Consider the following 85,958-nt stretch of genomic DNA (forward strand, 5'->3'; position numbering starts at 1 on the left):
ATACCTTCGGTATCCGGCTTGTGACAATCGAGGCACGCCGCATCCGGGTTACGCTGTTGGGTGACCGTCCAGCGTTGATCTGACTCCTGCGGTGTTGGCGTGGCGGTTATCCCGCTCAGGCTCCAGAACAGACCTGACGCCAGCACCCCAGCAGTTAATAACGAACGTAATACGCTCATATTCACTCCGTTGAGTTATCCGCCCCTTGCGAGGCGGAATGGGGTTATTGGCTTAACAGACCGTTTTTACGCGCCTGATCTTCCCATTGCGGAATCACCGTTTTGATGAAGTCCTGCTTCTCAGCGTTGATTTGCTGCATGTTCAGACCAATTGCCTGCTGGGCTTTCTCTTTGGTCGAGATATCCGGCAGCGGGATTTCATGCGTGATGCCTTTGGTCGCCAGCAGACGGACCAGTTTGGTACGCGCATCAGCGGCTTTATCCATCGCGCTCCCCAGCATGCGCAGACCTTCTTCCGGTGCGTGCATATGGATACCATGAGAAGCAATCGACAGATCCCAGCGCCATTGTGCGTGGCGAATGTCTTCCAGAATCGGCTTCATTTCCGCTTCCGTCGCACCCGCATCCCACGCAGCCTTCGCTTCGAAGTGCGCATGTACCAGTTGATCTTCAACTTTGATTTTCAGGTCATGAATCGCTTGCTTACGCTCAGCAACCACTTTTTGCAAGGACGCTTTGTCCTGGGTGTGGCAGTTGGCGCAAGTCTGTGGGAAGTTGTCGAACGGGTTACCAATCTTATGATCGGTGTAGATTTTGCCTTCTGCGTTCTGCACTTTCGGCATGTGACAATCGATACAGGTCACGTTGTTCTTACCGTGAATACCTGCACTCCAGGTTTCATACTCCGGGTGCTGCGCTTTCAGCATTGGGGTTTTAGACAGAGAGTTCGTCCAGTCGGAGAACGCGATAGCATCGTAATATTTCTCCATGTTCTCGACTTTCATACCGTCATCCCATGGGAACTTAACGGCTTTATTCTTACCGTCGAAGTAGTACTCTACGTGGCACTGACCGCAAACCATGGATTGCTGATCAAAGCGGCTAGCTTTTTCAAACGGTTTGCCGATGGTTTCCATCGCACGCTCGGCATAAGGACGCGACAGCGTCAGTTCCGGCTTCCCTTTCGCGAAATCTGCTGATGCCGTGTTATGGCAGTCAGCACAGCCGAGGTTGTTAACAATTTCCGGGCCGCCACGCGCCCATTTACCGTGGAAGTACCCATCTTCACCGTCTTTCTGGATCAGACGCGCGACGTCCGGGCTTTTACAGCTCCAGCAGGCCATCGGCAACGGACCATCTTCAGCCGTTTTTGGCGCACCGGTACGTAACGTTTCACGCACATCGGTCACCGCATACGCGTGTCCACGCGGTTTGTTGTAATCGCGGGAGAAAGGATATCCCGCCCACAGGATCACCAGACGAGGGTCTTCTGCCAGCGCATCTTCACGGGCTGACTGTTCAGACGTGGCTTTCCAGGAGAGGTATTGATCAGGATGCTGAGGGGCGAAGGTTTCATTCTTCGCTTCAACGGTGACGGTCTTTGCGGGTACAGAGGTTTGCTCAGCGTGAACGGCAGTAATAAATAAAAATGGTAATATCAGGCTGAAGAAACGGCGTACGCGTGATTTTGTCCTTGCCATAGGGGTCTCATCCAGATGTCGCCATTATCTGCAATGGCGGTTCTTTTATTGTTTTCCATAACAGCAACCACACAATACTGTCATGACATTGCTCCACCCTATTTGTAACAAGAAACCCCACAAGAAATGTTGTTTTTAATCAATTGTAAGTGTATGTAAAATACCACTTTAGAGTTATTCATCCCCTCTAATCCCTCACTCTTTTGTCTATACCCGACACAGATCACCTTTTCAAAACTCTCTATATAACCGCATGTTATCGCGAGGTTTAATCAATTTTTGCTAGTTCTCTTCAAAATTCAGTTTGTCGCTAATTTGCACAATTCGGTTATTGCGTGATCTGTCGCCCAAATACTAAACAAAACTCGCAAAGCCCCTACATTTAACGTTTGTGCGACATATTATTAACATCCTACAAGGAGAACAAAAGCCATGAGCCAAATACACAAACACGCTATTCCCGCAAATATTGCGGACCGTTGCCTGATAAACCCGGAGCAGTACGAAGCGAAATACCAACAGTCCATTACCGATCCCGACACATTTTGGGGCGAGCAGGGAAAAATTCTTGATTGGATCAAGCCGTACAGCCAGGTAAAGAACACCTCTTTTGCCCCTGGTAACGTATCCATTAAATGGTACGAAGACGGCACGCTGAATCTGGCAGCAAACTGTCTTGATCGCCACCTACAGGAAAACGGCGATCGCACCGCCATTATCTGGGAAGGCGATGATGCTACCCAGAGTAAAAACATTACCTATCGCGAACTGCATCGCGATGTCTGCCGTTTTGCTAATACCCTTCTGGATTTGGGGATTAAAAAAGGCGATGTCGTGGCTATTTATATGCCAATGGTCCCGGAAGCCGCGGTGGCCATGCTGGCCTGCGCCCGTATTGGCGCGGTACATTCGGTCATCTTTGGCGGTTTCTCACCAGAAGCCGTTGCCGGACGTATTATCGATTCCAATTCACGCCTGGTGATCACCGCCGATGAAGGCGTACGTGCCGGACGCGGTATCCCGCTGAAAAAGAACGTGGATGATGCGCTGAAAAACCCGAATGTGAAGACGGTTGAGCATGTCATTGTCCTCAAACGCACCGGCGGAAAAACGGACTGGAAGGAAGGCCGCGATCTGTGGTGGTCCGATCTTATTGAAAAAGCGAGCCCTGAACATCAGCCGGCAGAGATGAACGCGGAAGATCCGCTGTTTATCCTGTATACCTCTGGTTCAACCGGTAAGCCAAAAGGCGTGCTGCACACCACGGGTGGATATCTGGTTTACGCGGCAACGACCTTTAAGTATGTGTTTGATTACCATCAGGACGATATCTACTGGTGTACCGCTGATGTGGGTTGGGTTACCGGCCACAGCTACCTGCTGTACGGCCCGCTGGCCTGCGGTGCCACCACGCTGATGTTTGAAGGCGTACCCAACTGGCCGACCCCGGCGCGAATGTCACAGGTCGTGGACAAGCACCAGGTCACAATCCTCTATACTGCGCCAACGGCTATTCGCGCCCTGATGGCAGAAGGTGATAAGGCGATTGAAGGCACTAACCGTTCATCACTGCGCATTTTGGGCTCCGTTGGCGAGCCGATTAACCCGGAAGCATGGGAGTGGTACTGGAAAAAGATCGGCAACGAAAAATGCCCGGTCGTCGACACCTGGTGGCAGACCGAAACCGGGGGGTTCATGATCACCCCACTGCCGGGTGCAACCGAGCTGAAAGCCGGTTCCGCGACGCGTCCATTCTTTGGCGTACAACCGGCCATCGTCGATAACGAAGGCAACCCGCTGGAAGGTGCGACCGAAGGCAACCTGGTGATCACCGACTCCTGGCCGGGTCAGGCAAGAACCCTGTTTGGCGATCACGATCGCTTTGAACAGACCTACTTCTCCACGTTCAAAAATATGTACTTCAGCGGCGACGGCGCACGCCGTGACGAAGATGGTTATTACTGGATCACCGGGCGCGTGGACGACGTGCTGAACGTGTCCGGTCACCGTCTGGGAACCGCTGAAATCGAGTCGGCGCTGGTGTCGCATCCGAAGATTGCCGAAGCCGCAGTGGTGGGTATTCCGCATAATATTAAAGGCCAGGCCATTTACGCCTACGTCACGCTGAATCACGGCGAAGAGCCGTCACCTGAGTTGTACGCCGAAGTTCGCAACTGGGTACGAAAAGAAATTGGCCCGCTGGCAACGCCAGACGTGCTGCACTGGACCGACTCACTGCCGAAAACCCGCTCCGGCAAAATCATGCGCCGCATTCTGCGTAAAATCGCGGCGGGCGATACCAGTAATCTGGGCGATACCTCGACCCTCGCCGATCCTGGCGTGGTAGAGAAACTGCTCGAAGAGAAGCAGGCCATCGCAATGCCTTCATAACCATAACCGTGAAATACCCGATGGCACACAGCTTATCGGGCCTACAAATCTGACCCTACCCTCTCTTCACCGGGAGGGAAATATAAAAACCTCCCCCAAAGGATTTCGTGTTACAGGAAGGCGGCAAGCGAGCACATCTCCAGGAGCATAGTTCACTATGTGACTGGGGTGGGCGAGTGCGGCCAACGGACCTGTGGCGCGGAAGACGCAGGGGGACCTCTGGAGACTCTGTGATGAATGACACTATTTATCAGCGGATAGAAGACAGTGCGCGTTTCAGGGAGTTAGTTGAAAAACGGCAACGGTTTGCCACCATTCTGTCCATCATCATGCTGGCGGTTTATATCAGCTTTATTTTATTGATTGCCTTTGCGCCGGGCTGGCTGGGTACACCGCTGCATGCGGGCACCAGCGTTACCCGGGGTATACCGATTGGGGTCGGCGTGATCCTTATCTCCTTCATCCTGACCGGGATCTATATCTGGCGGGCAAACGGTGAATTCGACCGTCTTAATAACGCGGTTCTGCACGAGGTTAAAGCATCATGAAGAGAGTCCTGACGGCGCTTGCCGCCACGCTGCCCTTCGCTGCAAACGCGGCGGATGCTATTAGCGGTGCAGTCCAACGCCAGCCAACGAACTGGCAGGCGATTATCATGTTCCTGATTTTCGTCATTTTCACACTTGGCATTACCTACTGGGCGTCTAAGCGCGTGCGTTCACGTAATGACTATTACACGGCGGGTGGTAATATCACCGGCTTCCAGAACGGGTTAGCGATCGCGGGCGACTATATGTCGGCGGCCTCGTTCCTCGGGATTTCCGCGCTGGTCTTTACTTCTGGCTATGACGGGCTGATTTACTCGCTCGGTTTCCTGGTGGGCTGGCCAATCATTCTGTTCCTGATTGCCGAACGTCTGCGTAACCTCGGTCGCTACACCTTTGCCGACGTGGCCTCTTATCGCCTGAAGCAAGGCCCCATCCGTATTCTGTCAGCATGTGGGTCGCTGGTGGTGGTCGCGCTGTATCTGATCGCGCAGATGGTTGGCGCAGGCAAGCTGATTGAACTGCTGTTTGGTCTGAACTATCACATTGCCGTGGTGCTGGTTGGCGTACTGATGATGATGTACGTGCTGTTCGGCGGCATGTTGGCGACCACCTGGGTGCAAATCATTAAAGCGGTACTGCTGCTGTTCGGCGCCAGCTTTATGGCTTTCATGGTCATGAAACACGTTGGCTTTAGCTTCAACAATCTGTTCACCGAGGCGATGGCGGTACACCCGAAAGGCTCCGCAATCATGAGTCCTGGCGGGCTGGTTAAAGATCCGATATCCGCGTTGTCGTTAGGCCTCGGTCTGATGTTCGGTACGGCAGGCTTGCCGCATATTCTGATGCGCTTCTTCACGGTCAGCGATGCCCGCGAAGCACGTAAGAGTGTGTTCTACGCCACCGGTTTTATGGGTTATTTCTACATCCTGACCTTTATCATCGGCTTTGGTGCCATCATGCTGGTCGGTGCGAACCCGGCGTATAAAGATGCTGCTGGCGCGTTGATCGGTGGTAACAACATGGCGGCAGTGCATCTGGCTAACGCGGTGGGCGGTAACCTGTTCCTCGGCTTTATCTCCGCCGTGGCATTTGCCACCATTCTGGCGGTGGTCGCTGGCCTGACGCTGGCGGGTGCTTCAGCAGTCTCTCACGACCTGTACGCCAACGTGTTCCGTAAAGGCGCAACCGAGCGTGAAGAGCTGCGTGTTTCAAAAATCACCGTGCTGGTGTTGGGCGTGATTGCCATCCTGCTCGGCGTGATGTTTGAAAACCAGAACATCGCCTTCATGGTGGGCCTGGCGTTCGCCATCGCGGCAAGCTGTAACTTCCCCATCATTCTGCTTTCCATGTACTGGTCAAGACTGACCACGCGTGGTGCAATGATGGGCGGCTGGTTAGGTCTGCTGACAGCCGTTGTGCTGATGGTGCTTGGCCCGACAATTTGGGTACAAATCCTCGGCCACGAAAAAGCCATTTTCCCGTATGAATATCCGGCGCTGTTCTCGATAAGCGTAGCATTCCTCGGGATCTGGTTCTTCTCTGCCACGGATAACTCAGAAGAAGGTAACCGTGAGCGTGAGCAGTTCCGTGCTCAGTTCATCCGTTCCCAGACCGGGTACGGTGTGGAGCAAGGTCGCGCGCATTAATCTCACTTTTCCTCCGGCCTTCGGGCCGGAGGATGTCGCCAAACCTCAGAACATAACTCTCGCAACCAGTGGTGCCACCAGCACCATCACCACGCCGGAAAGCATCATCACCAGGCTGGCAACCACGCCCTCCTGCTGGCCCAGCTCATAAGAGCGAGCCGTACCTGCACCGTGCGATGCTGCGCCAAACCCAGCCCCTTTAGCCATACCTTCGCGGATAGAGAGTCGTAAAAACAACACATCGCCGACCGCCATACCGAATACACCAGTCACAACCACAAACAATGCCACCAGATCCGGCTGACCGCCCAATGGCTCTGCCGCCGCCAGCGCAAATGGCGTAGTAACGGACCGCACCGCCAGGCTACGTTGGATCTCATCAGGCAGCATAAAAAGGCGCGCCAACCATACGGAACTGGTAACAGCCACCAGCGTCGCCGTGATGACCCCCGCCGTCAACGACATCCAGTGACGCTTAATCACCGCGAGGTTATCGTAAACCGGAACTGCGAAGGCAATGGTCGCGGGACCTAATAGCCACAGCAGCCAGTGTGATTCGCCAATATAGTTTTGCCAGGAGATATGCCCGAAGACCAGCATCAGCACCAGTAACGCGGGAGTGAGAACCAGCGGCATCAGCGGCAATTTGCGAAAACGGCGATACAGACGCTTGTTGGCAAAATAAATCCCCAGCGTAATCACCAGACACAGCACGCTTAGCTGGAAGTTACTCACGGTTTAACCTGCTCATTTCATAGCGATACACTTTATCCACGACCCATGCCGTTGCGCCGAGCACCATCATCGTACTTATCGCAATAACGGCAAAAATACGCCATCCATCAACCAGTAGCAGTTGCGTATAGTTAACGACGGCGACCACCGCCGGGACAAAAAACAACAGCATTTCAGCCAGTAACCAGCGGGCACCGGCGCGTATCCAGCTCAGCGGGATAATCCGACAGACAATCAGCGCCAACATCAGCACCATCCCAACCAGATTGGCGGGAAGCGGTAAATGCAGCCAGGAGACAAGATATTGAGCAAATACAAATAAACCTGCGTACAACAGTACCTGGACAGGTATCTGGAGTCGGTGAATGACAGCAGGCGTCACGCGGCTTATCGCCACAGCCATGAGGGTATGTCCTTAAAAAATAGAGAGCGCCAGTATAGAGAGCGCCCGTCCAGGACTGAAATGAATTAAACTCATTGCAGGCATAGTCTTAAGGAATAATCATGGATATCAGAACACTGCGATATTTTGTTGAAGTGGTGCGTCAGCAGAGCTTTACCCGCGCAGCGGAGAAGCTTTTTGTCACCCAACCCACCATCAGCAAAATGTTGAAGAACCTTGAAGACGAGCTGAACTGCACGCTGTTAATCCGCGACGGACGACGGCTGTTGCTGACCGATACCGGGCAGGTTGTTTTTGAGCGCGGTCTGGCGATTTTAGCCGAGTTTCGCCAGCTTGAAGCCGAACTTAGCGACATTAACCACCTGAACAAAGGGCTATTGCGCCTTGGTATCCCGCCAATGGTCGGTATGTTGATGGCAGGTCCTATCAGCCTGTTTCGCCAGCGTTATCCCGGCGTTGAACTTAAAGTATCAGAGTTTGGCGGCTTAACCGTCCAGCAGGCAGTAATGAACGGTGATTTGGATGTCGCAATGACGGCACTTCCGGTCGAAGAAGAGAGTGGACTGGCAACCTTGCCGCTTTTCAGTCATCCGCTCTGCGTGCTGGTCCCGCGCTCGGGCCAGTGGACAACCTGCGAATCCATTTCCCCCGAGGCGCTGGCGGAACACCCACTGCTTATCTACAACGAAGATTTCGCCCTTAGCCGTCAGTTACTGGAATTGTTTAACCAGCACGATGTAAAACCCCGCATCGCGGTACGTAGCGGACAGTGGGATTTTCTGGCGGCCATGGTGCAAGCCGGGGTCGGTATCGCCATTTTACCGGAGCCAATTTGCCAACGGCTGGATAAACAGACGCTACGCTGGATCCCTCTGGAGAGCGATTTACGCTGGCAACTCGGCATGATTTGGCGCGAAGGTGTGTATCTGTCGCACAGCGCTCAGGCGTGGCTGACATGCTGCGAAGGGTTTTGGTTAACGCAAGAATCGTAAGTGCCGGATGCGGCGTAAACGCCTTATCCGGCCTACCACTGTTTATTGATTTTCGATCAGTAACGCTTCCAGCAAATCCAGGTCGTGCAGCAGTTTTTGCAGCGTTTCATTACTGATTTCGCGCGTGGCGCGCAGGTGATAAAGTTCTGCTCGTTCCGAACGCAGTGCCGCCAGGCGGAAACGTCGCTCGAGGTTCTCTTCCTGTAATGAGCTTTCCACATCGTTACGTCCATCGACACGACGACGCAGGTTACCGATTACACGAGAGCTCACTTCGGTCAGCAGTTGATTATCAATATTCTCTTCGCTGTCCGCCGCCAGACGCTCTTCCATTTTCTGGATAGCGACAATCGCGACTTCCGCCGTCGCAGCGCGGGCTATCCTTTCTTCTTTCAGTTGCTGTGAGTGATCCGCCACTTCCAGGTGTTGCAGCAGAATCGGTAGCATCACCACACCGACAAACAGCGAGAACAGGATCACGCCAGCAGCAAGGAATACTAACTCGTAGCGCGCCGGGAAGCCGCTACCATCCGGCAACAGCAGCGGGATGGAGAGCACACCAGCAAGCGTAATCGCCCCGCGAACCCCCGCAAAGGAGGCGATCAGGATTTCACGCGTTGTCCAGGAGCCAAACTCCATCGGTTTTTTCTTCAGGAAGCGCAGACTAAATTTTTTCATCGTCCACAGCCAGCCAAAACGCACCAGCATCAGCGCCACGTAAATCAGCACGATATCGGTAAACAGCATCCAGGTTTCAACGTTCGGATCGGCTTCTGCCGCCACCAGCGAAGACTCCAGAATCCCCGGTAATTGCAGCCCTAACAACAGGAAGACCATGCCGTTAAAGACGAACTCCAGCATTGCCCAGGTGCTGTTAGCACGTAAACGCATCGCCAATGGCGCACGACGCATTACGCCTGAACGGGTTATCGTCATCCCGGCTGCGACCGCCGCGAGGATCCCGGAAACACCGATGTGTTCGGCAATCAGATAAGAAGCAAACGGCAGCAGGAACAACAGAACGATTTGCGTTGCTGGCTCATCCCCCCCCCAGCGGCTAAGAAAGCGCAGAGAGCGTCCATACAACCAACTGACGACAAAACCCGCCAGGATACCGCCAATCGCTACCTTGAAGAACTCAACCGTCGCACCGCCGACGGTAAACACCATCGTCCCCATTGCCACGGCCACAGCAAATTTCAGCGATACCAGGCCAGACGCATCGTTCATCAACGCTTCGCCCTGCAGGATACCCATGATTTTCTTCGGTATACGCCCCTCACCTACAATGCCAGAAAGGGCAACGGCATCGGTTGGCGACAGCACTGCGGCCAGCGCAAAAGCGGGGATCAGCGGAATCCCCGGGACCAGCCAATAAATCATAAAACCAATGCCGACCACCGTAACCAGTACGAGCGCCAGTGCCAGACCGAAGATCTCTCGTCCATGCTCCAGAAACTCCCGCGTTGGCGTCTTCCAGCCATCGGCAAACAGCAACGGCGGGATGAACAGAACCAAAAACAGTTCAGGGTCAAATTCCACATGCAAACCAAACGTCGGCCACGCCAGCAACGCGCCGATGGCTATCTGCATAAGGGGTAAAGGGACCTGGAAGGGCAATACGCGAGTAAATACCCCCGACAACGAGACCACAAGGGTCATGATGAGTATGGTAAAAAAGATTTCCATGCGTTCCCTGTTTGCGATGTTTCTTATGATTGGTGATGAGAGGCGTCGTGCCTCTATTCTATCTTCTTCAGAGTAACGCAAAAGACAACGGGATGTGTTCTGAAAATCAAAACGGGCGGCAAAAGCCACCCGTTTTCAGGATCAAGAGCGTATCGGGATTAAATAGCCCAACCGCCCGCATAGAATGCTACCAGCGCCACGGCAATCACCACCGTTCCGATATTCAGTTTGCGCCATTCACCCGAAACAATACGGCCAATGACCAGGGTGGCAAAACCGATCATAATACCGGTAACAATATTACAGGTCAGCACGATAAAGACGGCGGTAATCAGTCCCGCCATCGCATCGACGAAGTCGGTAAAGTCGATTTTCGCCACGTTGCTCAGCATCAGCAAACCCACATACATCAGCGCCGGTGCCGTTGCGTAAGCAGGAACAAGGTAAGAGAGCGGAGAAAGGAACAGGATCAGCAGGAACAACACACCTACAGTGATCGCCGTCAGACCGGTTTTACCACCTGCCGCGGTCCCCGCAGCAGATTCAATGTAAACCGCTGCCGGAGCTGCCCCTACCAGACCAGAGAACACGCTGCTCAGGGAGTCAGTCGTTAACGCTTTGCCGCCATCGATAATCTGACCGTCTTTATCCAGCAGATTCGCCTGACCCGCAACCGCGCGGATGGTTCCGGTCGCATCGAAGACCGCAGTCATAACCAGCGCCAGCACGCTCGGCAGAACGACAGGGTTCAGCGCCCCCATAATGTCCAGGCTGCCAATCAGAGAGTTACCTTCAGCATCACTCAGAGAAGGCATGGCGAAGATACCGGAAAAATGCACCGCGGGATCGAAAATCAAACCAACAACGGAAATACCAATAATGGTCAACAGGATGCCACCCGGTACTTTCAGTTTTTCGAGGCCAATAATCACCGCCAGACCAATCAGCGACATAATTACCGGGAAGGTGTCGAAGTCACCCAGCGCAACCGGCAGGCCGTCCAGCGGGTTCTTAATGACCAGACCCACACCGTTTGCCGCAATCAGCAGCAGGAACAGGCCGATACCAATACCTGTACCGTGCGCAACGCCCTGTGGCAGGTTGCGCAGGATCCAGCTACGGATACCTGTCGCGGAAATGATGGTAAACAAAACACCCATCAGGAACACCGCGCCCAGCGCAACAGGCACGCTAATATGCTGCCCCAGCACCAGGCTGAATGCGGTAAACGCCGTCAACGAAATGGCGCAACCAATCGCCAGCGGCAGGTTCGCCCACAGGCCCATCACAATAGAGCCGACACCGGCTACCAGGCAGGTTGCCACAAATACAGCGGCTGGCGGGAAACCGGCTTTACCCAGCATTCCTGGAACCACGATAACAGAGTAGACCATCGCCAGAAACGTCGTTAATCCGGCAACGACTTCCTGTCGAACGGTACTGCCACGGTGCGAAATTTTAAACCAGGCGTCGAGTGAACCGCCGGTACGCGCTGAAGGCGTAGACATAGAAAACATCCCCTGAGAGTTTATTTTTCGTCATTATGCGTGCTGGACAATCCACTGCCTGCTTAACGTTTTCTCCCTGTGCCAGGTTTGCGTCAGTAGGGGTGTCGCAAAAAAGCAAACGTTTAGCTCCGCGCATAAAAAACGGGTGGTAAAAAAAAGCAAACGATTATCTAGCGATCATGTGCCGGTTTTCAACTGAACTTTGCCGCTTTTTACTCATTTCTTCTTATAACGCACAAGAAATAGCCAGTCGATGCGCAAACGTTATCGTCAATGCGCAATCTGGCAACAAATTTCGCGCAGTTATCACAACCTCGACAGTGACCTTTCACGTTCACTCGCACAAAAAAATGGATGAAGATGCGGAAATTTTTTTGGCTAAAAAACCATCAATTGGCTGGTAAATAGACGAGGGTGGCATACACTTATCTTATCAACACAAGCCGGAACCTCCCCTAACGTGCTCGATTGAGGGGTGTTGATGTCGGGGGAAACCCTCCCGTGAACCAGCGGGATAGAGTGAAAGACAAAGACCGGAACCAAACTAAAGCGCCCTCTGTGGCGCTTTAGTTTTATATCCGTAATAGTCGGCACATATTTTAAACCCATCAATCATCTTCCAGCAGGCGCGCCCCGGTTCCCTGCTCGCCAAGCTGGTCGCCCGGGTTACGCAACGGACAATCACTACGCGACAAACAACCGCAGCCAATGCATCCATCCAGTTCATCACGCAACGCCACCAGGGTATGAATACGCCGGTCCAGCTCTTCACGCCATTGCGACGAGAGCTGTTTCCACTCTTTGGCGCTGAGCGAATGTCCTTCGGGTAATACCCCTAGCGCGTCGCCAATCGTCGCCAATGGTATACCGATACGCTGGGCAATCTTGATAATCGCGACATAACGCAACACATCACGTTTGTATCGACGCTGATTGCCGCTGTTGCGCATGCTGCTGATTAACCCTTTGCTTTCATAGAAGTGCAGAGTTGATACCGCTACACCGCTACGTTTTGCGACTTCACCTGGCGTGAGCAGCGCTTTTATCCGGGGTAATTTCTTTTCCATAAATCGCTTTACCTCAAGTTAACTTGAGGAATTATACTCGCCCACAGACAAAACGACGAATCGAATACTGAGAAAGAGGCAGCGCTATGTCCCATCAGCAGATAATTCAGACCCTTATTGAATGGATTGATGAACATATCGATCAACCGCTGAACATTGAGGCGGTGGCGAAAAAATCAGGTTACTCGAAGTGGTATTTACAGAGGATGTTCCGCACGGTGATGCGTCAGACGTTGGGTGACTATATCCGCCAGCGCCGACTTTTGTTAGCCGCCGTGGAACTACGGACGACCGAACGACCTATTTTCGATATCGCGATGGATCTCGGCTATGTGTCGCAACAAACGTTCTCACGCGTGTTCCGCCGCGAGTTTGATCGTACTCCCAGTGACTACCGTCATCGCCTGTAAGATTATTGCCCGCTCTGCGTCAGTATGGCGGGCGAGCGCTGTAGCCAGTGCATAAACTCCTGCGGCGGTAACGCTTTGGCAAAGTACCACCCCTGACAATACTGAACGCCACGTTCAAGCAGCCATTCAATTTGATCTGCCGTTTCCACCCCTTCAGCAATTGTCTTCAGCTGTAAGCTTTGCGCCATCTCGATGATATGTTCGGCAATCAGGTGGCTGGTACTGTTGGTCGCCAGCGTACTAATAAAAGATTTATCAATCTTCAGAATATCCACGTTCAGTGCCGCCAGATTGTGCAGATTGGAATATCCCGTCCCAAAATCATCAAATGCCACTTCATAACCTGCCTGACGGAATGCCTGGATTACCGGGGTCATTTTCTGCACATCAATGAATCCACGCTCCGTCACTTCGACTTTAATTTGCTGAGCAGCCACTGAGTAATCACGCGCTTTCTCGGCGATCAGGGCAATCAGCCGGGATGAATGGAAATCAGAAGCTGAGAGGTTAATTGAGATATAAATCTGGGGATGCGCAGAAAGAAAATACCCTAAATCATTGAACACTTCTTCGACCACATAATCCGTGATCCTTTCAATCATGCCTTCTTTTTCAGCCAGCGGAATAAATTCCGTCGGGCTCATGACCTCACCTTTACAACCTGGCCAACGCATCAGCGCCTCGGCCCCCACACATTGACCATTCTTGATATCGATGATCGGCTGGTAATGCAGGCGTAGCTGGCGTTTTTCCAGTGCACGTCTTAACAAACGACGAGGGGAATGGTACTGCTGGCGCGTGCGCCACCACATCAACAGCATCAGAATGCTGCAGATCACCCCAAAGGGGATCGTTAGTGCGGCTTCGTGATAGAAATTTTGATGGACGCGATCGCTGGTAGTCGAAACAATAATCGCGATCGGGCGTTTCTCAGAGCGAACGATGGTATAGAACCGATCGTCCAGTTGGAAGGTAGAGGCTTTACCGCGCACCAGTGGCAGAAATTGCTTAACATGCGACTGATTGCTGGCGGAGAAGAAAGTATCCGTTATCGTGTCATAGACGCCCCACAATAGGCCAGGGTCATCTGACATGACTTCGCTGTAAGATAATGGGTTAATGACAACGACGTAGTTTCCTCTTTGCATATACGTCATGTTGTAGCCAGAGAAAAAAGGCGTATCGCGATAGTAATAGATCGAAACGTCCGGCGTACGTTTATAGTCAGCGGTTGGCATAATATAGGGAACTGACGGCGCCATCGACGTAGAGCACAAAAAATGATCAGCCTGTGCATAAATTAGCTCGCTGATATATAAACGCCCGCGAATAATATTCAGCATACTTTTCTGATGTGCAGGGGTACACATCTTGCCCTGATACAGTTGAGCCATATCACGCGCTAAATCAGCTTGCTGGATCACCAGTTCCGTTTTATTTAACACCAGTTGAGCAAAAGAGTGGAGTTGAGTGCGGGTTTCGGACATCGCCCGGATATGAGCAAACCATAGCGCCAGCACCACGGGGAGCAATACCACCGTAAGCGTGCCGAGGAGCTTCAGCATCTTGCTTTGCGCACTGAGATTCATGTCAGCCCTATATCCCTGTTTCGTATATGCCAGTACCCTTCAAGGCAGGATGCTATAAACACCAGCTGGTTAAGTTGCATGAATCTATCAACATTATCAACAGACGTCTCTATGTAAAAGTCTGATAATAGTGGATGATGATATTATTTTCCCGTAAGGCAAACTTAAAGTTACGCTTATTTTGCAACATCATTATCAAGAAGGAGTAATGTTTTACACGCGCTATACTGACGGCACGTATAAAACACATTAACTTTTTTAACGATTAATTTCGGATAAAGAAAACAAGCAACATGAATGCATCTTACATAACGCATAATTTATTATTCGTTTATGAATCAGGATAACCGCACAGTTTCCATGGATAAAGACCAGCAAAAATAACGTCAGATACTGGTGAACAAACGAGCAGTTGTGATATAGTTCACACAAATAATGTAACAGAAACATTGTTTCATTCATGTTATTGCCCTCGGTAGCCAGAGTACCACACCCCCTGTGAACAACCCCGCGCTGTCCTGGGCATCAAGACTTTCTGAGGACGTTTTTCATGGCAACAATAACAACTGGCGTGGTTCTTCTGCGGTGGCAACTGCTCAGCGCAGTACTGATGTTTTTAGCCAGTACGCTCAATATTCGTTTTCGTAAATCAGATTATGTTGGACTGGCCGTTATCAGTAGCGGTTTAGGGCTTGTTTTTGCCTGCTGGTTTGCAACCGGATTACTCGGTATCACCCTGGTCGATGTATCCACTATCTGGAATAACATCGAATCCGTGATGCTCGACGTGATGAGCCATACTCCGCCAGACTGGCCGATGGTGTTGAACTGATAACAGAAAGGAATGGGGTTACCCCGACACTGGGGCAACCCTGATTTACGAAATAAAGCAGAGGGATTAGAACGGAATATCGTCGTCGAAGTCCATCGGCGGTTCGTTAGACGGTGCTGCCGGAGCGGATTGCTGCGGGCGAGACTGTGCGCCACCGCTGAACTGGTTGCCGCCCTGTGGCTGCTGAGGCTGACCCCAACCACCCTGCTGCTGACCACCACCTGCCGGTGCGCCGCCGCCCTGACGACCACCCAGCATTTGCATGGTGCCGCCAACGTTAACAACGACTTCAGTGGTGTATTTTTCTACGCCGGATTGATCGGTCCATTTGCGAGTACGCAGTTGGCCTTCAATATAGACCTGAGAACCTTTACGCAGATATTCGCCGGCGACTTCCGCCAGTTTGCCGAACAGCACAACACGGTGCCACTCAGTCTGCTCTTTCATTTCACCGGTCGCTTTATCACGCCAGGATTCGGAAGTAGCCAGCGTAATGTTGGCAACTGCGCCACCATTCGGCATATAGCGTACTTCCGGGTCCTGGCCCAGATTACCGACGAGAATCACCTTGTTTACGCCTCTGCTGGCCATGATCGTGTCTCCTGAAAAACGTTACTGAATAAGTGTAAGCACGGGATTGTAGCATTTCCAATAGCGCTTTTACTACGTTGCGAAGTTGATTCCAGTAAACAACCTCAGCCAGACATTGTTGCACAGACGCCTGTGTTTTGCATTCCAATACTGTATATCCATTCAGGTTAGGTTGTGTCATAATTAACCGTTTGTGATCGCCGGTAGCACCATGCAGCCAGGCAAAAAGCGTTTAATCCGGGAAAGATGAATGGATAAGATCGAAGTTCGGGGCGCCCGCACCCATAATCTCAAAAACATCAACCTCGTCATCCCGCGCGACAAGCTGATTGTCGTCACCGGGCTTTCGGGCTCAGGCAAATCTTCGCTCGCTTTCGACACCTTGTATGCCGAAGGGCAGCGTCGTTACGTTGAATCCCTTTCCGCGTACGCACGTCAGTTTCTGTCGCTGATGGAAAAACCGGACGTCGACCACATTGAGGGGCTCTCTCCTGCCATCTCAATCGAGCAGAAATCGACGTCGCATAACCCGCGATCCACGGTTGGGACAATTACCGAAATTCACGATTATCTGCGCCTGCTGTATGCCCGCGTTGGCGAGCCACGCTGCCCGGATCACGACGTGCCACTGGCGGCGCAAACTGTCAGCCAGATGGTGGACAACGTCCTGTCACAGCCAGAAGGCAAGCGCCTGATGTTGCTGGCACCAGTAATTAAAGAACGTAAAGGTGAGCACACCAAAACGCTGGAAAACCTGGCAGGCCAGGGCTATATCCGCGCGCGTATTGATGGTGAAGTGTGCGACCTTTCCGATCCACCTAAACTTGAGCTGCAAAAGAAACACACTATCGAAGTGGTGATTGACCGCTTCAAGGTACGTGACGATCTCACCCAGCGACTGGCCGAATCATTTGAGACCGCACTGGAGCTTTCCGGTGGTACGGCGGTGGTCGCTGATATGGATGATCCGAAAGCAGAAGAGCTGCTCTTCTCCGCCAACTTCGCCTGCCCTATTTGTGGCTATAGCATGCGCGAGCTGGAGCCACGGTTGTTCTCGTTCAACAACCCGGCTGGCGCGTGTCCAACCTGCGATGGTCTTGGCGTACAACAGTACTTCGACCCGGACCGCGTGATCCAAAATCCGGAGCTGTCGCTGGCTGGTGGGGCAATTCGTGGCTGGGATCGCCGTAACTTCTATTACTTCCAGATGCTTAAGTCTCTGGCTGAGCACTATCAATTCGATGTAGAAGCCCCGTGGGCCAGCCTGAATCCTGCGGTTCACAAAGTGGTGCTATACGGTTCCGGCAAAGAGAATATCGAATTCAAATACATGAACGATCGCGGCGATACGTCGGTACGTCGCCACCCGTTTGAAGGTGTATTGCACAATATGGAACGTCGCTATAAAGAGACGGAATCCAGTGCAGTCCGCGAAGAGTTAGCCAAGTTTATCAGCAACAGACCGTGCGCCAGCTGTGACGGAACCCGTCTACGTCGGGAAGCTCGTCACGTGTTTGTCGAGAATACGCCATTGCCTGCGATTTCCGACATGAGCATCGGCCATGCAATGGATTTCTTCAACAACCTGAAACTTGCAGGTCAACGGGCGAAGATTGCCGAGAAAATCCTCAAAGAGATCGGCGACCGCCTTAAGTTCCTGGTCAACGTAGGCCTGAACTATCTGACGCTGTCCCGTTCAGCAGAAACGCTCTCCGGTGGCGAAGCACAACGTATTCGTCTGGCAAGCCAGATTGGTGCCGGTCTGGTCGGTGTAATGTACGTGCTGGATGAACCGTCAATCGGTTTGCATCAGCGCGATAACGAACGTCTGCTCGGGACACTTATCCATCTGCGCAATCTGGGTAACACCGTGATTGTGGTTGAGCACGATGAGGATGCCATTCGCGCCGCCGATCATGTTATCGATATTGGCCCTGGAGCAGGCGTTCACGGTGGTCAGGTTGTGGCCGAAGGGACGCTGGAAGATATCATGGCGGTGCCTGAGTCGCTGACCGGCCAGTACATGAGCGGTCAGCGCAAAATTGAAGTGCCAAAACAACGTGTTGCGGCTGACCCGGAAAAAGTGCTGAAGCTGACCGGCGCACGCGGCAACAACCTGAAAGATGTCACCCTGACGCTGCCGGTGGGCCTGTTTACCTGTATTACCGGCGTGTCCGGTTCCGGGAAGTCGACGCTGATTAACGACACATTGTTCCCGATTGCCCAGACTCAGCTTAACGGCGCCACGCTGGCAGAGCCCGCGCCATACCGGGATATCCAGGGTCTGGAACATTTCGACAAAGTAATCGACATTGACCAAAGCCCGATTGGTCGTACGCCACGTTCCAACCCGGCAACCTACACCGGCGTGTTTACGCCTGTGCGCGAACTGTTTGCCGGCGTACCGGAATCCCGTGCGCGTGGTTACACGCCAGGTCGTTTCAGCTTTAACGTTCGTGGTGGACGCTGCGAGGCCTGCCAGGGCGATGGCGTGATCAAAGTCGAAATGCATTTCCTGCCAGATATTTACGTGCCGTGCGACCAGTGTAAAGGTAAGCGTTATAACCGTGAAACGCTGGAGATTAAGTACAAGGGCAAGACCATCCACGAAGTGCTGGATATGACGATTGAAGAAGCTCGCGAGTTCTTCGATGCTGTTCCTGCGCTGGCGCGTAAGCTGCAAACGCTGATGGATGTTGGCTTGACGTACATTCGACTGGGCCAGTCCGCGACCACGCTTTCTGGCGGTGAAGCCCAGCGTGTGAAGCTGGCGCGTGAGCTGTCAAAACGCGGCACCGGACAGACGCTGTATATTCTTGATGAACCCACAACCGGGCTACATTTTGCCGATATTCAGCAACTGCTTGACGTGTTGCATCAGCTCAGGGATCAGGGCAACACCATTGTGGTGATTGAGCACAATCTGGACGTGATTAAAACAGCCGACTGGATTGTCGATCTCGGTCCGGAAGGGGGTAGCGGCGGCGGCGAAATTCTGGTTTCCGGTACGCCAGAAACAGTTGCTGAGTGTGAAGCCTCACACACGGCCCGCTTCCTCAAACCGCTGCTGTAATCGCGCTGCGCTGATCAGGCCTGCAGTATAGGCATAAAAGCTGTGCCTGATGGCGCGGTGCTTATCAGGCCTACGAATCGGCTCGAAAATCGATAAATAGCTGTAGGCCGGATAAGGTGCTTGCGCCGCATCCGGCGAAACAGATCAGGGCTGCGCCAGTATCCGGCGTTTATCTTCCGGCAGCGTGTTCACCGCCTGTTGATAAGAGGCATCGACCAGATAATAAATTTGCGAATCCGGCAACGAGCCATCCAGATACACCGTACTCCAATGTGCTTTGTTCAGATGCCGACTTGGTCGGACATCACTATGCTGCTGGCGTAACAACTCCGCCAGTTCCGGGCTGGTTTTCAGAGAGACCGCCGGGCGTTCTTCCACCTCTTTTACCATGGCAAAGAGCACATCTTCGACTTTGATTTGTGTGGCTTTCCAGTCACTGTGCACGCTCTGCTCCGCACCTGTTTTCGCCATGCAGTATTGCAGCAACTCCGAATTCGTCATTTTTATTCCCCTTACCAGCAAGTCGCCTAATGAGAACATCATTTATTCAGTGTGCAGCAAGTCCGCAAAAGGTAAAAGCCGGCAACGTAATTTTGTTTAAAAAATCATCAACCCGCATTCGATGACCTCAGTACTCTGAGTTTACGATCACCTCTTCGCCAAACCCTCCTGCCTGTGGCAGCGGCTTATAGGTAGAGTTAGAGGCGCGCAGAATACGAATCCCGCGGATACCAACATCGCGAGCGGCGGTGATGTCATTATCGGAGTCGCCGTAGAACATGCGGATATTTTTTTCCTGCAACCACTGCGTTTTGGTGTTCTGACCTGGCTTGTCACCGGCAAAAATAACCGGGTTCATATTTGCAGACGGGATGTGGAAGTTATCAGATAGCGTTTTAGAGACCGTTTCGGTCTTCGTCGGGCTGCGTCCGGTCACGAAAAAGATGCTGTCCCCACGACGCACATGCATATCAATCAACTGCCGCGCGACTTCTTTCGGAATGCTGAACTCATCCCAACCGTTGTTCATTTTCTCCCAAAAGGCCGGGTTTTTCAGGTAATCCTCGCTGTCCGGGGAGTATGTTTTTTTACCGCGCCAGAAGCCCGGGCTGGAAAAGAGAACCGTATCATCGATATCAAAGCCAACGGCCATCGGCGGGCGGCCCGTCAGACTATTTTCAATTTGTGCAACAGAGACCCAGTGAATGGGGGCCTGCTCAGCAAGTTTAGCAACGTTAGTACCGGGATTAAGCTGAGAAGGAGAAGAAACTAAAGCCTGGGCTGACTGATTCAACGTGAACAATAAACAAACGGCACTCAGTGCCAACGTAATCTTGCGCATATTTTTCCCTAAGTAGTCAGTTAGTTATGATTTTTTATTTAACAACTGGTCAAAAAACTATCTGACCTTACCCCCTGGGGGAAGGGAAAGGAAGGATTTTCTCTGGTTTTGTTACAGAAAAAGAGGATGATCACACAGGAAAGCGTGCCTGATGGCGCTGCATTTATCAGGCCTACAAATGAAAAATCCATATGTCCTTGTAGGCCGGATAAGGCATTTACGCCGCCATCCGGCATCACAGTCCGATAAATGACAAACCCGTTACATGACCGCGGCGAATGCCTTCGCAACCCGCTTCACGTTGCCGTGATTTAAGCCCGCAACGCACATGCGTCCGCTGGCAATCAGGTAAACACCAAACTCATCACGCAGGCGGTCAACCTGAGCCGCACTCAGCCCGGTATAGCTGAACATACCACGCTGTTGCAGCAGGTAGTCGAAATTACGGCCCGGAATCTCAGCGTTCAGCACGTTTACCAGTTCCTGACGCATCGCCAGAATGCGGGTACGCATGACCTCAACTTCCGCCAGCCAGCTGGCTTTCAGCTCTTCATCACCCAGTACCGCGGCAACGACCTGTGCGCCAAAGTTTGGCGGGCTGGAGTAGTTACGACGAACCGTCGCTTTTAGCTGCCCCAGAACACGACTCGCGGCATCTGCGTCTTCACACACCACAGAAAGCCCGCCAACACGTTCGCCATACAATGAGAAAATTTTAGAGAATGAGTTGCTAACCAGAGTCGGTAAACCAGCACTCGCAATCGCGCGGATGGCGTACGCATCATCTTCCATTCCGCCACCAAAACCCTGGTAGGCAATGTCGAGGAACGGGATCAGGTCGCGCGCTTTCAGGATCTCAATAACCGCATCCCACTGTGCTGGTGTTAAATCCGCACCCGTCGGGTTATGGCAGCATGGATGCAGCAGCACAATGCTACGTGCCGGTAAGGTGCTCAATGTTGCCAGCAGGTCGTTGAAACGAACGCCATTAGTCGCGTCGTCATACCATGGGTAAGTACTTACTTCGAATCCCGCACCTTCAAAAATCGCGATATGGTTTTCCCACGTCGGATCGCTGACCCATACGCCAGAATCAGGGAAGTAACGCTTCAGGAAGTCCGCACCTACTTTTAACGCACCAGACCCCCCCAGCGTCTGAATCGTTGCCACGCGTTGTTGCTGGAGTACCGGATGCTGCGCCCCAAACAGTAGCGGCGCAATGGTATGGCGATACGTGTTCAGGCCTTCCATCGGCAGATACAGCGAAGCGCCATGCGGCTTCGCATTGAGACGAGCTTCCGCTTCTGCAACGGCTTTAAGCTGAGGAATAATCCCCTCTTCGTTGTAATACAGACCAATGCTGAGGTTCACTTTGTCTCTACGTGAATCCTCTTTAAAGCGCTCCATGAGCGATAAAATCGGGTCGCCCGCGTAGGCGTCAACTTTTTGAAACACGTGTGGTTCTCCAGGTTTACAGGCAGTGGGGTAAGAACACAATAAACCGGAAGCGGGAGAAGATCGAGAGGATGTTGCCGTTGGTGAGAATATTGCCGGATGGCGGCGGTAGCGCCTTATCCGGCATATCAGGTATTTAATCGATATATTTCATCGCAACCCTTGATGTCAGACGCGTGATAAGTTCGTAAGCACTTACTTTCGTCATTTCTGCGATGCGTTCCACAGGCAGGCCATCGCCCCACAGGATCACGGGATCGCCCGCTTTATCCTGCGCCTCTGGGCCTAAATCCACGCAGATCATATCCATCGCAACACGACCGACAATCGGCACTTCACGGCCGTTAACCAGCACCGGCGTACCCGACGGCGCAGCGCGTGGATAACCATCGCCATACCCCATCGCCACCACGCCGAGACGTGTGTCGCGTTCGCTCTGCCATGTGCCACCATAACCTACTGGCTCACCAGCTTTATGCTCTCGCACGGCAATCAGGCTCGATGTCAGTGACATCACAGGCTGACAGCCAAAATCTTCTCCGATGGAGTGATTTTCCAGCGGTGATACACCATACAGAATCAGACCCGGACGCGCCCAGTCGAAGTGAGACTGCGGCCACAGCAAAATACCGCCTGATGCAGCAATTGATCGCTGCCCCGGCTTACCTTCGCAAAAGCTATTGAAGATATCGAGCTGCTTTTCGGTCGCGCCACACTCAGGTTCGTCGGCACGGGCAAAGTGGCTAACGATATTGACCGGCTGGCGCACGTTTTCACATTGCGTTAAGCGCTGATAAAACGCCTCAGCCTGCTCCGGACGGACGCCCAGGCGGTGCATACCCGTATCGAGCTTCATCCAGACCGTGACAGGTTCAGCCAGCTCGGCCGCTTCCAGAGCATCGAGCTGCTCCTGGTTATGTACGGCAGTATGCAGACGCTGCGCGGATATCGTCGGCAGATCGGCTGCATCAAAAAATCCCTCCAGCAGCAGGATGGGCTGCGTGATCCCTCCCGCGCGTAGCCGCAGGGCTTCTTCAAGACGAGCGACACCAAAAGCGTCCGCATCAGGGAGCGTTCGCGCGGTCTCTAACAGACCATGGCCGTAAGCGTTCGCTTTCACGACCGCAACCAGTTTACTGGCAGGTGCCAGTTCACGCAGACGTTGCAGGTTGTGTCGCAGAGCGCGGCGGTTAATCACAACAGTTGCCGCTTGCATTTGAATTCCTTAGAAATTACTCATCATCATACTGAGGGCCCGCATAGTTATCAAAGCGCGACCATTGACCATTAAACGTCAGACGCACCGTACCGATTGGACCGTTACGTTGCTTACCAATAATAATTTCAGCGATCCCTTTCAGGTCGCTGTTCTCGTGATAAACCTCATCACGATAGATAAACATGATTAAGTCAGCATCCTGCTCGATAGAACCTGATTCACGCAAATCTGAGTTAACCGGGCGCTTGTCAGCACGTTGTTCCAGAGAACGGTTAAGCTGTGACAGCGCCACCACCGGCACATGCAGTTCTTTCGCTAATGCTTTCAGCGAGCGGGAAATTTCTGCAATTTCCAGCGTACGGTTATCGGAGAGCGACGGTACACGCATCAATTGCAGGTAGTCGATCATGATCAGTCCGATACCGCCGTGTTCACGGGCGATACGGCGTGCGCGCGATCGCACTTCCGTTGGCGTCAGACCGGAGGAATCATCAATATAGATATTTCGTTTCTCCAGCAAAATACCCATTGTTCCGGAAATCCGCGCCCAGTCTTCATCATCCAGTTGACCCGTACGGATTTTGGTCTGATCCACGCGCGAAAGCGAGGCCAGAGAACGCATCATGATCTGTTCTGATGGCATTTCGAGACTGAAGATAAGAACCGGCTTATCCTGCAACATCGCCGCATTTTCGACGAGGTTCATTGCAAATGTCGTTTTCCCCATCGACGGACGTGCCGCGACAATAATCAAGTCCGACGGCTGTAGACCCGCGGTCTTTTTGTTGAGGTCGTCATAGCCGGTATTCACCCCGGTGACGCCGTCGTGCGGCTGCTGGAACAACTGTTCAATACGCGCGACGGTGGCGTCGAGTACATCGGTAATATTTTTCGGGCCTTCGTCTTTATTGGCGCGGCTTTCGGCGATTTTAAAGACGCGGGATTCCGCGAGATCCAGCAGGTCTTCACTGGAGCGTCCTTGCGGATCGAAACCGGCTTCCGCAATTTCATGGGCCACCGAAATCATGTCACGAACAACGGCGCGTTCGCGGACGATATCAGCATAGGCGCTAATATTCGCCGCACTTGGCGTGTTTTTAGATAACTCAGCCAGGTATGCAAAACCGCCGACGCTATCCAGCTGTCCCTGAACCTCCAGCGACTCTGCCAGCGTAATCAGGTCGATAGGTTTTCCCATCTCCTGCAGGCGATGCATTTCGGTGAAAATATGCCGATGCGGGCGGGTGTAAAAATCCTCCGCAACCACGCGCTCGGCCACATCGTCCCAGCGTTCGTTATCCAGCATTAAACCGCCCAACACCGACTGTTCCGCTTCAATCGAGTGCGGCGGTACTTTCAGCCCGGCGACCTGGAGATCGCGCTCACGAGCATCAGTCTGTTGTTTGTTGAAGGGTTTATTTCCTGCCATAGTGAATGGAGTTACCGAGATAATGATTGGGTCGAAAGATTACCACATTTCTGGAGGAAGCATGGCAACACGTATTGAATTTCACAAGCACGGCGGCCCTGATGTACTGAAGGCTGTGGAGTTTACGCCCGTTGACCCGGCGGAACATGAAATCCAGGTCGAGAACAAAGCGATTGGCATCAACTACATCGACACCTACATCCGCAGTGGACTTTATCCGCCCCCCTCGTTACCCAGTGGTCTGGGCACAGAAGCAGCAGGCGTGGTCAGTAAAGTCGGGAGCAAGGTGACGCACATTAACGTTGGCGATCGTGTGGTTTATGCCCAGTCAACACTTGGCGCGTACAGTTCTGTGCACAACGTGCCAGCTGATAAAGCCGCCATTCTGCCTAATGCCATCTCTTTTGAGCAGGCAGCAGCCTCATTTCTGAAAGGGTTAACCGTTTTTTATCTGTTACGTAAAACCTACGAAATCCAGCCCAATGAGCCCTTCTTGTTCCATGCTGCAGCGGGCGGTGTCGGGCTGATTGCCTGCCAGTGGGCAAAAGCGCTGGGAGCGAAGCTGATTGGTACTGTCGGCAATGCGCAGAAGGCGCAAATAGCGCAGCAGGCCGGTGCATGGCAAGTGATTAACTACCGAGAAGAAAGTATCGTCGAACGGGTTAAGGAGATCACCGGTGGTAAAAAAGTGCGGGTGGTATACGACTCGGTGGGAAAAGATACCTGGGAAGCCTCACTGGATTGCCTGCAACGCCGGGGATTGATGGTCAGCTTTGGCAACGCCTCCGGGCCGGTAACCGGCGTTAACTTAGGTATTCTGAATCAGAAAGGTTCACTGTATGTAACGCGCCCTTCTCTACAGGGTTACATCACCAACCGCCATGAATTAACTGAAGCCAGCAATGAGCTTTTCTCATTGATTGCCAGCGGGGTGATTAAAGTGGATGTCGCGCCTGGTCAGACATTCGCGCTGCACGACGCGCAGCGTGCCCATGAAGTGCTGGAAAGTCGGGCCACGCAGGGGTCGAGTTTGCTGATACCGTAACGCCATCATGTCCCCTAAATAATTCAATCCCCAGGCGCTTACTGGGGTCAGTGACTGGGGTGAATGAAAGCAGCCAACACACCTGGAATTTGAATTATGATGGGGAAAGAATTAGGGCTTCCCGCAGGAAGCCCTTTCTTTTTTTAGTTCGGCTGTATGTAGGGTACAGCTCGATGAATTCGTTAACCGCGCAATAGTGACAGATTTGATTATCAATTCCTATTTGGTTCTAAAGGCAATGTTTCAGGTTGTGACGCACCGCTCAATACCTTAGTAAAACCGACGGTTATTGCGCTGATACTGTGGGACTTTTGGCGCTTTTATCGCCTTGATCGCCCACACGACGGCGACAGCCAGTAACAGCCAGGGTAACAGTTTAATCATCAACGCAAACATCCCGCCGAGGAACATCACTGCCGTCGCCACCATCAGCGCGGCGAGGATGCCCAACAGTGATATGCCAGTGACCATCAGCATGACAAAAAAGCCAATCACAAAAAGTAGTTCCAGCATGATGCTCTCCCGAAATGAAATTCTCTCCATTGCATTACAAGAAACATGCCAAAATTAATACTTTGATTTATAAAGAAAACGCCCCGCGACAAAACGCAGGGCGTGGCGAAATTGACTAACTTTTGGTGAGAACTTAACGCTTATCCGCTACCAGTTTCAGCGCATGTTCCAGAACGTTAATATCGGCCCCGGCTTTATGCGCATTTTCGCTCAGATAACGACGCCATTGGCGTGCGCCTGGAATGCCCTGGAACAAACCCAGCATATGGCGGGTAATATGCCCCAGATAGGTCCCCTGGCTCAGTTCACGCTCAATATACGGGTACATGGCACGCACCACGGCGACAGGGTCAGCATCCGGAGTGGACGCAGCAAAAATTTCACGGTCGACCGATGCCAGAATACCCGGGTTTTGATAGGCTTCCCGGCCCACCATTACGCCGTCCATATATTGCAGATGCGTCTTTGCTTCTTCCAGTGATTTAATTCCACCGTTTATCGACATCGTCAGGTGCGGAAAATCACGCTTCAACTGATAAACACGGTCATAATCCAGCGGCGGGATCTCACGGTTTTCTTTCGGGCTTAGCCCGGACAACCAGGCCTTGCGGGCGTGGATGATAAACATCTCACATTCACCTTTACCGGAAACCGTATTGATGAAGTCACACAGGAATTCGTAGCTGTCCTGATCATCGATACCGATACGCGTTTTGACCGTCACCGGAATCGACACCACATCACGCATCGCTTTCACGCAATCGGCGACCAGTTGCGCATTCCCCATCAGGCAAGCGCCAAACATCCCGTTTTGTACGCGATCGGAAGGGCAGCCGACGTTGAGGTTAATCTCGTCATAGCCTCGTGCCTCAGCCAGCTTTGCGCACTGGGCCAGTGCCGCCGGGTCGCTTCCGCCCAGCTGTAAGGCTATCGGATGCTCTTCGTCGCTATACGCCAGATAGTCGCCTTTGCCATGAATGATTGCCCCGGTGGTCACCATCTCCGTATAGAGCAACGTCTGGCGGGACAGCAGGCGCAAAAAGTAACGGCAGTGTCTGTCCGTCCAGTCAAGCATCGGCGCGATAGAAAAACGATGAGCGGGAAAAGCGGTAGACTGAGATTCAGGCAGCATGGCGAATATTCAAGCATCCGGTTAAAAAAGGGGCGCTACTATAGCATAGACCGTTGCGATAGTGAGCCACATCATCGTGGATAGCGCTCTTCGTCCGCGTAGATCGTCATTTCCGCCCGGGTTTTCCGTCGTGTGGACCAAAAAACTGTGGCGGATGGTCAACCCAGCGATCCTCACGCGTGACCGCATAGACCGGATTGAGCGGATAGTAGATGCGGTTATGCTTCTTGTTCGCCTCACCGACGACCAGCAGCCGCACCTCGTCACTGGTGTTGTTGATAAAAGTGTGGCACACGCCGGTTCCTGCCGGAAAACCGACGCTATCGCCGGGTTCCAGCTTCCATAAGTAACCATTTATCCAGGCTTCCGGGTAGCCTTCCAGCACGTAGATAAACTCTTCTTCATCGCTTTCAGCGTGTGGATAAGAAGTACGACGTCCCGGCGGCAGACGTTCGTGGTGAATGCCTAATCGCCCTAACCCCAACCTGCGGGCCAGCGGCGCGCCAATAGAAAAAAGCTCATCGCTGCCTGGATAGGTGGAGTCATCAGCCCCCTCAACTTCACGCCAGTGGCGAATACAATCGGGTTTTTTCATGGTAATTTTCCAGTGTTGCGATGCGTCAGGTATAGCACACAGCGGTGGATCTCGGCGTTTTAAGCAGAACATGATAAAGTAAGGGATTAACCTTCCACACAAATCGAGGCGCCAAATGGACAAAACCACCACGCAGGAGTTATTGGCTCAAGCTGAAAAACTCTGTGTGCAACGTAACGTGCGACTAACGCCACAACGCCTCGAAGTGCTGCGCCTGATGAGCCTGCAGGAAGGTGCGATCAGCGCCTATGATCTGCTTGATCTGCTGCGGGAAACCGAGCCTCAGGCCAAACCCCCGACAGTGTATCGTGCGCTTGATTTTCTGCTTGAACAAGGCTTTGTGCACAAAGTGGAGTCCACCAACAGCTATGTGCTCTGTCATCTGTTCGATCAGCCAACCCATAGCTCGGCAATGTTTATTTGTGACCGCTGTGGTGTGGTAAAAGAAGAGTGTGCGGAAGGCGTGGAAGATATTATGCATACGCTGGCAGCTAAAATGGGATTTGCTCTGCGCCATAACGTGATTGAAGCCCACGGCCTGTGTCCGGCATGTGTGGAAGTTGAATCATGCCGCCATCCTGGTGATTGCCAGCATGACCATACCATTCAGGTGAAGAAGAAAGTAGGGCGGTAAATAAAAGAGCGTACATCCTTGTACTCTCAGGAGGGAGGGGTTAATTACCAGCGGTAATCGTTGCGTTTTTCCCAATCTTTAACTTCTTTCTCCGCCTGATCTTTCGCGTACCCGTATCGTTCCTGGACTTTACCTACCAACTGGTCGCGTTTACCTTCAATGACCGTCATATCATCATCGGTCAGTTTGCCCCATTGCTCTTTCACTTTACCTTTGAACTGTTTCCAGTTACCGCTGACTTCGTCTTTATTCATCATCAAGTCCTCATCGTTAGGTTGTGAATAGCGAGAGTGCTGCGCCCGGATACATGCTGTTTTTGCCGGGCGTGATAATAAGTGTAGTCAGGGATTCTGGGTTTTATTTACTATTCAGAATTTTTAACCATAGGCATCAGGCAAACCAGGTGCCCTTACGCCAGTGACGTCGCCAGATGAAGGCCAGTGAAAGACCTCGCAACGCGAGAAAAACGGTTAACGCCAGCCACAAGCCGTGGTTTCCCAGTAGCGGTAAAGCCAGTAGCGTTAACGCGAAACCCGCGGCCGCAACGGCCATGCTGTTACGCATTTCCGCGGCACGCGTTGCGCCAATAAACATCCCGTCCAGCAGATAACACCAGACGCCCACCAGCGGTAAAATCACCTGCCAGATGAGATAGCGATCGGCCAGAAGTTGGATCTGCGGCAATGAGGTCAATAGCGCAATGATCTGCTCGCCGAACAGGGCATAGACCAGGGAAAACAGGATTGCCACGATACCCGACTGCCGGCAAGCCGCCCGCCAGACATCCAGCAACTGGCTGCCATCCCGCGCGCCATAAGCCTGACCAGAATGTGCTTCCACGGCATAGGCAAATCCATCCAGCGCGTAAGCGGTGAACGTCAGCAGGGTCATCAGAACGGCATTGACAGCAATGACATCGCTACCGAGGCGAGCCCCGAGTACCGTGATAGCACCAAAGCAGAGTTGTAACAGCAGCGAACGCAGCATGATGTCACGGTTAAGCGCCAGTAAACGGCGGAAGTTGCCGCGCCACGCAAGCTTCAACATCGCCAGCGAAACCCCACGCAAATGCAGAACGTTGCGTACCATCATCAGGCCGATCAGTAACGTGACATATTCAGCAATCACCGTCGCCAACGCCGCGCCCTGCACGTTCATATGCAGGCCCATCACCAGCCACAAATCGAGCGCGATGTTAAGCACATTGCCAACAATCAGCAGGATCACTGGCGCGCGTGCATACTGGACGCCAAGCAGCCAGCCAAGCAGCACCAGATTGGCCAGTGAGGCGGGCGCGCTGAGCCAACGGATTTCAAGGAAACGTCTGGCCTGCTCCAGCACCGCTTCACTACCTCCCACGATATGCAACGCCAGGCTGATAACCGGTGTACGAAACAGTGCGATAAGCAATCCGGCACCCAACGCCAGCATCAGCGGCTGAACCAGCGCTCGTGCCAGTGCCTGCGGATTTTTCGCGCCGAACGCCTGAGCTGTCAGACCGGTGGTACTCATGCGTAAAAACAGCAGTAACATAAAGAGAAAACTGGTCGCTGTTGCGCCAACGGCAACGCCACCAAGGTAGACCGGGCTATCCAGATGACCAATCACCGCCGTATCCACCAGCCCCAGCAGTGGGACAGTGATGTTGGAGAAAATCATCGGTAAGGCAAGGTGCCAAAGTGCTTTATCAGAGGAGGTAAAGAAAGGCATGGAAAGGAGCCTGAAAAGGAATTAACGCGTTTTTGTAGGCCCGACAAGCGTAACGTCATCGGGCAACTTGCCGGAGAGCGATATAAACGCCTTTTCCGGCCTACAGGAAATCAGCAGATCATTACAGCCATTCACCGTTACGAATCACGCCGACAGCCAACCCTTCAATAGTGAAGCTTTGTTCACGCAGGTCAACGATGATCGGTTTGAACTCGCTGTTTTCTGGCAGAAGCTCAACCTTATTGCCCTGCTTTTTCAGGCGCTTAACCGTGACTTCATCATCAATACGGGCAACAACAACCTGGCCATTGCGCACGTCCTGCGTTTTATGCACAGCCAGTAAATCGCCATCCATAATCCCGATATCTTTCATCGACATGCCGCTGACGCGCAGCAGAAAATCGGCGTTCGGTTTGAACAGTGATGGGTCAACCTGGTAATGACCTTCAATGTGCTGCTGTGCCAGAAGGGGCTCACCGGCCGCGACACGACCAACAAGCGGTAAACCTTCCTCTTCTTCCTGCAGCAGGCGAATACCACGCGATGCGCCAGAAACGATTTCCAGCACACCTTTACGTGCCAGCGCTTTCAGGTGTTCTTCAGCCGCGTTTGGGGAACGGAACCCCAAACGCTGCGCGATCTCCGCACGCGTCGGTGGCATACCTGTCTGGCTGATGTGATCTCTAATGAGATCAAACACCTCTTGCTGCCTGGCCGTTAACGCTTTCATTCCGCCCCCTGGGTGTATATACAGTTATGCTGTGAGTATATACAGCTAAAGGCGAATTTGGAACCGCAAACTGCACAAAAAACAGGAGATTTATGAAGTTGTGGAATCTTTATCGCAAATGCGACCACAACAGGATGCCCCAGGTGATCAGCGCGACAAAAATAGAAAGCAATACCGCAGCCGATCCCATATCTTTCGCCCGGCCAGAAAGCTCATGATACTCAGAACCAATCCGGTCGACGACCGCCTCAATGGCGCTGTTCAGAATTTCAACGATCATCACCAGCATCACCGAACCAATCAGCAGTACGCGGGTAATCGCGTCAACGTCCAGCCAGCAGGCAATTGCTACCCCCAACAGTACGGCAACGCTTTCCTGACGGAATGCCGCCTCATTGATCCATGCGGCACGGAAACCTTTCCAGGAATAGCCTGCTGCTTTGATAATCCGAGTGAATCCAGTGGTATTATTGGCCATCAAAAGAACCTTTTTACATTATTAGCGTTAGTATCATTGTATCGTTACCCTGTTTGTTTCAGGGCATAAGCAAAGCTGCGCGAAGTATGACGGGATACCACAGAAATTCACTAAACTTTCTGATATCCTTGCAGCGCATTTGCATTATTAACCAGAGGCTTTACATCGTTTATGTCCGGCTGGCCACGAATTTACTACAAATTACTGAATTTACCATTAAGCATCCTGGTAAAAAGCAAGTCTATCCCGGCGGAACCCGCCCCGGAATTGGGACTCGATACCTCTCGTCCCATTATGTACGTCTTACCGTACAACTCAAAAGCTGACTTGCTGACACTGCGTGCCCAATGTCTGGTGCACGACCTCCCCGATCCCCTGGAACCGCTGGAGATAGACGGGACTTTGCTGCCGCGCTACGTGTTTATACACGGCGGCCCGCGTGTATTCACCTATTACACGCCAAAAGAAGAGTCCATCAAGCTGTTCCATAACTATCTCGATCTGCATCGCAGCAACCCCGATTTGGATGTGCAGATGGTGCCGGTATCGGTGATGTTTGGCCGTGCGCCAGGGCGCGAGAAAGGCGAGGTCAATCCGCCACTTCGCATGCTGAATGGCGTACAGAAATTCTTTGCCGTCTCCTGGCTGGGACGCGACAGTTTTGTCCGCTTCTCACCTTCCGTCTCCCTGCGCCGCATGGCAGACGAACACGGCACAGATAAAACCATCGCACAGAAACTGGCACGCGTCGCGCGTATGCACTTTGCCCGCCAGCGCTTAGCCGCGGTTGGCCCTCGCCTCCCTGCCCGCCAGGATCTGTTTAATAAACTGCTGGCCTCAAAAGCCATCGCGCGCGCGGTGGAAGATGAAGCTCGCAGCAAAAAAATCTCCCATGAAAAAGCGCAGCAAAACGCTATCGCATTGATGGAAGAGATTGCCGCGAATTTCTCCTATGAGATGATCCGCCTGACAGACCGTATCCTGGGCTTTACCTGGAACCGACTGTACCAGGGAATTAACGTTCACAATGCCGAGCGCGTACGCCAACTGGCGCACGACGGGCATGAAATCGTCTATGTGCCGTGCCACCGCAGCCATATGGACTACATGCTGCTGTCGTATGTTCTGTACCATCAGGGGCTGGTTCCACCGCACATCGCTGCAGGGATCAACCTGAACTTCTGGCCGGCTGGTCCGATTTTCCGCCGTCTGGGCGCATTCTTTATTCGTCGTACGTTTAAAGGCAATAAGCTCTATTCCACCGTATTCCGCGAATACCTGGGCGAGCTGTTCAGCCGTGGTTACTCGGTTGAATACTTTGTCGAAGGTGGTCGCTCACGTACCGGCCGTCTGCTTGACCCGAAAACCGGCACGCTGTCGATGACCATCCAGGCGATGCTGCGCGGCGGTACGCGTCCCATTACACTGGTGCCTATCTACATCGGCTACGAGCACGTGATGGAAGTGGGGACTTACGCAAAAGAGCTGCGTGGCGCGACTAAAGAGAAAGAGAGTCTGCCGCAAATGCTACGCGGTTTGAGCAAGCTACGTAATCTGGGTCAGGGCTACGTTAACTTTGGCGAACCGATGCCATTGATGACCTACCTGAATCAGCATGTGCCGGAGTGGCGCGAATCTATCGATCCTATCGAGTCTATTCGCCCGGCCTGGCTGACGCCGACAGTGAATAACATTGCTGCCGATCTGATGGTACGCATTAACAACGCGGGCGCAGCAAACGCCATGAACCTGTGCTGTACCGCGTTACTGGCTTCCCGCCAGCGTTCTCTGACTCGCGAGCAGCTAACCGAACAGCTCGATTGCTACCTGAGCCTGCTACGCAATGTACCGTATGCTGCGGATTCGACAGTTCCCACACAAAGCGCCAGTGAACTGATCGACCACGCCTTGCAGATGAACAAGTTTGAGGTTGAGAAAGACACCATCGGTGACATCATCATTCTGCCGCGTGAGCAGGCGGTACTGATGACCTACTACCGCAACAACATTGCGCACATGCTGGTTCTGCCTTCGTTGATGGCAGCGATTGTGACTCAGCACCGTCGGATTTCACGCGCCGCGTTACAACAGCATATTGACGCGCTGTACCCGATGCTGAAAGCAGAGCTGTTCCTGCGTTGGGAGCGTGATGAGCTTGCCGGCGTGATTGACGCGCTGGCCAACGAAATGCAGCGTCAGGGTCTGATAACTTTGCAGAACGATGAGCTGCATATCAACCCGGTTCACTCTCGCACGCTTCAGCTGTTGGCTGCGGGCGCGCGTGAAACACTACAGCGCTATGCCATTACCTTCTGGCTGCTGAGTGCAAACCCGTCCATCAACCGCAGTACGCTGGAGAAAGAGAGCCGTACCGTGGCGCAACGTCTTTCCGTACTGCACGGTATCAACGCGCCTGAGTTCTTCGATAAAGCCGTGTTCAGCTCTCTGGTGCTGACGCTGCGTGACGAGGGCTACATCAGCGATACCGGTGATGCCGAACCGGAAGAAACGATGAAGATCTATCAGATGCTGGCCGAGCTGGTCACATCCGATGTGCGTCTGACCATCGAAAGCGCAACGCAGGGCGAGTAAGCATAAAAAAACCGGTCAAAATGAACTGACCGGTTTTTATTTTGCAGGTTAACCCAGAATCAAAGGTGCCAGTAGCTCATCGCCAGCCCTAAGAACAGCACCAACCCCACATAGTTATTGTTCATAAACGCTTTAAAGCAGGCATCCCGTTCACGATCGACAATCAGTTTCTGCTGATAGACAAACAGCGCACCCGCCACCAGCAGTGACCAGTAATAGCCCAGTCCTAAGCCATTCAACCAGCCCACCATCGCCATCAGCGCCAAAACACCAACCTGCAGAATGCCAATAATCAGCTTATCGTTCTGACCAAACAAAATGGCGGTCGATTTAATGCCAATCTTCAGATCGTCATCACGATCAACCATCGCGTACTGGGTATCATAAGCCACCGCCCAGAGAATATTGGCGAGGAACATCAACCAGCAGCTCAGCGGTACAGATTCACTGACGGCGGCGAACGCCATGGGAATAGACCAGCCAAACGCCGCCCCCAACACCACTTGCGGCAGGTGTGTATAGCGTTTCATAAAGGGATAAACCCACGCCAGTGCTAACGCCGCAACGGACAACAAAATCGTCATCGTGTTAAGCGTCAGAACCAGCAGGAAGGCGAGCAACACCAGCACAACAAACAGTATTCGGGCTTCTTTCTCTGTCACCGCACCACTCGGCAGCGGTCGGTTTGCCGTGCGTTTGACGTGTCCGTCAAATTTGCGGTCGGCATAATCATTCACGACGCATCCGGCGGCGCGCATCAGCCACACACCGGCGACAAACACCGCCAGTATCCACAATTGCGGTACGCCAGGGGTCGCTACCCACAGCGCCCACAGCGTCGGCCAGAGCAGCAGTAAGGCACCGATTGGCTTATCCGTACGCATCAAGCGGTGAAACGCCAGCAGCTTATTCTGCGTCAGACTCCACTCCATCTTTATCTTCCTCTCAATACAACGGCGATGCAGGCAAAAAAAGCTCGGTAAGCATCAGCGGCTTACCACTCAGCCGCAGGCGGGAACGACGCCCCCATAGCGCTGCATCGCGGCCAATCTCAATAAAATCGCGGGTCAATGTCGATGATGTAAACAGATAGCGCCCGAGCGGAGTTTTCCCCAGATTTTGTAAAGCCAGTTCGGGGCCGCACAAGGTGGATTCCGGCACTACGGTCCGACCGGCAAGCCACGGCTCACCATCTGCGCATAACAGGATTTCCCGCAACCAATAGCGGGGTTCTGTCGGCAGCAACGTCAACTCTTCAGCGACCTCATTTTGCCCAACGAATCCTTCTCGTATCAATGTTACGGTGACCTGTTTTCCCTGCTGCTCAAAACGTTTGGTCATGGAATCTTCCAGTAACAACCAGTCGAGCAATTGGGGGTCAAGCGACGGGATCGCATCAAAATAACGCAGAGCACGCAGTTGCGTTAACGCGGGGTGTGGCATGCCTTACTCTCCGATTCATAACCTGAGGGCATTGTATCGCAGAAAAGGCTTTGCGGGGTGAGCAAACACGATTAAGTGATCGGTAGAGCAACATAAGTGTAACAATCAGCATCGAAGGATAAAAAAAGGTGCGCCAGGAGACGCACCAGTTGTTGCAAAATCAACAATGTGGGGAGATGGTTACCCCTTGCCTTTTACACTGCTGATAAAGGTGGAACGGGCAGATTTTGATCCCAGACGTTCAGCTTCATCAAGCAGCTTCAGCGCTTTATCAACATCACCTTTCGCCACGGCATCTTTAATCGCCTGGTTAAAATAGTTCTCAGTGTCATTCAGCATCGGTTCGCTTTTCTTCACTGGTTGCGGTGCCGGCGCGGCGACCGCGGTAGCCGGAGCCGCATAAGTCACCGCAGGCGCTGCGGTATTACCGACAGTGACAGGGCCAGGGCCGGAAGAACCGAACAGCGGCCCCACCAACACACTGGAGGACGTGCTGGTTTTGACTTTCAATTTCAACAGACCATCGGTGGTATGACGCGCGATCGGGTCCGGAATATCGGGAACGGCGTTACCGACACCCTTGGCATAGGCTTTTGCCGGATCAAGCAGGGTCGTGGTCTGTTGGAGGTCTTTATCCGTCGTAAAGACCAGAACATAGAGCTTTTGCTGGCCCAGCGCCGGCGTCAGACGCATTACGCCTTCCAGGCGATCGGCACTCATTACGCCGGGCTCCTGGTAGGTGAAATAGCTGCTGGGGAAGAACGCAGATGGCGTCATATTCTGATCAAGAATTAAGACGTTTGGCGCAAATACGCTGGTTTGTTTGTTAACTTCACTGCTCAATGTCAGGGTCAGTTCACCAATGTTGGCCGGTACGCTCCAGGCCGCGACCGGACCGGTAATTCCAGCAACATCCAAACGCTGGCCAGCGCTCGCAAGCTGCGTGGACTGGGTTTTCGATTGATCGACTGGCGTCCAGGCCAGCTGTTGCAACGCAGCCGTCGGAATCGACGGTGCAGCGGCGGTGTCCTGCGGAACGATATTCACATCGGCCAGGCTGATTCCAGGGACGCTGGCAAATAACCCTGCCGATAAACAAAGGGCAACGAGACTTTTCTTCATTTTCATTGTTATCACCTCAGATAGCATGGGTTCAGCGGTGGCCAGGCAATAGCGCGCTAAACCGTAAGTAAGAGGGGCTTACGCCCCTCTTTAGGTCATTACGTCAGGTTAATGCCGGATTACCACCAGATTTCCATCTGGGCACCGAAGGACCACTCGTCGCTATCGCCACGGCTGGTGGTGCTGATACCGGAGTTGGTTGCAGCAGCATATTTAGAGACCGAATCTCCGTTTTTCACGTAGCCCCATTCTTCATCCCATTTGGCATAGGTTGCAAAGACGCGGATTGCCGGACGAGACCAGATGCTGTCGCCTGCCTGCCACTGTTGCGCCAGGGTGATTTTGTATTGGCTGTTGCGATCGCCAGTCTGTTGAGATTTGACGTTGTCGTAGCCGACTTCCATCAGGGTGCTCATGATTGGTGTCCATTTGTACATCGGACGAATACCCACGGTGTACCATTCAGTACCCAGGTCGTTATCCATGTCGATATTCTGATACATACCGACGTACATCAGGTCCCACTTGTCGCCCAGAGAGATAGCACCGTGGTCAAGTACGCGCACCAGGCTACCGTTGTTATTGATGTTGTTGTTTACATGATGGATAACGGGATCATTTGGTGTTGCCTGGGTATCGAAGGTTGAACCGTAAGTACCCTGCGAGCCACCTTTACCCTGCGTGGTCATCGCATCAGTTGCATACTGAACCACGAACTTGTTATAGCCCTTCAGCATGCTCTGGGTATGTTCTGCAGTGAACATCCAGCCATCTTTAGAAGCGCTATCCGCGTAGCTATAACCGTCAGTTTTATTCGCACGACCGTAGTCAACACCCAGTTCCAGCATGCCGTCCGGGTTAATGGCCATCTGCGCTAAACGCATGTCGAATACGTCGTTCGCGGTATCTTTGGATGTGTCGTAGATATTCTGGCTACTGAAGGTGTAAGAACCACCCGCTTCCTGAGAACGGGTTGCGGCCAGAGACAGTTTACCGAAGCCCAGATCGATGTTTTCAATACCGGCACCAGGACCTGAAATATCCCAGTAGTAGAAGTCGATCATATGGACGTCATGACGCTGGTAGAAACGTTTACCGGCCCAGATGGTGGAACCCGGCAGCCATTCAATCAGGTTTTTACCCTGCACGTTGGCTTCGCGGAAAGCAGGATCGGTCGCTTCCCAGTCATTCTGCTGTGCAACGGAGTAGGCAACGTTGGTGTCGAAGTAGAAGCTCTTATCGCCCTCTTTCCACACTTCCTGACCTAATTTGATTTCCGCATAGGTTTCACATTCGTTACCAAGACGGTATTTACTTTGGGCACCGGTTGCCTGGAAACATTGTTGTTCGCCGCCACTACCCGTCCAGCCGATACCGGAACGAGCATAACCATGGAAATCTACAGCCATTGCCTGAACAGACATAATGCCTGCTGCCACAGCAACCGCCAGAGGGAGTTTGCGCAGAGTAATCATCGTTCTATCTCCTGAGATCATTGCTTTTCTTTAAACGCTGCCACCTTCTGCAACTACGAATGGTTTTGCGCTTCGTTTTTTTATGGGGACCTTAAACGCCCGGCTCATGGTGCAACCGACGACATGCGGTGCCATCCTCACGGAACAGATGGCAACGCTCTGGCGGCAGGCCGATAGCGAATGTGGCACCCTCTTCTACCAACACCACGTCGTTCTGGCGGTAAACCAGGTTCTGACGGATGGCGGGGATCTGGATATGGATTTGTGTTTCGTGACCCAGCTGCTCGACTACCTGTACTTCACCTTCGAGGGTGACATCAGCAATATCGCTGGGCAGCAGATGTTCCGGGCGGATACCTAAAGACATATTGGCGCCGACCTGCACCGCACGGCTTTCAACTGGTAGCCATATTTGCTGGCGGTTAGGCAGTTCAACCTGAACCTGATCGATCGCCGTTGCCGTCACTTTCACCGGCAGGAAGTTCATCTTTGGCGAACCAATAAACCCGGCAACAAAGCGGTCAGCCGGGTAGTGGTACAGCTCCAGGGGTTTGCCGACCTGCGCAACGCGACCGGCATCCAGCACCACAATTTTATCGGCCAGGGTCATCGCTTCGACCTGATCGTGGGTGACGTAAATCATCGTGCGACCAAGACGCTTATGCAGGCGGGAGATTTCGATACGCATCTGCACGCGCAGTGCGGCATCGAGGTTTGACAGCGGTTCGTCCAACAGAAAGACACGCGGCTCCGCAACCAACGTCCGGCCAATCGCCACACGCTGACGTTGTCCACCGGAGAGCGCTTTGGGTTTACGCTCCAGCAGATGGGCCAGTTGCAGCACCTCCGCAACCTGATTAACACGCTGGTTCATCACCTCTTTTTTCGCACCAGCGAGTTTGAGGCCGAATGACATGTTTTCTGCGACGGACAAATGGGGATACAGCGCATAGGACTGGAAGACCATCCCCACACCACGTTCGGCGGGCGGAATATCGTTCATCCGGGTCTCCCCGATAAACAAATCACCACTGGTGATGGTTTCCAGCCCGGCAATCATACGCAGCAAGGTTGACTTACCGCAGCCTGACGGTCCGACAAACACCACGAATTCCCCTTCGTGAATGTCGAGATTGATATCTTTCGATACCACCACGTCACCCCAGGCTTTCGTTACATTTCGCAGCTGTACGCTCGCCATGCCCTTCTCCCTTCGTTACAACCTGTCATCGACAGCAACATTCATTGATGGATTGACTATGCGTTATCCCTTAACTGCGTGAATCCTCCACCCCCCAGCTTTTTTATGGGGGAGGAGGCGGGAGGATGAGAGAACAGCGTCTGAGACCCTGGCTGTACGCCGTGGAGGAATTTCGTGATGTCGGTTGCAAAAATCACTGGGTTTTTATGTGCGCCAGTACGCATTACTCACATTTATGTAACACAGATCACATAAAGAACCGGTGGGGCGTAGGGGTAAGGAGGATGGAAAGAGGTTGTCGTATAAAGAAACTAGTAACCGTTAAGCCACCTCTGCAAAATCACCAAACAGGATGGGAACTATGAAAATCAAAACTGGCGCACGCATCCTCGCATTGTCCGCATTGACGACGATGATGTTCTCCGCCTCGGCTCTCGCCAAGATTGAAGAAGGTAAGCTGGTTATCTGGATTAACGGCGATAAAGGCTACAACGGCCTCGCTGAAGTGGGCAAAAAATTCGAGAAAGACACGGGTATCAAAGTCACCATTGAGCACCCTGACAAGCTGGAAGAAAAATTCCCGCAGGTTGCCGCGACCGGCGATGGCCCGGACATTATCTTCTGGGCGCATGACCGTTTTGGCGGTTACGCACAGTCTGGTCTGCTGGCCGAAATCACCCCGGACAAAGCGTTCCAGGACAAACTCTATCCGTTCACCTGGGATGCCGTACGCTATAACGGCAAGCTGATTGCCTACCCAATCGCGGTTGAAGCACTGTCACTGATTTATAACAAAGACCTCGTTCCGAACCCGCCAAAAACCTGGGAAGAAATCCCTGCGCTGGATAAAGAGCTGAAGGCGAAAGGTAAATCTGCACTGATGTTCAACCTGCAAGAACCGTACTTCACCTGGCCGCTGATTGCTGCCGACGGTGGTTACGCATTCAAGTTTGAAAACGGCAAGTACGATGTGAAAGACGTCGGCGTGGATAACGCTGGCGCGAAAGCCGGTCTGACCTTCCTGGTTGATCTCATCAAGAACAAACACATGAACGCGGATACCGACTATTCCATCGCTGAAGCGGCCTTTAACAAAGGCGATACCGCGATGACCATTAACGGACCGTGGGCATGGTCGAACATCGACAAGAGCAAAATCAATTACGGCGTAACGCTGCTGCCAACCTTCAAAGGCAAAGCATCTAAACCGTTTGTTGGGGTACTGAGCGCCGGTATTAACGCCGCCAGCCCGAACAAAGAACTGGCGAAAGAGTTCCTCGAAAACTACCTGCTGACCGATCAGGGTCTGGATGAAGTGAACAAGGACAAACCGCTGGGTGCCGTTGCGCTGAAATCCTTCCAGGATCAATTAGCAAAAGATCCACGCATCGCTGCCACCATGGATAACGCCCAGAAAGGCGAAATCATGCCGAACATCCCGCAGATGTCAGCATTCTGGTACGCCGTTCGTACCGCAGTGATCAACGCCGCCAGCGGTCGTCAGACTGTTGATGCTGCACTGAAAGACGCGCAGGGTCGTATCACCAAGTAATACGGTTTCCCTTATTTCTTAGGGAATCAGGTTTATTGAATACGTTGTTACGCAAACCATTCGCGCTACATCGAGGCGGCAAGGAGGCAAATCCCCAGGAGCTTACATAAGTAAGTGACTGGGGTGCGCTTCCGCAGCCAACAAAGAGGTAGTGCGAAAGATAAAGCGTAAAGAGGATTGAACCCCATGGATGTCATTAAAAAGAAACACTGGTGGCAAAGCGACCGGCTTAAATGGTCAGTGATGGGTCTGCTTGGGCTACTGGTCGGTTACCTTGTTGTTTTGATGTATGCTCAGGGGGAGTACCTGTTTGCCATCATGACGCTGATTTTAAGCTCTGCTGGCCTGTATATTTTCGCTAACCGTAAAACTTATGCCTGGCGCTATGTTTATCCTGGCGTCGCCGGTATGGGACTGTTTGTCCTGTTCCCGCTGGTTTGCACCATCGCCATTGCCTTCACCAACTACAGCAGTACTAACCAGCTGACCTTTGAACGCGCTCAACAAGTTCTGATGGAGCGTTCATATCAGGCAGGCAAAACCTATAATTTCGGCTTGTATCCGGCGGGTGATGAGTGGCAACTGGCCCTTACCGACGGTGAAACAGGAAAAAATTACGTTTCCGACGCCTTTAAATTTGGCGGCGAGCAGAAACTGCAACTGAAGGACGCTGATGCACTGCCAACTGGCGAACGCGCGACGCTGCGTACCATCACCCAGAATCGTCAGGCGCTGACGCAGTTAACGGCCATTCTGCCGGATGAAAGCAAAGTTATCATGAGTTCACTGCGTCAGTTCTCCGGTACGCAGCCGCTCTACTCCCTGGCTGATGACGGCACGCTCACCAATAACCAGAGCGGCGTAAAATACCGTGCTAACAACGATGTTGGTTACTATCAGGCAATTAACGCTGACGGGAGCTGGGGTACAGAAAAACTCAGTCCAGGCTATACCGTCGCTATTGGGTGGGACAACTTCACCCGCGTCTTTACCGATGAAGGCATCCAGAAGCCGTTCTTCGCCATCTTCGTCTGGACAGTGGTGTTCTCAGTCCTGACGGTAATCCTCACCGTTGCGGTAGGGATGGTTCTGGCCTGTCTGGTGCAGTGGGAATCCCTGAAAGGCAAAGCGATTTACCGCGTCCTGCTGATCCTGCCCTACGCCGTCCCGTCGTTTATCTCGATCCTGATTTTCAAAGGCTTGTTCAACCAGAGCTTTGGTGAAATCAACATGATGCTGAGCGCGCTGTTTGGCATCAAGCCGGCCTGGTTCAGCGACCCAACCACCGCCCGTTCGATGATTATTATCGTCAACACCTGGCTGGGTTATCCGTACATGATGATCCTGTGCATGGGGCTGCTGAAGGCGATTCCTGATGACCTGTACGAAGCCTCAGCAATGGATGGCGCAGGCCCGTTCCAGAACTTCTTTAAGATTACGCTGCCGCTGCTGATTAAGCCGCTAACGCCGCTGATGATTGCCAGCTTTGCCTTTAACTTTAACAACTTCGTGCTGATTCAGCTGTTGACCAACGGTGGCCCGGATCGACTTGGCACCACCACGCCTGCCGGTTATACCGACCTGCTCGTGAGCTACACCTACCGTATTGCCTTTGAAGGTGGTGGCGGGCAGGACTTCGGTCTGGCGGCCGCGATTGCCACACTGATCTTCCTGCTGGTAGGCGCACTGGCCATCGTGAACCTGAAAGCCACACGTATGAAGTTTGATTAAGGGAGACAACGAACATGGCTATGGTACAACCCAAATCTCAGAAACTGCGTCTCTTAACAACGCACCTGCTGCTGCTGATTTTTATCGCGGCGATCATGTTTCCGCTGCTGATGGTTATTGCTATCTCGCTACGTGAAGGTAACTTTGCCACCGGCAGTCTGATTCCGGAAACGATCTCCTGGGAGCACTGGAAACTGGCGCTGGGCTTTAGCGTAGAGCACGCGGATGGCCGTGTGACGCCACCGCCTTTCCCGGTGCTGTTGTGGCTGTGGAACTCAGTGAAGGTGGCCACCATTACCGCGATCGGTATCGTGACACTCTCCACCACTTGTGCTTATGCCTTTGCCCGTATGCGTTTCCCGGGCAAAGCAACACTGCTGAAAGGGATGCTAATTTTCCAGATGTTCCCGGCAGTGCTGTCTCTGGTGGCGTTATACGCGTTGTTTGACCGTCTGGGCCAATATATTCCGTTTATTGGTCTCAACACCCATGGCGGCGTGATCTTCGCTTATCTTGGCGGTATCGCACTGCATGTGTGGACGATTAAAGGCTATTTCGAAACCATCGATGGTTCGCTGGAAGAAGCGGCCGCGTTGGATGGCGCCACGCCGTGGCAGGCTTTCCGCCTGGTGCTGTTGCCGCTCTCGGTACCGATTCTGGCGGTCGTGTTTATTCTGTCGTTCATTGCCGCAATTACTGAAGTCCCGGTCGCATCACTGCTGCTGCGTGATGTGAACAGCTACACCCTTGCGGTAGGCATGCAGCAGTACCTCAATCCACAGAACTATTTGTGGGGCGACTTTGCCGCCGCAGCTGTACTTTCCGCCATTCCGATCACGCTGGTATTCCTGTTGGCGCAGCGCTGGCTGGTCAACGGCCTGACCGCGGGTGGTGTGAAAGGTTAAGTTTCATCAAAGTAGTTGTGTTACCCCGCCCGGCAACGGGCAATGCCACTGCAACCCTCAACTTATGTTATCCCAACCTGTGACTGTTATTCGGCGCTCTACGGAGCGCCCTTTTTTTATGTTATTTTGCATTACCGTTATGATTATTTCCTTTCGTGCTCTCCATCACTGCAATTCAATTCCCCACCTGACTTGCAACATATTAAACAGAGCTAAGATCACAGAAAAGACAAAACGTAATTGCAATGTAAAAAATGATAATTGTCTTCCCTGCCTGTTAAATCCACCATCTCCAACACTGATAAAAAGAGCTGTATCGTCTAAGGCAGGTCTGAATGAATACCCAATATAATTCCAGCTATATATTTTCGATTACGCTAGTGGCTACATTAGGAGGTCTATTATTTGGTTATGACACGGCGGTCATATCCGGTACGGTAGAGTCCTTAAATACCGTTTTTGTTGCCCCACAAAACCTCAGTGAATCAGCTGCTAACTCGCTGTTGGGTTTCTGTGTTGCCAGTGCACTGATTGGCTGTATCATCGGCGGTGCGCTTGGCGGGTATTGCAGTAACCGGTTTGGTCGCCGGGATTCTCTGAAAATCGCCGCGCTGTTATTTTTTATTTCAGGCATCGGTTCCGCATGGCCAGAATTAGGTTTTACCACTATAAACCCCGATAATGCTGTGCCTGTTTATTTAGCAGGATACGTCCCCGAATTCGTTATTTATCGCATCATCGGTGGTATTGGCGTAGGTTTAGCTTCCATGCTTTCACCTATGTATATTGCTGAGCTGGCTCCGGCACACATTCGTGGGAAACTGGTTTCCTTTAACCAATTCGCGATTATTTTTGGCCAGTTGCTGGTGTACTGTGTTAACTATTTTATTGCCCGTTCTGGTGATGCCAACTGGCTGAATACCGATGGCTGGCGATATATGTTTGCCTCCGAAAGTATCCCCGCCCTGCTGTTTTTACTGCTGCTGTATACCGTACCAGAAAGCCCACGTTGGCTGATGGCGCGCGGCAGACATGAGCAGGCAGAAGGTATTCTGCGCAAGATTATGGGCAGCACACTCGCCACTCAGGCAATGCAGGAGATTAATCAGTCACTCGAACATGGCCGCAAAACCGGTGGTCGTCTGTTGATGTTTGGTGCAGGCGTGATCGTCATCGGCGTGATGCTATCCATCTTCCAGCAGTTTGTCGGCATCAATGTCGTACTGTACTACGCACCTGAAGTCTTCAAAACGCTTGGCGCTAGCACCGATGTGGCGCTATTGCAGACCATTATTGTCGGCGTAATCAACCTAAGCTTCACCGTGCTGGCTATCATGACGGTGGACAAATTTGGTCGCAAACCGCTGCAGATCATTGGTGCACTCGGCATGGCAATTGGGATGTTCAGCCTCGGCACTGCATTTTATACGCAGGCTTCCGGCCTGGTGGCGCTACTGTCGATGCTGTTTTATGTCGCAGCATTCGCTATGTCCTGGGGACCGGTGTGTTGGGTATTGCTGGCAGAAATCTTCCCGAACGCGATTCGCGGTAAAGCACTCGCCATTGCGGTCGCGGCCCAGTGGCTGGCGAACTACTTCGTCTCCTGGACCTTCCCGATGATGGACAAAAACTCCTGGTTAGTTTCCCATTTCCACAACGGTTTCTCCTACTGGATTTACGGTTGTATGGGCATTCTGGCGGCGCTGTTCATGTGGAAGTTCGTGCCGGAAACCAAAGGCAAAACACTGGAAGAACTTGAAGAGCTGTGGGAACCCGCAGCAGAGAAAACCAGACCTGTCTCTGCACAATAAGACTGACCTGCAACACGCCGCCTCAACGGCGTGTTGTTTTCTTACTCTCGCTTCAACCGCTTCGAGTTGCACAGCCACAGGGTGATCACCAGCAGCAGGATCGCCGCAGAATAGATCAGCACATCCATGGGTGCTTTATGATCGACAATGATCAACCGCACAATCGCGGTGATCCCAATATAGACAAAGTAGCGTAGCGGAAAGTGAAACCCTGACTGAAAGTACTTCACAATCAGCGCGATAAATTCAAAGTACAGAAAATAAACCACCAGCCCTTCCACCAGCTCATATTTGCTGGTTTGTTCCGGCGCGAACAGCACATCTGCCAGATGCAGCGTTTCTTTCCCGAGGAATACGACCAGGATCAGGCCCAAACTCAGCAGCCCCAGATTCAGCACGGTCTGCAAGATGGTGGAGATAAACTCCACGCGCGGACGAGATAGCGACGTCATAACAGCACCTCTTACTCAGTGGCGAGGTTCCTGTATAACGCAAAAATGTGACAGAGATCTACATTTTTTGTTTATATTTTGTTCGCACAAAGATTCTTGCCGGATAGCGGCTTGCCTTATCCGGCCTACCGTAGGCCCGGTAAGCATTGCGCCACCAGGCGATCAACATTCACATCAACGGAAGTTCTCACTCCTGTCACTGGTCATATCGTACAAACCAAACTTACGCCCAAGCTGCTGACCACCATCACGCGTTAACGGTGTCCAGCCTATCGCCGCACGGCTGCGGGTTGGGCCAGAGGAGAACAGATCCAGCGGCACGGAAACGTACACCCCTTTGGTGAAATCCCCCTCTCCGTACTCGTCCGGCGATGCATTGGTGATGGTCGCATAGCCACCAACTACCACGCCGCTATCGAAGCGTTTGGCGATCTCCAGCGTTCCGCCTTTATCTCCGGCCAGATACTGACCCACACTGGCTTTCACCAGAACATCCTGAGCAAATAAAGGATTCCAGTAAGCCGTCAAATGCCCGGTCTTCACGCTGTAGTCGGTGAACTTCATCATGTCCTGTGCGCTACGCCAGTCACGCTGCTTCACGTAGTTGGCGTCAATGCCAAACGCCCAGTTACCGTCCAATGGGCGGTACAACACTTCCGCACCCGCCCCGCCATACATGGTTTCCAGATAACCGCCGTAAACCTGTCCGTAGAATCCATTACCGAGAGACTGGAAGTAATTGGCCTGCAGGTTATTCACGTAGACGTCGTTCTGTACATACTCACGCACATGGGTACGCACCCGCGGTAAATGCGAGTCCTGCGGTGGGTTAGTGTAGTTAAACTTGTCGTAGTTATTGGCGAGGTTGGCAAACAAGCTACCGGTGGTCAGCAGGTGATCCGTGACCCACAGATCCGCCGTTCCCATCACGCCCAGTTGATACATATAGAAGTTTTCCGGGCCGCCCACCGACTGGTTAAGAACCGGATCGATATGAAAATCAAAACGTGATTTGTCGATATACCAGCCCTGCTCAGTGGTTTGTGGCACGACAGGCTCGATGCGTTTTTGCGCCAGTTGGGTTTCATGGCCCAACGGCTCGCCTTCCAGATGGCGCTTGAGGCTGGAAACCTCCGTTTCGGTCGTCACCTGCGGCAGGTTCAGGCGATTTTCCGTAATGCGGATCGTGCGGATCCCGTCGGGGAGATCGTTCATCACGATCCGGTTGGCACGTTCGATCCCTTCACGTGAGTCCCGATATTTCATCTGTTCACCGGTGACGTACAGCGTATCGCCCTGTACCTGGATTTTAGGGTCTGCCAGGCCGGCGTTGTATTTCAGCAGCGTTAGCTGATTCGCCACCACCGAATGTTGCAGGATGGCATCCTGGGGCTGGGGCTGATATTTCGGGCGGGCATTGTCATTATACGCGGGTCGCAGATCGTTAAAGTTGGTACGCAGCGTGAAGCCAAACATAAAAGTGTTGCCGCGTTCGTAGCTGAGGTTAACGTCGGCCCAATCGGTGACGCGATAAATAGCGCCGACGTTAAACTTGCTCTTCTGATCCAGCTTACCCGCAAAATCCTGCTGATAATTATTGCCTTCATACTCCAGCTTCAAACGCAGCGGCTGCCAGGGTGTTTGATATTCCACACCGCCAAACAACGATGCCGGACCATGGAACATCTGACTACCATCGACAGACCCCGCCTGTTTGTAGCTATTGTCGCGATAACAGAATTTATCGCTGTAGGAACACAGCGGGTTGCTGACATTACCGCTGGTCCCGAGATACCCCCAGCCAAGACCCAGTGAAAAATCAAACGGTCCCCAGGTTTTACTCGCCACAATGTACTCCGCATCAAACAAACCGGTTCCACCAATATCCCGTGCACCAACGGCGACCTGCGGCATCCAGTAGCTCTCTTCCCACAACCGCAGTTTGAGGTCAAACGCCTTATCCTTGTATGTCTGATCGCCAGAAAACGACGCCACACTGCTGTACTTTTTAGTGCGAACATCGGTATAGCGCAGCGTGGTTTCCAGCCAGGGGAAAAGCTGCACCGACCCTGAGTAGTAACGGTATTGATCGTTATCGCGGTAGTTGAAGCTCATTTCACCTTCACGGGCCATCCGCGCAGTCGGGGTTTGCAGCAGCCCCACGCCGCCAAAATCGGACTGTGATGGTCCAACAGGTGCAGGCCAGGTTTCACCGTGGCAGGCAATGCTCACGCCCAGCCCCAACAGGCTGAGCAGATAAGTTTTTCTCATTATTCAGGGATCCGCTGAGTCAGGGTGCGAAGAACATCGGCATTGATTTCATCCGGAACGTTGCTCCAGACAGAGTCCGACAGCCCGACAAAAATGATGCTGCCGGGCATCGGCTCAATGTGACGTTTGTTCCAGTAGGCGACCGGTACTTTTTGTGTGCGTCCGTCGGGATAGACGACCCAGGCGTAGCTACGATCTGCACCGCTGAGCCGATGTTGTTCAGCGAGATAACTGGCCACATCGCGGCCGGGCATAAACGGTTGTTTACCCGGACGACTTAGCAAGCCAAATAGCGTTATCTCCGTTGGCTGTGGACCAACCCACAGCGTGTAATTGCCCTGCAACGGCGGGTTGCCTCGTTCGCTGACGCGCACAACATCCGGGTCGAGGTTAATCTTCTGCCTGCCGGTTATCTTCACTGCCTGAATCTGCTGGCGTAGCGCGTTAATCGCTGCAGCATCCTCATCACTTTCCTCTGCACTCAGCGCCGCCAGGCGCGCCAGTAATGCCTGCTGCTGACGTTGCGCCGTGATAGTGGCTTGCGCTTCACCGAGAGCCGCTGCCGGCCACCAGCTGTTGCTTAATCGTGGCTGCCCCACCAGATCGATCAGATGTTCAGCACCGGTCAACGTCTGCGGTTCTGAGTGGCCTGCGATCATCACGTTTACGTCACCAGCGGCAAAAACAGATGACATGCTCAGACTGACGAGCAACGCGGTAATTGTCTGTTTCATCATGGTTTTGCCGCCTTAATCAGCGTGGTTTTCACCAGGAAGAAATGTGCGCCCAGATACTGCTCTGACTGACGGATTTGTCCTTCACTGTCGATCCAGTAGCGGTTATGCCAGTGCGCCTGATCGGTCGTCACTTCTTCGACCAGCACCCGAACCGCGGTCTCTTCGCTGCCCACGCTGATGCTATCAGGACCATCCCATTTGAAGACGGAACGAGCGATGGCGTAGCGCACCTGCTGATACTCGGTCCAGCCCATCGTGCGGGTCCACGTTGCGCCATCGACTATCTGATTGGGCTTGATCAGTGGATCAGCCGCCAGATTATTCACCTCGATCAGGTTGTCGCCACCGAGTTGCGTTTTCACCAGTCGCCCATGCTGCGTCACGAGAATAGCCCGATCCTGAGTCACCCATTTCTGCTGCCCGTTTTCGGTAAAAGCGAGCACGACAAACAGCTGGGGTCCGCCGTTGAGCTGCATATACTGGCTGGCGTAAGGCATATTTTGGATTTCATCATCCGTCATCAGAACGCCGGGTGACTCAAACACACTCTCCCACAGCGAATGACCCAGCCCTTCGGTGGTAGCTGAACACGCTTGTAATAACAGGCAAACCAATATCAGCGCTGGTCGCTTCACGACGCTTCTCCGCATTATTGCCGGGGTGACGCTATGTTTACCCGGCCTACAAATCCCACAGGCGTGTGACAATCCAAAATAACCACACCGAAGTGTGGTTATGGTTAAACGTACCGGTATTACTGGGTACTGGTGGTTGTGGTGGTTGTTGTTCCGGTATTAGAACCATCGCCACCACCGGTCGCCGCCAGGGCGACACCCACCGCAGAACTTACGGTGCTCACGCTGGTTGCGGAGGAACTTCCTGCCGAAACCGACGCCGCTGCCGACCCTGCGGCCTCCCCCACCTGAACGGGGGCGGCATAAACAGAGGTCGCCGCAAGCGCAGATATAGCCCACAGGCCATACAGAACTTTTTTCATCACAAATTCCCTTCATTGCATGAATGGAGATTTACCCAAAAGAATTTCGGGCGAGGTCGAGTATACACAAGCGAAGTGTGCAAATTAGGTCGGGAGGGAATTTAGGACAATTAGATAACGAGAGAGAAAATGATTAACAACAAATAATAAAAATAATTAAAATCAATTAATTAAAATATGATAATAAAAAACACAATATCCGGTAAATCTGAAAACATTAGAAATAGAGCAACGTTGAATAAATTATTTTAGGATTAAGCTCAATTAAAAGATGAAGAAAAAACGTAAATATCCCGGAGTAATCTTATAAAAAAAGCCGATATTAATATCGGCTTTTTTATTTCATTCTTGCTTGCCGGATGGCGGCGAAACGCCTTATCCGGCCTACAGGGTATGTACCTGCAGGCCGGATAAGCGCAGCGCTATCAGGCGCGCCAGGCTTTGTAACGGTTAATCAACCCATTAGTAGAAACATCATGGGAAGAAACAGTTTTATCATCGTTCAGCTCAGGCAGAATGCGGTTTGCCAGCTGTTTGCCCAGCTCAACGCCCCACTGGTCGAAAGTGAAGATGTTCAGGATTGCGCCCTGAGTAAAGATTTTGTGCTCATACAGCGCAATCAACGCACCCAGGCTAAACGGCGTGATTTCGCGCAGCAGAATAGAGTTCGTTGGACGGTTGCCTTCAAACACTTTGAACGGCACAACGTGTTCGAGCTGGGCCGGATCTTTACCCTGGTCACGGTATTCCTGTTCAACCACTTCACGCGATTTACCAAATGCCAGCGCTTCGGTCTGCGCGAAGAAGTTAGACAGCAGTTTCGGATGGTGATCCGACAGCGGGTTGTGCGTAATCGCCGGAGCGATAAAGTCACAAGGAACCATTTTGGTGCCCTGGTGAATCAGCTGGTAGAACGCATGCTGGCCGTTAGTCCCCGGCTCACCCCAGATGATTGGGCCAGTCTGGTAGTCCACGGCGTTACCGTTACGGTCAACGTATTTACCGTTGGATTCCATGTTGCCCTGCTGGAAGTAGGCCGCGAAGCGGTGCATATACTGGTCGTACGGCAGGATTGCTTCGGTTTCGGCACCGAAGAAGTTGTTGTACCAGATACCGATCAGCGCCAGCAGCACTGGCAGGTTTTTCTCCGCCGGGGTGGTGGAAAAATGTTTGTCCATCGCATGCGCACCGGACAGCAACTCAACAAAGTTGTCGAAGCCCACGGACAGAATGATGGACAGGCCAATGGCAGACCACAGAGAGTAACGACCGCCAACCCAATCCCAGAACTCGAACATGTTGGCAGTATCAATACCAAACTCGCCAACCGCTTTACCGTTGGTGGACAGCGCCGCGAAGTGTTTCGCAACGTGCTTGTTGTCGCCAGCGGTCGCCAGGAACCAGTCACGCGCGCTGTGGGCGTTGGTCATGGTTTCCTGAGTCGTGAAGGTTTTAGAAGCGACCAGGAACAGCGTGGTTTCCGGGTTCACTTTCTTCAGTACTTCGGCAATGTGCGTACCATCGACGTTAGACACAAAGTGCATGTTCAGGTGATTTTTATATGGACGCAGCGCTTCGGTCACCATGAACGGGCCGAGGTCGGAGCCGCCGATACCGATGTTCACCACATCCGTGATCGCTTTGCCGGTGTAGCCTTTCCAGCTTCCGGAGATAATCGCTTCAGAGAAGGATTTCATTTTCTCCAGCACCGCATTCACTTCCGGCATCACATCTTTGCCATCAACGATGATCGGCGTATTGCTACGGTTGCGCAGCGCCACATGCAGCACCGCACGGTCTTCGGTGCGGTTGATTTTCTCACCGGAGAACATGGACTTGATAGCACCAGCCAGATCGGTCTCTTTCGCCAGCTCCTGCAGCTTGGCCAGCGTTTCTTCTGTGATACGGTTTTTAGAGAAATCCACCAGCATCAGATCATCAAACGTCGCGGAAAACTTAGTGAAACGATCGCTATCTTTCGCGAACAGGTCCGCGATAGTAACGTCTTTCATCTCTTCAAAGTGTTTTTGTAGTGCCTGCCAGGCGGAGGTCTGCGTTGGATTGATGTTTTTCATTAGCAATACTCTTCTGATTTTGAGAATTGTGACTGAGATCGATTGTAACGCCAGTCACCGAAAAGTGTGATTGTTTTAATGCCATTGCCCTTGTGTCCATCGAACCCGGGTAAAAAGTATATACACAAAATCTTTCAACCTGCGTCAAGGCGACAAGCCAGTGCGTCCCCAGAAGTTTACTGAAGTATGTGGCTGAGGTGAGCAGGCGCAGTCAACACAGAGGCAGTTTGAAGGATGACGTGTAGGGCTGTTATAAGCACTGTTACTCAGCGCTAATGCAGCATGAAAAATCCGCATAATCCCAGCGTTGACAGTACAGGCTACACATTTTATTTATAAATACGGTATTTGCATTTGCGCCTGCACCGGTTTCTGTTCTGCCTTATGTGCCATGGTCGCTCTATTTATTCCCTGACACGAGGTAGTTATGACTGATGTAGTTGTCTCCAAGTTTGGTGGTACCAGCGTGGCGGATTTTGACGCCATGAATCGCAGCGCGGATGTCGTACTTTCCGATACTAACGTCCGCTTAGTGGTGCTTTCCGCTTCAGCAGGCATTACCAATCTCCTGGTTGCACTGGCAGAAGGGCTGGAGCCGACTGAGCGCTTCGAGAAACTCGACGCCATTCGTCAAATTCAGTTCAATATTCTGGAACGCCTGCGTTATCCAAACGTGATCCGCGAAGAAATTGAGCGTCTGCTGGAAAACATCACTACGCTGGCCGAGGCGGCCTCACTGGCTACCTCCACGGCGCTGACGGATGAACTGGTCAGCCACGGTGAACTGATGTCTACCCTGCTGTTTGTTGAGATCCTGCGCGAGCGTAACGTTCAGGCCCAATGGTTTGATGTACGCAAAGTGATGCGCACCAACGATCGCTTTGGTCGTGCTGAGCCAGATGTAGCGGCGCTGGCCGAACTGGCAGCCATCCAGCTTGCCCCGCGGTTAAGCGAAGGTCTGGTCATTACTCAGGGCTTTATCGGTAGCGAAAGCAAAGGCCGCACCACCACACTGGGACGCGGCGGCAGCGATTATACCGCCGCCCTGCTGGCCGAAGCGCTGCACGCCACGCGCGTCGATATCTGGACCGATGTTCCCGGCATCTACACCACCGATCCACGCGTTGTACCATCAGCACAACGTATTGATGAAATTGCCTTCGAAGAGGCCGCAGAAATGGCCACCTTCGGCGCAAAAGTTCTGCATCCGGCGACGCTGCTCCCTGCTGTCCGTAGCGATATTCCGGTATTTGTCGGCTCAAGCAAAGATCCCAAAGCAGGCGGCACGCTGGTGTGCAATAAAACCGCGAATCCACCGCTGTTCCGGGCGCTGGCGCTGCGTCGTAAGCAAACGCTGCTGACGCTGCATAGCCTGAATATGCTGCACTCTCGCGGTTTTTTAGCGGAAGTGTTCGGTATCCTGGCGCGCCACAATATCTCGGTGGATTTGATTACCACCTCCGAAGTCAGCGTGGCGCTGACGCTGGACACCACAGGCTCCACCTCCACCGGCGATACGCTGTTAACACAGTCTCTGCTGATGGAACTGTCTGCCCTGTGTCGGGTTGAAGTTGAAGAAGGTCTGGCGCTGGTCGCGCTGATTGGTAATGACCTGTCAAAAGCCTGTGGCGTAGGCAAAGAGGTGTTCGGTGTACTGGAGCCATTCAACATTCGCATGATTTGCTACGGCGCATCCAGCCATAACCTGTGCTTCCTGGTCCCGGGCGCCGAAGCCGAGTTGGTCGTCCAGAAACTGCACCATAATTTGTTTGAGTAAGTAGAAGTCAACGCCCGATGGCTCTTACGCCATCGGGTATTTTCACCGCATCACCGTGTCATATAACAGTCTGTCCAGTTCCCTGGCATCCCCTTCCCGGCTGTCCGGTAACGTCGGTGGGATTTCTCCTCTCTCCAGTTCGGCGCGGATAAACGCATGTAGCAATGGACGACGCGGACCATACTCAGCCTCACCTGATCGCTGTTTGCGTGCCAACAATTCGTCGATTTCCTGACACAATGGCGCATCCAGTTCACTTCCCGCCAGCAGATCGGCAAAACGCATCGGCGGCACACCCTTCCCTGCTTCCACCCAACGCACCGCCAACAGTGGTCGCAGAACGTAGAAGTACTTCTTCAATCGCACGTCGTCACCCTGCAGATAACCGCGAAAGTTTTTCCGCGCCATCGAGTAGTAGTGCCAGCGGGCACGTAGCGGGGAAAACCATTTAGGCACCAACGTTTTCAACGCCGACACCGCCACTTCGTCCTGCAGATAGATCACCGGCGAATCCAGCCACTCGATAAGCGTCGGGTTTGCGCCTTTGAGCAACCCCAGCGCCTTGCGCCATTCCCAGCCGCACACGTCCAGCTCATCATCTATCGGCAGCTCGATAACATCTCGTGGCGCTTCGACCCGCAGATACCATTCGGGGGGATGAACATAGAGAAATCGCACGTCGTAATCGCTGTCCGGCGAGGCAAATCCCCAGCCACGGCTGCCGGATTCGCAGGCGTATAGCACTTTGACGTTATAGCGCCGCTCCACTTCTTTTAGCTGGCGAAACACCCGTTCGCGCATCGCGGCATTCACTCCGTTGTCGCTCATTTCACTTATCCTTTTATATTCACCAGACCGTGCAGCACCTGGTCAAGGCCACCGAATACCGAGATTTTATCGATACGCTCCGCCACTCTTTCGAGGGTTTCCAGCTCTTTTAAACGCAGCGCAACCGGGTTGTTTTCCATCACTTTTGCGGTATTCAACAGCGATCGCGTCGCGGCGGTTTCTTCGCGTCGACGAATGACGTTGGCCTGGGCGGATTTTTCCGCTTCAACCAGTTGCGACAAAATGGCTTTCATATCGCCCGGCAGGACGATATCTTTCACGCCCAGCGAAGCCACCTCGATACCAAACGGCGTTATGCGGGTTTTCACCTGCGTGCTCACCACATCGTCAATCACCTGCTTATCTTCCAGCAGCTCGTCCAGCGTTCGAGTACCGACAGCCTCACGCAGCGCAAACTGCAACTCGCGGTAAAGGTGCTCCAGCGGTTTAGTCAGTTGGCCAAAAGCCAGCAACACATCGCTGTAACGCCAGTTCGCCGCCAGGTTTAAACGCAGGTTGACCTTATCTTTGGTCAGGATCTCCTGGCCGCCGACCTCCAGAACTTGTAAACGGGTATCAACGACTTCCGCTTCAATCAGATGGTTTACCTTCCAGTAAGCTGTTAATCCTGGCGGCAACAGCGCCTGGGTTTCGCCATCGATTTTCAACACGCCGACGTGCCACGCCGGAACCTGCACCGTTAAGATCGCGTCACGGCCTTTTACTGTACCGCTGCGGCGTGGCTGTAATACTGCATTCATAACGTCCGGTGGTACCTGAACCTGACGCGTATCCATGCGCACCAGGTTCAGTGCCTCATCGGCCTGCCAGTACAGACGGCGCGTTGCCGGTGGCAGGATCTCCTGCAAAACGCCATTGACATACAGCGCCCCGGCTTCGGTGTCCGTCGTATCCGCGACCAGGCAGTAACGTTCCACCCAGGAGGGCTGAAAGCGGCGCAAATACTCCGCTAACGCTTCCGGTACTTCGCTGCCATCCCTATTAACGATCAGCACTTCCGGGGTGTTAAACCACGGTAAACGGTGCTGACCCGCTTCCAGTGCCTGATAGTAATCACCCTCGCGGGATAAAAGACCTAACTGCGCTTTTTGTATAGTGATTTTCTTCATCATTTATTATTCCTTATTGTGAGCCAGGCGCGGGTGCAGGGGCGAAGCGGCAGGGGAATTCCCTTTTGCCTGTCGCACGGCATCTTTACCGGCAGCCTGTTCTGGAGCGTGCTAACTGCGCATTGCTCCGTTTTATTTCTATGATTAACAACCAGTTTCATTGGGAGAATGAATCGGGAATCGAACCCGTTGGGTGGTCATCGGCTGACGGAACACTCCCGGAAAACAGCCTGTGCCGTTCCTGACGTGCCGGCGGGGTTTAACCCCCTGCGCTTTCAGCGTGATTGACGAAAGTGTTATTGCCAGAAGCGTGCCAGGAATTAAAATTGGCACAATTAATTTTTAATTAATTGATTTTTATGATTTAAATCACCCTCACCAATAATGACGATTGTCTCGATGGGTTAAATTTTTTATCTTTTATTCTCTTATTTATCTTTTTGGATAAACCATGAAGAAGCGACGGGTAGTGATTGGCGTACTGGGAACGGTGCTGGATAAACGCGGCAAGCGAGCCAATCGGTTTAAGAAGTGGCGCCCCACAGTTGGGCTATGCCAACAGCCTGATTTCCCTGTCGACAGGCTGGAACTCCTCCACCAGCCACGCGATGAGAGCATGGCGCAAAGATTGATTGAAGACGTTGTGCTGCTTTCGCCTCACACCGAAGTCCGCCCGCATACCGTAACCATTAACGATCCGTGGGATTTTGAAGAGGTCTACGCCGCGTTTCTCGACTTTGCCACGAATTATGAATTTGATACGGAAAATGAAGAGTATCTGGTGCACATCACCACCGGCACTCACGTGGCGCAGATCTGCTGGTTTTTGCTGACGGAAGCGCGCTACCTGCCCGCCAGCCTGCTGCAAACCAGCCCGGCGCCAAAAGGTTCTACTGATGAAGCCGTCGCTGCTGGCGTCTGCTCGGTTATCGACCTCGATTTAAGTCGCTATGCCACGCTCACCAGTCGCTTTCAGCGCGAGCAGCTGCAGTCGGTCTCTTTTTTGAAAGCCGGGATTGATACGCGCAACGCCACGTTCAATAAACTGATCGATCGCATTGAGCGGGTGGCTCTGCGTTCGACCGACCCGATCCTGCTGACCGGCCCTACCGGCGCGGGCAAATCCTTCCTCGCGAAACGTATTTTTCAGCTGCGCCAGTCGCGGCATCTGATGGCGGGAAAACTGGTCGCAGTCAACTGCGCGACCCTACGCGGCGATAATGCGATGTCCACGTTATTTGGTCATGTGAAGGGTGCGTTTACTGGCGCACTCACGGCACGTAGCGGATTGCTGCGAGAAGCGGATGGCGGCGTGCTGTTTCTCGATGAGATTGCCGAGTTGGGGCTGGATGAGCAGGCCATGCTGCTAAAAGCGATTGAAGAAAAAACCTTTTTCCCGTTTGGGTCGGACAAAGAAGTACACAGCGATTTTCAGCTGATTGCCGGAACCCATCGCAACATGTCACAGTGGGTCGCTGAGGGCCGTTTTCGCGAGGATCTCTACGCGCGTATCAATATGTGGAGCTTCGCCCTGCCCGGTCTGGCGCAGCGGCGGGAAGATATCGCCCCGAACGTCGAGTATGAACTGCAACGTTTTTCCAGCAATAAACAGACGCAGATCCGTTTCGATAAAGAGGCACGTGTTTGCTATCTGGCATTTGCCTGCTCCCCTCAGGCGCAATGGCGCGGCAATTTTCGCGAGCTAAGCTCATCCATCGCGCGCATGGCGACACTTGCCGAACAAGGTCGCATCACCTTATCCCTTGTCGAAGAAGAGATTGCGCTGTTAAAGGAGAGCTGGCAGATCGCCGCTTCGCAACCTGAACTGAACATGGACATTGACCTGTTCGATCGCCGCCAGTTAGAAACGGTGCTGGAAGTGTGCCGCCGCTGCGCGTCGCTGTCGGAAGCCGGACGCGAACTGTTTGCCGTTTCGCGGCAGAAAAAAGCCAATCCTAACGATGCCGATCGCCTGCGAAAATATCTCGCCCGTTTTGGACTGAGCTGGGAAAGCGTTCGCTGCGGAACATGAACATAATTTGTTTGAATAATATTCCATCACGCGATAAACAATAACTATGGCCGGGCTCGATCCCGGCTTTTTTATAACAACACAACACATTTCAATCGCAAGGAATACGACATGCTCGCTACTCTCACGCGGCTGTTCCCGTTATGGGCGCTGCTGCTCTCTGTTATTGCGTATTACACGCCCTCCACCTTTACGCCAGTCGGGCCATTCGTGCCGTCATTACTGATGCTGATTATGTTCGGCATGGGTGTTCACCTGAAGGTAGATGACTTTAAACGCGTGCTCTCACGCCCTGCACCGGTTGCGGCAGGTATTTTCCTGCACTATCTGGTGATGCCGCTCGCCGCATGGATTTTGGCGCTGGCTTTTAATATGCCGCCGGAATTGTCCGCAGGTATGGTGCTGGTCGGTAGCGTCGCCAGCGGAACAGCTTCTAACGTAATGATCTATCTGGCGAAAGGCGATGTGGCGCTCTCCGTGACGATTTCATCGGTTTCAACGCTGGTCGGCGTCGTCGCCACGCCACTGCTCACCCGTCTTTACGTCGATGCGCATATTCAGGTGGATGTTATGGGTATGCTGCTGAGTATTCTGCAGATCGTGGTTATTCCGATTGCTTTAGGCCTGGTCATTCACCATCTGTTCCCGCGCGTCGTAAAAGCCGTAGAACCGTATCTGCCCGCGTTTTCTATGGTGTGCATCCTGGCGATCATCAGCGCCGTCGTGGCGGGTTCCGCCTCGCACATTGCGTCAGTCGGCTTTGTGGTGATTATCGCCGTTATTCTGCATAACACCATTGGTTTGCTCGGCGGCTACTGGGGCGGAAAACTCTTCGGCTTTGATGAATCCACCTGCCGCACACTGGCGATTGAAGTCGGTATGCAGAATTCAGGGCTTGCCGCTGCACTGGGCAAAATCTACTTCGGTCCGCTCGCCGCCCTGCCCGGCGCGCTGTTCTCCGTCTGGCATAACCTTTCCGGCTCGCTGCTGGCGGGTTACTGGTCCGGTAAGCCGATTGAAGAGAAACCGCATCAGACGGCGGAAGAAAACTAATAAAGTGCCGGGTAGTGAAAGCTTACCCGGCCTACATGGGAAGCCAGTTGACCCGGAGGATGCAGAAACCGGGTCTAACCCACTTGCAGCGTTACTGGCTTGCCAAGTTTCACCAGCATCATGACCAAAGCGTCCAGGGTAAATTTGTTGGTTTTCTGGTTCACAACATCCGAAACCCGTGGTCGGGAGATATTTAATTTCAGGGCGGCGTCTGCCTGTTTCAGTTTGTGTTCGTCAATCCAGACGGAAATTTCCTGCATCAGCTGCTGTTTAAGCGCAATAAGTTGCTCAACTTCTCGTTCGGCATCCTGATAAAGCCGTTGGGATTCCTCGCCACTAAACCCCAGCTCAGAAAAAATATTGGCATCCGCAGGCGTCACGTGATGGATTTTGACATCAATGGAGGGGCTCATTTTCGTTTCCTTAGCTCTTGCTGTACCGCCTGATAACGGGCTTTTGCAATACGTTTATCCTGCTCAGAAGCGCGCTATGTCTTTTTGCCGAAACAGTGCAACACATAAACAGCATCCTCGAGGCGGGCAAAATAGATAATCCGATAAATTCCGCAAACATGCCGTAATCGAACCTCTTCAACACCCGGCCCAATTTCTGTCATCGGTTTCCAGTCTGCCGCTTCCAGGCCAGCCTGCAAACGATGTAACTGATACCCTGCGTCTTTACGCACCTCTTCCGGGAAACGGCATAAATCATCGAATGACCGGCCGACCCAGGCAATAGGCTTCGACGCTTGCCTGACTGAAAGCATAGCACATCCTTGTATAAAATTTTATACACAAAGAGAGATGTCATTTTCACATACCCTGTCTCAATACGGGCATTACGCTAATTCAGGCGGTGTTATTCGTCACTTGGGAAAGAAATAATCTGCGATGCGCTTTCAGAATTAGTTTCTTTCGCATGATTTCCCGTACACTGAGGATATCGGCTAACAGAGGGCACCCACATGGCACTCCCCCGCATTACCCAAAAAGAGATGACCGAGCGCGAACAGCGCGAACTGAAAACACTGCTCGACCGCGCGCGTATTGCGCATGGTCGACTGCTCACCAACGCTGAGACCAACAGCATTAAGAAAGAGTACATCGATAAGCTGATGGCCTTGCGCGAAGCAGAGGCCAAAAAAGCCCGCCAGTTGAAGAAAAAGCAGGCTTATAAACCGGATGCGGAAGCATCATTTTCCTGGTCAGCGAATACGCCAACGCGCGGCAGACGTTAACGCCCTTTCTTCTTACGCCCCGGCGAGGTAAAACGCTTACCGTTTGCCGCCGGGCGCGATTTCTCTTTCTCCGCCGATTTTTCGATTTTCACCACCGGGCGCTTGATGCCTGCGGTGGTTGCTTTTGGCTTCGCTTTCGCCTTCGGTTTAGCTTCTGAAGAAGAATTCTCAATCAGCTTAAACAGTTCGATCAGTTCGTCCCCCGTCAGATCACGCCATTCGCCCAGCGGCAGGCCGGACAAACTGACGTTCATGATGCGTGTGCGCTCAAGCTTCGTCACTTCATAACCGAAGTGCTCGCACATACGACGGATCTGGCGGTTCAGCCCCTGAATCAGCGTAATGCGGAAAACAAACGGCGCTTCTTTCTTCACCTTACATTTTTTGGTAACGGTGCCGAGAATGGGCACACCGGCTCCCATCCCACGGATAAAGTCGTCTGTGACGGGTTTATCTACCGTCACCAAATACTCTTTTTCGTGATCGTTACCGGCACGCAGGATTTTATTCACCAGATCGCCGTGGTTGGTCAGAAAGATAAGTCCCTGAGAATCTTTGTCCAGACGACCAATAGGGAACACACGCTTGCTGTGGTTAACAAAATCAACAATGTTGTCGCGTTCGCTGTCTTCAGTGGTACTGACAATCCCCACTGGCTTGTTCAGCGCAATAAAAACCAGATCTTCCGCTTCACGCGGCTCAATCAACCGACCATTTACTTTCACGACGTCGCCAGGCATCACCTGATCGCCAATGGTGGCGCGTTTGCCATTCAGGAAGACATTCCCTTGTTCGATAAAGCGATCCGCTTCGCGACGCGAGCAGATTCCGCTTTCACTGATGTATTTATTTAATCGGATGGATGAGTCGGGCAGCATAATTTCTCCTGTATACACTGCATCCTTCAAACTGTCTCTGCGCTGGCTGCCCTCACTCACCCGGGTCACATAGCCATCTATGCTCCCAGGGGTTTGCTCCCTTGCCGCCGTGATACAACTTGAATGATTTTGTGTATTAAAAGCGAAATATACCCTACCTTGCGGGCGATAAAAAATAGTCGTGTTCTAACGCCCGGGCGCTATTTGTGATCCGTCACACCTTTCGACACAAAAGTGTCCGCAACCCATGCCTGCAATTTTGTTGCGCGAAAATACACAGAATCAAGGTATTACATCAATAAGCTCATATGTGCCGACAACGCACTATCGGTACATCAAATGTGCAACACAAACTGCCAGTTCATGGCGCTGAAAGAAGAGAAAATTACTTTGAACTGGGCCATCGATGGGGTTATATCAGATCAAGAAGACAATTTCGTGATTTGCACAAATGTGCAGGAGCCTAAAGATGGCAACGGAAAACAGCGATGATATCCGCCTGATCGTAAAAATAGCGCAGCTCTATTACGAACAGGATATGACGCAAGCGCAAATCGCCCGCGAGCTGGGAATTTATCGCACCACTATCAGCCGCCTGCTAAAACGTGGCCGCGAATCAGGCATCGTTACCATTGCCATCAATTACGATTTCAACGAAAACCTGTGGCTGGAACAGCAGCTAAAACAGAAATTTGGCCTGAAAGAAGCGGTGGTGGTCTCCTGCGACAGCGAACAGGAAGACGAACAACTCGCGATGATGGGTGTGCACGGCGCACAGCTGCTGGAGCGCTTACTGGAACCCGGCGATATTATCGGCTTCTCATGGGGGCGCGCCGTTCGGGGGCTGGTCGAAGGATTATCCCCGGCCAGCCAGTCACGCCAGTTGATCTGTGTGCCGATTATCGGTGGTCCCTCCGGCAAGCTTGAAAGCCGTTACCACGTCAATACGCTGACCTACGGTGCAGCGGCAAAGCTCAAAGGGGAATCGCACCTGGCAGATTTCCCGGCGCTTCTGGAAAACCCGCTGATCCGTAACGGGATTATGCAGTCCCGACACTTCCGCTCAATTTCCGCCTACTGGGATAATCTGGACGTCGCGCTGGTCGGAATTGGCTCCCCGGCGATTAGGGACGGTGCCAACTGGCACGCCTTTTACGGTAGCGAAGAGAGTGACGACCTGCATGCCCGCCATGTCGCCGGAGACATTTGCTCGCGCTTTTATGATATCAACGGCGTGACGGTAGAGACCAGTATGAGTGAAAAAACACTCTCGATCGAAACCAATAAATTAAAGCAGGCGCGTTACTCCATCGGCATTGCCATGGGGGAAGAAAAACTGAATGGAATACTCGGTGCATTACGTGGGAATTATATTAACGGTTTAGTCACTAACAGTCATACCGCTGAATTACTGTTGAAGTAAATATATTCGAATTGATCCTGACGTAATTAATTTTATGCGGGATCCCCTTATCTAAAATTTGGAGTTGATTATGCAAACGTGGTTAAATCTGCAGGATAAAGTCATTATTGTTACCGGAGGTGCATCAGGAATTGGCCTGGCCATTGTTGAAGAATTATTAGCGCAAGGCGCTAATGTACAGATGGCTGATATTCATGGTGGCGACGGTAAATATACCGACCACAGCAAATATCATTTCTGGCCGACGGATATTTCCAGCGCCAAAGAAGTCAGCCACACCGTTGCTGAAATTATCCGGCATTTCGGCCGTATTGATGGGCTGGTGAATAACGCGGGGGTTAATTTCCCGCGCCTGCTGGTCGATGAAAAAGCCCCGGCTGGGCAATATGAACTCAATGAAGCCGCTTTTGAAAAAATGGTCAATATCAACCAAAAAGGTGTGTTCTTAATGTCGCAAGCGGTGGCGCGCCAGATGGTAAAACAGCATGACGGCGTGATTGTGAATGTCTCTTCAGAAAGTGGACTGGAAGGCTCAGAGGGCCAAAGCTGCTACGCCGCCACCAAAGCCGCGCTGAATAGCTTTACCCGCTCGTGGTCAAAAGAGCTGGGCAAACACGGGATTCGTGTGGTTGGTATTGCGCCTGGCATTCTGGAAAAAACCGGACTGCGCACACCGGAGTACGAGGAAGCGCTGGCCTGGACCCGCAATATCACCGTCGAGCAACTGCGCGAGGGTTATACCAAAAACTCGATCCCCATTGGTCGTTCAGGAAGGTTGAGTGAAGTGGCTGATTTTGTTTGTTATCTGTTGTCTGAACGCGCCAGTTATATCACCGGAGTAACCACTAACATTGCGGGCGGTAAAACGCGCGGCTAAGGAGGTTTTATGGTCAATGCAATCTTCTGCGCCCACGGCAAACTGGCCTGCGCCATGCTGGAATCGGTGCAGATGGTCTACGGTGAGACCAACGTTGAAGCCGTGGAATTTGTCCCCGGCGAGAACGCCCACGACATCGTGGCAAAACTGGAAAAGTTAGTGAGTATTCACAATCAGGACGAGTGGCTGATTGCCGTCGATCTGCAGTGCGGCAGTCCGTGGAATGCCGCCGCGACGCTGGCGATGCAAAACCCGTCGATACGGGTTATTAGCGGGTTGTCACTACCGCTGGCACTGGAACTGGTGGACAACCAGAGCAGTATGAATGTGGATGAACTGTGCGAACACCTGACGACCATTGTTCAACAAACGTGCGTCGTCTGGAAGCCACTGGCAACGACCGAAGAGGATTTTTGATGAACATTACCCTTGCCCGTATTGATGACCGCCTGATCCACGGCCAGGTCACTACCGTCTGGTCGAAAGTGGCAAACGCCCAGCGGATTATTATCTGTAACGATGACGTTTATAACGATGAGGTACGCCGGACATTATTGCGCCAGGCTGCGCCACCAGGGATGAAAGTCAACGTGGTAAATATTGAAAAAGCCGTCGCCGTGTATCACAACCCACAATACAAAGAGGAAACTGTTTTTTATCTCTTTACCCGACCGCAGGATGCATTGGCGATGGTAAAACAGGGGGTCAATATTGCCACATTAAATATTGGCGGCATGGCCTGGCGACCGGGTAAAAAACAATTAACCAAAGCTGTTTCACTGGATGAAGACGATATTCAGGCATTTTATGCACTGGATAAACATGGCGTGAAACTGGATTTACGCGTCGTGGCCTCCGATCCATCCATTAATATTCTCGACAAAATAAAAGAACAGTTAGTCACAGACTAAATAATAGCGCCTGTATTTTATGCCGTAACAGGCAGGGATCGTCATACCTTTAAGGTGACATATTATGGAAATAAGTACCCTACAAATTATCGCCATATTTATATTTTCCTGTATCGCCGGGATGGGCAGCGTGCTGGATGAATTCCAGACCCACCGCCCGCTCATTGCCTGTACCGTTATCGGCCTGATCCTCGGTGATTTAAAAACCGGGATTATGCTCGGCGGCACGCTGGAGTTGATTGCTCTGGGCTGGATGAACGTTGGTGCGGCGCAGTCTCCCGATTCGGCGCTCGCCAGTATTATTTCCGCCATTCTGGTTATCGTCGGCCAGCAGAGTATTGCCACCGGCATCGCTATCGCCCTGCCGGTCGCGGCAGCAGGCCAGGTGCTGACAGTCTTCGCCCGTACCATCACCGTAGTATTCCAGCATGCGGCGGATAAAGCCGCCGAAGACGCCCGCTTTCGCACCATCGATATGCTGCACGTTTCCGCGCTCGGTGTGCAGGCGCTGCGTGTCGCCATTCCGGCGTTGGTTGTCTCGCTGTTTGTCAGTGCCGATATGGTCAGCAACATGCTGAACGCCATCCCGGAATTCGTCACCCGTGGGTTGCAGATTGCCGGTGGTTTTATCGTGGTGGTCGGTTACGCCATGGTGCTGCGCATGATGGGCGTGAAGTACCTGATGCCCTTCTTCTTCCTCGGGTTTATCGCCGGGGGTTATCTCGATTTAAGCCTGCTGGCTTTCGGTGGCGTGGGCGTGATTATCGCGCTGGTTTACATCCAGTTGAACCCGCAGTGGCGTAAAGCTGAACCGCAGGCGCAAGCTGCCTCTTCTCAAGCCCTCGACCAGCTTGACGACTAACGGAGCCCATCATGGAACAGAAAAAACTGACCAAATCCGACCTGTTTAGCATGTTTGTTCGCTCCAACCTGCAACAGGCGTCATTCAACTTTGAACGTATCCACGGGCTGGGCTTTTGCTACGACATGATCCCCGCCATTAAGCGCCTGTATCCACTGAAAGAGGATCAGGTTGCGGCACTGAAACGTCATCTGGTGTTCTTCAATACCACTCCTGCCGTTTGCGGTCCGGTAATTGGCGTCACCGCCGCGATGGAAGAAGCGCGAGCTAATGGTGCGGAAATTGACGATGGCGCAATCAACGGCATCAAAGTCGGGCTGATGGGCCCGCTGGCCGGCGTCGGTGACCCGTTGGTATGGGGAACGTTGCGCCCGATTACCGCCGCGCTCGGCGCATCTTTGGCGCTCTCCGGCAACATTCTCGGCCCGTTATTGTTCTTCTTTATTTTCAATGCGGTACGTCTGGCGATGAAGTGGTATGGCTTACAACTTGGCTTTCGTAAAGGGGTCAACATCGTCAGTGATATGGGCGGCAATCTGCTGCAAAAGCTGACCGAGGGAGCATCGATTCTCGGCCTGTTTGTGATGGGGGTGCTGGTCACCAAATGGACCAGTATCAACGTGCCACTGGTGGTATCGCAAACGCCTGGCGCAGACGGCACCACCATCACCATGACCGTGCAGAACATTCTTGATCAACTTTGCCCTGGCCTGCTGGCGCTCGGCCTGACGCTGCTGATGGTGCGGTTGCTCAATAAGAAAATTAATCCGGTATGGCTGATCTTCGCCCTGTTTGCGCTGGGGATTATCGGTAACGCGCTGGGCTTCCTGTCCTGATTTTTCCGCCCCGGCGATGTCGGGGCAACTTCAACAAATTGTCCTCGAAAGAGGAAGAGGTGGTAACAATGCAAACAACAGCTTTACGCCTTTATGGCAAACGCGATCTGCGCCTGGAAACCTTCGATCTCCCGGAGATGCAGGACGATGAAATTTTGGCTTCCGTCGTGACTGACAGCCTGTGCCTCTCTTCCTGGAAAGAGGCGAATCAGGGTGAGAACCACAAAAAGGTGCCGGACGATGTGGCGACCAACCCGATTATCATCGGCCATGAGTTTTGCGGCGATATTATTGCCGTGGGGAAAAAATGGCAGCATAAGTTTCAGCCCGGCCAGCGCTATGTGATTCAGGCCAACCTGCAACTGCCGGATCGCCCGGACTGCCCCGGCTATTCCTTCCCATGGGTGGGCGGCGAAGCTACGCATGTCGTCATTCCCAATGAGGTGATGGAGCAGGATTGCCTGCTGGCCTACGAAGGTGAAACCTATTTTGAAGGCTCGCTGGTTGAGCCGCTTTCCTGCGTGATTGGCGCATTCAATGCCAACTATCATCTGCAGGAAGGCACTTATAACCATAAGATGGGCATTCGTCCGCAAGGGCGCACGCTGATCCTCGGCGGTACCGGACCGATGGGGCTGCTGGCGATCGACTACGCATTGCACGGTCCGGTAAATCCGGCGTTACTGGTGGTGACCGACACCAACAACGATAAATTGAGTTACGCCCGCAAGCACTATCCGTCAGAACCACAAACATTGATCCACTATCTCCACGCCCAGGATGCGGCTTACGACACGCTGATGGCGCTGAGCGGCGGTCACGGGTTTGACGACATCTTTGTGTTTGTGCCCAATGAACAGTTGGTCACACTGGCCTCTTCCCTGCTTGCCGCCGATGGCTGTATGAATTTCTTTGCCGGCCCGCAGGATAAGCAGTTCAGCGCGCCAATTAACTTCTATGACGTCCATTATGCTTTTACCCATTACGTTGGCACATCTGGCGGCAATACCGACGATATGCGCGCGGCGGTAAAACTGATTGAAGAGAAGAAGGTCCAGGCGGCGAAAGTGGTGACGCACATCCTGGGGCTAAATGCAGCAGGTGAAACCACGCTGGAACTGCCAAAAATCGGCGGCGGGAAAAAACTGGTCTACACCGGCAAAGCATTACCGTTAACCGCACTCACCCAGATTGACGATCCAGCCTTACGCGACATCCTGGAACGTCATCAGGGGATTTGGTCACAGGAAGCCGAGCAGTACGTATTGTCTCACGCCGGGGAGATTTAACATGATTAACCGCGACACCCAATTGTGCATGTCGCTTGCCGGTCGCCCCGGTAACTTTGGCACGCGCTTTCACAACTATCTGTATGAAAAATTGGGATTAAATTTTATCTATAAAGCCTTTACTACGCAGGATATTGAGGCCGCAGTGAAAGGCGTACGGGCATTAGGTATCCGTGGCTGCGCGGTCTCGATGCCGTTTAAAGAGAGCTGCATGCCGTTTCTGGATGCCATCGATCCCTCCGCAAGCGTCATTGATTCCGTCAACACTATCGTCAATGACAACGGCATGCTGACAGGATTTAACACCGACTACATTGCGGTAAAAAGCCTGATTGTCAGCCACCAGCTCGATAACCGCACGCGCGTCATGATCCGCGGCAGCGGTGGAATGGGCAAAGCCGTCATCGCCGCGTTTCGCGATGCCGGTTTTCGTGATGTGATTATTGCCGCACGTAACCGCGAGAACGGCCAGACGCTGGCAAAACAGTACGGGTATCAGTGGCAGCCACAGCCGAAAGGGATTGCCCGCGATATTCTGGTCAACGTGACGCCCGTCGGCATGGCGGGCGGTAAAGAGCGCGACGAACTGGCCTACAGCGAAGCGATGGTCGCCGCCGCCAGCGTGGTGTTTGACGTGGTCGCCCTGCCGCCGGAAACACCGGTGATTAAGCTGGCGCAGCAGTTGGGTAAAAAGACAATCAGCGGTGCAGAGGTGATTGCCTTACAGGCCGTGGAGCAGTTCGCCATGTACACCGGCGTACGCCCGGATGACGCGCTGATAGCCGAAGCCGCAGAATTTGCGCGAGCGGGGTGAGGGAATATTAACAGAGCGTCGGGGATGGGCGCTCTGATTTGTCTTTGCCGCTACGCGATTCGAGGCGCAGCGAACAGTTGCTGATCCGCTTTCGCTTCCAATTCAGCCAGTGCAGGGATCAATTGGCTGATGTTCATCAGGCTGTGCCCCAACTGGCATACGCTCTCATTGGACATGCGTTCCGGGTTTTCACCCGCCATCGTCAGCAGGCTTTCACCCATAACATTCAGCGTGTGATACAGACCGGCCAGCGTCTCTTCGCAGCCAAATGACAGTGCCAGGTTTTCTTCAGTGGAGAGTTGACTACCGTCGAGATGGCGAAAGGCCTCAGCGAGTGGAAAGTGGAACAGATCAGCTTCAGACAGGAGAGAAAAAGACGCCGAACGGGCGTTAGTGGTACTATTAGCATCAGCCATAGCATTACCTCGTATAATGTTGTGGTTAAACGCCCTGATTGTGTTCCCGCACTTTCGGGGCGTTGTCATTTTTAATGTGTGAGAGTAATGTGTCATCACACATACTCACACCACCCCTGTATAATTAAGGTGTCAACACACATGAATGAAAGAAGAGGCAATCCCCCGTTTCAATTCCGTCTGGATCCTGAACTGCGAAAAGCAATGGAAGAAGCACAAAAACAGGACGGCGATGAATCACTGGCGGCATGGATAAAGCGGGTGATCAGGAAAGAACTGAAGCAGAAAGGGATGAAGGTTTAGGGTGCTAGCGTTCTCAAGCCACTAAAGTTCTTTTATGAAACGTCGATATTTCAATAGACGGGGGCATACTTGTTACATCGAAATATCAGGGAGGGATAAAAATGAGATTTATAATACTATTTGCAATTTTTCTTTCTGTTCCCCTTCATGCTGAAAATACCGATTATGGTCCACCCATCGCTGTATGCCTGAACAAGCATACTATTCCATATATCAACACGACAATTCCTGCCGAAGATATTGTTAACAATGCGTATAAAGCGTGCGATGGCATCGTTAATGAATGGAATAATGAGCGAGCATCCTTACCTAAGGAAATGGTAATCAAGCAGGATAAGGAGCTTCGGGATATGTATATCAGGATGATTGAAATCCGCCGAAAAGCGGATGCTGACAAAAAATGAAGGCTGATTTACTCCCCATTCAGCTCTCATGATATCGACTGCTTAGAGCGAGAAACGAACATCATGCCTGTCAAAGCAATATGTTGTTTTAATTACAAAAAGTCAGCCAATAATATTAATAAAGGAATTTAAATATATGAGCAGGCGTTTATGCAGAGATAACCGCACCAGGATAAGAAACATTCCTCGGCGCATAAAAGCGCTTAACCGCTGGGCAGAATCCTTCCATAATCCAGTTCGTGCGATTTTTTCTGAGGACGAACACTACTGGAATTACAAGATCCCGGTGGAAATTAATCTTGTTCAAGGAAAACACAGTGACCAAAAAACGAAGGCAGATTGTGCTCAGGCCATGATCAATGCTTGTTCTAATTTAATGCTCGCAACAGCAAATTGGGATTATTGCCCCCGAATTACTACTGTTATCTGCATCCCTGATATGTTTACAAGCGAGGTATGTTTGTTCCGTTCTGAGGAATACTTTCAAGGGCTCATTTCAGAAGGTAGTTCCGAAAATGGTTCATCTATACTCCTCAAAGAACGCAGCCTTGCCCAAGAATGGGGGCTTGTTCTTCCCGAGGATGTGCAGGAATTAGGTATTACACTTGATTACTATGGTGGCGACGACCCTGATGAATGGTTTTCAGGCGAGCGCTGGTATTATGGCCAACTGCAATAATCCCCACCAGGTACGCGCCAGGAGGGGGTTCAACAATTTTGCAGGTTTATGCCGAAAACGGGCATTGATACTGACTGAAAGACCCGTTTTCTTCTACCCACTTGTTCAGGACATCAATCGATTCCCGATTGTCGCTTAACCATTGTTCTGCGTTACGCCTTCCTTCGGCAGTCGAATCGCGATTGCCCGATAAACGATCTTCATCACCGCCGAGTTGCTTTGGGAAATTTGGCGTATTCATCATGGCCTCCTTATCATTTCGTGCAGTTTTCCAGATTATAAACAAGGTACAGCGAACAGTTGTTGATCCGCTTTCGCTTCTAACTCAGCCAGTGCAGGAATCAATTGGCTGATGTTCATCAGGCTATGCCCCAGTTGGCATACACTCTCATTAGACATGCGTTCCGGGTTTTCACCCGCCATCGTCAGCAGGCTTTCACCCATAACATTCAGCGTGTGATACAGACCGGCCAGCGTCTCTTCGCAGCCAAATGACAGTGCCAGGTTTTCCTCAGTGGAAAGTTGACTACAGTCGAGATGGCGAAAGGCCTCAGCGAGTGGAAAGTGGAACAGATTAGCTTCAGGCAGGAGAGAAAAAGACGCCGAACGGGCGTTAGTGGTACTATTAGCATCAGCCATAGCATTACTTCGTATAATGTTGTGGTTAGAAGCTCGGTATGTGTTCGCGCACTGCCGGGCTTCGTTGTTTCTGTAAGACAATTGACTTACACTTGTCTTACGATCATCAATGTAAATCAGGTGTCAGACACATGTCAATAGCAGAATTCAAAAAGAAAGGTAACAAACAAATCGCGTTACGTGTCGAGCCGGAACTGGAAGCAGGGATTCAGAAAGCACTTTCAATGGATGGCGATGCTTCAATATCCGCCTGGATTAAGCGCATTATCAGGAAAGAACTGAAACAAAAAGGGATTGAAGTTTAGGGGAATTAATGTCGGTTGGCTGAATGTCTGCTGAGAGCGAGGAGCGGACATCAAAAAAGGAGATCTTGAAATAATAAACTATAGAAAAAATATATTAACAAGGTGTACTATAACTTAATTATGTAAATAATTTTATCAAACAACTTGAAAGTATAGGGATAGAGTATGAGTGACTCCCCGTCAGTTATCTTTACAGCATATGCAACGGGAATATTAGCACTAATTGGATTATGCCAAATTTTCATCCTAATAAGTCAACGAACTCAGCTCAGGCTTGATTGGGCAGAAACTTATAGAAAACGATGGGGGGAAATAAGAATTGATTGGAGTAAAGTTATTTATTTCGGCCATTCTTCTGGTGACTATTATCAGATTGCCACAGCAGAGGTCATTTCTGAAATAGATAGGATGAAAACCGAGAGAAAAAACACAACCCGAGAAATTTGGGCTTTAGAACCCACGATACGTGTTTTTACTGAATTAAATGATATTTGTTTACGAATTATGCAAGGGCATCTTCGAATTGGTGATACGTATCCGATCCTAGGCACTGAATTTCTTAGACAAAGTGCTGCTATGAGAAGTTTACTAGATTATGAATATTCATCACGTCAAGGCAATTGGGGTGATAAAGAACATGTGGATGTGCAACGTTCTATTCGCACTTGGCTTGTTTGCCATGATGGAATTAGACGAAGATGTCTGATATTAATTGATATGTTATGGGCTGAGGCAGTAAGACTCGAAGATCTCCCGCCTAACGATATTAGAAGTGCAGCGAATGCTAAAATACATACAGGAAAAGAGAGAAAAAAAAGGCTTAAGGATGAAGTGATTCGATTGAATGGATATTTCTCCATAATCAGAGCATTATCATTATCTTATTTCTTACAATATTCTGAGTATAGGATTAATAAGTTCTCAAGAGGTATTGATGCCGTCCGACTTAAAGAGCTAGATGACAAGTGGCTCAAACGTTACTTAGAAGAATGATATCATTAATAGGCGGAAAACCACCAATAAGAAACGTATCTAATGCGTTTCTTATTGGCTACTTGCACTATCATATTTTATAAAAAATCCATTCAAAAATTATCTTAGTAACGTCTGTTTTTGGCACAAAGCTGCCCCCTCTCCACCGTTACCGTTTCTCGTATCAATCGCAGCATCCTGAAAAATCACGCATTACTGCGAGGCGCTTTCCAGAACTCCACTTCCAACATCGTGAGCCATATCAGTGAGGTGTTAGACTGATAGTGGTAGCATTACTGTGGTTTGTAATTTACTGATTATCTGGAGAAATGATGGAACTGCTTTTATTGAGTAACTCGACGCTGCCGGGCAAAGGCTGGATGGAACACGCGCTGCCGCTGATTGCTGAGCAACTGAATGGTCGCCGCACGGCGGTGTTTATTCCGTTTGCAGGCGTCACGCAAACCTGGGATGAGTACACGGCGAAAACGGCTGCCATCTTTGCGCCAATGGGCGTCAACGTTACAGGTATTCATACTGTTGCCGATCCGATTGCTGCGATTGAAAACGCAGAGCTGGTGATTGTCGGTGGGGGGAACACCTTCCAGTTACTGAAAGAGAGCCGCGAGCGCGGGTTGCTGGCCCCGATCGTGGATGTCGTCAAACGCGGTGCGCTGTACATTGGCTGGAGTGCTGGTTCCAACCTCGCCTGCCAGACTATCCGCACCACTAACGACATGCCGATTGTCGATCCAAAAGGCTTTGATGCCCTGGGTCTGTTCCCACTGCAGATTAACCCGCACTTCACCAACGCGCTGCCGGAAGGCCACAAAGGCGAAACACGTGAACAGCGTATTCGCGAGCTACTGGTTGTCGCGCCGGAGCTGACGGTGATTGGCCTGCCGGAAGGGAACTGGATCAAGGTAAGCAACGATCAGGCCGTTCTTGGTGGCCCGAACACCACATACATCTTTAAAGCAGGTGAAGAGGCGGTTGCCGTTGAAGCAGGTCACTGCTTCTAAGTGGCATTCTGTACAGTGCCCGATGAGCTATGCCATCAGGCACTGTATCTAATTAGTAATCATCCCGCTCATCGTCTTCATCCGGTTGTTCCAGCACGCTGTAGGCCACGGAACAAAACAGCGAGTTCAGACGCTGCATGTCGCCCAGTAGCGCGAGGTGCAGGGAGCTGGTCTCAATGCTCTGCACGTTCTGCTGATGCAGACGGTCAACGTGCGCATGCGAATAACGACGGTTCAGAATGCGAAAACGGTGCTTGCTACGACGCAGACGACGGGCGCTGGTCACGTCGCCGGAGAAGAACACCGACATCGCCAGCTGCAGATTGCTGAGCAGCAGATCGTAGAGCGCATCCAGTTCTTTTAACCCTTCGACAGAAAATGCCCGACGCGCAGCCAGTGACTTATCCGCAATCTCGCTACCCATACGTTCGACAATATCAGAAGCCTGCTCGAGGTTGAGCGACATCTCGATAATCTCCGCCCAGCGGCGCGACTCCTCTTCCGCCAGCTCGTCTTTTGGCATGCGTGCCAGGTAGAGCTTGATGGCCGTATACAATACGTTGATGTCATCGGCCATCCTGCGCAGTTCTTTCTCTTCGCGCGGTTCACCGTGCATCACCTTCTTCAGCCCTTCCATCATCTGTTCCATGGCGTCGCCAATACGCAGGGCTTCACGGGCGGCATTCGCCAGCGCCAGCGTTGGTGTATCGAGTGCGCTGACGTCCAGATGCCTGGGCTTCAGATGTGCGTCCAGTTCCGGCTCATCGCGGATGATGCGTTTACAAAAACGCGCCATTGGCTCGGCGAACGGCACCATCGCCACGCAGCGCACCAGGTTGTAGAACACGTGGAAGTAGATAACCAACTCAGATTTCGGCAGCGGCAGTTCATCCATCAGATTAGCCAGCGGATGCACGAACGGCAGAATGATCAGGCTGCCCACCAGCTTAAACAGCAGACTGCCGAGCGCCACACGGCGGGCGGCGGCGTTAGCGGCGCTGTTGTTGATCATCGCCAGCAGGCCGGAACCGAGGTTGGCGCCAATCACCAGACACAGCGCCACCGGGAACGAGATAATGCCCGCAGCGGTCAAGGTGGCCGTCAGCAAGACCGCCGCCAGGCTGGAGTAGCTGATAATCGCGAACATTGCGCCAATCAGCGCATCAAGCATGATATCGCCGGTAAGCGAGGCGAAAATAACCTGTACACCGTTAGCCTGGGTAATCGGCGTTACCGCCTGTACGATCAGCTCCAGCGCCAGCAAAATCAACCCCAGCCCAATACCGACCCGGCCCAGCTGTCCGGCACGAGACTGCTTGCGCCCAAGAAAGAAAATGACGCCGATAAAAATCAGCAAGGGCGACAGCCAGGAGAGATCGAAGGTCAGAATACGCGCCATCAGCGCGGTCCCCACGTCAGCGCCGAGAACAATCACCAGTGCAGGGGTAAGTGCTACCAGATCCTGCGCGACAAACGAGGTGACCAGCATGGTGGTCGCGTTGCTGCTTTGTACCAGAGCAGTTACGCCGATACCGGCACAGAAGGCGAGTGGTTTCTTTTCAACGCTACGGCTGAGCACGGTACGTAAGCGGGCACCAAAGACGCGCATCACACCGGTACGCACAATATGCGTACCCCAAACCAGCATAGCCACGGCAGAAAGCAGGTGTAACAACGTTAACACGGATTCTCCTTATTATCGTTTTCCCTTCAGTATACGGGTTTAAACGTAATAAAGAGACAGGGCACTCATTGAGTGCCCTGTTTGTTGTAAAGAAAGATGACAGTTTTGTGAATCAGTCGGCGTCGTACCCCAAATTAGGCGCTAACCAGCGTTCAACTTCCGCCACGCTCATCCCTTTACGGAACGCATAGTCTTCAACCTGATCGCGCTGGATTTGCGCCACGGCGTAGTACTTGCTGTCCGGATGACTGAAATACCAGCCAGAGACCGATGCACCTGGCCACATGGCGTAGGACTCGGTCAGCTTCATCCCGGTGTGCGTTTCCACATCCAGCAGTTCCCAGATAGTCGCCTTCTCGGTGTGCTCAGGGCACGCCGGGTAGCCCGGTGCCGGGCGAATCCCCTGGTAATTTTCGCGGATCAGCTCCTCGTTGCTGAGGTTTTCATTCGCCGCATAGCCCCAGTAGACTTTACGCACCCGCTCATGCAGATATTCCGCGAACGCTTCAGCCAGACGGTCGGCTATCGCTTTCACCATGATCTTGTTGTAGTCGTCATGCTGCGCTTCGAAAGCATCCGCCAGCGCGTCTTCTTCCAGACCACCAGTGACGGCGAAGGCACCAATGTAATCCGCTTTGCCGGAAGTTTTCGGTGCCACAAAATCGGACAGGCAGTAGTTAGCAAAACCGACCTTCTCCGTCTGCTGACGCAGATGATGACTCACGTTAAGCACGTGCGTACGTGTTTCATCACGGTAGATCTCGATGTCATCGCCGACACGGTTGGCCGGGAACAGACCCACAACGCCACGCGGGTTCAGCGTCTTCTCAGCACTCAATTTATCCAGCATGTCATTGGCATCTTTGAACAGCCGTTTGGCCTCTTCGCCCACCACTTCATCTTCCAGGATACGTGGATATTTTCCAGCCAGCGACCAGGTCATAAAGAACGGTGTCCAGTCGATGTAATTACGCAGCGTTTCGATACTGGCTTCCACGTCCTGCACGCCCAGACGGTGCGCCACCGGCGGGGTATAGTTTTCCCAGTCAAAGGCCAGATCGTTTTCACGCGCCGCTTCCAGCGTTACCGGTGGGGTGCGCGGTTTTTTACGCGCATGCTGGATACGCACGGTTTCGTACTCTTTACGTGTACGGGCAACGAAGTCGTCACGCTGGGTATCAGACAGTAGCGCGGCGACAACTCCCACGGTGCGCGAGGCATTCTGCACGTAGACCGTCGGACCACTGTAATTTTGCTCGATTTTCACCGCCGTGTGCGCTTTCGAGGTCGTCGCGCCGCCGATCAGCAGCGGAATGGTGAAGCCCTGACGTTCCATCTCTTTCGCCACGTTGACCATTTCGTCCAGTGACGGAGTAATCAGTCCGGAAAGACCAATCAAATCGGCATTCACTTCGCGCGCGGTTCGGAGGATTTTCTCCGCGGGAACCATCACGCCAAGATCGACGATTTCGTAGTTGTTACACTGCAGCACCACGCCAACGATATTTTTGCCAATGTCGTGTACATCGCCTTTCACGGTGGCAATGACCATCTTGCCGTTGCTGGAGCCTTTCTCTTTGCTGGCTTCAATATACGGTTCGAGGTAGGCCACCGCCTGCTTCATCACGCGGGCGGATTTCACCACCTGCGGCAGGAACATTTTGCCTTCACCGAACAGATCGCCGACCACGTTCATGCCGTCCATCAGCGGCCCTTCGATAACTTCGATCGGGCGCGCGGCCTGCTGGCGAGCTTCTTCGGTATCCAGCTCAATAAATTCAGTAATGCCTTTTACCAGCGAGTATTCGAGGCGTTTTTTCACTTCCCAGCTGCGCCATTCCGCCATCTGGGCATTGGCGGTGTCGTCGGTTTTGCTGCCGCGATACTTCTCAGCCAGATCCAGTAAACGCTCGGTGCCATCGTCACGACGGTTGAGGATCACATCTTCAACCGCATCACGCAGTTCGGCAGGCAGGTCGTCGTAAATCGCCAGTTGCCCGGCGTTCACAATCCCCATGTCCATGCCGTTACGGATGGCGTAATAGAGGAACACGGCGTGGATAGCTTCACGCACCGGGTCATTGCCGCGGAACGAGAATGAGACGTTGGAGACGCCACCTGAGATCAGCGCATGCGGCAGCTCGCGTTTGATGTCTTCGCACGCACCGATAAAGTCCTGAGCATAGTTGTTGTGCTCATCAATACCGGTCGCGACGGCAAAGATGTTCGGGTCGAAGATGATGTCTTCCGGCGGGAAACCCACCTCTTCGGTAAGAATTTTGTATGCCCGACGGCAGATCTCGATTTTACGCGCGCGGGTGTCGGCCTGCCCCTGCTCATCAAAAGCCATCACCACCACCGCGGCGCCGTAGCGACGCAGCAGCTTCGCATGATGGATAAAGGTTTCAACCCCCTCTTTCATCGAGATGGAGTTAACGATGCCTTTACCCTGAATGCACTTCAGCCCTTTTTCGATGACTTCCCACTTCGAGGAGTCGATCATAATCGGTACACGGGCGATATCCGGTTCCCCGGCGATCAGGTTGAGAAAACGCACCATCGCCGCTTCGGCGTCAAGCATCCCCTCATCCATGTTGATATCGATAATCTGCGCGCCGCTTTCCACCTGCTGACGGGCAACATCCAGTGCTTCACTGTATTTTTCTTCTTTAATCAGTCGCTTAAATTTGGCAGAACCGGTGACGTTGGTACGTTCACCAACGTTAACGAACAAGCTATCGTCACCGATATTCAACGGTTCCAAACCAGAAAGACGGCAGGCCACCGGGATTTCCGGCAGCTGGCGCGGTGGTAAGCCATCAACCGCGCGACTCATCGCGGCAATATGTTCTGGTGTGGTACCGCAGCACCCCCCCACCACGTTAAGGAAGCCCGCTTCGGCCCATTCACGGATTTGCTTCGCCATGGTGTCCGCGTCGAGATCGTATTCACCGAAGGCGTTTGGCAAACCGGCGTTCGGGTGCGCGGTGACATAGCAGTCGGCAATGCGTGAAAGCTCTTGTACGTACTGGCGCAACTCGTCCGGGCCTAACGCACAGTTGAGACCAAAGGTCAGCGCATCGGCGTGGCGCAGCGAGTTATAAAACGCTTCGGTAGTCTGGCCGGAGAGCGTACGTCCGGAGGCATCGGTGATGGTGCCGGAGATCATAATCGGCAGCTCAACACCCAGTGCTTCAAATTCTGTTTTCACCGCAAAAATCGCCGCCTTGGCGTTGAGGGTATCGAAAACAGTTTCAATCAGGATCAGGTCACTGCCGCCTTCCACCAGCGCTTTGGTGGATTCGCGGTAGGCGGCCACCAGCTGATCAAAGGTAATATTGCGGTAAGCCGGGTCATTTACGTCTGGCGAGATAGATGCCGTGCGGTTGGTTGGGCCAAGCACGCCAGCGACGTAGCGCGGTTTTTCCGGTGTACGGGCCGTCCACTCATCCGCGCAGGCGCGCGCCAGTTTCGCAGCGGCAAAGTTGATTTCCGCCGACAGGGATTCCATCTGGTAATCCGCCATAGCGATGGTCGTCGAGTTGAAGGTATTGGTTTCGATGATATCCGCGCCAGCTTCAAAGTAGGCGTTATGAATCGCGGTGATCACCTCCGGCTTGCTCAGCACCAACAGGTCGTTGTTGCCTTTTAGATCGCATGGCCAGTCGGCAAAGCGTTCGCCGCGGAAATCTTCTTCACTCAGACGGTAACCCTGGATCATGGTGCCCATACCGCCGTCCAATACCAGAATACGTTCTTTTAACTGCTGACGTAATTGTTCAACTTTGCTGCTCACACTCGCTCCCGACAACGCTCAACCAGACCGAAAAAAACTCAACAGGTCATACTGGCACAAACCTGAGAGACGGAAAAGCAAACAACGGGCAACATGAGACATGTTCAGCTTCACTCATCCGATCAGTGCAGGAATTCTTGCATTATAATCGAATAAAACGAAAATGATTTCCACGATACAGAAAAGGAGTCTGCCATGGTTGCCACTGTCCCCGCGAAACGCGGTAGAAAACCCGCTGCCACTACTACGCCTGCAACCGGGCAGGTTCAGTCTTTGACCCGAGGTCTGAAACTACTGGAATGGATCGCGGAATCCAACGGCAGCGTGGCGCTGACCGAGCTGGCGCAACAGGCCGGTTTGCCCAATTCCACCACGCACCGTTTATTGACCACCATGCAGCAGCAGGGTTTTGTCCGCCAGGTGGGTGAATTAGGACACTGGGCCGTCGGCGCACACGCGTTTATTGTTGGCAGCAGCTTTTTGCAAAGCCGCAACCTGCTGGCGATTGTCCACCCGATTCTGCGCAAGCTGATGGAAGACTCTGGTGAGACGGTAAATCTGGCCGTGCTGGATCAGAGCGACCATCAGGCCATTATTATTGATCAGGTTCAGTGTACCCAGCTGATGCGTATGTCCGCGCCCATCGGTGGCAAACTGCCGATGCACGCCTCTGGCGCGGGTAAGGCGTTTTTATCCCAACTGAGCGAAGAACAGGTTACCGGCCTGCTGCACCGAAAAGGATTACACGCCTACACTCACGCCACGCTGGTTTCTCCCGTCCATCTGAAAGAAGATCTCGCGCAAACACGTAAACGTGGCTATTCGTTTGATGATGAAGAACATGCGCTGGGTTTGCGCTGCGTGGCATCGTGCATCTATGACGAGCACCGCGAGCCGTTCGCCGCCATCTCTATCTCAGGGCCAATCTCACGTATTACCGACGACCGCGTTACCGAGTTTGGCGCACTGGCTATCAAAGCAGCAAAAGAGGTGACACTGGCGTACGGCGGGTTTCGTTAAGATGGGGTTGCCGGGTGGCGGCTACGCCTTACCCGGCCTACGGAGAATCATGCAAACCTTACGCTAAACCGTTGCTTTCGCCGATAAGCGTAAACATCCTCCACATGTCCTTCACGGATCCGCGTTTGCAGACCCCGCCAATAGTCGGCGCTAAATAACTCGGCGTGCATTTCTTCAAATAATGGTCCGATACGCGGATCGGCACATAGCCAGTGGCGAAACTCTTCCGGGAAGACATCACCCGGCGACACGCTGTACCACGGCTCTGCGCTCATCTCATCCTCCGGGTAACGCGGTGGTGGGATGTGGCGGAAATTCACTTCCGTCATGTAGCAGATTTCATCGTAATCGTAGAACACCACCCGCCCGTGACGGGTAACGCCAAAGTTCTTAAACAACATATCGCCGGGGAAAATATTGGCCGCCGCCAGTTGGCGAATCGCGTTGCCATACTCTTCAATGGCATCACGCAGTTGCTGGCCTTCGACCTGCTCCAGCCAGATATTCAGCGGCACCATCCGCCGTTCGATATACAGGTGGCGAATCGCAATCTGATCGCCGAGGTCGGTAATTTTTTCCGGTGCTTCCTGTAACAACAGCGCCATCAACGCCGGGTCGATTTGCCGTTTATCCAGCACAAAGTTCTCGAATTCCTGGGTATCCGCCATCCGACCGACGCGATCGTGCTCCTTTACCAGTTGATAGCAGGCCCGAACATGGGCAGCTGACATCTCTTTCTGCGGTGCAAATTTGTCTTTAATGACTTTAAAGACCCGGTCAAACCCCGGCAGTGTAAACACCAGCATCACCATGCCGCGAATGCCCGGCGCTTCAATAAACTGTTCATCGCTCCCGGCAAGATAGAGCAGATATTCACGATAGCTTTCCGTTTTCGCGTGCTTCTGGCAGCCAATCGCCATGTACAGTTCAGCGGTGGTTTTGCCGGGCAGGATCTCACGTAGCCACTCCACCGTTGCTGCGGGCAGTGGCGCATAAACCATAAAATAGGAGCGGGCGAAACCAAACACGATACTGGCTTCTGCCGTCGTGGTCAGGCAGGTATCGATAAACAACTCGCCTTCATCAGTACGGTGTATCGGTAATAGAAAGGGCAACGTCCCCGAAGGTGTAATGAGCTTCCCTACCAGCCAGGCGGCTTTGTTGCGATAAAACAACTCGTTCGCCACCTGCAAATGGCAGCGCAACAACACCTCCCCGCCAAAGGTTTCTGTCAGGTGCCTGATGATGTAGTGGATATCTCGCTGTTTGTTCTGCCACGGCAAACGCAAAGGGAGATCGCTGAGGACACGCGTGAGCAGCCATTCCCAACCAGAATCGGGGAAAAAATCTTTCGCCAACGGGCGTGGGATAGTGCGAAATCGACGTTCCGGCTGAGAGCTGAAAATAAACAACCGCTCAGGAGTCAGCGAGCGGTGGTCAAATAACCGACAATATACGGAGTTAAAAAAACTCTCCGCAATCTCGAAGCGAGGGTAGTCCGGCAATAGCCGGGTATAGTGCTCTTTCACGCGAAGTAAAAAACCCGCGTCGGGACTTTTACCGTTAGTAATACAGCGCAGTTGTTCCACCACCAGACCCACATGATGATCGTAAAGGTGGATACGACTTTTCATCGCCTGTTGAACAGCATGCCAGTCGGCATGTTCAAAACGCTGTTGCGCGCCAGAGGTCACTTCCAGAAATCGACCATACTGCGCGTCAAAGCCTTGCAGGATGGTTTGAGCAATCAGTAATTCCAGGCCACGCGACATCGATTTCTCCCATCCGGCACAACGTCATGCCGGATGGCGCGTTCGCTTATCCGGCCTACATTCTTTTGTAGGCCCGGTAAGCACAGCGCCACCGGGCATTGATCAGAACTGCGATTCTTCGGTAGAGCCCGTTAATGCGGTCACTGAAGAGGCGCCCCCCTGAATGATGGTCGTCACTTTATCGAAGTAGCCCGTCCCCACTTCCTGCTGGTGGGAAACGAAGGTATACCCGTCTTTGGCCGCCGCAAATTCTGGTTGCTGAACTTTCTCAACGTAGTGACGCATGCCTTCACCCTGCGCATAGGAATGTGCGAGGTCGAACATGTTGAACCACATGCTGTGGATGCCCGCCAGGGTAATAAACTGGTATTTATAGCCCATGTCAGACAGCTGCTGCTGGAAGCTGGCGATGGTTTTATCGTCCAGATTTTTCTGCCAGTTAAATGACGGCGAGCAGTTATAGGCCAGCAGTTTACCAGGGTACTTAGCGTGGATCGCATCGGCAAAACGCTTAGCCAGTTCGAGATCCGGCGTGGAAGTTTCACACCATACCAGGTCCGCATACGGCGCATACGCCAGACCACGGCTGATCGCCTGCTCAATACCCGCATGCGTACGGTAGAAGCCTTCACTGGTGCGTTCACCAGTGATGAATTCACTGTCATACGGATCGCAGTCGGAGGTGATCAAATCTGCCGCATCGGCATCGGTACGGGCAATCACCAGTGTCGGTACGCCCATCACGTCAGCCGCCAGGCGAGCGGCTACCAGTTTCTGGATAGCTTCCTGGGTCGGCACCAGCACTTTGCCGCCCATATGGCCGCATTTTTTCACTGATGCGAGCTGATCTTCGAAGTGAACGGCCGCTGCACCGGCCTCAATCATCGACTTCATCAGTTCGAACGCGTTCAGTACGCCACCAAAACCCGCTTCAGCATCGGCCACGATCGGCAGGAAGTAATCCACGTAGCGCGGATCGTTCGGCTCAATGCCGGTTGACCACTGGATCTGATCCGCACGACGGAAAGTGTTGTTGATCCGATCCACCACCGCCGGGACAGAGTTCGCCGGATACAGTGACTGGTCCGGGTACATGCTGGACGCCAGGTTGGCATCCGCCGCGACCTGCCAGCCAGAAAGATAGACCGCCTCAATGCCCGCTTTCGCCTGCTGCAGCGCCTGACCACCGGTCAGCGCGCCGAGGCTGTTGATATACCCTTTCTTCGACTCACCGTGCAGTAAACGCCACATTTTCGCGGCACCCAGTTGCGCCAGCGTGCATTCCGGGTTAACCGAGCCACGTAATTTCACCACTTCCTCCGCGCTATAGGGGCGAGTGATGCCCTCCCAGCGCGGTTGTGTCCATTCTTTCTGTAATTCTTCGATTTGTTGAGTACGGGTTTTCATGTGCAGATGCTCCATATTGTTATGTGGTGAGTTAGGCCAACAGGCGATAGCCCGGTAACGTAAGGAAATCAATTAACTCGTCGGATGTAGTGATTTGCTCCATCAGGCGCGCGGCATCATCAAAACGCCCGCTGCTGTAGCGGTGCTCGCCCAGTTCGTCCTGAATCACCAGCATTTCTTCGGCCAGCATTTGGCGGAACAGCGGTTTGGTGACCGGCTTGCCGTTGCTGAGCGTTTTCTGGTGGTGGATCCACTGCCAGATGGAAGTACGTGAAATTTCAGCCGTTGCTGCATCTTCCATCAGGCCATAAATCGGTACGCAGCCGTTGCCTGAGATCCACGCTTCGATGTACTGCACGGCAACGCGGATATTGGCGCGCATGCCTTCTTCGGTGCGTTCCCCCTCACACGGTGCCAACAGCTGTTCTGCGGTAATCGGGGCATCTTCATTGCGGGTCACGAACAGCTGGTTTTTGTGATCGCCCAGTACCTCATCGAAAATCGCCATCGCGGTATCAGCCAGCCCAGGGTGTGCAACCCAGGTCCCGTCATGACCGTTATTGGCCTCCAGCGATTTATCGGCTTTTACTTTGGCCAGAACCTGGTTGTTACGCTCGGCGTCTTTGCTGGGAATAAACGCGGCCATTCCGCCCATCGCAAAGGCGCCGCGTTTATGGCAGGTTTTAATCAGCAGACGTGAATAGGCGCTGAGGAAAGGCTTATCCATCGTCACCACCTGACGGTCAGGCAAAACACGGTCTGGGTGATTTTTCAGGGTTTTGATATAGCTAAAAATGTAATCCCAGCGACCGCAGTTGAGTCCCACAATATGGTCACGCAGGGCATGCAGGATTTCGTCCATCTGGAAGACGGCCGGCAGCGTTTCAATCAGCAGCGTGGCTTTAATGGTACCGCGCGGCAGGTTACAGCGGTCTTCTGCATAACTGAATACTTCGCTCCACCAGGCCGCTTCTTGCCAGGCCTGTGTTTTTGGCAGATAGAAATAGGGACCACTACCTTTTGCCAGCAACGCTTTGTAGTTGTGGAAGAAATAGAGGGCAAAGTCGAACAAGCTGCCAGGGATCGCTTCTCCACGCCAGGTGACGTGTTTTTCTGGCAGATGCAGGCCGCGTACACGACAAACCAATAACGCTGGATCGGGCTTCAGTTGATAAATCTTGCCAGCTTCGTTGGTGTAGCTGATGGTGCCATTTACCGCATCGCGCAGGTTGATTTGTCCGTCGATCACTTTGCTCCACTCGGGAGCCAGTGAATCCTCAAAGTCAGCCATAAAGACTTTAACGTTGGCGTTCAGCGCGTTGATCACCATCTTGCGCTCAACAGGCCCGGTGATCTCTACACGGCGATCCAGTAAATCATCAGGAATACCGCGAATTTTCCAGTTACCTTCACGAATGGAAGCTGTTTCCGAAATAAAATCAGGCAACTTACCGTCATCAATATCCTGCTGCTGCTGAATTCGTGCGGCGAGAAGTTTATTGCGTTTTGGCGTAAATCGGGTCACCAGCTCGGTCAGGAATTCCACCGCTTCTGCAGTCAGAATCTGCTGTTCCTGCTCGCCATACGGCCTGGTAAAGACCAGTTCATCGGTTGTTGTTGCCTGTTGATTCATTGCATAGTTCCTCGTCATTGATCCAAACACATCCCCAATGCGAACGAAGGATCGTTGTGCGGTTTTCGTTCAGCACAACTAAGACTACCCATTTAAATTTCAAAATCAAAAACAATTTCCATTTTTAATTTAATTATATGTTAACTTATTGATAACAATAAAAATAAAAATTAATTACACCGTGAAGTGCATTTCGGAAATAAAAAAGGCACCCGAAGGTGCCTGATTCAACATGCTGAAACGCTTAAGGATCGTTTACCGCAGAAGATTAATCCAGCGTTGGATTCATGTGACGCAGATCATATGGCGTGATCTGGTAGACGTAATAGTTGAGCCAGTTGGTAAACAGCAAATTGCCATGGCTACGCCAGGTCGCTCGCGGTTTGTTTTGCGGATCATTTTTTGGGAAGTAGTTATACGGTACTTCCGGTGTTAAACCCGCCTCTACATCACGAAAATACTCACTCCCCAATGTGTGGGCATCATATTCCGGATGGCCCGTCACGAATGCAATACGCTTATCTTTGCTGGCAAACAGGTAGGCATCCCCTTCCTCTGTTTCCGCAAAGATCTCAAGATCGGTGTAGTCCCTGATAAGTGCAGCAGGGAAATCGGCATAGCGAGAGTGCGGAGCCAGAAAGGCATCATCAAAACCACGCGTCAACAACGCATGAGGATGCAGAATATGGTGCTCATAAACGCCAGAGAGTTTGTCTGTGCGGGTTTGCTTTGGAATGCCATAAAGAATATTCAGTGCGGCTTGTACCGCCCAACAGACAAATAGCGTCGATGTGACGTGATCTTTGGCCCATTCAAGCACCTGTTTAATCTGCGGCCAGTATGCCACATCGTTAAACTCAACCAGGCCCAGTGGCGCACCGGTCACGATCAATCCGTCAAAGTTCTGATCGCTGATATCCTCGAAATTACAGTAGAAGTTATTCAGATGTTCCGTTGGCGTGTTGCGTGACTCGCGGGCATCAATGCGTAACAGCTGAACATCCACCTGCAGGGGGGAGTTCGACAGTAAACGCAGGAACTGGTTTTCCGTTTCAATCTTCTTTGGCATCAGGTTGAGGATAAGTACCTTCAGTGGACGAATTTCCTGGCCGGAAGCGCGGGATGTCGTCATGACAAAGACGTTTTCCTCACGTAAGAAACTGACGGCGGGTAGCTCGTCCTGCACGCGAATTGGCATAACCTGATAACCTCACTACATACGTTTAAACGTTTAGACATCCAGATAGCTGAAGATACCCAGGAATCATGTGAATGTCGAGCTTGCATGTTCAAGTTGAGAAAGTTTCACGGTTCCTTGCTGTAGAATAGTGCAGTAAATATAAAAGGAGAATGCTATGGCTCTGACCATTCGTCGTTCACGCCGGGATGAAGGTGAGAAGTTAGTTTCCATCTGGTGTCGTTCAGTCGATGCCACGCACCATTTTCTCTCACCTGATTACCGAACTGAGCTGGAAGAGCTGGTACGTTCGTTTTTGCCAGAAGCTCCGCTCTGGGTTGCGGTAACTGAAAAGGATGAGCCAGTCGCATTTATGCTGCTGACCGAACAGCATATAGATGCTCTGTTTGTTGATCCGGATATGCGCGGTAGCGGTGTCGGTAAGCTGCTGATTGAACATGCTTTATCGTTAGCATCGACACTGACGACTGACGTTAACGAACAAAATGATCAAGCGGTGGGGTTTTATAAGAAGATGGGCTTTAACGTGACGGGACGTTCAGAAGTGGACGATCTCGGACAACCGTACCCGTTACTCAACCTCGTGCGCGGGTAGCAGGACAAGCTTTTACTGGCCGGATAAGGCAGCACGCCGCATCCGGCAATGTGCCCAGGCCTGCAAAATACGTTCAGTCCAGCGCACACGCAAAAAAGCCCATCCGTCAGGATGGGCTTCTTCACTTGTTTGATGCCTGGCAGTTTATGGCGGGCGTCCTGCCCGCCACCCTTCGGGCCGTTGCTTCGCAACGTTCAAATCCGCTCCCGGCGGATTTGTCCTACTCCGGAGAGCGTTCACCGACAGACCACAGATAAAACAAAAGGCCCGGTCTTTCGACTGAGCCTTTTGTTTTATTTGATGCCTGGCAGTTCCCTACTCTCGCATGGGGAGACCCCACACTACCATCGGCGCTACGGCGTTTCACTTCTGAGTTCGGCATGGGG

General features: G+C 52.5%; 80 protein-coding genes and 1 pseudogene (1 of these 81 only partly in view). 35 read left to right on the forward strand and 46 right to left on the reverse strand.

The window, feature by feature from the left end; all coding sequences use genetic code 11:
- Positions 1 to 179, reverse strand: partial view of a cytochrome c nitrite reductase pentaheme subunit gene (nrfB, locus tag ACLJXE_RS20170; protein WP_410751828.1) — the 5' portion only. Its footprint begins 388 nt before the window's first position; the window shows 179 of its 567 coding nt (coding positions 1–179); it begins with the start codon at positions 177 to 179; its stop codon lies off the left edge, out of view.
- Positions 180 to 223: 44 nt separating this feature from the next.
- Positions 224 to 1,660, reverse strand: a complete 1,437-nt coding sequence (gene nrfA / locus ACLJXE_RS20175) for an ammonia-forming nitrite reductase cytochrome c552 subunit (RefSeq protein ID WP_410751829.1) — start codon at positions 1,658 to 1,660, stop codon at positions 224 to 226.
- 432 nt (positions 1,661 to 2,092) lie between these two features.
- On the opposite strand from nrfA, the gene acs reads away from it, so the two are divergent.
- From acs to actP, 3 genes are all read left to right on the forward strand, one after another.
- Complete coding sequence (gene acs / locus ACLJXE_RS20180; protein WP_286627900.1) at positions 2,093 to 4,051, forward strand: acetate--CoA ligase; 1,959 nt, start codon at positions 2,093 to 2,095, stop codon at positions 4,049 to 4,051.
- Between the two features lie 233 nt (positions 4,052 to 4,284).
- Positions 4,285 to 4,599 carry a DUF485 domain-containing protein gene (locus tag ACLJXE_RS20185; protein WP_260862247.1) on the forward strand — a complete coding sequence of 105 codons (315 nt, stop codon included), beginning with the start codon at positions 4,285 to 4,287 and terminating at the stop codon, positions 4,597 to 4,599.
- Positions 4,596 to 6,245: a cation/acetate symporter ActP gene (actP, locus tag ACLJXE_RS20190; RefSeq protein ID WP_286627899.1), complete on the forward strand. Its 1,650-nt coding sequence runs from the start codon at positions 4,596 to 4,598 to the stop codon at positions 6,243 to 6,245. The genes ACLJXE_RS20185 and actP overlap by 4 nt, the downstream gene beginning before the upstream one ends.
- Before the next feature lie 45 nt (positions 6,246 to 6,290).
- On the opposite strand, the gene ACLJXE_RS20195 is transcribed toward actP, so the two are convergent.
- A complete protein-coding gene (locus ACLJXE_RS20195) occupies positions 6,291 to 6,980 on the reverse strand; it encodes an LrgB family protein (protein WP_137381170.1) in 690 nt (229 codons plus the stop codon).
- Positions 6,973 to 7,383: a CidA/LrgA family protein gene (locus ACLJXE_RS20200; protein WP_410751830.1), complete on the reverse strand. Its 411-nt coding sequence runs from the start codon at positions 7,381 to 7,383 to the stop codon at positions 6,973 to 6,975. The genes ACLJXE_RS20195 and ACLJXE_RS20200 overlap by 8 nt, the downstream gene beginning before the upstream one ends.
- A 101-nt stretch (positions 7,384 to 7,484) precedes the next feature.
- Here ACLJXE_RS20200 and ACLJXE_RS20205 point away from each other — a divergent pair, with 101 nt between their 5' ends.
- The gene (locus ACLJXE_RS20205; protein ID WP_271440967.1) at positions 7,485 to 8,375 is read left to right on the forward strand and encodes a LysR family transcriptional regulator; all 891 of its coding nucleotides are present in this window, start codon (positions 7,485 to 7,487) and stop codon (positions 8,373 to 8,375) included.
- Between the two features lie 42 nt (positions 8,376 to 8,417).
- Here ACLJXE_RS20205 and ACLJXE_RS20210 read toward each other — a convergent pair whose 3' ends face one another.
- From ACLJXE_RS20210 to soxR, 3 genes are all read right to left on the reverse strand, one after another.
- Entirely contained in the window at positions 8,418 to 10,064 is a 1,647-nt protein-coding gene (locus tag ACLJXE_RS20210; protein WP_286627897.1) for a Na+/H+ antiporter, read from the reverse strand.
- 158 nt (positions 10,065 to 10,222) lie between these two features.
- Entirely contained in the window at positions 10,223 to 11,572 is a 1,350-nt protein-coding gene (ghxP, locus tag ACLJXE_RS20215) for a guanine/hypoxanthine transporter GhxP (protein WP_137381172.1), read from the reverse strand.
- A gap of 608 nt (positions 11,573 to 12,180) precedes the next feature.
- Positions 12,181 to 12,639, reverse strand: a complete 459-nt coding sequence (gene soxR, locus ACLJXE_RS20220) for a redox-sensitive transcriptional activator SoxR (RefSeq protein ID WP_003826630.1) — start codon at positions 12,637 to 12,639, stop codon at positions 12,181 to 12,183.
- Between the two features lie 86 nt (positions 12,640 to 12,725).
- Here soxR and soxS point away from each other — a divergent pair, with 86 nt between their 5' ends.
- Positions 12,726 to 13,049 (forward strand): superoxide response transcriptional regulator SoxS, encoded by a 324-nt coding sequence (gene soxS / locus ACLJXE_RS20225; protein WP_005132611.1) that lies wholly within the window; start codon positions 12,726 to 12,728, stop codon positions 13,047 to 13,049.
- 2 nt (positions 13,050 to 13,051) lie between these two features.
- Here soxS and ACLJXE_RS20230 read toward each other — a convergent pair whose 3' ends face one another.
- Positions 13,052 to 14,638, reverse strand: coding sequence for an EAL domain-containing protein (locus tag ACLJXE_RS20230; protein ID WP_286627896.1), 1,587 nt, complete (start codon positions 14,636 to 14,638; stop codon positions 13,052 to 13,054).
- Between the two features lie 550 nt (positions 14,639 to 15,188).
- Here ACLJXE_RS20230 and ACLJXE_RS20235 point away from each other — a divergent pair.
- Positions 15,189 to 15,470 carry a YjcB family protein gene (locus ACLJXE_RS20235; RefSeq protein ID WP_048213921.1) on the forward strand — a complete coding sequence of 94 codons (282 nt, stop codon included), beginning with the start codon at positions 15,189 to 15,191 and terminating at the stop codon, positions 15,468 to 15,470.
- A gap of 66 nt (positions 15,471 to 15,536) precedes the next feature.
- On the opposite strand, the gene ssb1 is transcribed toward ACLJXE_RS20235, so the two are convergent.
- Complete coding sequence (gene ssb1, locus ACLJXE_RS20240) at positions 15,537 to 16,061, reverse strand: single-stranded DNA-binding protein SSB1 (protein WP_006688290.1); 525 nt, start codon at positions 16,059 to 16,061, stop codon at positions 15,537 to 15,539.
- A 250-nt stretch (positions 16,062 to 16,311) separates the two neighbouring features.
- Here ssb1 and uvrA point away from each other — a divergent pair, with 250 nt between their 5' ends.
- Positions 16,312 to 19,134 (forward strand): excinuclease ABC subunit UvrA, encoded by a 2,823-nt coding sequence (gene uvrA / locus ACLJXE_RS20245; protein WP_410751831.1) that lies wholly within the window; start codon positions 16,312 to 16,314, stop codon positions 19,132 to 19,134.
- 144 nt (positions 19,135 to 19,278) lie between these two features.
- On the opposite strand, the gene ACLJXE_RS20250 is transcribed toward uvrA, so the two are convergent.
- Together ACLJXE_RS20250 and aphA are read right to left on the reverse strand one after the other, a co-directional pair.
- Entirely contained in the window at positions 19,279 to 19,635 is a 357-nt protein-coding gene (locus ACLJXE_RS20250; RefSeq protein WP_006688292.1) for an MmcQ/YjbR family DNA-binding protein, read from the reverse strand.
- 127 nt (positions 19,636 to 19,762) lie between these two features.
- The gene (gene aphA / locus ACLJXE_RS20255) at positions 19,763 to 20,476 is read right to left on the reverse strand and encodes an acid phosphatase AphA (protein ID WP_410751832.1); all 714 of its coding nucleotides are present in this window, start codon (positions 20,474 to 20,476) and stop codon (positions 19,763 to 19,765) included.
- A gap of 138 nt (positions 20,477 to 20,614) precedes the next feature.
- Between aphA and ACLJXE_RS20260 the strand changes: the two are divergent.
- A pseudogene (locus ACLJXE_RS20260) lies at positions 20,615 to 20,725 on the forward strand (hypothetical protein); the annotation flags it as partial.
- Between the two features lie 12 nt (positions 20,726 to 20,737).
- Here the strand turns inward: ACLJXE_RS20260 and tyrB are convergent.
- The 3 genes from tyrB to dnaB all read right to left on the reverse strand — a co-directional run bounded on the left by tyrB (position 20,738) and on the right by dnaB (position 24,579).
- The gene (tyrB, locus tag ACLJXE_RS20265; RefSeq protein ID WP_410751833.1) at positions 20,738 to 21,931 is read right to left on the reverse strand and encodes an aromatic amino acid transaminase; all 1,194 of its coding nucleotides are present in this window, start codon (positions 21,929 to 21,931) and stop codon (positions 20,738 to 20,740) included.
- A 136-nt stretch (positions 21,932 to 22,067) separates the two neighbouring features.
- On the reverse strand, positions 22,068 to 23,147 hold the full coding sequence (gene alr, locus ACLJXE_RS20270) for an alanine racemase (RefSeq protein WP_286627892.1): 1,080 nt from the start codon (positions 23,145 to 23,147) through the stop codon (positions 22,068 to 22,070).
- Positions 23,148 to 23,163: 16 nt separating this feature from the next.
- A complete protein-coding gene (dnaB, locus tag ACLJXE_RS20275; protein WP_137381179.1) occupies positions 23,164 to 24,579 on the reverse strand; it encodes a replicative DNA helicase in 1,416 nt (471 codons plus the stop codon).
- A 61-nt stretch (positions 24,580 to 24,640) separates the two neighbouring features.
- Between dnaB and ACLJXE_RS20280 the strand changes: the two genes are divergently transcribed.
- A complete protein-coding gene (locus ACLJXE_RS20280) occupies positions 24,641 to 25,624 on the forward strand; it encodes a quinone oxidoreductase (RefSeq protein ID WP_410751834.1) in 984 nt (327 codons plus the stop codon).
- 270 nt (positions 25,625 to 25,894) lie between these two features.
- Here the strand turns inward: ACLJXE_RS20280 and pspG are convergent, their stop codons facing one another.
- From pspG to ACLJXE_RS20295, 3 genes are all read right to left on the reverse strand, one after another.
- Positions 25,895 to 26,137, reverse strand: coding sequence for an envelope stress response protein PspG (gene pspG / locus ACLJXE_RS20285; RefSeq protein WP_286627890.1), 243 nt, complete (start codon positions 26,135 to 26,137; stop codon positions 25,895 to 25,897).
- Positions 26,138 to 26,270: 133 nt separating this feature from the next.
- Positions 26,271 to 27,269, reverse strand: a complete 999-nt coding sequence (dusA, locus tag ACLJXE_RS20290) for a tRNA dihydrouridine(20/20a) synthase DusA (RefSeq protein WP_410751835.1) — start codon at positions 27,267 to 27,269, stop codon at positions 26,271 to 26,273.
- 106 nt (positions 27,270 to 27,375) lie between these two features.
- Positions 27,376 to 27,864 carry a cupin domain-containing protein gene (locus ACLJXE_RS20295; RefSeq protein ID WP_410751836.1) on the reverse strand — a complete coding sequence of 163 codons (489 nt, stop codon included), beginning with the start codon at positions 27,862 to 27,864 and terminating at the stop codon, positions 27,376 to 27,378.
- Between the two features lie 115 nt (positions 27,865 to 27,979).
- On the opposite strand from ACLJXE_RS20295, the gene zur reads away from it, so the two are divergent.
- The gene (zur, locus tag ACLJXE_RS20300; RefSeq protein WP_137381183.1) at positions 27,980 to 28,498 is read left to right on the forward strand and encodes a zinc uptake transcriptional repressor Zur; all 519 of its coding nucleotides are present in this window, start codon (positions 27,980 to 27,982) and stop codon (positions 28,496 to 28,498) included.
- A 44-nt stretch (positions 28,499 to 28,542) separates the two neighbouring features.
- Here zur and ACLJXE_RS20305 read toward each other — a convergent pair whose 3' ends face one another.
- The 4 genes from ACLJXE_RS20305 to ACLJXE_RS20320 form a co-directional block, all read right to left on the reverse strand.
- Positions 28,543 to 28,752 (reverse strand): CsbD family protein, encoded by a 210-nt coding sequence (locus ACLJXE_RS20305; RefSeq protein WP_005132658.1) that lies wholly within the window; start codon positions 28,750 to 28,752, stop codon positions 28,543 to 28,545.
- 136 nt (positions 28,753 to 28,888) lie between these two features.
- Positions 28,889 to 30,208: an MATE family efflux transporter DinF gene (gene dinF, locus ACLJXE_RS20310; protein ID WP_286627887.1), complete on the reverse strand. Its 1,320-nt coding sequence runs from the start codon at positions 30,206 to 30,208 to the stop codon at positions 28,889 to 28,891.
- Between the two features lie 121 nt (positions 30,209 to 30,329).
- Positions 30,330 to 30,938 carry a transcriptional repressor LexA gene (gene lexA / locus ACLJXE_RS20315; RefSeq protein WP_103777801.1) on the reverse strand — a complete coding sequence of 203 codons (609 nt, stop codon included), beginning with the start codon at positions 30,936 to 30,938 and terminating at the stop codon, positions 30,330 to 30,332.
- Between the two features lie 109 nt (positions 30,939 to 31,047).
- Positions 31,048 to 31,416, reverse strand: a complete 369-nt coding sequence (locus ACLJXE_RS20320; protein WP_003826594.1) for a diacylglycerol kinase — start codon at positions 31,414 to 31,416, stop codon at positions 31,048 to 31,050.
- A gap of 171 nt (positions 31,417 to 31,587) precedes the next feature.
- On the opposite strand from ACLJXE_RS20320, the gene plsB reads away from it, so the two are divergent.
- Positions 31,588 to 34,008, forward strand: a complete 2,421-nt coding sequence (gene plsB, locus ACLJXE_RS20325) for a glycerol-3-phosphate 1-O-acyltransferase PlsB (protein WP_410751837.1) — start codon at positions 31,588 to 31,590, stop codon at positions 34,006 to 34,008.
- 59 nt (positions 34,009 to 34,067) lie between these two features.
- Here the strand turns inward: plsB and ubiA are convergent, their stop codons facing one another.
- The 5 genes from ubiA to malK all read right to left on the reverse strand — a co-directional run bounded on the left by ubiA (position 34,068) and on the right by malK (position 39,249).
- The gene (ubiA, locus tag ACLJXE_RS20330; RefSeq protein ID WP_286627885.1) at positions 34,068 to 34,940 is read right to left on the reverse strand and encodes a 4-hydroxybenzoate octaprenyltransferase; all 873 of its coding nucleotides are present in this window, start codon (positions 34,938 to 34,940) and stop codon (positions 34,068 to 34,070) included.
- Positions 34,941 to 34,953: 13 nt separating this feature from the next.
- A complete protein-coding gene (gene ubiC / locus ACLJXE_RS20335; RefSeq protein ID WP_410751838.1) occupies positions 34,954 to 35,451 on the reverse strand; it encodes a chorismate lyase in 498 nt (165 codons plus the stop codon).
- Positions 35,452 to 35,631: 180 nt separating this feature from the next.
- Complete coding sequence (gene malM, locus ACLJXE_RS20340) at positions 35,632 to 36,579, reverse strand: maltose operon protein MalM (RefSeq protein WP_410751839.1); 948 nt, start codon at positions 36,577 to 36,579, stop codon at positions 35,632 to 35,634.
- Positions 36,580 to 36,692: 113 nt separating this feature from the next.
- Entirely contained in the window at positions 36,693 to 38,048 is a 1,356-nt protein-coding gene (locus ACLJXE_RS20345) for a maltoporin (protein WP_271449296.1), read from the reverse strand.
- Between the two features lie 91 nt (positions 38,049 to 38,139).
- Positions 38,140 to 39,249 (reverse strand): maltose/maltodextrin ABC transporter ATP-binding protein MalK, encoded by a 1,110-nt coding sequence (gene malK, locus ACLJXE_RS20350; RefSeq protein ID WP_410751840.1) that lies wholly within the window; start codon positions 39,247 to 39,249, stop codon positions 38,140 to 38,142.
- A gap of 361 nt (positions 39,250 to 39,610) precedes the next feature.
- On the opposite strand from malK, the gene malE reads away from it, so the two are divergent.
- The 4 genes from malE to xylE all read left to right on the forward strand — a co-directional run bounded on the left by malE (position 39,611) and on the right by xylE (position 45,248).
- Positions 39,611 to 40,801 (forward strand): maltose/maltodextrin ABC transporter substrate-binding protein MalE, encoded by a 1,191-nt coding sequence (gene malE, locus ACLJXE_RS20355; protein ID WP_003031680.1) that lies wholly within the window; start codon positions 39,611 to 39,613, stop codon positions 40,799 to 40,801.
- A 186-nt stretch (positions 40,802 to 40,987) separates the two neighbouring features.
- The gene (malF, locus tag ACLJXE_RS20360) at positions 40,988 to 42,532 is read left to right on the forward strand and encodes a maltose ABC transporter permease MalF (RefSeq protein ID WP_410751841.1); all 1,545 of its coding nucleotides are present in this window, start codon (positions 40,988 to 40,990) and stop codon (positions 42,530 to 42,532) included.
- A 14-nt stretch (positions 42,533 to 42,546) separates the two neighbouring features.
- On the forward strand, positions 42,547 to 43,437 hold the full coding sequence (malG, locus tag ACLJXE_RS20365; RefSeq protein WP_286627881.1) for a maltose ABC transporter permease MalG: 891 nt from the start codon (positions 42,547 to 42,549) through the stop codon (positions 43,435 to 43,437).
- A 335-nt stretch (positions 43,438 to 43,772) separates the two neighbouring features.
- Positions 43,773 to 45,248 (forward strand): D-xylose transporter XylE, encoded by a 1,476-nt coding sequence (gene xylE, locus ACLJXE_RS20370; protein ID WP_286627880.1) that lies wholly within the window; start codon positions 43,773 to 43,775, stop codon positions 45,246 to 45,248.
- Positions 45,249 to 45,289: 41 nt separating this feature from the next.
- On the opposite strand, the gene psiE is transcribed toward xylE, so the two are convergent.
- The 6 genes from psiE to pgi all read right to left on the reverse strand — a co-directional run bounded on the left by psiE (position 45,290) and on the right by pgi (position 51,780).
- Positions 45,290 to 45,700, reverse strand: a complete 411-nt coding sequence (psiE, locus tag ACLJXE_RS20375) for a phosphate-starvation-inducible protein PsiE (RefSeq protein WP_003031674.1) — start codon at positions 45,698 to 45,700, stop codon at positions 45,290 to 45,292.
- Positions 45,701 to 45,874: 174 nt separating this feature from the next.
- On the reverse strand, positions 45,875 to 47,971 hold the full coding sequence (locus ACLJXE_RS20380; RefSeq protein WP_410751842.1) for a YjbH domain-containing protein: 2,097 nt from the start codon (positions 47,969 to 47,971) through the stop codon (positions 45,875 to 45,877).
- On the reverse strand, positions 47,971 to 48,708 hold the full coding sequence (locus ACLJXE_RS20385) for a capsule biosynthesis GfcC D2 domain-containing protein (protein ID WP_410751843.1): 738 nt from the start codon (positions 48,706 to 48,708) through the stop codon (positions 47,971 to 47,973). Before ACLJXE_RS20385 ends, ACLJXE_RS20380 begins: the two co-directional genes overlap by 1 nt.
- Positions 48,705 to 49,343 (reverse strand): YjbF family lipoprotein, encoded by a 639-nt coding sequence (locus ACLJXE_RS20390; protein ID WP_410751844.1) that lies wholly within the window; start codon positions 49,341 to 49,343, stop codon positions 48,705 to 48,707. Before ACLJXE_RS20390 ends, ACLJXE_RS20385 begins: the two co-directional genes overlap by 4 nt.
- Before the next feature lie 119 nt (positions 49,344 to 49,462).
- Entirely contained in the window at positions 49,463 to 49,705 is a 243-nt protein-coding gene (yjbE, locus tag ACLJXE_RS20395) for an exopolysaccharide production protein YjbE (RefSeq protein ID WP_003826562.1), read from the reverse strand.
- Between the two features lie 425 nt (positions 49,706 to 50,130).
- Complete coding sequence (gene pgi, locus ACLJXE_RS20400) at positions 50,131 to 51,780, reverse strand: glucose-6-phosphate isomerase (RefSeq protein ID WP_286627875.1); 1,650 nt, start codon at positions 51,778 to 51,780, stop codon at positions 50,131 to 50,133.
- 427 nt (positions 51,781 to 52,207) lie between these two features.
- Here pgi and lysC point away from each other — a divergent pair, with 427 nt between their 5' ends.
- The gene (gene lysC / locus ACLJXE_RS20405) at positions 52,208 to 53,557 is read left to right on the forward strand and encodes a lysine-sensitive aspartokinase 3 (protein WP_410751845.1); all 1,350 of its coding nucleotides are present in this window, start codon (positions 52,208 to 52,210) and stop codon (positions 53,555 to 53,557) included.
- Between the two features lie 42 nt (positions 53,558 to 53,599).
- On the opposite strand, the gene ACLJXE_RS20410 is transcribed toward lysC, so the two are convergent.
- Positions 53,600 to 54,385 carry a nucleotidyltransferase domain-containing protein gene (locus ACLJXE_RS20410; protein ID WP_410751846.1) on the reverse strand — a complete coding sequence of 262 codons (786 nt, stop codon included), beginning with the start codon at positions 54,383 to 54,385 and terminating at the stop codon, positions 53,600 to 53,602.
- A 5-nt stretch (positions 54,386 to 54,390) separates the two neighbouring features.
- On the reverse strand, positions 54,391 to 55,518 hold the full coding sequence (locus tag ACLJXE_RS20415) for a slipin family protein (RefSeq protein ID WP_410751847.1): 1,128 nt from the start codon (positions 55,516 to 55,518) through the stop codon (positions 54,391 to 54,393).
- Between the two features lie 448 nt (positions 55,519 to 55,966).
- On the opposite strand from ACLJXE_RS20415, the gene rtcR reads away from it, so the two are divergent.
- Complete coding sequence (gene rtcR, locus ACLJXE_RS20420) at positions 55,967 to 57,547, forward strand: RNA repair transcriptional activator RtcR (RefSeq protein ID WP_410751848.1); 1,581 nt, start codon at positions 55,967 to 55,969, stop codon at positions 57,545 to 57,547.
- A 111-nt stretch (positions 57,548 to 57,658) separates the two neighbouring features.
- The gene (gene panS / locus ACLJXE_RS20425) at positions 57,659 to 58,600 is read left to right on the forward strand and encodes a ketopantoate/pantoate/pantothenate transporter PanS (RefSeq protein WP_410751849.1); all 942 of its coding nucleotides are present in this window, start codon (positions 57,659 to 57,661) and stop codon (positions 58,598 to 58,600) included.
- A gap of 74 nt (positions 58,601 to 58,674) precedes the next feature.
- Here the strand turns inward: panS and ACLJXE_RS20430 are convergent, their stop codons facing one another.
- Complete coding sequence (locus tag ACLJXE_RS20430; RefSeq protein ID WP_286627869.1) at positions 58,675 to 59,013, reverse strand: helix-turn-helix domain-containing protein; 339 nt, start codon at positions 59,011 to 59,013, stop codon at positions 58,675 to 58,677.
- Positions 59,014 to 59,087: 74 nt separating this feature from the next.
- Entirely contained in the window at positions 59,088 to 59,366 is a 279-nt protein-coding gene (locus ACLJXE_RS20435; RefSeq protein ID WP_410751850.1) for a type II toxin-antitoxin system RelE/ParE family toxin, read from the reverse strand.
- A gap of 198 nt (positions 59,367 to 59,564) precedes the next feature.
- Here ACLJXE_RS20435 and ACLJXE_RS20440 point away from each other — a divergent pair, with 198 nt between their 5' ends.
- Entirely contained in the window at positions 59,565 to 59,837 is a 273-nt protein-coding gene (locus ACLJXE_RS20440; protein WP_003826541.1) for a DUF3811 domain-containing protein, read from the forward strand.
- Here the strand turns inward: ACLJXE_RS20440 and rluF are convergent.
- The gene (gene rluF / locus ACLJXE_RS20445; protein WP_286627865.1) at positions 59,834 to 60,715 is read right to left on the reverse strand and encodes a 23S rRNA pseudouridine(2604) synthase RluF; all 882 of its coding nucleotides are present in this window, start codon (positions 60,713 to 60,715) and stop codon (positions 59,834 to 59,836) included. The genes ACLJXE_RS20440 and rluF overlap by 4 nt on opposite strands.
- A gap of 469 nt (positions 60,716 to 61,184) precedes the next feature.
- Between rluF and ACLJXE_RS20450 the strand changes: the two genes are divergently transcribed.
- From ACLJXE_RS20450 to ACLJXE_RS20485, 8 genes are all read left to right on the forward strand, one after another.
- Positions 61,185 to 62,138 carry a sugar-binding transcriptional regulator gene (locus ACLJXE_RS20450; RefSeq protein ID WP_286627863.1) on the forward strand — a complete coding sequence of 318 codons (954 nt, stop codon included), beginning with the start codon at positions 61,185 to 61,187 and terminating at the stop codon, positions 62,136 to 62,138.
- 70 nt (positions 62,139 to 62,208) lie between these two features.
- The gene (locus tag ACLJXE_RS20455) at positions 62,209 to 63,015 is read left to right on the forward strand and encodes an SDR family oxidoreductase (protein ID WP_410751851.1); all 807 of its coding nucleotides are present in this window, start codon (positions 62,209 to 62,211) and stop codon (positions 63,013 to 63,015) included.
- Positions 63,016 to 63,024: 9 nt separating this feature from the next.
- Positions 63,025 to 63,432, forward strand: a complete 408-nt coding sequence (locus ACLJXE_RS20460; RefSeq protein ID WP_410751852.1) for a mannose/fructose/sorbose PTS transporter subunit IIA — start codon at positions 63,025 to 63,027, stop codon at positions 63,430 to 63,432.
- Complete coding sequence (locus tag ACLJXE_RS20465) at positions 63,432 to 63,926, forward strand: PTS system mannose/fructose/N-acetylgalactosamine-transporter subunit IIB (RefSeq protein ID WP_410751853.1); 495 nt, start codon at positions 63,432 to 63,434, stop codon at positions 63,924 to 63,926. Before ACLJXE_RS20460 ends, ACLJXE_RS20465 begins: the two co-directional genes overlap by 1 nt.
- A gap of 64 nt (positions 63,927 to 63,990) precedes the next feature.
- Positions 63,991 to 64,788 (forward strand): PTS mannose/fructose/sorbose transporter subunit IIC, encoded by a 798-nt coding sequence (locus tag ACLJXE_RS20470; RefSeq protein WP_410751854.1) that lies wholly within the window; start codon positions 63,991 to 63,993, stop codon positions 64,786 to 64,788.
- An 11-nt stretch (positions 64,789 to 64,799) separates the two neighbouring features.
- Positions 64,800 to 65,624 (forward strand): PTS system mannose/fructose/sorbose family transporter subunit IID, encoded by an 825-nt coding sequence (locus ACLJXE_RS20475; RefSeq protein WP_410751855.1) that lies wholly within the window; start codon positions 64,800 to 64,802, stop codon positions 65,622 to 65,624.
- Between the two features lie 68 nt (positions 65,625 to 65,692).
- Positions 65,693 to 66,913 (forward strand): L-sorbose 1-phosphate reductase, encoded by a 1,221-nt coding sequence (sorE, locus tag ACLJXE_RS20480; RefSeq protein ID WP_410751856.1) that lies wholly within the window; start codon positions 65,693 to 65,695, stop codon positions 66,911 to 66,913.
- Between the two features lies 1 nt (position 66,914).
- Positions 66,915 to 67,727 (forward strand): shikimate 5-dehydrogenase, encoded by an 813-nt coding sequence (locus tag ACLJXE_RS20485; protein WP_410751857.1) that lies wholly within the window; start codon positions 66,915 to 66,917, stop codon positions 67,725 to 67,727.
- 50 nt (positions 67,728 to 67,777) lie between these two features.
- On the opposite strand, the gene ACLJXE_RS20490 is transcribed toward ACLJXE_RS20485, so the two are convergent.
- Positions 67,778 to 68,143, reverse strand: a complete 366-nt coding sequence (locus ACLJXE_RS20490; RefSeq protein WP_410751858.1) for a hypothetical protein — start codon at positions 68,141 to 68,143, stop codon at positions 67,778 to 67,780.
- A 141-nt stretch (positions 68,144 to 68,284) separates the two neighbouring features.
- Between ACLJXE_RS20490 and ACLJXE_RS20495 the strand changes: the two genes are divergently transcribed.
- The 3 genes from ACLJXE_RS20495 (at position 68,285) to ACLJXE_RS20505 (ending at position 69,529) form a co-directional block, all read left to right on the forward strand.
- Positions 68,285 to 68,446 carry a hypothetical protein gene (locus tag ACLJXE_RS20495; protein ID WP_410751859.1) on the forward strand — a complete coding sequence of 54 codons (162 nt, stop codon included), beginning with the start codon at positions 68,285 to 68,287 and terminating at the stop codon, positions 68,444 to 68,446.
- Positions 68,447 to 68,547: 101 nt separating this feature from the next.
- Positions 68,548 to 68,850, forward strand: a complete 303-nt coding sequence (locus tag ACLJXE_RS20500) for a hypothetical protein (RefSeq protein ID WP_410751860.1) — start codon at positions 68,548 to 68,550, stop codon at positions 68,848 to 68,850.
- Between the two features lie 136 nt (positions 68,851 to 68,986).
- Positions 68,987 to 69,529 carry a DUF3916 domain-containing protein gene (locus ACLJXE_RS20505; protein WP_410751861.1) on the forward strand — a complete coding sequence of 181 codons (543 nt, stop codon included), beginning with the start codon at positions 68,987 to 68,989 and terminating at the stop codon, positions 69,527 to 69,529.
- Positions 69,530 to 69,575: 46 nt separating this feature from the next.
- Here ACLJXE_RS20505 and ACLJXE_RS20510 read toward each other — a convergent pair whose 3' ends face one another.
- The gene (locus ACLJXE_RS20510; protein ID WP_410751862.1) at positions 69,576 to 69,773 is read right to left on the reverse strand and encodes a type II toxin-antitoxin system CcdA family antitoxin; all 198 of its coding nucleotides are present in this window, start codon (positions 69,771 to 69,773) and stop codon (positions 69,576 to 69,578) included.
- Between the two features lie 32 nt (positions 69,774 to 69,805).
- Entirely contained in the window at positions 69,806 to 70,168 is a 363-nt protein-coding gene (locus ACLJXE_RS20515; RefSeq protein ID WP_410751863.1) for a hypothetical protein, read from the reverse strand.
- A 131-nt stretch (positions 70,169 to 70,299) separates the two neighbouring features.
- Here ACLJXE_RS20515 and ACLJXE_RS20520 point away from each other — a divergent pair, with 131 nt between their 5' ends.
- From ACLJXE_RS20520 to pepE, 3 genes are all read left to right on the forward strand, one after another.
- Positions 70,300 to 70,473, forward strand: coding sequence for a hypothetical protein (locus ACLJXE_RS20520; RefSeq protein ID WP_410751864.1), 174 nt, complete (start codon positions 70,300 to 70,302; stop codon positions 70,471 to 70,473).
- A 165-nt stretch (positions 70,474 to 70,638) separates the two neighbouring features.
- Positions 70,639 to 71,466, forward strand: coding sequence for a hypothetical protein (locus ACLJXE_RS20525; RefSeq protein ID WP_410751865.1), 828 nt, complete (start codon positions 70,639 to 70,641; stop codon positions 71,464 to 71,466).
- Between the two features lie 311 nt (positions 71,467 to 71,777).
- The gene (pepE, locus tag ACLJXE_RS20530; protein WP_410751874.1) at positions 71,778 to 72,467 is read left to right on the forward strand and encodes a dipeptidase PepE; all 690 of its coding nucleotides are present in this window, start codon (positions 71,778 to 71,780) and stop codon (positions 72,465 to 72,467) included.
- A 52-nt stretch (positions 72,468 to 72,519) separates the two neighbouring features.
- On the opposite strand, the gene ACLJXE_RS20535 is transcribed toward pepE, so the two are convergent.
- Together ACLJXE_RS20535 and metH are read right to left on the reverse strand one after the other, a co-directional pair.
- Positions 72,520 to 74,151, reverse strand: a complete 1,632-nt coding sequence (locus ACLJXE_RS20535) for a Na/Pi cotransporter family protein (protein ID WP_410751866.1) — start codon at positions 74,149 to 74,151, stop codon at positions 72,520 to 72,522.
- Positions 74,152 to 74,263: 112 nt separating this feature from the next.
- On the reverse strand, positions 74,264 to 77,947 hold the full coding sequence (gene metH / locus ACLJXE_RS20540; RefSeq protein WP_410751867.1) for a methionine synthase: 3,684 nt from the start codon (positions 77,945 to 77,947) through the stop codon (positions 74,264 to 74,266).
- 195 nt (positions 77,948 to 78,142) lie between these two features.
- On the opposite strand from metH, the gene iclR reads away from it, so the two are divergent.
- Complete coding sequence (gene iclR, locus ACLJXE_RS20545; RefSeq protein ID WP_137381219.1) at positions 78,143 to 78,967, forward strand: glyoxylate bypass operon transcriptional repressor IclR; 825 nt, start codon at positions 78,143 to 78,145, stop codon at positions 78,965 to 78,967.
- A 47-nt stretch (positions 78,968 to 79,014) separates the two neighbouring features.
- Here iclR and aceK read toward each other — a convergent pair whose 3' ends face one another.
- The 4 genes from aceK to metA form a co-directional block, all read right to left on the reverse strand.
- Entirely contained in the window at positions 79,015 to 80,739 is a 1,725-nt protein-coding gene (gene aceK / locus ACLJXE_RS20550; protein ID WP_286627849.1) for a bifunctional isocitrate dehydrogenase kinase/phosphatase, read from the reverse strand.
- Between the two features lie 102 nt (positions 80,740 to 80,841).
- Positions 80,842 to 82,146: an isocitrate lyase gene (gene aceA, locus ACLJXE_RS20555; RefSeq protein ID WP_003826506.1), complete on the reverse strand. Its 1,305-nt coding sequence runs from the start codon at positions 82,144 to 82,146 to the stop codon at positions 80,842 to 80,844.
- A 31-nt stretch (positions 82,147 to 82,177) separates the two neighbouring features.
- Positions 82,178 to 83,779, reverse strand: a complete 1,602-nt coding sequence (gene aceB, locus ACLJXE_RS20560; RefSeq protein ID WP_410751868.1) for a malate synthase A — start codon at positions 83,777 to 83,779, stop codon at positions 82,178 to 82,180.
- Between the two features lie 268 nt (positions 83,780 to 84,047).
- A complete protein-coding gene (metA, locus tag ACLJXE_RS20565) occupies positions 84,048 to 84,977 on the reverse strand; it encodes a homoserine O-succinyltransferase MetA (protein WP_271441888.1) in 930 nt (309 codons plus the stop codon).
- A 157-nt stretch (positions 84,978 to 85,134) separates the two neighbouring features.
- On the opposite strand from metA, the gene ACLJXE_RS20570 reads away from it, so the two are divergent.
- Positions 85,135 to 85,572: an acetyltransferase gene (locus tag ACLJXE_RS20570; RefSeq protein ID WP_410751869.1), complete on the forward strand. Its 438-nt coding sequence runs from the start codon at positions 85,135 to 85,137 to the stop codon at positions 85,570 to 85,572.
- Positions 85,573 to 85,958 lie beyond the last annotated feature (386 nt).

This window comes from Citrobacter sp. U14242 (genome assembly GCF_046555775.1).
Classification (GTDB): Bacteria; Pseudomonadota; Gammaproteobacteria; order Enterobacterales; family Enterobacteriaceae; genus Citrobacter.

Coding starts and splice junctions, on each gene's coding strand:
- nrfA (WP_410751829.1), bottom strand. CDS start 1,660: ATGGCAAGGACAAAATCACGCGTACGCCGTTTCTTCAGCCTGATATTA.
- acs (WP_286627900.1), top strand. CDS start 2,093: ATGAGCCAAATACACAAACACGCTATTCCCGCAAATATTGCGGACCGT.
- ACLJXE_RS20185 (WP_260862247.1), top strand. CDS start 4,285: ATGAATGACACTATTTATCAGCGGATAGAAGACAGTGCGCGTTTCAGG.
- actP (WP_286627899.1), top strand. CDS start 4,596: ATGAAGAGAGTCCTGACGGCGCTTGCCGCCACGCTGCCCTTCGCTGCA.
- ACLJXE_RS20200 (WP_410751830.1), bottom strand. CDS start 7,383: ATGGCTGTGGCGATAAGCCGCGTGACGCCTGCTGTCATTCACCGACTC.
- ACLJXE_RS20205 (WP_271440967.1), top strand. CDS start 7,485: ATGGATATCAGAACACTGCGATATTTTGTTGAAGTGGTGCGTCAGCAG.
- ACLJXE_RS20210 (WP_286627897.1), bottom strand. CDS start 10,064: ATGGAAATCTTTTTTACCATACTCATCATGACCCTTGTGGTCTCGTTG.
- ghxP (WP_137381172.1), bottom strand. CDS start 11,572: ATGTCTACGCCTTCAGCGCGTACCGGCGGTTCACTCGACGCCTGGTTT.
- soxR (WP_003826630.1), bottom strand. CDS start 12,639: ATGGAAAAGAAATTACCCCGGATAAAAGCGCTGCTCACGCCAGGTGAA.
- soxS (WP_005132611.1), top strand. CDS start 12,726: ATGTCCCATCAGCAGATAATTCAGACCCTTATTGAATGGATTGATGAA.
- ACLJXE_RS20230 (WP_286627896.1), bottom strand. CDS start 14,638: ATGAATCTCAGTGCGCAAAGCAAGATGCTGAAGCTCCTCGGCACGCTT.
- ACLJXE_RS20235 (WP_048213921.1), top strand. CDS start 15,189: ATGGCAACAATAACAACTGGCGTGGTTCTTCTGCGGTGGCAACTGCTC.
- ssb1 (WP_006688290.1), bottom strand. CDS start 16,061: ATGGCCAGCAGAGGCGTAAACAAGGTGATTCTCGTCGGTAATCTGGGC.
- uvrA (WP_410751831.1), top strand. CDS start 16,312: ATGGATAAGATCGAAGTTCGGGGCGCCCGCACCCATAATCTCAAAAAC.
- ACLJXE_RS20250 (WP_006688292.1), bottom strand. CDS start 19,635: ATGACGAATTCGGAGTTGCTGCAATACTGCATGGCGAAAACAGGTGCG.
- aphA (WP_410751832.1), bottom strand. CDS start 20,476: ATGCGCAAGATTACGTTGGCACTGAGTGCCGTTTGTTTATTGTTCACG.
- alr (WP_286627892.1), bottom strand. CDS start 23,147: ATGCAAGCGGCAACTGTTGTGATTAACCGCCGCGCTCTGCGACACAAC.
- dnaB (WP_137381179.1), bottom strand. CDS start 24,579: ATGGCAGGAAATAAACCCTTCAACAAACAACAGACTGATGCTCGTGAG.
- ACLJXE_RS20280 (WP_410751834.1), top strand. CDS start 24,641: ATGGCAACACGTATTGAATTTCACAAGCACGGCGGCCCTGATGTACTG.
- pspG (WP_286627890.1), bottom strand. CDS start 26,137: ATGCTGGAACTACTTTTTGTGATTGGCTTTTTTGTCATGCTGATGGTC.
- dusA (WP_410751835.1), bottom strand. CDS start 27,269: ATGCTGCCTGAATCTCAGTCTACCGCTTTTCCCGCTCATCGTTTTTCT.
- ACLJXE_RS20295 (WP_410751836.1), bottom strand. CDS start 27,864: ATGAAAAAACCCGATTGTATTCGCCACTGGCGTGAAGTTGAGGGGGCT.
- zur (WP_137381183.1), top strand. CDS start 27,980: ATGGACAAAACCACCACGCAGGAGTTATTGGCTCAAGCTGAAAAACTC.
- ACLJXE_RS20305 (WP_005132658.1), bottom strand. CDS start 28,752: ATGAATAAAGACGAAGTCAGCGGTAACTGGAAACAGTTCAAAGGTAAA.
- dinF (WP_286627887.1), bottom strand. CDS start 30,208: ATGCCTTTCTTTACCTCCTCTGATAAAGCACTTTGGCACCTTGCCTTA.
- lexA (WP_103777801.1), bottom strand. CDS start 30,938: ATGAAAGCGTTAACGGCCAGGCAGCAAGAGGTGTTTGATCTCATTAGA.
- ACLJXE_RS20320 (WP_003826594.1), bottom strand. CDS start 31,416: ATGGCCAATAATACCACTGGATTCACTCGGATTATCAAAGCAGCAGGC.
- plsB (WP_410751837.1), top strand. CDS start 31,588: ATGTCCGGCTGGCCACGAATTTACTACAAATTACTGAATTTACCATTA.
- ubiA (WP_286627885.1), bottom strand. CDS start 34,940: ATGGAGTGGAGTCTGACGCAGAATAAGCTGCTGGCGTTTCACCGCTTG.
- ubiC (WP_410751838.1), bottom strand. CDS start 35,451: ATGCCACACCCCGCGTTAACGCAACTGCGTGCTCTGCGTTATTTTGAT.
- malM (WP_410751839.1), bottom strand. CDS start 36,579: ATGAAAATGAAGAAAAGTCTCGTTGCCCTTTGTTTATCGGCAGGGTTA.
- ACLJXE_RS20345 (WP_271449296.1), bottom strand. CDS start 38,048: ATGATTACTCTGCGCAAACTCCCTCTGGCGGTTGCTGTGGCAGCAGGC.
- malK (WP_410751840.1), bottom strand. CDS start 39,249: ATGGCGAGCGTACAGCTGCGAAATGTAACGAAAGCCTGGGGTGACGTG.
- malE (WP_003031680.1), top strand. CDS start 39,611: ATGAAAATCAAAACTGGCGCACGCATCCTCGCATTGTCCGCATTGACG.
- malF (WP_410751841.1), top strand. CDS start 40,988: ATGGATGTCATTAAAAAGAAACACTGGTGGCAAAGCGACCGGCTTAAA.
- malG (WP_286627881.1), top strand. CDS start 42,547: ATGGCTATGGTACAACCCAAATCTCAGAAACTGCGTCTCTTAACAACG.
- xylE (WP_286627880.1), top strand. CDS start 43,773: ATGAATACCCAATATAATTCCAGCTATATATTTTCGATTACGCTAGTG.
- psiE (WP_003031674.1), bottom strand. CDS start 45,700: ATGACGTCGCTATCTCGTCCGCGCGTGGAGTTTATCTCCACCATCTTG.
- ACLJXE_RS20380 (WP_410751842.1), bottom strand. CDS start 47,971: ATGAGAAAAACTTATCTGCTCAGCCTGTTGGGGCTGGGCGTGAGCATT.
- ACLJXE_RS20385 (WP_410751843.1), bottom strand. CDS start 48,708: ATGATGAAACAGACAATTACCGCGTTGCTCGTCAGTCTGAGCATGTCA.
- yjbE (WP_003826562.1), bottom strand. CDS start 49,705: ATGAAAAAAGTTCTGTATGGCCTGTGGGCTATATCTGCGCTTGCGGCG.
- pgi (WP_286627875.1), bottom strand. CDS start 51,780: ATGAAAAACATCAATCCAACGCAGACCTCCGCCTGGCAGGCACTACAA.
- lysC (WP_410751845.1), top strand. CDS start 52,208: ATGACTGATGTAGTTGTCTCCAAGTTTGGTGGTACCAGCGTGGCGGAT.
- ACLJXE_RS20410 (WP_410751846.1), bottom strand. CDS start 54,385: ATGAGCGACAACGGAGTGAATGCCGCGATGCGCGAACGGGTGTTTCGC.
- ACLJXE_RS20415 (WP_410751847.1), bottom strand. CDS start 55,518: ATGATGAAGAAAATCACTATACAAAAAGCGCAGTTAGGTCTTTTATCC.
- rtcR (WP_410751848.1), top strand. CDS start 55,967: ATGAAGAAGCGACGGGTAGTGATTGGCGTACTGGGAACGGTGCTGGAT.
- panS (WP_410751849.1), top strand. CDS start 57,659: ATGCTCGCTACTCTCACGCGGCTGTTCCCGTTATGGGCGCTGCTGCTC.
- ACLJXE_RS20430 (WP_286627869.1), bottom strand. CDS start 59,013: ATGAGCCCCTCCATTGATGTCAAAATCCATCACGTGACGCCTGCGGAT.
- ACLJXE_RS20435 (WP_410751850.1), bottom strand. CDS start 59,366: ATGCTTTCAGTCAGGCAAGCGTCGAAGCCTATTGCCTGGGTCGGCCGG.
- ACLJXE_RS20440 (WP_003826541.1), top strand. CDS start 59,565: ATGGCACTCCCCCGCATTACCCAAAAAGAGATGACCGAGCGCGAACAG.
- rluF (WP_286627865.1), bottom strand. CDS start 60,715: ATGCTGCCCGACTCATCCATCCGATTAAATAAATACATCAGTGAAAGC.
- ACLJXE_RS20450 (WP_286627863.1), top strand. CDS start 61,185: ATGGCAACGGAAAACAGCGATGATATCCGCCTGATCGTAAAAATAGCG.
- ACLJXE_RS20455 (WP_410751851.1), top strand. CDS start 62,209: ATGCAAACGTGGTTAAATCTGCAGGATAAAGTCATTATTGTTACCGGA.
- ACLJXE_RS20460 (WP_410751852.1), top strand. CDS start 63,025: ATGGTCAATGCAATCTTCTGCGCCCACGGCAAACTGGCCTGCGCCATG.
- ACLJXE_RS20465 (WP_410751853.1), top strand. CDS start 63,432: ATGAACATTACCCTTGCCCGTATTGATGACCGCCTGATCCACGGCCAG.
- ACLJXE_RS20470 (WP_410751854.1), top strand. CDS start 63,991: ATGGAAATAAGTACCCTACAAATTATCGCCATATTTATATTTTCCTGT.
- ACLJXE_RS20475 (WP_410751855.1), top strand. CDS start 64,800: ATGGAACAGAAAAAACTGACCAAATCCGACCTGTTTAGCATGTTTGTT.
- sorE (WP_410751856.1), top strand. CDS start 65,693: ATGCAAACAACAGCTTTACGCCTTTATGGCAAACGCGATCTGCGCCTG.
- ACLJXE_RS20485 (WP_410751857.1), top strand. CDS start 66,915: ATGATTAACCGCGACACCCAATTGTGCATGTCGCTTGCCGGTCGCCCC.
- ACLJXE_RS20490 (WP_410751858.1), bottom strand. CDS start 68,143: ATGGCTGATGCTAATAGTACCACTAACGCCCGTTCGGCGTCTTTTTCT.
- ACLJXE_RS20495 (WP_410751859.1), top strand. CDS start 68,285: ATGAATGAAAGAAGAGGCAATCCCCCGTTTCAATTCCGTCTGGATCCT.
- ACLJXE_RS20500 (WP_410751860.1), top strand. CDS start 68,548: ATGAGATTTATAATACTATTTGCAATTTTTCTTTCTGTTCCCCTTCAT.
- ACLJXE_RS20505 (WP_410751861.1), top strand. CDS start 68,987: ATGAGCAGGCGTTTATGCAGAGATAACCGCACCAGGATAAGAAACATT.
- ACLJXE_RS20510 (WP_410751862.1), bottom strand. CDS start 69,773: ATGATGAATACGCCAAATTTCCCAAAGCAACTCGGCGGTGATGAAGAT.
- ACLJXE_RS20515 (WP_410751863.1), bottom strand. CDS start 70,168: ATGGCTGATGCTAATAGTACCACTAACGCCCGTTCGGCGTCTTTTTCT.
- ACLJXE_RS20520 (WP_410751864.1), top strand. CDS start 70,300: ATGTCAATAGCAGAATTCAAAAAGAAAGGTAACAAACAAATCGCGTTA.
- ACLJXE_RS20525 (WP_410751865.1), top strand. CDS start 70,639: ATGAGTGACTCCCCGTCAGTTATCTTTACAGCATATGCAACGGGAATA.
- pepE (WP_410751874.1), top strand. CDS start 71,778: ATGGAACTGCTTTTATTGAGTAACTCGACGCTGCCGGGCAAAGGCTGG.
- iclR (WP_137381219.1), top strand. CDS start 78,143: ATGGTTGCCACTGTCCCCGCGAAACGCGGTAGAAAACCCGCTGCCACT.
- aceK (WP_286627849.1), bottom strand. CDS start 80,739: ATGTCGCGTGGCCTGGAATTACTGATTGCTCAAACCATCCTGCAAGGC.
- aceA (WP_003826506.1), bottom strand. CDS start 82,146: ATGAAAACCCGTACTCAACAAATCGAAGAATTACAGAAAGAATGGACA.
- aceB (WP_410751868.1), bottom strand. CDS start 83,779: ATGAATCAACAGGCAACAACAACCGATGAACTGGTCTTTACCAGGCCG.
- metA (WP_271441888.1), bottom strand. CDS start 84,977: ATGCCAATTCGCGTGCAGGACGAGCTACCCGCCGTCAGTTTCTTACGT.
- ACLJXE_RS20570 (WP_410751869.1), top strand. CDS start 85,135: ATGGCTCTGACCATTCGTCGTTCACGCCGGGATGAAGGTGAGAAGTTA.